Source organism: Enterococcus timonensis (assembly GCF_900104595.1).
Lineage (GTDB): Bacteria > Bacillota > Bacilli > Lactobacillales > Enterococcaceae > Enterococcus_J > Enterococcus_J timonensis.
On record NZ_FNVY01000004.1, the window covers coordinates 864,243 to 979,585 of the forward strand.

The window sequence follows — 115,343 nt, forward strand, 5'->3', positions numbered from 1 at the left end:
CGTCTTGACATAATGACTCTCCAATCGTTTTCATTTACTATTGAATTGTAGCATGTTTTTTTATGAAAGACAAAAATCTCGGAAAATTTTTTCAAACCTATTATTCTCGGACTTCGCTGCAACTGGTAGCGCATTTAAAATTTCTTAAAAAATAAAGAATGTTGTTGGTTAATTGATATCGAGGCTTATTTTTTGTTTTAATATTTGCTTAAAATATTTTTTCGTTGGCCAAAAAACTGGTCAGTTTTTAAAAAAATTGGTAGTATAAAAAAACTGGACTAAAGTCGGATTTCTAAGCTGTGAAATTTTGTTATGATGATGTTGTTAAAGGAGGCGTTAGCCGTGACCCAAAATATGAGCCGTAAACTAATTAACCTATTGTCCATTACCGGACTTATCACCTCGATTGCCTTAGCGATTTACTGGTACCATCTTGGTCTATTCGATAATCTCCAACAATTTCAATTAACGATTGGTCGAGCAAGTATTTTTGCCCCGCTGTTTTTTATTTTAATTCAGCTGATTCAAGTCGTCGTTCCGATTATTCCTGGTGGGATTTCACTGGCGGCTGGCGTTCTAATTTTCGGACCGGTTTGGGGATTTGTTTACAACTATATCGGCATTTGTTTAGGCTCAATGGTGAATTTTTATTTGGCCCGCCGCTTTGGCAAACCGCTAATTATGAATTTAATTTCCGAAAAAACTTACAATAAATATATCGGCTATATCAAAAATCAGAAACGTTTCGATAAACTTTTTGCCTTAGCCATCTTTTTTCCGGTGGCGCCTGATGACGCCCTGTGTTTAATCGCTGGTCTAACGGAAATGACATTTAAAAAATTCGCAGCCATTATTATGCTAGGCAAACCACTTTCCATTGCGATTTACAGTTTTTGCTTACTGTATGGCGGACAATGGCTTATCCAACTTCTATCTTAAACGAAATTAAAATTAGAAAATATTTTAGCAAACGTGACCTCACGCTTGCTTTTTTTTATGAAATTTGCTTACAATGAGCGCAAAGGAGGTTCCCATGAAAATTTTTTGGCAAAGTTTACAAACAACGGGTTTATTTTTGAAAAATTCCCGACACTATTTACGAGATTTAATTGTGATCCATGCCTTAATGCTTCTAGTGCTTCTGCCGGCTTTGCGTTTTTTATTGCGCTTCGTTTTACAAAATGGGGAAATTCCTTATTTATCTTTTGACAATTTAGGGACAATTGTTACGCAACACGGGGTGGTTTTTGCTTGTCTCATCTTGTTAGTTATCCTCCTTTTATTTGTCGTTTACTTTGAGTTCACTTTTTTGATTTTCAGCATTTATTTTATTTTGAACGAAAAAGTTCCCAGCGTCATTCAAATTTTAGGACTCAGCTGGCAAAAAGTCCGCCGCACAACACCTTTGAAACTTATTTTTTTCTTTGGTTATTTTCTAGTGCTGCTTCCTTTGTCAGGATTAGGATTTCACTCAGAATTATTAGCTAAAATCCAGATTCCATCTTTTATTTTAGATTTTATTTTTCAACAACGATATTTGGTCGTGACCGGATTTATTATTGTTTATTTAATTAGTTTGTATTTGGCGCTGCGCCTCGTCTATGTGATTGTATTTTTCGTTTTGGAAAATATTTCAGTTGGGGCGGCCATCAAAAAATCTTGGCAACAAACCCGCCGCCGCTTTTTGCCACTATTAACCAAAATTTTAACTTTATATTTGGCCATTCTAGCGGTGGTGGGCTTTATTTTCCTTTTAACCGTTTCCTTCCAACAAGTCGTAGAAAATTTATGGCCGCAACACGCCGCCATTGTCGCCGCCTTTTTATTAACCGAACTGCACGGCTTATCGTTATTGCAAAGTGTTCTCTTGTCGGCGCTGCTGTTTTTTATTGTGGAAAATCAATTACAACAAGATGGACTTTTGCCAAAACATTTCGCAACGACTAAAAAAGTCACGCCAAACTCCACCCATGTCCGCTGGCAAAATATTGGTCTTGTGCTGATTTTATTTGGACTAGCAGCCAATAATATTGTCTCCAATATTCAAACTTTAAAAAATCTGACTTTTTCGCCTCCGCTGGTCATTGCCCACCGCGGCGTTGATCATAGTAATGGCCTCCAAAATTCTTTAGATGCTTTAGAAAAAACCGCCGCCAGTCAACCAGATTTTGTCGAAATGGATATTTTCCAAACAATTGACGGCAAATTCGTGGTCGTCCACGATCGCAATTTGAAAAATCTGACGGGAAAAAATTTAGTCATTGATCAAATGACTTTAGAGCAAGCAACAAGTTTAACAGCCACTGAAAATGGCCAGTCGGCGCTCTTAGTTAGCTTCGATGATTATTTGAAAAAAGCCGAAGAACTTGACCAAAAATTAATTGTCGAAATAAAAACAACGCCCAATGACTCACCAGAATTGGTGGCCGATTTTTTGGCGCTTTATGAAAAACAATTGTCGGCTGACGGTTCTTGGGTCCAAAGTTTAACTTTCAATACCGTGGAAGAAGTAGAACGTTTAGCTCCAGAACTCACCACCGGCTACACGCTACCTTTTAATATTGCTGGCGTTCCTGAAACAAGCGCCGATTTTTTAGCGGTGGAACATACCACTTTAAATCAATCATTTGTCAAACAAGCCACTGATGCCGGAAAAAAAGTAATTTCCTGGGATATCAATGACGCCACCACCATGGAGCGCGTCGTGTATTACGGTGCAAATGGTGTAATTACTGACGAAACAACTTTATTAAAAAATTCTCTAGAAACGATTCCCGAAAAACAATCCTACGCCGATAAACTACTCTACTTTTGGATTGGGATTGGGTAAAACCAAGGTTGTAAATTGCGCGTTTCATTCCGTAGAAAATTAGGGAAAAGGAGGATGATTGCAAAGCAATCAGGAGGCTTTTCATCTATTTTCCTAGGAATTGCGCAATTCACACCGTTTAAACCAAGGTTATGACAAAAAACGTTCTGGGGCTTAGAGAATTAGGAAAATTTTAAAAATCCCGATTTTAGATTTTTAAAAATTTTATCTATTCTCCTAGCCACAGTTTTTTTCACACCGTTCATCAAGATCGTGACAAACCACTTTCAACTCCAAAAAAAATTTAAAAGAGCACTGAACGAAAAAGAAATTTTTCCGTTCAGTGCTCTTTTTATCTGTAACTTTTTATTTCCGATACATCTTAAACAGGAGCAACTCAACCAAAAGCACTGGTACAAAAGCATTTGTCTGTCTTCTGGTAGCGCAGTGGAAAACTCAGACTGGTAATAAATTGTCATTTTTTGAAAGAATAGCGCCCTCTTGAACATTATCAATCGCATTTACCACTTGTTGATCTGACTTCGCATATAAGTGACCGTAAGTTCCTAAAGTGATTTGGATATTCGCATGGCCCAATCGTTCTTGAATCGAGAGCGGTTGAATGTTCTGCTCAATCAGAAATGCAACATGAGAATGTCGTAGCGCGTGAAGCTTAATCGGTTTGACGCCCGCTTTTTTAGCAGCTTCTTTTAACCAGTTTGCAAAAGAATAAGGTGGCGTAAAGGTTCCGTCCAACTGAGCAACATATTCAAAATTTCCAATACGTTTTTGCAAGTCATACCACTGTCTGAGCTTTAATGAAAGTTTCTTTCCCATCCCAATTGTTCGATAAGCGCATTTAGTTTTTGGAGTCGAAAAGTGCCAATCATTTTTTGTATTATAAATTAGTGTCTTCTCAATCGTTATCGTGTTTTTCTCGAAATCTACATTTGACCAAGACAAAGCTTCAAGTTCTCCAATCCGAATGCCAGTATAAAAGAGCATTTCATACACAATCTTCCGATGGTGGGTTTGAATCTTATCGTCCTTCAATTCATTCATCACTTTTAGAAACTCACTGTGTTCCCAAAACTCAACTTTCTTATTCTCAGAGGGAAGCGAAGAAACATCTTCAACGGGATTTTTAGCAATCACCCCCTCTTTAACAGCCCGATCCAATACAATCTTTAAGTGTCCCCGAATCCGATTGATATAAGACTTTGATAACGTTTCGCCATTGACTTTTTTCCGTGAATTACGTGACTCTGTCTGGCTTAGTTCAAATAGCCAATCCTCAATATCGTGACTTGTAATATCTCGAACACGAAAATGATAGAAAAACTGCATTCGCTTTTCGAATATAAATTGCGCATTCTCATATGTTTGACTTTTCACCTGTCTCTCATACCATTTTACAAACCTATCCTTGTAAAACTCTTCGAAAGTCATTTGATTGGTAGAACACAGTTGATTAGGAACTGTCTTGTTAAAATCATGTGTTTCCATGTACTTGTCATAAGCAATTTTGGCATCTTTTTGTGAAGCATAGCTTCGTTTAGTCTTCTGAACCTTTCTTCCATTTTCATCTATACCTAGATATGCTCGAAAGAACCATTTTTTTGTTTTTTTGTCTTGATAAATATTTTTAATTTTTGGCATCGTACCATTCCTCTCTATACTCGAGAAAAGCTACTTTAATTGTACCGCGCTTGTACTGTTTATTCCGCAACTTGAACGTGGAAAAGATGTTCAATCACTCGAGATGGCACCACACCAACTTGGCGATTGTTATAAAAATCTATACCTTCAACCCTTGCAAGATACGTTTTGCTCTCTTTAATCATTCGTGCAGCTTGACTAGGTTTAAAGCCCATCTCTATCAAAACTGCACGATTTACCATGAAATCACATTTTGTTTCCATTCTCTCACCCCCTGATACTTTACTCCTTTTAAATTAATCCTCTTTATAATCAATTGTTTCTCATTCAATGGTTGTGTTATACTCGTCTTGTCGAGGCGGAGTACGTTGCACAACTTGTTGTGTAAGCAGTACTTTGCTTTTTTAGTAGCTTGTTTTCTCATTTGATATACTTTGTAGTTTTCGTTCATAATACTCAACCTCCTCCTGATAATATTCTGGGTCTGCCTTCATATTTTGGAGAAGTTTAATCTGTCTTGGATTCATTTCTCCTTGTTCAATAATCAAAGACAACAAGGAAGAATGAAACGTTTGATCCACTTGTGCTATAAAAGCTAGCGATGGCGAAACACCATGAATTAACCAATTCATACTTTTCTCAAAGCTTTGAGGAATTGTCTCTAAAGAAATAGTGATTGCGCCACGATTGTCAATAAAGGCTGCCCATTTGGCATCGACTTTTGCATCTGGATCATTTGGATCACGGTCATAAAAACAAATTGCTCCATTAAGTAACTCAAAGAACAGTTTGGTTAAATCATGGGATCTTGAAATAATCTTTGCCAAGCTTTGTGCTTTCTCTTTTCGATACCGTAGTTCAAAGCGATTTTTCACTTCTGCCTCTTCAAGTGGTATTCCTCTTCGCTTTCGTTGTTCATAATCCTTCTGATAAAAACAAAAGCGACATTGACTCTTCTTTGAGCCTAAATACAAGGTCTCGCCATTTGATTCATTATTTGTGATATCCGTCCCGCCATGAGATTCACTCACTTGAAACGTGGTCCATACATGGCCTAGTGTTACTTTACGCTTTAGTTCTGGAATGCTGAGACTCCCCACAAAATCATCTAAAGTAAAATCAATCCGTGTAAAGTTTCCCTGATAATCTAATACCTTACGGAAGAACTCTTGCCAGTTTGATTTTGCGGTTTTCAAACGCATGGCAAGATGTTTACAGCCTTGACCTGAAAACTCCATTACGGTTCCTTTTACCGTATCGTCAATGGAATACCGAATCGTGATTACTTGATTCCAAACATATTGCCCAATATAGCCCTTTGGTGCATAATCCAATTCCTCAAAGCGTTCAATAGGCATGCCAATAATCTCTTCAATCAACTTTAAATGTTGATTCGAGAAAAAGTGAATGGTTAGATAATCAATCAAAACACGATTAACTGGAACAACCTCTTCTTGCAAACTATCCAGTATAAGAGTCAATTTTTCTGCACTTAATTGTCTCGTTCCTTTTTCTACTTTCGATAATAACGATCTCGAAATCCCCACTTTTTCTGCTAAATATCGCTGGGTCCACCCCCTTTCTTCTCGAGAAACTCGAATGGCTTCCCCGAGATCATTTTGATTGACTTGGTTCATAGAAAAACCTCCTTCTGCTATTAAATTGTCAAAGAACCATCAGACTTATTTTAAGTACAAATCGATTGTACGCCTGTATTTATTTTAAGTCAATACATTTTGACTTTTTTTAAGTACAAGCGTATACTGAATTTAAGAACTCATCATGAGGAGGAGTTTTCATGGAGATAGACAAGCAAGCAGTTGGCAATCGAATTCGGCAGATTCGCCAAGAGTTAAAGTTGAGTATGGAGAAATTTGGCAAACTAATTGGTGATTTACCGCGAAGTACAGTCAATAACTGGGAACGTGGGATTAACCTTCCAAAAACCGAAACCCTTCACCAAATTGCAGAAATAGGCCATGTCACCAACGAATATCTTTTGTATGGTGAGCAAGAAAACCAATACATTTTAGAAATGCTTCAAAAGAAGGCAGGTAAGCTTGATCCTAAGATTGAAGGACTGATAGTAGACGAACTGAAACAAGCAGATCTTGTCAGTGAAAAAGAAATGGATCGAATGGTTGAATTTTTTATTACAAACCTCGTTCCACCAACTGAACAAGATCAGTTTACTTTCCAATGTATCGACGAGAAAAAGCGGCTTTACCTTGGTTCAACTAATTTTGGTAAAGAAGCGCAGCTCTATTTACACCATGACAATCAAAATCATATTCTGCACATGATGCCCTTTACCTTCTCCAACTTTAGTGTGGATCGCTTACTCGTCTATTTAGCAAATCAAGAATCCTATTCCTATTTTGGGAAACATTTGCCAAAGAAACTAGTAGAAAAGGCCATTCTTCTATACTCAATCAATCAATCAACCGGCGATGTGCGAATTGCTCCGTTGGTCTATTCAAAAGAAACCGCTTCTTATCAGTACACAGAGGACAATCAATACCTACTAGAACAGCAATATCTCTATCTACCATTCGTGATGGAAGTCGAGAAAGAACGTCTGTTAAACGCAGCGTATCCATCATCAAAATAAAGTGACAAGCTCTATAAGCATGTGACAAAGAAAACACTGCTAGGACACTCCCAAATGGGTAGTTGTCCCAGTTTCCTGTTCTTTGTTAGCCCCCTGTTAGAACCGGGGGCTTTATTCATGCAGTCCGGCTGCGCCTCCCTGCAATAGACAAAACTCCAGATCGGGTAATTCGCTTGTGGCGAAACCCGACCTGGAGTTTGTCTTTACAGTATTATTTTATGCTTCTTTCGAATATCTCCAAGCATTCAGTGATTTATCTATCTTTGATCTCTTTTAAGCCTCTTGCAATAACTCCTTGATTTCCTTTGGTTTTGCAACTCGGCCACTAACGACTAATTTATCATCAATAATCAGTCCTGGCGTCTTCATCACACCAGCTTTCACGATTTCAGCCATATCTTCGACTTTTGTAATTGTCGGCGTAATGCCTAACTCCGACACTGCTGTTTCTACATTTTCTTTTAACTTTTGACAGTTTTTACAACCTGGACCTACAATTTTGATTTCCATAATTATCTAATCCCCCTTAACTTTTTATAAAGCTATACTATTGAAAGTAAAGCCAATCAATAAAATACCTACAATACAAATTGTGATAAAGATTCCTAACAATTTAGGTTTAACCACTCTACTTAACATGATTAATGACGGCAAAGACAACGTTGTGACAGACATCATGAAAGCCATCAAAGTTCCCACTGGCACCCCTTTTGAGAATAGCGCTTCTGCTATTGGGAGAACACCAAAAATATCTGCATAAATTGGTGCCCCAATTAAGGTCGCAATAATCAGGCCAAACGGATTATTATTACCTAGGATGCTTTGAATAAAACTGGTCGGAATCCAATTATGAATGAGTGCACCAATCCCAACCCCAATTAATACATAAAGCCAGACTTTACTAGCAACCTCCTTCACTTGCCCCCAACCATAAGCCATTCTTTTTTTTATGGTATAGGTTTCAACTTGGCTAAGACCTTCCTCCATCTCGCGAATATAATCTTGAATTTCATTCTCTAGGTGTAATTTATCAATGAGTGTACCTCCAATTACAGCTAGCAGTAATCCTAAAAGAACATAAGCTATCGCAAATTTCCAGCCGAAGAAAGACATTAACAGGATAATTGAGGCAATATCAACCATTGGTGAGGAAATAAGGAAGGAGAAGGTTACTCCTAACGGTAATCCAGCGGTTGTAAACCCAATAAAAATTGGAATGCTAGAACAACTACAAAAAGGCGTGACTGTACCCAAAAGTGCTCCCAGTAAATTCCCCTTCCAACCTTTTAAGCCACCCAACAATACTTTGGTTCTTTCAGGTGGAAAAAAAGTCTGAATAACCCCCATGACAAAAATTAAGATCGTTAATAAGATAAAAATCTTAATTGTATCAAACAGAAAGAACTGAAGACTTGCCCCTATCTTGCTATCGATCGAAAGTCCAAAACGCTCAACTAATTTTCCCATCAAATCATTTAGCCAAACCATTTTTAGTAATTGATCGCTAATCCAAGTCCACATACCTTCCCCTCCCTTTTGAATTAAACATTTAACTGCTTCGATAATTCAATCATTCTCTTTTCGATTTCATCTCTTGTGTCTCGGAAAGCACTTCTAATTTCTGCCTCAGATCCTTTCGCTTTGGCAGGATCTACTAAGTCCCAATGAAGGTGAGTGCTTTCCTTTGGAATCATGGGACACTTATCTGCTGCGTCACCGCAAAGAGTGATAATCATGTCAGACTGATTAAAGTAGTCCAAATCAATCAAGTCAGATGTTTGATTCGAAATATCGATTCCAGATTCTTCCATTACGGCCACTGCTCTAGGATTCAGACCGTGGGTTTCAACTCCAGCACTTCGGATTTCCCAAGAATCATCTAAGTATTTTTTAGCAAAGCCTTCCGCTATTTGACTTCGACAGGAATTGCCCGTACATAAGAAATAGATTTTTTTCATTCATTTTCTCCTTTTGTTGGGAACCAATCTTTCGTTCCATTGATCAATTTGACTAATAACAACATAACAGGTACTTCTGTTAGAACGCCTACTGTTGTCACAAGTACAACTGGTGAATTGACACCGAAAAGCATAATTGCTACGGCAACCGATAACTCGAAAAAGTCGGAAGCACCAATCAAAGCTGCTGGCGCTGCCACATTATGAGGCTGTTTTGTCCATTTACAAGTAAAATAAGCAAAGTTTGCGGTAATAATATTTTGTAAGACTAAAGGAACGGCAATCATGAGAACATGAAACGGATTGTTTAAAATAATATCCCCCTGATAAGTAAAAATGATTACCAATGTCAATAACAAGCCAATGGTTGTAATGGAGTCAAACTTTGGTAAGAAGCGATTGTTAAAGTAATCAATTCCCTTACGTTTTATCATGAAGTATCGCGTTAATGCCCCACCAACTAACGGTACTAGCACAAATAGTAGTACGGAGGCAAAGAGAATATTCCATGGTACAAACACACTATTTACTCCTAAAAGGAAGGAAACAATTGGTACAAATAGGACAATGATTAATAAATCGTTAATTGATACTTGAACCAAGGTATGCGCTGGATCACCTTTTGTAAGGTTTGACCAAACAAAAACCATAGCGGTACATGGCGCTGCCCCTAATAAAACGGCTCCAGCCACATAGTCTTTTGCTAAGTCTGCTGGGATAAAATTGCTAAAAACAACATAAAAGAAGAAAGATGCTAAGCCAAACATCAAGAACGGCTTAATTAGCCAGCTTGTAATGCTAGAGATCATAATCCCCTGATATGTTTTTCGGACATTCAGTATTGATTTAAAATCGATTTTCATCATCATTGGGAAAATCATAACCCAAGTTAAAACGGCAATTGGAATATTTGTATTTAACACTTGATAGCTTTCTAATCGGTCTGCGACACTAGGTAAAAACTTTCCGATTAGCATGCCTGCTGCCATACATAACAATACCCAAACCGTTAGATACTTCTCGAAGAAATTAATTGCAGGTTTTTCAGTTACTTCCGTAGATACATTGTTCATTCATAAAACTCCTATCGATTACTAGCTAATTGATTTTTCTTTGATAAGAAGTTCCTTCAAAATTACTAGGAAATCCTCAACAAAATCTTCCTGTAAAGCGTAATGATGCCATTGACTCTTTTTCGTTACTTTGACAATTCCTGCCTTCTCTAAAAGCTTCATGTGGTGTGATAATGTCGGTTAAGTAAAGTCAAAATTCTCCAACACTTCACATGCACAAAGAGAGTCAGCTGTAGAAAGTAAGTCAACAATTTTCAACCTTTTTGGATCAGCTAAGGCTTTCGTGATGGTAGCAATCTGTTCATAGTTTTCCATGGAGGGCCTCCTATTGAATTGTATATAGATAATTATCTATATACAATATAGATGAACGTCTATATACGGTCAAGCGTTTCTGTCTTTTTATTTTCAACATCGTCTGGTAAAAATCTCTATCGTAAAGCTCTTCTAGTAAAGTATCTCTGGTAGAAAAACGTGGTAGAAAAAATAAAATAACACAAAAAAAGCGGCTTTTCAGCCGCTTTTGGTAGAAGATTGGAAAACTCAGGTAGAAAAAAGACGATTTTTAGCTTTTTAGAACGTTGATAAATCCCCATTCTCGCTGAGTTTTGTCATTATCTCCTATACATTTTAAATTCTAAAAAGAAATCGTTGTAAAGACCGAGGTATTTTGAGCCGAGATTTTCGTAGACTTCCAAATGACTAATTACTTCGTCGCTTGGATAAAATTGTTCGTCACTCGTAATTTCTGGGTCCATTATTTCTAGTGCGGCTTTATTTGGCGTGGAATAACCAATGTATTCCGCATTTTGGGCGGCATTTTCAGGTTCCAACATAAAATTAATAAAATCGTAAGCACCTTCGACATTTTTAGCAGTTTTTGGCATAACGATATTATCAAACCACAAGTTGCTGGCTTCAGAGGGAATTACGTAATGCAAATGTTCATTCTCCCACATCATATCGGCTGCTTCACCGGAAAAAGTCACCGCCACTTGAGCTTCTTCGTTAATCATATACATTTTTATTTCATCAGCGACAATTGCTTTGATATTTGGCGTCAATAAATTTAATTTTTCAGCGGCTTCCTGCAACTCCTGATCGTCTTTGGAATTCAAAGAGTAACCTAGCGAGTTTAGAGAAAGGCCGAGAATTTCGCGGGCCGAATCAATTAACATCAACGAATCTTTAAATTCTTGTTTCCAAAGGTCTGACCACTGCGTAATTTGACCTTCATCGACAAATTTATCATTGTAAACAATGCCTAGTGTCCCCCAAAAATAAGGAATACTATATTGATTTCCCGGATCAAAACTTTCATCTAAAAAGCGTTCATCAATATTTTCTAGGCCAACAATTTTTTTGTGATCTAAAGCTAGTAACATATTTTCTTCAATCATTTTATCAATCATATATTCAGAAGGAATGGCGATGTCGTATGCCGTGCCCCCTTGATTGATTTTCGTGTACATGGCTTCATTGGAGTCAAATGTTTCGTAATTCACTTTTAAGCCGGTCTCTTTTTCAAATTTGGAAAGCAACTGCGGATCGATATAATCGCCCCAGTTGTAAATGGTCAACTCATCAGCGCCAGCTTGTCCTTGGGCATGTTCCACTTGATATGCTCCTAGACTTAGCAAAACAATAATCGCCACTAAGCCGATAAATAAAGTCGTTAGTTTTCTCATAGAAGGTTTGCCACCTCCTTTTGGACTTTTTTCGCGCGTTTTTGTTTGCGGGATAAATTATCTTTACTAATAAAATAATACCCGACGACTAAAATTAAGGAGAATAGGAAAACTAGTGCCGATAACGCGTTGATTTCTAAACTAATTCCTTGGCGCGCTCGGGAATAAATTTCCACCGATAATGTAGTAAATCCGTTACCAGTCACAAAGAAAGTCACGGCAAAATCATCTAGCGAATACGTAAAAGCCATAAAGTAGCCGGCAATAATACCTGGTGTCAGAAATGGCAAAATAATTTTTTGAATTACTTGCCAATAATTTGCCCCGAGATCTCTGGCGGCATCCACCATCGAATCATTCATTTCTCTTAGGCGCGGTAAAACCATCAAGACGACAATCGGAATGGAAAAAGCGACGTGACTCATGAGCACACTGCCAAATCCCAAAGTAAATCCTAACATCGTAAATAAAATTAAAAAACTCGCGCCAATAATAACGTCTGGACTCACTAGCAAAATATTATTTAAACTCAGCAATAAATTGCGTTGCTGTCTTTTTTTTGCATAATAAATCCCCATGGCGCCGAGTGTGCCAATCACTGTGGCAATTAGCGCCGACAAAAAGGCCAACTTAAATGTATCTAGCAAAATAATAATCAAGCGACTATCCGCAAAAACGGCGGCAAAATTATCCCAAGTAAAACCAGTAAAGCTGGTCATGGAACCACCGTCGTTAAAGGCATAAAAAATCAAATAAAAAATCGGCAAATAAAGAAGCGCGAAAACCGAAACTAAATAAAGGTTAGCAAAACGAAATTTTTTCAGTTTCATGCGCGTTTCCCTCCTTTGCGTTTTTTCTCACCGGTTAGAAACATGACTAATAGCATCGCCAATATTAAAATGACGCCAATTGTTGAACCCATGCCCCAGTTTTGCGTGACTAAGAAATGTTCTTCAATGGCTGTTCCTAACGTAATTACCCGGTTGCCCCCAATTAAACGCGTCAACATGAATAAAGAAAGCGACGGAATAAAGACCGCTTGGACGCCTGCTTTCACTCCTTCTAATGATAAAGGAAAAATCACCCGACGAAACGTATCAAAAGAATTGGCACCAAGGTCTCGACTGGCGGAAATTAAGGAAGGATTGATTTCAGAAATCGCATTAAAAATCGGCATAATCATAAAAGGAATTTCAATGTAGCTAGCCACAAATAAAAAACTAAAATCGGTAAATAAAATTTGTTGCGGCCCGATGCCTAAAAAATTCATAAAATGATTGACTGAACCGTGCACCGAAAAAATCCCAATAAAGGCGTAAGCTTTTAATAAAAGATTGACCCAAGTGGGTAAAATAATTAACATCAACCACAGATCTTTATGGACCGTTTTATTTAAAAAATAAGCCGTGGGATAACTAACTAACAAAGTAAATACGGTAATTAAAAATGCGTACCAGACTGAATTTAAAGTCATTTGCAAATACGTTCCTGAAGAAAAATAGGTGGCATAATTTTGCAAAGTAAACTGACCGTTCATATTAAAGAAACTTTGATAAATAATTAAAAGCATTGGCGCAATGACAAAAAGTAGTAGCCACAAAAAATAAGGCACGCCAAAAATTTTACGTGTTGAATTCATTGTTCTCCCCCTACTCCTCGTAACTTTCTAGCCGCGCGTCGAAGTCTTCCTCACTTTCGTCAAAGCGCATGACGTGAATATCGGCCGGCTCAAAAAATAAGCCTACCTGACTTCCTTCAATCGCTTTACGCGTGGAATGGACCATCCATTCGTTGCCATCTTTATCGTAACAAATAATTTCATAATGAACGCCGCGGAATAATTGCGTATCGACTTTCACTAAAAGTTTGCCATTTTCCGGCGTGGTAATCGATAAATCTTCCGGCCGCAAAACAACTTCGACTTTTTCATTAGGCCGCATGCCGCCATCGACACATTCAAATTTTTTGCCAACGAACTCCACTAAATTATCTTCAATCATTGTTCCTTTAACAATATTACTTTCCCCTACAAAATCAGCGACAAAATGATTGATTGGTTCATCATAAATATCTACCGGTGTTCCTGATTGGACAATTTTTCCGGCATTCATTACAAAAATTTCGTCACTCATAGCTAGCGCTTCTTCTTGATCGTGAGTCACAAAAATAAACGTAATCCCTAAGCGTTGTTGCAATTCTCGCAATTCATATTGCATATCGGTGCGTAATTTTAAATCTAAGGCCGACAATGGTTCGTCTAATAATAAAACAGTCGGTTCATTAACAATTGCTCGGGCAATGGCCACCCGTTGTTTTTGCCCGCCACTCATTTCGTTAATTTCGCGATTTTCGTAACCGGCAAGTTGGACCATTTTTAAAGCATCGAGAACTTTTTGTTGGATTTTATCTTTAGCCATTTTTTTAACCTTTAGACCGAACGCTACATTTTCAAAAACATTCATATGTGGAAATAAGGCGTAATCTTGAAAAACGGTATTGACGGGGCGTTTGTTGGCAGGCACGTCATTGATTTTTTGCCCGTTGAAAAAGATTTCACCTGAAGTAGCGTCTGTGAATCCGGCAATCATTCGTAATATCGTCGTCTTCCCACAACCAGATGGTCCAAGGAGCGTATAAAACTTCCCTTCCTCAATTTCAAAGCTAACGTTTTTTAGCACGGAGGTGTCATCATATTGTTTCACCACGTTATTAAATGCGATTATCGTCTTCTTCACTTTTTCATCCCCTTTATAGTATATATTATTTTTTGTTTAAAAAAATCGAGCGCCTCATCATCTATAGAGACTCCCGAAAAATAGTTTAACAGGTTTTGCAAAATTTGCTAGTATTTTCGATTAAAATTTTCGGAAAATTTGCTGAAAATTCGTAATGAAAAATTTTGTTGACAGAAAACGTTTTAATTTAGCTGCTATAAGGAGAAGTTCTTGACTTTAAAAAGTCCCTTTTCTATAGTAAGAACAAGGATAGATTTTAGTTTCTGGAAAGGAGCGCTCATGAAAAATTTTAAAGCTTACCTCCTGCAAAAAAATAATGAAAAAGTCACCGGACAAGTTCAAGAGATTTCTTTTGATATGTTGCCAGTCGCCGATTGTTTAATCGAGGTCCATTATTCTGCCGTCAATTATAAAGATTACCTCGCCTGTCAAACAAATGGTGGTGTTGTTCGAACTTATCCCTTTGTTCCGGGGATTGATTTAGCAGGCATTATTATTCAAAGTGCCAATGAAAATTTTCCGGTAGGTCAAAAAGTTTTAGCGACAAGTTTCGGCTTAGGGGTTAGTCATTTTGGCGGTTGGAGTGAATATGCTAGTGTTCCAAGTGAATGGTTAATTAAAATTCCGGATGAGATTTCCCTTAAACAAGCTGTTACTTTAGGAACGGCAGGGCTAACGGCGGCATTATGTGTTGAGGCAATTAAGAATCATCTCCGTCCAGACTCTCGTATTTTAATAACGGGCGCCACTGGTGGCGTGTCCACCATGGCTCGAATTTTATTGAAACAATTGGGTTTTAATAATTTAGTACTCATGAGTCAAAAAAAATTCGAAACCAATGATCCAGTATTGTCCACGGCAGATTTTCTTGCCCAGCCAAAAAAAGCGTTGGCCAAACAAGAATTTGACGCGGTCATTGATACAGTGGGGGGCGCCGTTTTAAGTCAGCTCCTCTCGCAAGTAACTTATGGCGGAATCGTAGCCAGTTGTGGAAATGCTGGCGGGATAAAATTAGAAACGACTGTCCTGCCTTTTATTTTACGGGCAGTGACACTTGCAGGCATTGATTCGGTGAACACGCCAAATGATTTGCGGCAAAAAGCGTGGGCGCAATTGTTTTCGAGTTTTGATTTTGAAAAGGTTTCCCCGGAAATTATTTCTTTAGCACAAATTCCTGAAGTTGTGACTGATTTTGCGAAAAATCGCCACGTTGGTCGGACCGTCATTCAAGTCAGGAGCAACTCATGAAAATATTAATTACCGCTGGTGGTACTAGCGAAAAAATCGATCAAGTCCGCTCCATTACCAATCACTCCACCGGTTCCCTTGGAAAAAGAATCGCCGAAGAAATGCAAGCTTACGGGCACGAGATTTATTATGTGACGACTAAAGTTGCCGCTCAACCAGTTGGTGTCAAACAAATCTTTTATATTGAGTCAACGAAAGATTTGCAAAATATTTTAGAAAAACTTTTAACCACTCAAACATTTGACGCGGTGATTCATGCTATGGCGGTCTCTGATTTTACTCCGGTGGCCCAATATTCCAAAGAAAAATTTCAACAAACATTGGCGAAAGGCGCTGATATTTTTGCCGCTAAAGAAAACACCGAAACAAAAATTTCTTCTAATACTGACCATCTCGTCTTGATCTTAGAAAAAACGCCAAAAATTATTCAAAAAATTAAAAAATGGCAACCGGAAACGTTGTTAGTCGGTTTTAAATTATTAGTGGATGTCCCCAAAGAAGAATTATTAGCCGTCGCTAAAAAAAGTTTAGTTAAAAATCAGGCGGATTTTGTTTTGGCCAATGATTTAGCCGAAATTTCCGGAGAGCAACACCATGGTTATTTGCTAGATAAAACCGGCGTCGTAGCTCAAGCTTGGACCAAAAAAGAAATTGCTGTCATAATTGAAACGGCCTTAAAAAATTTTCTAAAAGAAAAAAAGGAGCACAAATGAAAAAAACAATTTTACTAGCTGTTACCGGTTCGATTTCAGCTTACAAAGCCGCCGACTTAACTAGCCAATTAGGAAAATTGGGTTTTAATGTGGAAGTCTTAATGACTAAAAACGCCACCGCTTTTATTACCCCCTTGACCTTGCAAAGTTTATCGAAAAACCAAGTCCACCTGGATGTAATGAAGGAACCCGATGTAACCGTCATTAATCATATTGAACTGGCCAAACGAGCCGATTTATTTTTAGTTGCGCCGGCTACTGCTAATATCATTGGCAAATTGGCTAACGGCATCGCCGATGATGTGGTTTCCACCGTGGCACTGGCGTTAAAAACCGAAGTGCCCAAGTTGATTGCCCCAGCTATGAATACGTATATGTATCAAAATCCTATTACCCAACGAAATTTGAAAATTTTAAAAGAAGTTGGCTACACTGAAATTGATCCTCGTGAAGCCCTCTTAGCTTGCGGTGACTTTGGTCGCGGCGCGCTGGCAACGATTGAAGAAATTACTAAAGTTGTTTTAAATATTTTATCAACAAGTGAGGCGAGCTATGAGAAATAAATCTACTGAACAATTAGTTTTTACTGCACTTTTTATGGGGATTATGCTGTTAATGTTTTTCTTCCCTTTTTTAGGATTTATTCCTCTGGGACCAATTAATGCCACCACTTTGCATATCCCAGTAATTATTGGTTCCCTGATTTTAGGGCCAAAGATTGGCGCTTTTCTAGGCGGATTTTTCGGCATTTTGTCCATGATTCGTTCGACGACTACGATTACTTTAAGTTCATTTGTTTTTTCACCCATTGTTTCAGGTGATTTTCGCTCGGTAATTATTGCTATGGTGCCAAGAATTTTAGTCGGTATCGTTCCTTATTTTGTTTATCAATTTTTGAAAAAATTTGCCAAAACTTCTCCTTCCAAACGTTCCATCAGTTTGCTGGCGGCAGGTTTTCTGGGGAGTATGACCAACACTTTACTAGTTATGAATTTAATTTATTTTTTGTTTATGGATCAATATGCTGCCGTAATGCAGACGACAAGTGACGCTTTGTACGGCGTTATTTTAGGGGTGATTTTTACTAGCGGTATTCCTGAAGCTTTGGTGGCCGCTGCTGCCACAGCCGCTGTTACTTCTGTTTTATTTAAAATACAAAAAAGAAATTCCTAATTGATTGTAAAATAAAAACGCGAATCGTTATTGATTCGCGTTTTTTTCTTCCCCTAAAATTCGAACTTCCGTAACTAAGTTTATGCCCGATTTTTCAAAGACAGTTTTTTGTATCAAGGCAATTAAATTTAAATAATCTGTCGCTGTTGCTGTGCCTAAATTAACAATAAAGCCGGCATGCTTTTCTGATACTTGCGCGCCACCGATAATTTTTCCTTGCAATCCAGCTTGTTGAATTAAGCGGCCGGTGAAAAATCCTTCTGGTCGTTTAAATACCGAACCACAAGATGGATATTCCAGTGGTTGCTTTAACTCGCGTAAGACAGTGAGTTCTTTCATTTTAGCGAAAATTTCTTTTTGATCGCCTGGTTGTAAAGCAAAAGTACCACCGATAATAATATCGCCCGTTTCTTGCAAATCGGAATGACGATAAGCAAAATGAATTTCGGCCGCCGTATAAGTTTTAAATTCTCCATTTGGCGTGATAACATCCACCGTGGCTAAAACATTGGCGATTTCACCACCGTAAGCGCCGGCGTTCATATAAATAGCGCCGCCGACAGATCCTGGAATACCGCAAGCAAATTCAAATCCCGTTAAAGATTTTTCCCCTGCAAACTGAGTCACTTTACTTAAACGCGCGCCAGCTTGCGCATAAATATTATTTCCATCATGGGTCATTTCAACAAGATCAGTCAACATAAAAACAAAGCCGCGAATCCCACCGTCTCGAACAATTAAATTACTAGCATTACCTAAAACTTGCCATGGAATGTGGTTCAAATTTGCAAAATCCAAAGCTTTTTTTATTTCGTCCGCATTTTTAGGAAAAATTAAATAATCCACCGGGCCACCCGTTTTAGTAAAAGTATATTGGGCTAACGGCGCATTTTCAATTATTTTTATTGGCGCTAATTGTTGGATAATATCGTTTAAATCTGTCATACAAAAAATCCTCTCGTTCATCATCTTTTTAAATAAAAATATATTTTACTTCAGCAAAATTTTTTCCGTCGTTTTCGCCAACTCTTCAACTAAATCGACCCCTTCTGAAAAAGTCGCATTTTGATCTGTCAAAATGGCAATCGTAAAAGAATTAGCATCGCTCGCGACTTGCCCGATTGAATTTATAATCCAACAATCCGGCGTTAAATCAAGCCAACCATCTTTTAAAGCAAAATAAGGTGCCTCTACCGAAATTCCCCAATTTTGATCCACATCGATATTTTCCATCCGCGAAATAATCGCCGTTTGTGAATCCGTATTTAAAAAGTCCGGATCATAAAAAATTTTATTGAGCAATTTTAATTGATCGATGCTACTGGTGGTAGTTATCCCCCAAGCGTCCGTGTCGGCGTAACTATTAGTCATGGAAAGTTCTTGAAACAAAGAATCCAGCGCAGACAATCCGCCAATCCGCTCCTCCACTAAATAAGTGGTGGCATCATTATCACTTTCTTCAATCATTTCACTAAGCATCGTCTCGTCATCAGCAGTCATAGTGAGCGTCCCGGCTTCCACTTGGCGCATAAATTCAGTAATCACGGCAACTTTAACAATACTCGCGGTGTAAAATTGATTTTGAGCAGCATTAGTATAATGAAAATAAAGATTCGTTTCCGGTTGATAAACGGCAATATCAATGAAAGCATCGCTATCTTGGATGACATTTTCCCAAGCCGCAGTGAGCGTTTTGTTTTCAGCTGTTTGCTGGGTAACAATGGTATCAGACTGTTTTTGATTATTTTCATTTGTTCCATCGCCAGATGATTCTGTTAAAATTCCTGAAAAATCCGTTACCGCTGAACTATTTAGCGTGGCGGTATCTTTTTTAGAGGAATTTTCAATACTTGGCGCGGAGACTTCCATCACACCTATCAGTGGCCACAACCAAAATGAACCCGCCAGAAAAACTGCTAAAAATCCTGTCCACAATAAAATGCGGTAATGCTTTTTCCCCCACCGCTTAAAGCCGCCTTTGAAAAAAAACAAGCCATATATATCAATCACTAAAATAATTAGCAAAAACAAACGAAAAATATTTCCCAATAAAGCCATAAAAATCCCCCGATAAAAAATCTTTGTCGTAAAAAATAAGCTGTTACTATCCTACCACAAAAATCTCAGTAAAAATAAGACAATTTAATGACTTTTTAAAACAGAGGTCGTGACAAAAAGCGTTATGGGGCGTAGAGAATTAGGAAAAATTTCCAAAATCCTGATTTTTGGATTTTTAAAATTTTTATCTATTCACCTAGCCGCAGTTTTTTTCACACCGTTTATCAGAGGTTGTAACAAATTGGGTTTTGGCCCGTAGAAAATTAGGAAAATGACGCATGAGTGTGAAACACTCAAAGACCATTTTATCTATTTTCCTAGGGACACCAATTTTCACACCGTTTAACAAGGATCGTGACAAAAAGCGTTATGGGGCGTAGAGAATTAGGAAAAATTTCCAAAATCCTGATTTTTGGATTTTTAAAATTTTTATCTATTCACCTAGCCGCAGTTTTTTTCACACCGTTTATCAGAGGTCGTAACAAATTGGGTTTTGGCCCGTAGAAAATTAGGAAAATGACGCATGAGTGTGAAACACTCAAAGACCATTTTATCTATTTTCCTAGGGACACCAATTTTCACACCGTTTAACAAGGATCGTGACAAAAAGCGTTATGGGGCGTAGAGAATTAGGAAAAATTTCCAAAATCCTGATTTTTGGATTTTTAAAATTTTTATCTATTCACCTAGCCACAGCTTTTTTCACACCGTTTAAAACAAGGATCGTGACAAAAAGCGTCTGGAGCGCAATATATTTTATTTTCCCGCCAACAATCCGGCCACTAGTTCGTGGGACAACAAAGCTTTTTTCTGGCTATCTTTTTCAAAGTCAAAATTTCCTTCATTAAAAAGTGTGACTTGTTGTAAAAAGTCTTCCATCGCCCCGGAAAATCCTCGGCTGACCAACGTGTTCTCCCAATCCCCAGGGACAAATTGTTCTTTTCGATCGGTAAATTTTGTTAACGAGGTTAAATTTTCCAAACGATAGGTAGCCTCTTGTCCTTGTACTTCGAAAGTTTCCAAATTAGCGCCACTAGCCAAATTCATTAGCACAATCGCTTGTTGTTCTTTATTTTTTATAACTAATTGTGCTTTGGTGAACACGCCGGCTTCATTATTTTCAAGAGCTGAGAACACAGGCGCAATCGCTTGATCATTTAATAAATAAACCGCGGTATCTACCACATGGATAAATAAATCGTACAAGTGAAATTGTTTTGAGCCGGCGGTATTTTCCCGATTTTTTTGGATAATCATTTGTTGTCCTGAAATTTCTTTTAATTGTTGGACAAATGGTGCATAGCGGCGATTGAATCCGACAAAAAATGGCACATTTAATTTTTCAGCTAAAGCAAAAATTTCTCTCGTTTCTTCAATATTTTCACTCACTGGTTTATCTACATATGTTGGAATACCGGCTTCCAGTAATTTTTTGCAGTACGCATAATGCGTGCTGGTGGCGCTATGGATAAAGACTGCCTCCACTTTTTTGTCAATTAATTCGTCGAGATTTCCGGCGGTGTCAGAAAAACCATATTGTTCTTTTAATTTTTCAGCTTTCTTTTCATCCCGCGAAGCCAAAATTACCTCCAAATAATCTTGTCTGCTCGCATATAAGGGCAAATAAGCTTTTTGAGCAATTTTTCCTAGACCAATAACGCCAATTTTCATCAAATCGTGCTCCTTTCCTTTTCAAAAAAATTTGCTACAATGAGAGTAGTCAAAAATAGTAATCAACATTTGGAGGTACATATGAAATTTATTTCGTGGAACGTCAACGGATTGCGGGCGGTAGTCCAAAAAAACTTTTTAGAAGTTTTTGAAGCATTAGATGCTGACTTTTTTTGCCTGCAAGAAACGAAAATGCAAGCCGGTCAACTGGAATTAGAATTGCCTGGTTACTTTCAATATTATAATTATGCCGTGCGTAAAGGTTATTCTGGCACTGCCATTTTCACCAAGCATCAAGCTCTGGCGGTAAATTATGGCATCGGCGAAGAAATTCACGATCAAGAAGGCCGGGTCATCACTTTAGAATATGCCAATTTTTTCTTAGTGACTTGTTACACGCCAAATTCCCAAGGCGAGTTGAAACGATTGCCTTACCGGATGGACTGGGAAGAAGCATTTAAAAATTATTTGAATGCCTTGCAACAAACCAAACCCGTTGTCCTTTGTGGCGATTTAAATGTCGCTCACGAAAATATTGATTTAAAAAATTGGAAAACCAATCAGCACAACGCCGGCTTTACCATTGAAGAGCGGGAAAAATTTTCCCAACTCTTAGAAACAGGCTTTATTGATACTTTTCGTTATTTTAATCCTACCTTAGAAGGTGCTTATTCTTGGTGGAGTTATCGTTTCAATGCGCGGAAAAATAATGCCGGGTGGCGAATTGATTATTTCTTAACTAGCGAAACGCTGAAAAATAATCTTGTTTCTGCTAATATTCTCCAACAAATTACTGGAAGCGATCATTGTCCGGTTGAACTAGATTTGAATTTTACAGCGGAGGATTTAGGGTGAATTTCTTAGCCATGGATTTTGAAACGGCTAATTTTCAGCCATATTCTGCTTGCTCATTGGCGATGGTGATGGTGAAAAATAATCAAGAAGTTGGAAAGTTTTACACTTTGATTAAGCCGCCGACTTCTTTTGCTCCTAGAAATATTGCCATCCACGGCATTACCCCGGCGATGGTAAGAACCGCCCCCACTTTTGCTGAAGTTTGGCCAGAAATTGCCCGCTTGTTTCAGCCGGAACATTTAATTATTGCCCACAACGCCCCTTTTGATAACGGGGTATTAAATAGCTGTTTAACTGAAGCTGATCTTCCTTTACCGCAATTTTTATCGCTAGACACTGTAAAAACTTCTCGCAAATTTTTCCCGGAATGGCCCAATCATCGCCTGCCAACTTGTTGTGAAAGCTTAGGGATTGATTTAACAAATCATCATGACGCCTTAGCCGATGCTCGCGCTTGTGCGGAAATTTTATTAAAAGAGCAGGATTTATTTGGAACGAACTCACTTAAAAAATTCATTCATCTAATGAATTAGCTGTCGAAAAATTTCGGCGGCTTTTTTTATGCAAATAAACGCGCCATCACTAAGACATCGGCAAACGTGTCGTCTTCTTTTTGTAACGCTTGGCGCAAACGCCCTTCTGTTTCAAAAGAAAATTTTTCATATAAATGAATCGCCGCCGTATTTTCAGCAGAAACATATAATTCAATTCGCATTAAAGACGATTCTTCTTGGACCCAGGCCAATAATTCCTCAACAATAATCGAACCTAGACCGAGCTGCCAATATTCTTTTCGCACACTCACACCCAGTTCTCCAATATGCTGGCGTTTATTTTCAGTAGCGCCATTGATATTTCCCATGCCAATCATGGTTTCTCCTTCTAAAGCGATAAAAATCGTTTGATTGTCGGCATTAAAAATAAAATCCAATAATTCCTGATACTCAGCGATTGCTGGCAACTGGTCTAAGACTAGAAAATCCGTTTCTTTTGAAACTTCTTTTAAATAAGCTAATATTTTTTCACCATCATTAGGAACTGCTTCTCTAATTGTTAATTCCATTGGCTCGCCTCAACTTTTTCTAAAAATTTTTCTGATTTCAAACCATGAGCCGTTAAAATAAGTTTCCGACTTTCTTCGCCTGTTTTTTCAAAAGTTATCGTCAAAAAGTCCGCCGGTAAATCTTCCAACAAATTCCCCCATTCAATCACAGTTACCCCGCTACTTTGAAAATATTCCTCTAAACCCAACTCATCATTATCACCGGCCAAACGATACAAATCCATATGATAAAATGGCAGACGACCATTTTCATATTCACGAATAATCGTATAGCTGGGAGATTTAATCATGGCAGAAATATCTAAGCCGCGAGCAAAACCTTTCGTAAAAGTGGTTTTGCCGGCACCTAAATCACCGTTTAGAAAAATAATTTCCCCACCAACACACAATTGACCTAAATGCTGGGCAAAAGTTTGGGTTTCTTCGGGACTAGTAAAGATTTTTTCCATTGTCGACACTCCTTTTAAAAAGATTTATGAATTACTGCTGTTGTCCAACATTTTTTTAGTATACCGCTTGATAAATTCCCCTTGGCTCACCGGATAATTTCCTGGCAATTTGTCTAAATCAAACCAAGCAAATTCCAACGATTCACCATCTGCTATCTGGGGAGTTTCTGTCACTTGATCTACTTGATAGCAACAGCTCACTACATAATATTCATCGCCATTATCAGCGGTTGTAAAATAATCCGCTCCAGAAACAAGGCCAAAAAATTGCAAACGGTCAGAACTTAATAAAATACCCGTTTCTTCAAAAACTTCCCGGATAATAGTTTCTCCAGTGGACTCCCCTAATTCCATCAGCCCACCAGGCAAACCCCAGCGTTGCTTTTTTTCATTTCTTTTTTGTAAAAGGATTTGACCTCTAGGATTGGACATGATCACGCAACTTCCATTTAAAATTAATGGAACATGACCGACCTTTTTGCGGATATTTTCAACATAACCCATGCAATCGCCTACCTTACTTTTTTTAAAGTATAGCACAAAAAAACAAGCGGAAAAATTTTTCCCGCTTGTTTTTCCCTACTTATTCAGTTCCCCAATTGAAATTCATTCGCTTCATTTTTCTTCTATATTAAATTAAACCGGAATCTTTTAACAATTCTTCGACAAATGTATTTTCCACTTTTTTCAAGCCGCGTTTTTCTAAAGCTTTGACTAACCAAGAAACTTTAATGTCTTTTAATTGTTTGCCGTCGAGTAAACGATGGGTGGCTGAAAGAAGGGTCCGCAAATCATATTCCGAAGCAAACACTTCTGGCACACCACGATCAATATCTAGCAAAGTGTAGACAGCTTCCATCGCCGTGCGAACGGAATACTCAGTTGTAAATACAGTGTCCCGTGGTGTTTCGGCAAAATTCCCAATGAATGCTAAATTTTTTGAACCTGCTGGAACAACCAGTGGACGATCCCCTTTGGCCCGTGGCATAAAGTAACTTGTCACATATGGCAAATAACAAGGAATGGTGTTACAAGAATTTTTCGCCAAAGAAGGAATTTCTGAAACGGGAACGCCGATTTGATAAAGCCATTCTTGCGCGATTTCTTCGCCGGAACATTCGGTAATACTTTTCTTAATGAAATCCCCTGGTTTATTGGATAACAATCCGTACACCCAGACAACCAATTGATCTTTAGGTTGAGCTTTAAAATGCGGTTGGCGATTCAAAGTATAACTCATCATCCAATTAGAATCTTTGGCCGTCACGATCCCACCGGTGACAACTTTACCAGCATAAGGATCACGTTTGGAAATTTTTTCAATATATGGCGCGATTTTATCATCCAAAGTCGTAACCGTAGCTGAAATATACCAACTTTCCGCTGGCAAATTTTTATAAAATTTTTCTGGTTTACCAAAATCAGCATCTTGATCGGCAAGATTTTGCCATAATTGCCAAGCGCCACCAGGTTGTTTGTTAGGCGCAATTGTTGCCGGATGCTCATTGTCACCATACGTCGTGCTTTCAGTAATTGAACCATTGGTAACAAAAACCAAATCATTTACACTAAGGTCAATATTTTGTTGCGTCCCATTAACAGTTAAGACTAAAGTTTTGGCCATTTTGCTGTCGCCATTTTTTTCAACTAAAATATTTTCAACTTTCGTATTGTATTCAAATTGAACGCCATGGTCTTTTAAGTAATCCACCATTGGCAAAACGAGGGATTCATATTGATTGTACTTGGTAAATTTCAAAGCTGACAAATCAGGAAGCCCACCAATATGATGAATAAATCGTAAAATATAGCGGCGCATTTCAGTAGCTGAGTGCCATTTTTCAAAGGCAAACATCGTTGACCAATAAATCCAAAAGTTTGATTCAAAAAATTCATCAGTGAAAACATCAGAAATTTTCAAATCGTCCAATTGATCTTCAGAAGTTAAAAATAACTTGACCATTTCTTCAGATGCTTTATCAGTTAAAGTAAATTTATTTTCCGTGTGAGCATCTTGCCCGCGGTTTTCAATCACCCGACATTTGGAATAATTGGGGTCTTCTTTGTCTAGCCAATAAAATTCATCTAGCACACTGGCGTCCTCAGCTTCTAGCGAAGGAATCGAACGGAATAAATCCCATAAACATTCAAAATGATTTTCCATTTCTCGACCGCCGCGAATAATAAATCCCCGATCCGGATTCAAAATACCATCCAGCGAACCACCAGCAATCGGCAGTTCTTCTAAAATATGAATATTTTTCCCGGGCATTTGACCATCTCTAACTAAAAATGACGCTGCCGACAAACTTGCCAGTCCGGACCCCACTAAGTAGGCGGATTTTTCCTCGACACCAACTGGTTTTTTAGGACGGGCGAACGCTTCGTAATTACCATTTGAATAATACATAAAATCATCTTCCTTTCCCTTTTCTACTTATATTATGGTAAGGTTTGGCAAATCTAGCAAAGATATAGATTCTTTTAGAACAATTTTTTCGACATATTTCAAATTCTGTCAAAAAAAGCTGCTTGGCGAATGCCAAGCAGCTAAGTTTTAATTTTTTTTGGCGGTGTTTTTAGCGTTGCGCTTAGAGAAAAAGATAAATCAAAAGCCATTCGGAAAATACACCGAGTGGCTCTTGCTTTCCTATTTTCTTACAGCGCAAAACACGCCAAAAACAACCTTTTTTGACGGTGTTTTTGCCGTTGCGCTTAGAGAAAAAGATAAATCAAAAGCCATTCGGAAAATACACCGAGTGGCTCTTGCTTTCCTATTTTCTTACAGCACAGAGCACGCCAAAAACAACCTTTTTTACAGTTTTCTTCTTCTGGCGAAATCTACGAAGCGGAATTTGTCTAGGACGTGGCGGGATTCGGTGAATTCAAAGCAGCGATTATCAGCGAGATAAACTAGACTGCGGATGACCACCACTCGATCAGAATTCCCTAAATCTAAAAATTTTTTGTCCCGCGCCATGGCAGGTTCAATGGTGATTTCTTTTTGTGCATAAGCAATTTCTAGTTTTAATTTTTCTTCAATATAATCATAAGTGGACACAGCGGCGATTTTTTCGGTTAAATTTGGGACCAGACTTTCCAAAAAATAATCAGTATCTAAAATTACCCCTTGCCCATCGACTTTTCTCAAGCGCTCCAACTGCCAAACTTTAGCTTCCAGCGGCCACTGGGCAAACTCTGCTAATTTTTCTGGGACAATTTCTTTTTTCAAAGAAAGCACTTCTACTTGTGAGTCTAAACCTAAACTTTTTTGCAACTCATTGTAACTTGTGAGCCCGGAAACTGGAAAGGCAAATCGTTTGCGATCAATCACGATCGAGCCTTTTCCTTGTTTTTTTTGGATTAGTCCGGTGATGCGCAATTCGTTTAAGGCTTTACGAATCGTTTCTCTGGAAACATTATACAAGCGACCTAATTGTAATTCAGATGGCAGCAAGGACCCGACTGGATACAGGTTCGCCAAAATTTTTTGTTCGAGATCTTGGGCAATTTCTTTGAATTTTGAATCCACGGATATCCTCCTTTTTTATAATGCCACCGTCACTTTTTCTCCTGCTGGCAAGTTGACGACTTGTCCATTGACTAAAATTTTTCCAGCGACTGGCGTAAAAATAGTTGCCGATTCATGATCAACTGTCACATAAAATTTTTGTTGTAAAAATTCAAATTGGAAACTTAATTTTTGCCAATGAACAGGAAGTTTTGGCGCTAAAGTTGGCATTTCACCAGAGACATCGAGTCCGGCAAAAGCTGACAAAGTGATCCATAAAGTCGCCGCCATGACGCCAGCGTGAATGCCTTCAGCCGTTGTTCCTCCTTGAATATCGTGATAATCACTGGACAACGCTTCTTGGTACAACGTGTAGGCCAACGTTTCATCGCCAGCAATTTGGGCTAGTTGCGCATGGACAACTCTAGATAAAGTTGATCCGTGGGAAGTGCGGGCTAAATAATAATCGAGATTTTTTTTAACGTAATCTTCTGGCAAGTCATAGGCTAAATCATTTAAAATTTCATCGACATTTTTTTTCGCCAAATTATAAAAAATCATCAAGGAATCGGCTTGCTTCGCTACTTGATAATTATCGGCTGATTTTCCTTCCGCTGATAAAATCCGGTCCATCCGATAAATATTGCCGTATTTTTCTTTGTAAGCAGCAAAATCCAACTCTTCTAAATCGAAATAGCCAGCATATTGGGCAATGATGCCTTCGTCGTTGATTTCTAAATGCAATTGATGTTTCAACACTTCGGCTTTTTTTAATTCTGTTTCACTAAAACCAACTTTTTCTAAGGCCGCTTGATAATTTTTTTCTGACATTTTTTCTGGTAAAGTCGCAATGACTTCCATTAGCCAAACGACCATCATATTCGTGTAGGCATTATCTTTCAAGCCGCCTTCTTCAGAATCCGGATACGCTTCGTGAAATTCATCCGGACCCATCACTCCGGCAATCGAATAGCGATTATTATTTAATAATTCAGCTTTACTCAACCAAAATTTGGCAATTTCTAAATACATTTCAGCAGCATAATCATTTAAAAATTCAGTGTCTCCTGTCACATGAACGTAAAACCATAAATTATAAGCAATCGCCAAAGACACGTGGCGCTGCAAGCGAGAATGATCTTCCCCCCAAGAGCCGTCTAACGGATTTAAATGCAGTCGTTGCGATTGTTCCGAACCATCGAGTCCTGATTGCCAAGGGAACATCGCCCCAGAAAATCCTTCTTGCGCCGCTTCTTTTTTAGCCATCTCTAAACGACTGTAGCGGTACATTAAAATTTGGCGGGCCGCTTTTGGAAAATGTAAAACATAAAAAGGCAAAATAAATAATTCATCCCAAAAAATATGTCCGCGGTAAGCTTCGCCGTGTAATCCTCGGGCAGTGATGGAAGCGTCCAATTCTAAATTAGCAAATGGCGCGGCTGAAACAATCGAATGATAGGTGTGTAAATTCAATAATTTTTGACTCCACATATCGCCATCGACGACGATCTTCATTTCTGACCATAAGTTTTCCCATTGTTTTTTAGAAGCCACATACTCACTAGAAAAATCACCGAATGACCAGGATGTTTCCCATTTTTTTGCAGCGGCTGATTTTTTCTCGGCGGCAAAATGATAAACGTTCACCATTTTTTCTACTACGACAGTTTCATTTTCTTGCAGTTCCAGTTGCCCTTTTTGCCAAATTTTATTTTCATCTTGGCCAGCTACCAGATCCCTTTTAAAATTGCCGGTTAAATTGGCTCCTTGCAAAATTTGAAAATCAGAAGCCGTTGTTTTGGCCCATTGAAAAATATTTCCGTCAAGCGCTTTTTGAGTTACTACTGCCAAATGTTTTTGCTCCAACGAGCGATAACGTTCGACATTAAAATTATACACACCGCCGTCAATGGCTGAAACGAGGGTCACTTCGCCATTAAAATTCAGCGCCGTAATTTTATAGCGTAAGCCGTACGTGTGGAAATTTTCAAGACCGGCAAATTTTTCAACTTCTACTTTAAATTGCTCACCGCCATCAGCAGTTAAAATGACTGAACTCGAGAAAAGTCCGGTTTTTAAATTTAAATGTCTTGAAAAATGACTGACCGTTTCTTTTGAAAAGCCGACTTTTTTTCCAGCCACTTCAAAATAAAGCACTTGGGCATTAGGAGCGTTGACGAAATCTTCATTCGTCACTTTTTCACCAGCAACTTTCGATTCTTTGGCGTCATAGAGACCCGCCAAATAAGTTGCCGGATAGGTCGCTTCAGAAATTTCCATCTCCGGCGTCACTCCCCGCAAGCCAAACAAACCATTACCTACCGTCAATAAAGATTCCGTTGCATATTCGCTTTTTCCCGGCACAAAACCAAAATAATCCAAGCTCCAAACAAATTCTTCTTGGCGTTTCGCTAATGCCCGCGCTACATTTTCAACTTCACCTGAAACAAATGGCAAATTAGTACTTTCTTCGATTAATTGTTGCACCGAATAAGTGACGGCCTCTTGATCAAAGTACAATTTAGAAAAGCCCACCAAAATACCACCGGCTAAAGGTGTCTCGCTATTTTTTATTGCTTGACCGATTTTTTCAAATGTTTCTGGTGACCAAATTTTTTCAAACTTTCCAACCGACTTATTCATTGTTCCCACGATAAATGCTTCGGCTGTTTCTTTCACTAAAACATAATCCACATCACTCACTCCTTTTCTTGTCTAGACAAGTATTGATTTTATTATAGCCGTTCTTCATTTTTTCTTCAAGATGAACGATTTTTTGACTAGCGATTACATCTTGTCTTTTCAATCTTTCTAAGCAAAAATCATGCCAACGTAAATACTTGCCTTTTTTTTTGCAAAGGTTTACGATAATAAAGGACACTTAGCTATACAAGTTCATATTTCTTCGTCCAAACTTTGTAAAAATTATTTTACAAAACACAGGAAACATTTGAAAGGAGCAAAAATTATGGGCAAGTTTCAAGATGATGCTACAAAGCTGTTAGATGACATTGGAGGCAAAGAAAATATTTCTTCTTTTACTCACTGCGTCACCCGAATGCGTTTTGTTTTAAACGATGACGATAAAGCAAATATTAAAGCCATCGAAGATTTACCATCCGTGAAAGGAACTTTTACAAATGCCGGCCAGTTCCAAGTTATTATCGGCAATGATGTTCCCGATTTTTATAATGATTTTGTCGATGTTTCCGGTCTCGAAGGTGTTTCTAAAGAAGAAACAAAATCTGCCGGAGCCGGCAAACAAAATCCGCTGCAAAAAGCCATCGCCCTTTTGGCAGAAATTTTCACCCCCTTATTACCAGCAATTATTGTCGGCGGTTTAATTTTAGGTTTTAGAAATGTTTTAGAAGGCGTTGAATTTGGCGGCGCAACGATTGTTTCTCGTTCTGTTTTCTGGAACGGCGTCAATGATTTTCTTTGGTTACCAGGTGAAGCAATTTTCCACTTTCTACCCGTAGGAATTACATGGTCGATCACCCGGAAAATGAAAACCACGCAAATTTTAGGAATTGTACTGGGGATTACTTTAGTTTCTCCACAATTATTAAATGCTTATGCGGTAAGTTCCACAGCGGCTGCTGATATTCCATTTTGGGATTTTGGTTTTGCCCAAATCGATAAAATTGGTTACCAAGCACAAGTGATTCCAGCAATGTTAGCTGGGTTCATGTTAGTTTATTTAGAAAGATTCTTTAGGAAATATATTCCCCAAGCAGTCTCCATGATTTTTGTTCCATTATTTTCTTTAGTACCAACTATTTTTGCCGCTCACGTTATTTTAGGACCAATCGGTTGGCAAATTGGTGATTGGATTTCTACTGTCGTTAATGCCGGGCTAACTTCACAATTTAGTTGGTTGTTTGGTTTAGCATTTGGACTCTTGTACGCGCCGTTAGTTATTACCGGGCTCCATCACACCACCTTAGCGATCGACTCGCAACTGGTGGCCACTTATGGCTCGACAAATTTGTGGCCGATGATTGCCTTATCTAATATTGCGCAAGGTTCGGCTGTTTTAGCGGTTTACTTTTTACACCGCAGCAATAAAAAAGAAGCCGAAATTTCTGTTCCTTCCACCATTTCTGCTTACCTCGGTGTAACGGAACCGGCGATGTTTGGGATTAATTTAAAATATTTGTATCCATTTGTCGCTGCCATGATTGGTTCAGGAGTTGCCGGAATGTTTGTCACCTTTATGGGTGTGCGGGCCTTTAATATTGGTGTTGGTGGTTTGCCAGGGATTTTATCAATTCTTAGTCAATATATTCCCGCCTTTGCTATTGGGATGGTGATTGCCATTGTCGTTCCTTTCCTGTTAACTTTTGTTTTGCGCCAAGTGCCATTTCTTAATAAAGCAGAAGTTACCGCCGACTCGATTGCCAATACTGATGCAGCCGCAAGCTTACCTATTGATGCTGCACAAATTTCTCCAGACTTTTTATACACACCAGCTAATGGGGAAGTGATTCCCATTACTGAAGTGAAAGATCAAGTTTTCTCATCGAAAATGATGGGCGACGGTTTTGCAGTCATTCCTGAAGACAATCACATTTATTCACCAGTGATGGGAAAAGTCTTATCCGTCTTTGAAACAAAACACGCCATCGGAATTTTAATGCCCAATGGTTTAGAAATTCTCGTCCACATGGGTCTTGATACCGTGGAGTTAAAAGGGGAACCATTTACCGTCCATGTGAAAGAAAATGATCAAGTCACACCTAACACCATGCTTGCTGATATGGATTTAGAAAAAGTAAAAGCTGCCGGGAAACCGCTGGATGTCGTGGTAGTAATTACGAATTTTGATCAAGTAGAAAAATTAGATATCATTGAAACAGGAAAAATGCACGTTGGTAAAGAAGTTGCCAAAGTCAGCGTCAAAAAATAATTTTTCACATGAAAAAAGGCTGCAGGTTTGCCTCAGCCTTTTTTGTTAAATAAATAATTGAAATTTAGGAGGAAGAAATTTATATGTTTAAAGGTGTCATTTTTGATTTAGACGGTGTAATCACAGATACGGCCGAGTACCACTACTTAGCGTGGCAAGCTCTAGGGGAAAAAATTGGGATTACCTTTGACCGAGCCTTCAATGAAAATTTAAAAGGGGTCGACCGCATGGAATCATTGCGGCGAATTCTTGCATTGGGTGGCAAAGAAAATGATTATTCTAATGAAGAAAAAGAAGCGTTAGCTACTGAGAAAAATGATTTATATCAAACATTTATTGATAAAGTCACTCCCGCTGATTTATTACCAGGGATTCCAAAACTTTTAAATGATCTACAAGATCATAAAATTGCGATTGGTTTAGCCTCAGCTTCAAAAAATGCGCCGAAGATTTTAAAAAATCTTGGAATTTTAGCTGAATTTGATACCATTGTAGATCCGGCAAGTCTTAAACATGGCAAACCTGCACCAGATATTTTTATTCAAGCGGCGAAACAATTAAATTTGGAGATTAAAGATGCTATCGGAGTTGAAGATGCTTATTCAGGAATTGAATCCATTAAAGCCGCCCACATGTTTGCTGTGGGTGTGGGCGATGCCGAAACCTTGAAAAAAGCTGACTACGTAGTCTCCTCTACTAAAGATTTAACTTACGATTTACTCGTTAAAATTTGGAAATAAAGATCCCTTAAAAAAGCGGTGAGTATAAAAAACTCACCGCTTTTTTTGTTTTATTCTTGATAACTTTTAGCTTGTAAATTGTAAAATTCACGGTAATAGGCGTTTTCTTCCATTAACTTTTGGTGGGAATCAAAACCGATTATTTCTCCATTTTTCAATACAATAATCCGATCCGCTTTTTTTACTGCCGCCAATCGATGCGTGACAAAAAGAACTGTTTTAAAATTTGCTAAATCTAAAAAACTTTGATAAATTTCACTTTCACTTCGGGGATCAAGTGCTGCGGTTGGTTCGTCTAAGATTAAAATATTAGCCTTAGAAAAATATGCTCTGGCAATTGCTAGCTTTTGCCATTGACCACCAGAAAGTTCCAGGCCATTGGCAAATTCTTTTCCTAACAAATCTTGAAATGAGATTTTATTTTGCTCCATGACTAGATCAAATCCCGCCTTATTTACTGCTTCTTGAACTTTTACAGTATTTTGAAAATCGTCAATTTGTGCTAAAGCAACATTTTCAAAAACAGTTAAAGAAAAGTGGGCAAAATCTTGAAAAACCGCTGAAATATTTTCCCGATATTCTTGCAAGTCATACTGAGAAATTTCTGTTCCATTTAAAAAAATAGCGCCCGATTTTAAATTATAAAAACGTAAGAACAATTTAATCAGCGTTGATTTTCCTGAACCATTCTCCCCAACGACAGCAATTTTTTCACCATCTTTAATCGAAAAAGAAATATTTTTTAAAACTTCTCGCTCAGTTCCTGGATAAGAAAAAGTGACATTTTCAAAAGTAATTTGACTTTGGTTTGTTAGCTTCAATGGCTGATTTGTCTCAGACAAAAAATCTTGATAATCCATAAAAGCGAAATATTTCTGCATATAAAGTAAAGTATCGTACAGTAAGCTCGACTCTTGGACGATAGTCGTAATCGTTTGATTCAGCGAAACGATAGCTGAAGTGAAAACAAGCAAAGCACCAATTGCCAAGTTTCCTTCTTGAATCTCAGAAACAAACCAAGCTAAAGAATAGATACTCACGCCACTACTGAAAATCATAAAAACCAATGAGACCCACATTTTCTGCACTCTTTTTTGAGAAATGTCGCGATGGACAACTTTGAAAAGATTCTGATATTTTCTAATAAAAAAATCAAACAATTGAAAGAGCCGTACTTCTTTGGCTGCTGTTTTGGTGAGTAAAACATCGCTATAATATTGCATTTTTCGGGCATCTGGACTTCTAGTAACCATTGTTTCAAAGGCATCTTGCTGAATGTGATAACTAATAATAGCTTGGGGAATCAAACTTGCCGCAATCAGTAAAGCTAACCCTAAGTTATACTGGCCTAAAAGAATCGTCATAGAAATTGTTGTAATCGCATTACGAAAAATATTCATCCCAAAAACAATTAAATTCACTGGTCGCCAGGATGCCTCACTAGAAATTAATTGCAGATCATCATAAAATTTGCTATCCTCAAAAGCAATCAGACCCTGAAGATCTTTTGATTTCCTCATTAAACTTAAATTCATAAAAGAAATAAGCCGATCAGTCAGTATTCCCTGAACCGTTAGAATAATCGGTCCTGCCAAATTATACAAAAGAAAAAAAATAGCCCAAAAAATTAAAACTATCATTTGAAATTTTTGCTGAGTTAAATCATCAACCATTTTTTGAGCACTAAAAACCAGCAACTAAGGAAGAATCGCTTGGGTGGGAATAAAAATGAGTAAGATAAAGAAAATCAATTTCGAAGCACCTAAAAATAATCTCATTGAACGCCAATAAAGAGATATAATATTAAAAATTTTTTTCATTTTGCTATCTCCTTGAAAAACAGAAAATATTGCTTTTAAAAATCAAACCAAATTTTTCTAGAATTTCGTTTTTTAATTTCAATTATAAAAATGGTTTATATTTTCTTCCAATCGGTGCTCTGTGTCCAGAACTTAAGGTAATCTCATTTTTTGAAAAATCAATCACTGAAACAAAATGAGGATTAAGCAAAAAAGACTCATGCACCCGCCAAAATTCAGTTAACTGATTCATTGAATTTTTGATTGTGGAACGAAACAAAAAAGTTTGTTGCAGCGTCGTTAGTTTAAGTTGATGGGCTCCATAAGTCTCAATCATGAGGATATCTTTTTTAGCGACAATTTCTTTTTTCCCAGGCAGCATGAAGAATGGATTCTTTACCATCAGCCTCTCTTGATAATCTTGTAAAACTTCGCTTAGAATATCGTCAAATTGTTGATTCTTATCTATCAATGTAAACACAGATATTCTAGCATTGATAATTTCTAATATACATTGTGGATAGCTAGACATAATGACAATCAAGCCTTCAGGGTCTTTCAAACGAATTTTTTTTGCAATTTCTATACCTGCTAGCTGATCATTATTAAAACATAAGGCTAACAGATACAAATTTAAACTTGAAAAGCCACTAGAAAACAACTCTTCATTAATAAAATTACAATTTTGAAAAACGATTAGTGACTTATCTTTAAATCCAAATCGATGAACAATTTTTTCAACTTTAACTCGGTCAGCTTCCTTCTCCTCAAAAATAAAAACTCCCATAGAAAACGTCTCCTTAGATGAATTGTACTCAATTGCATTTATATTGTAAAGTCACTTTTGTTCTATTTTAAAGGACTGATTTACGATCTCAAATCTTTTTTTGAAAATTTTTCTAGTATCGCTATAATTTTATTTGAATTTAAGCTTTTTTTGAATTCTAGGCTGGATTTGTTGCATTTTAGGACAAACTTTACATTTTATAGCGCCTTATTGATATACTTTATTGAAGAACAGATCGCGCAACTTTAGGTCAAAAGCTGCTACTTTTAATGATTTTAGTTGAAAAATTACAAACTCTGTAACTTAAGAAGGAGAACTTTTATGAACAAAGAAAATAATTCCACTTCATTTCGCTGGTCCAAAAAGAAAACTGGCTATTGTCTCATCGCATTATCTATTCTCATTTTTATTTTTCTAAAATTAATCAGCGCGCCACCACAAATAGTTCCTAGCGATCCGCAAGCCGAATTTTATGCCACTATTCTTAATTGCATTCGCTGGGTTGGCCTGGCGACAATTAGTTTCGTGCTAGGAGTGAAGCTTGCTTTTGGAAAAGAAAGTTCTAGCATTTAATTCAATTCATAAAGACTTTCCAACAATGAAGTTACTTTTTTTGATTTCTCTAATAAGGTTAGATTTTCTGGGAAGCGGCGCGTGATAAAGTAATAAAATAAAACATCTACGGCAAAAAGTTGGTTCATCAATGAAATAGTCGCCCCACTTCGTAACGGTGCTTCATTACTATCGGCGGTAACGAGCTTTAAATCCGCTAACCGACGTTGAGGATTATCAGAATCCCGAGTCAGTGATACAGTGGTGATGCCAAGTTCTTTAGCTAATTTCATCATCACTAGCCCCTCTTTTTTTTCACCGCTATTTGAAATACCAATAAAAAGCGCCGCCTGGTTGGAAACACTCATGGCTGTGGCTAAATTATGGGTATCCTGGATGCAAAAAACATTTTTTCCTACCCGTACTAATTTTTGTTCCAAATCTTGGGCGACAATAAAAGAGGCCCCGAGTCCGTAAATAAATATTTTTTGGCTAGCTACTAATTTTTTGGCCACTGCCTGAATATCTTCGTCGGCTAAGACTTGGCTCGTTTTTTCAAAAACAAAACTAGCGTTGGTAAATAATTTGTTTTTAATTTCTTTGACACTAGCTTGTGGCGTGATATCTGTTTGGGTTTCTAAATTTAAAGATTTTGAAAGAGCAGAAAGTTGAATTTTCAAGTCTAATAATCCTTTGGTACCTACTGATTTACAAAAGCGCACTACCGCAGCGGCTGATGAGTCACTGGCATTAGCAATTTCAGCGGCTGACTGATCTAAAATCTGTAAAGGATTGGCCAAAATATATTGGCCAATCTTTTTTTCTGAAATTGGTAAAGTTGGTATTTTTTCTTGAATAATAAATAAAATAGTTTGCATGAATTATTTCTCCTTATGTAAAAAGAGTGCGAAATCCGCACTCTTTCTTTTTTTATCAAAAACTTTTTAAGCTTGCATTTTTAATTCGGAACTTTCACTACCGTCAAGTTCAGTAGCTTCCATGGCGTCTTTTGGCACACCGAAGAAATAAGTGGCTAAAAATCCGCCTAAGTAAGCTGCTAATAAACCAAGAACATAACCCCACCAGCGACCATCAGGAATTAAAGGAATGAGTGCTACACCAGAAGGTCCAATGGCTGTGGCTCCAATATTTCCGATTGCTCCAATAACAGCTCCACCAATCCCACCACCGATACAAGCGGTTAAGAATGGACGGCCAAGTGGTAACGTAACTGCATAAATTAACGGTTCGCCAATCCCTAAAATACCAACAGGCAATGAACCTTTAATAATATTTGTCAGTTGTTTGTTTTTCCGACATTTAACCCATAAAGCAATCGCTGCTCCAACTTGTCCGGCACCAGCCATAGCTAAAACTGGCAATAATAATGTTTTACCAGAAGCTGCAATCATTTCAATATGAACAGGTGTTAAAATTTGATGCAAACCAAACATCACCATCGGCAAGAAAGTTGCGCCTAAAACAAATCCTGAAAAAGCTCCGCCGACATTTAAGACCCAAGTGATTCCTCCCACTAAGCCAGAAGAAACCCAACCAGCAATTGGCATAATAATGAAGATGGTTAATAGTCCTACCACAAGTAAGGAAATCGTTGGCGTAACAATAATATCAATCGCATTAGGAATTACTTTTTTCAAGTTTTTTTCAACTAACGATAAAATAAAGACGGCCAAAACAACACCAATAACGCCACCTTGACCGGCTGACAAATTTCCACCGGTAAAAATATTTGGTAGAGGCATTTCCGGATTCATCCCGGTTAAATAAACGACACCACCAATAATTCCCCCGAGACCTTCTGTAACACCAAATACTTTAGCAGCATTAATTCCGATATAAATATTTAAGTAAGTAAACAAGCCGCCTTGAATAATTTTTAGGACGGTCATAATATTTGTCCAAAAATCCGGATCAATCATGCCAGCAGTTAATAAGTTTTGAATAATAGAAGCAATCCCACCGATAATCCCGGCGCCCACAAAGGCAGGAATTAACGGAATAAAAATACTGGCAATCACATTTAACGCGCGTTTAAAAGGCGTGTTGTTTTTTTTCTTTTGCGCCGCCTTAATTTCTTTTCCCTTTTCCAGGCCAACGCCTAAATCCGTTTTTAAATCTTTGTCCAAATTAACATTTAACTGTTCGCCAAGTTTGATCCCAGAAAGTTGGCTCATTTCCCCGGCTACTTTTGCAGCGGTCCCGGGTCCAACCACAACTTGTAAAGTGCCGTTATCATCCACCACTCCTAGAACACCTTTGACAGCTTTTAATCCTGTCATGTCGACTTTATCTAAATCGGCAATATCAATCCGTACTCGTGTCATGCAGTTATATACTTTGTCGGCATTTTCCTTTCCGCCAATCGCTGCAAAAATTTCTTTGCCCATTTGTAATTCTTTGCTATCTGCCATTTTTTTCTCCTCCTTTAATTTTTATGATTGAACTGCTAAATGAATAAATCCTTTCCCTTTCTTTAATTTTTCTATCGCCTCCTCTTTAGAACAATCGGCTAAAATCATCACGATGGCGACTTTGACATTTTTTCCGGCTTTTCTAAATGTTTTTTCTGCGATATCTCGCGGGCAATTCGTAGCATCAATAATTATACCAATGGCTCGTTCTACTAATTTTTTGTTGGTCGGCAAAACATCCACCATTAGATTTTGAAAAACTTTACCGATGCCAATCATTGAGCAAGTCGATAACATATTTAAAATTAATTTTTGCGCCGTCCCTGCTTTTAAACGGGTGGAACCAGTTAAAACTTCGGGACCAACAACAACTTCAATGGGAATTTGAGCGAATTTTGAAATTTCGGCCGGTGCATTACAAGCTAGACTTACCGTTGTTGCCCCAACACTTTGGGCAAATTTTAATCCACCTAACACATAAGGTGTGCGACCAGAAGCGGCAATGCCAACGACCGTATCTTTTGCATTTAAGTTAATTTCGGCTAAATCCTGAGCACCAAGTTCTTGATCATCTTCAGCTCCTTCAACAGCGACGGTCATAGCTTTTGATCCACCGGCAATTAATCCTAGCACTTGCGTTGGATCGACACCAAATGTTGGCACACATTCTGCAGCATCTAAAACGCCTAAGCGCCCACTCGTTCCGGCACCAAAATAAATCAAGCGGCCACCATTTTCAAAAGACATGATAATTTTTTTGACAGCAACTTCAATTTGCGGTAACACTTGGGCAATCGCTTGGGGTACAAATTGATCTTCACGATTCATTTGTTGCAAAATTTCTTTGACACTCATTTGATCTAAGTGCATTGTGCTAGGGTTGCGGGTTTCTGTTTTTAATTTTTTTAAATCCATTTACTCCCCTTCTTCAAAAATTATTTTAAAGTGTCCACCAGGCTTAAGAACGGTTAATAAATCTAAATCGGCAGGAAAAATTTCTCCGACTACATTAACCTTTTCATCAGCTGGTAAATCAAATTTACAAATTTGTAGCTCGCCATTGTAACGCTGATACAATTGATTATCTATCGTAATAGCGCCAAATTTTCTTGCGACTGTATTTTTTGGTGGAATTTTTTCTAAACGACGACCGCCACTACAACGAATCACCAATTCAGCGGCATCAAAACGATTTTGCTGTTCTTGGGTTAAACCGGAATTTTTTTCCAGTTTTCCAAAATAATTTCCCCGCAGCATTAAAAGTTGATCTTTGAAATAAGCGGCAAATTGCTGTTGGGTGAATAATTGTAAATCTGGATCGCCTATATAAACGATATCAACGCCGTCATCAAGAAGTTGAAGCGCTTGAGCTAGCGGATGTTGATAGCGCGATTTTTCTAATGTCGGCAAACTAGCAAAAAGTGGTCCTCGTTTTTGACCGTCCCCACTAGCAAAGGCCGCCACTTGCCAACCCAAATCTCTTAACCACTGGTTTTTTCGGCAAAAATCTTTTTCTCCTAGACCTGTTTCGGGCCGAGGATAATAATTATGAAAAGCCACCATTTGACTCATATTTGCACCAAACGTCTGCAGCTGGTCCACATCATTTTGTGTAATCGTTGAAGCATTCAATGAAATTTCTAGCCTTTGACTTAGCTGAGCGATTTCAGTCATAGAAAATCCGTCGTCCACTCTCAGTCCGCTTATTCCTAATTTTTTAATTTCTTCAGGATTGTTAAGTCCAAGGTTTTTTAGTTGTTGCTTTGACGTATCGGCAATTAATGAGAGTTTCAAACTTTTGGTGAGTTTAACAAGTTGACTTAAATGCGCTAATATTTTTTCTTGCGGATCTTCTGGAATGTGAATCGATGTAAAAACATGGGTAAATCCAGCTTGAGCCATTTGCTGGATGTATTTTTCTTTCACACCACTCAATCCTTCATCTAAATAAATAGAAAATCCTAACACAATATAACCCCCTTTTGTTTCCGCTTTCGATAAATTGATTATAAATCATTTAAAATGAAATTTCAATATTTACTTTAAAATTCTTTTTTTATCTTCAAATTCACTTTATTTGAAATTATATTTCATTCCCCCCTTAAAAAAAGCGACCAAAATTTTGGTCGCAAGCTTTAAGATAATTGATAAATTTGATCAAAGTAACCTTTCGTTTCCTCATGCAAACTATGCGTGACGCAAATCACGGTTAAATCAGGATTTTCTAAAATATTTTTTTCTACAGCAATCGCATTTTGATAATCCAAGGCACTTGTTGCTTCATCGAGAATTAAAATTGGTTTTTGTCCTAGCAATTCTCTAGCAATGGTTACTCGTTGAATTTGACCACCGGATAAATTATTTTTGCTAGCATCAATGATCGTGTCTAGTTCTTGAGGGAGTTGATGAATAAATGGTGTAACTTGCGCGGTATCCATTGCGAGTTCAAGCTTTTCTTTAGAATAATCTCGTTGCAAAGTGATATTAAACAAGGCGGATTTTTTAAAAGTGATTGGCGTTTGGGAGACATAACTGATATTTTCAAACCAACTAGCTTGAGCCACTTCTTGAAAATCTTGTCCGTTCACTAAAATTTCTCCTTGATAATCTGGAAATCTCCCTGTTAAAATATTTAACAAGGTGGATTTACCACTGCCGCTCTCACCAATAATCGCGTACTTCTTTCCTTTTTCAAAAGTCATTTGTGGAAATTGGATTTTCGTTTGATTATAAGTATATGAAACTCCATTTAAGACTAATCCTTTTTTAAATGATGAGCAAAAAACGGTAGAATTTAGAACAGCAGATGCTGATAGACCGACCATTTTTAAATCAAACTCCGAGTCATTGGGCAACGGTGTTTTTACTCTTGAAGATGAGCAAGGATTTTTAATTTTGAAAGGTAATAAGTTACAAGTTCAGCTAGCCACACCAAATGAACTCATTTTACCAACTTATGAAGTTTCCAAATAGTTGCTCGTTTAACGCAAAAAAACTCCATCTGTAAGCAGAAACTTGCAGATGGAGTTTTTATGGCTCGATAATTTATTGGATTGACAAAGTAGATTTGGAATTTTTATTTTTCCTTTGCCTAATTTTATAAGAAACATATCACACAAGACAAAGATTAATTTTCCGAAGTTGGAGTTCTGAAATTTGTTCTTTCAATGGTTATTTACGGTTGATTTCTTTTTCAGCTGTGAATAGTAACCTTATTCAATTCATGGCTAAAATTTGATATTATTTTCTATTGACTTTTATCTCCGGCCCTTCTATACTCAATTTATTAAAATCGCTTTCTTAGGCGGTACATCAAAATTTTGATATCTTCATTGATTTTAATCTGTTTAAAGTTGTTTTTTTTAAGAAGTGCATTCATATTTTTTTGAATTAAATTTTGGACTAAATTAATGGTAAGAAACTTTAAAAGAAAGGAGAATTTTGTATTCTTATGAAACTCTACTTACAAAGTATTTAAATAAATGATAAAGGATGATTGTTTAATGAAAAAAATTTTTGGCGCAATTTTTACTATGGGGTTTTGTTTAAATTTGTTACTCTTCCCTTCACAAGTTCATGGGAATGAACCCGAAATTTCAACTGTAAATTCAATTGTACATTTAATTGAAAGCACAGAAAATGATTCTGATTTTGATTTGTCTGCCTACAATGTCTGGATTGTCTTTAGCATATGAATCATTCAGTCAATAAAAACAATACTTTTTCAATTAAAACAATGGAAAAAGTTGTTTTATCCTTACTATTTTTGATTATTATAATACTATGTCTAGCTCATAGTACCCCGAAATTAGCCGTCCGTTCGGCTTTACTTTCAAACGGTGAATTTAAAGCTGCCCTAACAGCCAAAGTTGAGAAAGCAGATTGGCATTTAACCGTGATGGGCGATGAAGTGGTCTACGTGGTTACTCCGCCGAAAAAAAATCCTCAGCTCAAAATAAGGCATGATCAATTTGAAATAAAACAGTTTGTTTTGTATGGGGCACATTATTTTAGTGGCCCGTAAGAATCGGATAACAAAAAACCTCCATCCTCAAGCAATGTGCTAGAGGGTGGAGGTTTTTATTATTAATTATTTAAAGCTTTTATTTAATATTTAAAGCTTCTTTTGCTGAATCAGTCAATACTGTAAATGCTGCAGCATCTGTTACGGCAAGGTCAGCTAACATTTTGCGGTTGATATCATTGCCAGAAACTTTTAAACCATGCATTAATTTAGAATAGCTTAAGCCGTTCATCCGAGCAGCCGCGTTGATCCGAGCGATCCATAATTTACGGAAGTCTCTTTTCACTTGACGACGGTCGCGGAAAGCGTAGTAATAAGAATTCATTACTTGTTCTTTTGCTGTTTTAAATAATGTATGTTTGGAACCGTAATACCCTTTTGCTAATTTAAGTACTTTTTTCCGCCGTTTGCGGGAAACTGTACCACCTTTAACACGTGCCATGTTTGTTTCCTCCTAAAAATTCAAGTTTGAATTGCGACTTAGCGCATTTGTGATAATTGTTGGCGAATTCGTTTGAAGTCGCTATGTGATACCATGCTTGCTTTGCGCAATTGACGGCGTTGTTTTTTAGTTTTCCCATGGAACCGGTGACTAGTATATGCGCGCCAGCGTTTTAATCCTCCGCCACCTGTCCGTTTGAACCGTTTGGCAGATCCGCGGTGTGTTTTTTGTTTTGGCATGACTTTATTCCTCCTCAAAATCTATCAGGGTTTCCCCAAAATGTTTGCTACTTGTCGCTTTTTGGAGCGAGTACTAAGAACATTGAACGGCCATCCATTTTTGCTTTTTGCTCAACAGTGGCTACTTCAGTTAATTCTTCAGCTAAACGATCCAAAACTTTTTGACCAATTTCTTTGTGGGTAATGGCACGTCCTTTGAAACGGATAGAAGCTTTCACTTTATCGCCTTTTTCTAAGAATTTCCGTGCGTTACGCAATTTCGTGTTAAAATCATTGATGTCAATCGAAGGGCTTAAGCGCACTTCTTTAACGCTGACGATCTTTTGATTTTTACGGGCTTCACGTTCTTTTTTTTGTTGCTCAAAACGGAATTTGCCGTAATCCATGATTCGCGCAACAGGTGGTTTTGCCGTTGGTGCAACTAAGACTAAATCCAAGTTAGCTGTTTCAGCAATTTTGAGAGCTTCGGCTTTGGTTTTGACGCCCAATTGATCACCATCGGCCCCAATCAAACGCAACTCCCTAGCACGAATGCCGTCGTTTACCATCATATCCTTTGCTATGGTCATTCACCTCCAAGTATTTTGAGAGAAAAAAGAACAGAAAAAAACGAGTTCTTCTCAGAACCCGCCCAAAAAAATTCCCTAAAAGGAAAATTTCATATCTAGCCTGGCGAAACAATTTCACCGAGGCGAGAAGCGGGTGCTCCTGCTTTGATTTCTCAACTTTACAAGTATAACAAGTTATTGATAAGTTGTCAATAGTTCTTAAAAATAATAAGTGGGCAAAGTCGAGAATTTTTGCTACACTTAAAAAAATAGCTCGCGGGCAATCCTGCGAGCTCCTTATGGAAAGGTCGAATTATAATGGAAGAAAAAAAATTATACGAAACAATTGTCACTAATCGCGCGGGCATTAAAGGGGTCGTTGAGATTAATAACGGTGAAGACTTTATCGTTAGCGGACCACGAGATTCAGCTGCGGGCACGAATCCAGAACAATTAATTGGCGCATCTCTTGCTACTTGTCTCAACGCTACTTTAGAAGCTTTGGAAGCGCGCCGGCATATAGATCATAAAAGCTCAGTAGAAGTGACGATAACTTTGCATCACGATACGGAAGGTTATCAATTTTTTCTAGACGCTTTAGTCACCATCCCCCACGTTGACCAAACAGTCGCTGCAGAAATGTTAGCTGAAGCAGAACGCCGCTGTCCAGTGGCCAAATTATTACAAGGTTCCGCTAATGTTCGGGTGCATCTATGAAAAAATTAATGGCACCGACTTTACCAACTCATTTTTCTTCTGTTTCTGAAGTTATCAGTGAAGAAATTTATGACGGCATTTCTTTAAGCGGAAATTTTGCAAAAAAAAGCAATCAAAATATCACCTTGCGCTCCAGTCATATTACCAATGGTCAAGTAGCTAGTGTGCAATTTAGAAATTTTTCCACCACCGATGTCCTGATTGAAAATACAGATTTGTCTAATGTGGATTTTTCCGGCTGTTCTTTACAAAAAACAGCTTTTAAAAATTGTCGCTTAATGGGTGCTAATTTTTCGGAAAGTTATTTGGAAGATGTGACTTTTACTGATTGCCAAATGGATTTTTCTGCCTTTAACTATACGAAAGTAAAATTTATAAGTTTTACGAGTTGTCAATTGAAAGAAAGTGAGTTTTACGCGTTGACTTGGCAAAATCTCACTTTTAAACAAAATGATCTAACTAAGGCTAGTTTTATGGAAACCAAGTTAGATAAACTTGACCTGACGCATAATACTTTTGAAAGCTTACAATTTTCTCAAGCACTAATGAAAGGCGTGATTTTAACGCCAGCGCAAGGAATTATTTTTTTAAATTTATTAGGGATTGATATTCAATAGAAGAAAAAGAAAAAATCGCCGCCTAATTTTACTTAAGCGGCGATTTTTTTCAGTAATCTAAATGCGCAAACTTTAATTTTTCGCCCGAATTTCAGCTAATTTATTTTCAATTTGTTGCCAAACAATTTCTCGAGCAGCTTCGTCTTCAACAAAATTATATTTATCTCCGTCAATTTCTAACTTAGGACTTTGATCGTAATTTTCGTAAAATTTTTCGTAACGGTGATTTAATTCTTCATAATAATCATAAAGTGTTGGATCGAAACTCAATTGTTCGTAGGCTCTTCCACGTTTTTCAATCCGCTTAAGCATTGTTTCAAATGACACTTTAATATGAATCAACAATTCGGGATTTTTTTTAAAACTCGCTTGTGGGAGTTCTTCCAACATATTTTCTAGTAAGGAATCGTAGACCTCGACTTCTTCATTAGAGGCTCGACCTAAATCGGCATTTAAATGAAACAATAGTGAATCTTCATAAATCGAGCGGTCCAACACGGCATTATCCTCGGAACTAGCTTGTTTGATACTATCAAAACGTTTATTTAAAAAATAAATTTGCAATAAAAATGCATATTTTTGGGGATTAGCATAAAATAAAGGTAACACTTCATTGTCTTCAATGGATTCGTAATAAGCGGCACCTTGTAATTTTTCCGAAATAAATTTCGTCAAACTTGATTTACCGGCGCCAATGGTTCCTGCTAACACAATCACGGCAATTCCTCCTTAGAAAATAGATCCTATTTACTATAAACGTTTAAATTTCTTCTGTCAATTTCAATTTTTCACTTAAATTTAGTCAATCAAATATCTTTTCTAAGTATTTTTTGGTAAAATATCAAAGCATGTATTGAATCAGTTATGTTTGATTGAAAGGGAAATAATAGTTTTCTTAAAAGTAAAGTTGCGTGCGGGAAAATAACTTCTGGAGGGAAAAATGGAAAAAAATTTAATTGAAATTTGGGGTGATTTGGTTTCCCAAAAAGATTTACTCATTAGCATCGCCATTTCTTGTCTTTTAACTTTCGGTGCTTATTTTTTAGCGCCTGACGATCAAACAATCAAATTATTTGCCGGATTATTAGGTGCGGTGGCAGGCTTTATTCTTTCCACAATCATAATTAAACCAAAACGAATCGTTACTACCGTCCCTTCCAAACAGGAGGAAAAATAATTATGAGTCTTGTTTTGTTAGGACAAATGTTTTTGGCTTCTATTTTGGCGATTGTTTTTTATACTTTTATTGGCTTTATTCCTGGCACCGATGAAACTTCCGTCTTAATGCCGGTGACTTTGGCCTTAGTGTTGGCCGGGGTGGCTCCGATTGTCGTTTTGACTTTTTTTATTGCTGCCATTGTTACTTTGAATTTAATGAACGCCATCCCCACAGCGTTAGTCGGTCTTCCCGGTGGCGTCATGTCTACACCGATGATGGAACATGCTTTGTTTTTAAAAGAGCAAGGCTTAGCGGCTGTCTCCATTAAAAAAATGGCCACCGGTGCCATTATTGGAACGGCCGTTTCTATTCCCACTAGTCTTTTGTTAGCCAACTTATTATTGCCATTTGCCAGTGTTTTAAAAGATTATGCTTCGCTTCTTTTTGTGCTTGGCGCCATTTTTCTAGCCTTAATCGGCAAAAATAAAATTTTAGCTTTAATTGCCATTGTTCCTTTAGCTTTATTATTTCAAGGACTGCGGGAACTTTATGTAGCGATTGGCGCTGTTCCCCCAGATAAAACGGTGACGATATCCTTTTTCTTAGGAATTACTATCGGCCCTTTACTAATGAAATTATTACAACTTTTAAATGCCAATGCCAATCGTGCACTGCCGAGATTTGCCAAACGACAAGTCGCTGTTGATTTAGTTGATGATCGCGCTAGTTTACGGCATCCATTAAAAACAATTACAAAAAAAGAAGGACTCATTTCCGTTTTAGTAAGTTTTGCCGCTAATTTTTTATTTGTTTTATCGCCAGTTGGTTTGACCATTTTACTAGGAGAAGCCAGTGCTAAAGGTGAAAAAAATCCAGTAAAAAAAGCTGAGATGGCCATTACTACCATGTCAGCCTTAAGTCATGCCACTTATTTGTCAGGATTAATTATTCCTTTAATTGCCTTAGGGATTCCCCTGTCGCCGGTCGCAGTTGGTCCAGCCAATGCTCTTTTCAATGCGCCGCCCGTCTTTACTTTAGATCACAACTTGCATCATTTATTAAGCCGCGGCGAATTTGTAGTGGCTATTTTAATGGGGGCAATTTTAGCGGCGGTCATCACTTATTATATCGCCATGCGCTTTGCTTCAAAAATCACTTTGTTTGTTTTACAAAAGATTCCTCATGAAGCCATTCTCGGCTTGTTCGTCGCTTTTATTTTGCTGCTAGCTTATATGGATGCAGGATTTGTAAATATTTTTGGCGTTTTACTTGTGGGCATCGTTTGTGGTACGTTAAATCAAATGGGTGTCAATTACGGGGTGCAATTTATGGTGCTTTATGCCGCGCCATTTATCGCCCAACATATCGTCTAGGAGGATGGAAATGAAAATTGGATTAGGTAAAGCCACGGGTAAAATTATTTTAATTGGTGAACACGCGGTCGTCTACGGACAACCTGCCATCGCCATTCCTTTTTTGGCGACAAAAGTCTTAGTCGATGTCAAAAAAAATGGCGACGAAACTTTTGATTATGTAGAAAGTTTATATTACGATGGTCCTTTGCATTTGGCGCCGTCAAGTTTAGAAAATATTGCTGCAGTAGTCGCTGGGGCCAAAAAAGAATTAGGTATTACAGCTGGACTTTGGTTAACGATTGAAAGTTCCATTCCACCAGAACGGGGCATGGGTTCTTCTGCGGCGGTAGTCAATGCGGTGATTCGCGCTATTTTTTCTTGGGCCGATGTTTCCATCGATGCAAAAAAATTAACAGAAATTGCCAATTTCGGCGAACACATCGCCCATGGAAATCCTTCCGGCATCGATCAAGCTACGACTGCCGACACCAGACCGATTTATTTTGTGAAAGGTCAATATTTTCAACCATTTTCCTTACATGTCGATGGCTTTTTAATCGTCGCTGACTCCAACTTAAAAGGACGGACCAAAGAAGCGGTCAGTGATGTGGCTACTTTATTAAAAAATGAACCTGAGAAAAAAATCTTATTGGAACAATTAGGACAAGCTACTGAAGAAATGAAAATAGCATTAATTAATAATCAGCTGGAATCCATTGGCCAGCTGATGAATCAGGCGCAAAAAATTCTTCAACAATTAACCGTCAGCAACGATACTTTAGATGCCATGATTGCTCTTGGTTTAAACGCCGGGGCTTTAGGCGGAAAATTAACTGGCGGCGGTCGCGGAGGCTGTGTGATTTTTGTTAGCCCAACAATTAAAGAAGCTTTAAAAATTCAAGCCGCGCTGCAAAATTCCGGCTATAAAACGTGGATTCAAGATTTAAGGGAGTTGAATAAATAAATGACTAGTTACGCCAAAGCGCATACCAATATTGCCTTGATAAAATATTGGGGGAAAAAAGATCCTCAACTGATGTTACCTATGAATAATTCAATTTCTTTAACTCTTGATGCCTTTTACACGGAAACTTGGGTAAGCTTTCAAAAAGAGTTAACTAGTGATCGTTTTATTTTAAATGAAACAGTGCAAGATACTAAACAATCAAAAAAAGTCGTTAAATTTTTAAATGAAGCGCGGGCAATTTCTAAAACAAAATTATTTGCTGAAGTAAAAAGTATAAACCACGTCCCCACCGCAGCAGGCCTTGCCTCTTCGGCTTCTGGTATGGCGGCTCTCGCTGGAGCTACAAGCCTTGCTTTAGGTCTTCCACTCGATGACATTAGTCTTTCTCGTTTGGCTCGCCACGGTTCTGGTTCGGCCACTCGTTCTATTTACGGCGGATTTTCCGAATGGCAAAAAGGTTCTGACGATGCCACAAGTTATGCGGTACCTTTAAAAGAAGATTTATCCGATTGGGATTTGGCGATGATTTTTATTTTAATTAATGATCAGCCCAAAAAAATATCATCCACGGCCGGCATGGCCCACACCGTAGAAACTTCGATTTTTTATCCCGGCTGGCTTAAGGCGATTGATGGCGATTTAAAAGACGTGCGCCAAGCTATTTCTGAAAAAAATTTCACTTTGCTAGGTGAAACGGCTGAAAGAAATGCCTTACGGATGCACGCTACTATGTTAGGCGCCAATCCTCCTTTTACTTATTTAGCTCCTGGCACACTTACCGCCCTAGACATTGTCCAAAAATTGCGTGAGCAAGGAATTTTAGGATATTGTACAATGGATGCTGGACCGAATGTGAAAGTCTTAGTGGAGAAAGCAAATGTTAAAACTTTCTTAGACGCGCTGTCTGTCACTTTCCCCAAAGAAAATTTAGTGGTAGCATTTCCTGGTAGAGGAATTGAATTAAAAGAAAAATGAAATAAATAACAGAATCGAATACATAAAGGAGTCTTCATTTTTATGATAACAGTTTCCGCACCCGGAAAATTATTTATTGCTGGTGAATATGCCGTTGTTGAACCCGGGAATCCGGCCATTATTATTGCGGTGGATCAATTTGTCACCGTCACATTATCCAGTGCCCAAGTTCACGGCAGCATCAAATCGGCGCAATTTAGTAATTATCCGGTTTATTTTAAACGGAAAAATAACGCGCTTGTCGTTGATAAACGTGATAATCCTTTCCATTATATTTTAGCAGCTATTGATATCGTGGAAAATTATGCCCGCGAAGAAGGCAAAACATTAGAATTATTTCATTTGCAAATTGCTAGCGGACTTGATAACGGCAAAGGGACAAAATACGGTCTCGGATCTTCTGGAGCTGTCACGGTGGCCACCGTCGAAGCGCTCTGTCTGTTTTATCAATTGCCGTATAATGAAATGATTTTATTTAAATTAGCGGCGCTCGCTCATTTGTCGATTCAAAATAATGGATCATGTGGCGATGTAGCGGCTAGTGTTTATGGCGGTTGGTTGGCTTTTTCCACTTTTGATCAAGAATGGGTCCTCCAACAAATCGAAAAAATATCTTTAAAAGAATTATTAAATACTCCTTGGCCAAAATTAGCGATTACACCCATTACACCGCCAGAAAATTTACAACTTTTAATCGGTTGGACCGGCACACCAGCATCGACTGCTAATTTAGTCGATCAAGTCCAACAAAGTGAGCAAAAAGATGCTTATCAAATCTTTTTACAAAAAAGTAACGCTTGTGTCAACGCTTTGATTGCTGCTTTTGCTGACAAAGATTTAACGAAAATTCAAGAAAAAATTATTGAAAATCGGCAATTATTACAAAATCTTTCCCAATTATCCGCCGTAAATATTGAAACGAGTGCTTTAAATCAATTAGTCGAAGTGGCGGATGAATTTGGTGGGGCGGCAAAATCTTCCGGTGCTGGTGGCGGCGATTGCGGCATTGCTATTTTTAAAGATGCCAACACGTTGCCCTTCGTTCAATCCGCTTGGGAAAAAGTCGGCATTTCCCCATTACCTTTGCATGTTTTTTATAAAACTCAGGAGGATGTCCATGAATCGTAAAGATGAACATTGGCAGTTAGCTCTCGGGCAAAATCAAAAAAAACATAGCAATGATTTTGACGACATTCGTTTTATTCATGAAAATTTCCCGAAAATAAATGTGGACCAAGTAAAGTTAAAAACTTCTTTAACCGAAAATTTGTCCTCTAGCCTGCCTTTATACATTAACGCCATGACTGGTGGTTCCTTAGCTAGCAAGAAATACAATGAAGAATTGAGTTTGCTGGCAAAAGAATTTGATATTCCCATGGCGCTAGGTTCCATGATGGCCGCGTTAAAAAATCCTGAGCTAGCAGATACTTACACTATTGCGCGCGCGGCAAATCCTCACGGTATTTTATGGGGAAATTTATCTGCCGGAGCTACTCTTGAACAAATGAAAAAAGCCGTCGACTTAATTGACGCCGACGCCTTACAACTTCATTTAAATTATCCGCAAGAATTAATAATGCCAGAGGGCGATCGCGAATTTAACAATTGGCTGGAAAATATTTTTCAAGCTAAAAAAATTGGCGTGCCGATTATCGTTAAAGAAACGGGCTTTGGTATGTCTCGTTCAACGATTGCCGATTTAATGGAAGCGCAAGTTGATTTTATTGATGTCTCTGGAACTGGCGGTACTAATTTTATTCAAATTGAAAATGCCCGCAATTCTCATCATCCTTATGATTATTTAGCGGACTTTGGCCAATCAACAGTGGAATCACTACTAGAAGTTCCTGAAAAATCAGTGAATGAAAATTTTAAGGCGAAAATTTTAGCCTCCGGTGGCATCCGTAATCCATTTGATGTAGTCAAAGCTCAACGTTTAGGAGCTACTTCTTGTGGTCTTGCCGGCGCACTTTTACCGACCTTAACTAAAAAAGGATTACCCGCTACGATTGAGCTGCTTTCTAGCTGGCAAGAACAATTAACTACAATCTATGCTTTGCTAAATTGCCAAGTAGCTGCCGATTTAAAAGAGACAGAAATTATTTTTTCAAAAAAATTACTCAGCTATCAAAAACAACGCGGTTTAGTTTAACAAAAAAAAGACTCTCACGAGTCTTTTTTTGTCTTTTACGCTTCTGATGTTGGATCTTCAGAACTAGAATCTTCTAAAGAAACATCTTCTGTCGTGTCAGCAAGAGCGTCCTCGCCTTCTACTACATAAGATTCTTTATCTGCAGCAACGTTGGCTTTACTTGATTTCACCGAAGCCCGGTCAAATTCTAAATAAATACCTTCGCAATCCAAAGTTACAGTACCTTTTTCTTTATTGATTTCAAATAAAACGCCGTGTAAACCACCAATAGTGACTACTGAATCGCCGACTTTCATGGCGTCTAATTGATCTTGCCTTGATTTCTGTTGTTTTTTTTGTGAGCGATTCATCCACCACATCAAACCACCCAGAAAAATTATCGGAATTATTAATTGTACCATTTTTTTCACCTCACTTTGTTCTTTACTAACTGTACCAAAAAAGCACTTTCCTGACTAGTAAAATTTAACTATTTTACAAACTTTTCATACTTTTGCTAAAAATTCAAACGACAAATTTAAAAATTTGTCCAAAAGAAGTGAAAAGTCAACAATTTTTCTACTTTGTCTGAGGGCAAGTCTTATTTCTTGCAAGCGCATCGATTTCTTGTTATAGTATAGATGTAAGGAAGGAAAGGTTCTGCAAGTTAAGAATTCGAATTTCTCGAGTAACACCGAACACCAAGTTGTTTGATCTTTACGCTTCACCTTTTCAACAACTCTTCAGCGAGATGTGAAGAAACAATGCTACTGAGTACCATGAGTGACGACGAATGTTTTCACCGGATGTAGTGGTTAGAACTAGATACCACGTAATAACGAGATCAGTAACGCCAATTCAAATTGTTAAGTAGTGTCAAGTTCCAAAGAAAAATCAGTTTTATGTTTTGGTTCAAGAAATTCTGTTTACTTTGCGTTTCCTGTAAGGTTTTAACTTCTTGACTCGCATTCCTTCCGACATCTTTCCCGCTCTGGCTATTCGAGAAGCCAGGGCGGTTTTTTTGTTTTAAATTGTTTTTAAGTAATTTTCAAAAAGAATAGTAAATGCTTGATGGTCAGCGTTAGTAAAAGGCGTTGGCCCTTTTTGATGTTTGCCACTTTTTTTCAACATCTGTCCAACAAATCTGGTTTGCAACAAAAAATCAATCGTCTCTTTTTGATATTGGAATCGTTGATGGAATACAGTGACGCCTTTTGCCAAAAGCAAACTAGCTAAGCCGTAGTCTTGCGTCACACAAACATCTCCTTTTTCAGCCAGAGCAACAATTTTATAATCGGCGCTGTCGGCTCCGCGATCGACATAAACGGTCGAGAAATCAGTAGTCTGATTTTTTTGTGAGTAATGATCAAAACTAGTGACTAACGTGACGGGTACCTGATATTTTTTAGCCAAACTAACAATTTCTTTTTTCACGGGACAACCATCGCCGTCAATTAAAATTTTCATCGTTTGCCTCCTTGAACTTTAAAAAGATAAAAGAAAAAAAGAACCCGCGAGGGGTTCTTTTTTTGAATGCAGTATCTTCCGATATGACGTCTCTTCCACAAAATTCGCCAGACAACTCCGTCTTGGAGGGTGCATGCCCTGTTTATGCTTCGAAAATGAAACTATCGACTCATCGCATGAACTGATTCTAACACAAGTTTAGCCCACTAGCAAATTTACTTAGATTTTAATCATTTTTTACTAAGCCAGTTTCAACCAATACATACCCTTGATCAATGGGCGTGCGGCGAGAAGAAAAAGCTTTAAAACCAAAATGTTTGAAAATATCAATTCCCATTTGATTTTCATGATTAATCCAAATTTCGATTTCACTTAAGCCAAGTCGAGCCGCTTCTTCTTCAAAGTAGCTTACAATTTCGTGGGACAATCCTTGACCCCGCATCGTATACGTCAAATATAATTTATCAATCACTAAAGCACTCTTCGTTTCATGATAGGCGGTAAAGCCAATAATTTCTTTGGAATCTTGACTGCGAATAAAATAATAAGCGACTAAACCTTGGGAAATTTCCTTTTGAATTTGCGCTTTGCTTTGCTTGGTCGCTAAAAAGCGTTCCACTTTTCCTTCACCCATAATGGGGCCATAATATTGAGTCCAGACCATTTTTACTAAGTCGTGCAAGGTGTCGATTTCTTTACGGGAATCAATTGCTTCTAAATACATTGATTGCATGTTGCTCGCCTCGTTTCTCAAATTTGCTTCGTCTTTATTTTACTCCTTTCTGCGCAAAAAATTAAGCCGTAAGCTAAGACAACTCACCCCACCTGTCAAAAAGTCGTTCCAACTGTTCTTTATCGGCTTGTAATTTTTTGCCGATATTGGTTTCTTTAATCAATAAACGATGCGGCACTTCTTCAACTAAACGCCGGGTAGACAATACATCTTGGGAAGCTTTGACCACTTCTGCCACACTTGTAAAAGCCAAATGAGAAACTAACTGCAAGCCAAAACTATTGAAAACTAAAGTGTAACCGGCGATGCCAGTTTTTTCTTGATAACTTTTCGCAAATCCGCCATCAATGACCAAAACTTTGCCGTGGGCTTTAACCGGATCTTCTCCCCGCTTTTCTTTGACTGGCGTGTGGCCATTAATAATATGCCCACTACTAGCTAAACCAAAGCACCGCAAAATATCGGTGGCGACTTTTTCTTCATTCCGCAAACGATAATAAGCATTTTTTTCTTCGATTTGACAAGTCGTGTCATCCACATAATATCGTTCAAAAGTGGTCATGGCCAATTTTCCAAAAAGAGACGAACACTCACCACACCACAAATACCACAAAAGATCCGTAGCAAAATTTTGCGTTTCGGTTGGTATTTTATAAGCTGTGCGCACTTGTTCTTCGTAAAAATCAAGCAACTCTTTACCGGCATAACTTTTTTCTTTTAAATGAAGGGCTTTAAAATCACCATTTTCGTGCAAAGGAATGCAGCCATGCAATAATAGATTTTCGTTATAGCACAAATACATGCCCCCTTTGTCCATTAAAAAATCTGTGTGTTGCTTTAAGCGCGGACTATGTTGAAATGCTTTTAATAATTGTTGGAGAATTTTTTCTTCTTCTGCATTTAGTAAATTCGGCTGATTTTCATCAAAATGCGACCAAGGAAAATCAGTAAGTTGATACTTTTTATCGGCAAAAGTGTACGTCTGCTGAGAAAAATCCAACTGTGCTAAGACGCGCCTTTGATCTAACTGAAATTCTGGACGCCGCGCAATTAAAGCATCTTCTAATTTAAATTGCAACACGGCACAAGCTTGTTGTAGGCAATTTAAAGTATCGGCTTCGTGAACAGTTAATTCCCCATGATCAGGATTATTTTTGGGGGCAAAATTTTCCGTTGGCGTAAATTGTCCGGTAGCATATTCCAACAATGGCCGCAAATTAATGCCGTAACTTTCCTCTAAAATTTCTAAATTATCGTATCGTGCACAAATCCGCACCACATTAATCATCGATAAAGGCGAGCCCGCCACGGCCCCCATCCAGTTAATATCGTGATTTCCCCACTGAATATCCACTGCCGGTAGCATTTTTAACGCGTCCATAATTTTATCAGGCGCCGGACCACGATCATAAATATCCCCTACCACATGAAGCTGATCCACCACGAGACGAGAAATAGTTTTGCCTAAGCCAATAATTAAATCTTCTGCCTGGCCTAAGCAAATAATTTTTTCGACAATGGCCTGGCAATAGCCATTTTTTTGTTCGCTAGCTTCTTTTTTTATTTCTGTTAACAGTTCTTCTAAAATATAAGCATATTTTTCAGGTAAAGCTTTACGCACCTTGGAACGAGAATATTTTTTGCCACAATAACGGGTCAGCAAAATCATTTTTTCTAGATTATCTTTAAAAAATTCTTCATCTAGCGTTTCTTGCTTCATAACTTCTTCTGGATAATAAACTAACATCGCCAACTGATTTCGTTTTTCAGGGGTTAGATTTTCGCCAAATAATTCATTGATTTTTTCTTTAATGGCGCCACTTCCCGTACGTAAAATATGTTGAAAAGCCCCATATTCTCCATGCAAATCAGAAACAAAATGCTCCGTTCCTTTTGGCAAATGCAAAATTGCCTCTAAATTAATAATTTCAGTTAAAACCGCGGCTTTTGTTGTATATTTTTCTTTGAGAAGTTGTAAGTATTTTTTTTCGTAGTCCATTATTTACTTCCTTTGCCAATTTTCTTTTCTAAGCATAGCAATATTAGACCAATTTGGCAAATTAGAATATTTTTTATAATTAAAGCCGATGTTTACTAAATTTTTTCTAAAGTTTATCAACTATTCCATTTTAAAAGTAAAAAAGTATTTGACCAAACGCCAAAAAAAAGAGAGAATGCTAAAGTAGTAAAAAATGAAAATTACCCTGACAAAAATTTGAGGAGGCTTTGGCTTTGAAAAAAATTGGTTTCGATGCTGATAAATATTTGGAAGAACAATCCCAGTATATTTTGGAACGAGTGAATCATTACGAAAAATTGTATTTGGAATTTGGCGGCAAATTAGTCGACGACAAACACGCTAGCCGCGTCTTGCCCGGTTTTATGGAAAATGCCAAAGTAAAATTGCTGCAAAAATTAAAAGATCAAGCCGAGATTATTATGTGTGTCTATGCCGGCGATATTGAGCGCAACAAAATTCGTGGCGATTACGGCATTACTTACGATATGGATATTTTTCGGTTAATTGATGAACTAAGGACGTACGATTTATCCGTTAATTCGGTAGTCATTACTCGTTATTCCGGCCAACCCGCAGCAAAAGTTTTCATTAATAAATTAGAACAACGCAATATTAAAGTCTACACTTACCAAGAAATTGACGAGTATCCAGTCAATGTTGAAAAAATTGTTTCAGAAGAAGGTTTCGGAATTAATCCTTATGTGGAAACGACCAAACCAATTGTCGTTGTCACCGCTCCTGGTCCCGGTTCTGGTAAACTGGCCACTTGTTTGACCCAGTTGTATCACGAAAGTAAAATGGGCCGCGCGGCGGGCTATTCAAAATTTGAAACTTTCCCCGTTTGGAATATTCCTTTGAAACATCCTTTAAATATTGCCTATGAAGCTGCAACGGTTGATTTAAAAGATGTTAATATGATTGACTCCTTCCATTACGATCGCTACGGCACTGTGGCGGTAAATTATAATCGCGATATCGAAACATTTCCCGTTATCAAACGCATTATTGAAAAAATTACCGGCGAAGAATCTGTTTATCAATCACCAACTGATATGGGCGTTAACCGCGTCGGCTTTGGAATTATCAACGATGATGTTGTAAGAGAAGCATCATTGCAAGAAATCATTCGCCGCTATTTTCATACGTTGGTGGCTTATAAAACTGGCCAAACCGACGAAGAAACCGTCAATCGCATTAAAATGATTATGGAAGAAGTCGAATTAAAACCTGAAGATCGCGCAGTCGTTGTACCAGCGCACAACTATGCAGAAAAATTAAGTCAAGACGGCGAAGTCATTTCAATTATTGCCATTGAACTTGAGGATGGCACCATGGTCACCGGCCGATCCAGCGCACTTATGGACGCTTCGGCTGCCATGTTACTGAACGCCATCAAAGTCCTTGCCCATATTGCCGATGACATTCCACTGTTGTCTCCAGTTATTTTAGAAACGATCCAAAAATTAAAATCCGACGAACTGCATTTTACTTTGAAATCTTTAACAGCAAGCGAGGTCCTGATTGCCCTAGCGATTTCAGCCGTCACCAACCCAACAGCCCAAGTCGCCTACGATCAACTGGCCAAACTAAAAGATACCCAAGCCCACTCGACTGTAATTTTAAATAAAAATGACGAACAAACCTTGCGCAAACTAGGAATAGAAATCACCTGCGCCCCCATCTTCCCCTCAGAAAATTTATATTATCAATAAGGTTGTGAGAAAAAGCGTTTTGGGGTGTAGAGAATTAGAAAAATTTTTCGAAAATCACGATTTTGGATTTTTAAAAATTTTGTCTATTCTCCTAGCCCCAGCTTTTTTCACACCGTTCAATAAGGTTGTGAGAAAAAGCGTTTTGCGACGTAGGAAAATAGCAAAATGGTGCATGATTGCAAAGCAATCAGAAAGCATTTTGTCTTTTTCCCTAGTTGCAGCTTTTTTCACACCGTTTAATAAGGCTGTAACAAAAATCTTTCAAGGGCTAGGAAAATTAAATTTTCCTAGCCCTATTTTTTTATATTTTCCCGACGCTAATTTTTTTTAGCGTCTTCTTTTTGATTTACAAAACAAACATATGTTCGTATAATTAAGTTGTAAGATATTTCGCCGTCTCAACATAAGAAAGGAAATGCCCCATGGATTCAGAAAAAAAACCAACCGAAAAAAAGTTTGAAGACTATAATTTATATCACGATCGGGGCACCATGAAATGGGCGACAGCTTACGCCATGGAGGAATTAGTAAAAGGTATCAGTGCCAATCACGCCGAAGCTTTAAAAAATGTCGCGCCGCTTTCTTTAATGACTCAAGAAGAAGTTGAACGTATTTTACAAGAATCTTACTTTAATAAATATCCGATTCTTTTCCAATTGAACACCCGAGATGCATTCGGTCATTTTTTACCGACTACCGTTTCTTATTTTTTAGGAGAAGCGAGTACCGATGAAGTGAAATTTGGCGAAACGTGGTACAACTGGGACGATATTCGTCATGTAGAAATTCTTAGTTCAGAAAAATGGTTCCTCGTCGATCCTTTTCAACAATAAAAAAGAAAAAAGCAACTCCAAAAAATTTGGAATTGCTGGTTTATTTCGTTTATAAAAATTAATCGTGATGGCTGCGCTCTTGTAAAATTGCCGCAACTTTAGTAGCAATCAAATCAATCGCCACGTGATTTTGTCCACCTTCTGGCACAATAATATCGGCGTAACGTTTCGTCGGTTCAATAAATTGGTGATACATGGGTTTTACAACGGATAAATATTGATCAATCACCGAATCCAACGTCCGATCCCGCTCTTGCATGTCCCGTTTAATCCGCCGAATAATCCGAATATCATCATCGGTGTCTACGTAAACTTTAATATCCATCAAATCCCGCAACCGTTTATCCTCTAAAATAAGAATTCCTTCCAACAAGATGACTTCTTTAGGCTCTTGGCGGACGATTTCTTTGCTGCGCGTGTGGGCTGCATAATCATAAACTGGCTTTTCGATTGCTTCATAGTGCAATAATTTTTGCAAATGATCAATCAGCAGTTGCGTATCAAAAGCAAATGGATGATCGTAATTTGTTGTCAAACGCTCAGAAAATGGCATCTCACTTTGATCTTTGTAATAAGAATCTTGCTCAAGCATCATAATCTCTTGCTTTGGAAAATGATTTAAAATCGCCTGGGAGACACTTGTTTTTCCACTACCTGAACCACCTGTTACTCCAATAATAATCGGTCGTTTAATTTGCGCCATCTCGCACCCCTTATCGATTTATTCTTTTACTATTATAAACGAAAATCAATGAATTACAATCCGAAATCCTTTGATTTTATCATGTTTTACAAAATGATAACTTGTAAAAACAAATGCACGAAATAAAACTAGACTACCACAAGTACCATCAATACTAACTTTCTACTTGGAAGTTAACGTAGCTACTTTTTTTCAGAAATTTATTCTAAATAGACAAAAGGACAATTAGAAGTTATTTCTAATTATCCTTTCGCATGTTTTAATATAGATTACTTTCTCTTATAAATCTGTTTTCTGTGATCAATTGTCAATATCAGAATAAAAACTTCATCCTCTGAAATATCAGCTAAAATTCTATACTTGCCCGCCTGATATCGCCAAACTTCTTTTCTATCCCCTACCAACTCTTTTCCATGTATCCTTGGGTTTTCGGTTCCTTTTAAATTTTCTTCAATCCAATTTAAAATTAACTTTGCTTGAAAGCGATCCATCTTTTTCAAACTTTTTTGAGCTTCTACTTCATATCTTACTGAGTATTTCGGGTTCATAATCCTAATTCACGCAACATTTCTTCGTGAGAAATACTTTGATCTTTTTTCAGATGTTCCTTCATTAACGTTTTATAAGTTTCCAAATCGGCTTTATCTTCTGCCGTTTCCATCAATTCTTTTCTTGCCCACTCTGAAAGAGTTACGCCGTTAAACTTGGCAATTGCTAAAAGAAATTCTTTTTCTTCATGAGATACTCTAAATGTTATTGTACTACTCGCATTCATAAATTTTCTCCTCACTTTCGCTACAACAAAACTGTAACACAAGTGTACACAAAAAAACAATTTAAAAGAACGATTAGCTTAATTGCTAATCGTCCTTGGATTTATTCATTTATAAACGAAAATCAATGAATTACAATCCGAAATCCTTTGATTTTATTATATCTTACAAGTAAAATTTGATACCGATTCAAAAAAAGTTTCAAATTTTTAATTTGTTAATTTAAGCGATCCACTCACCACTTAAATTAAATTGATACCATTTTCCAGATATTATTTTTCGACCCGTCTGCATTTCACCGCTAGCATTTAAAAAATACCATTTTCCGTTGATTAATTGCCAACCTGTTGTCATTTCTCCGCTAGCTTTTAAGAAATACCACTTCCCACTAACTTGTTGCCAACCTGTCGTCATTTCTCCGCTAGCTTTTAAAAAGTACCATTTCTTAGAACTATCTAGGTGCCATCCAATTTTCATATCGCCATTAATCGCATCCAACAAGTACCATTGCCCATTAATTGCTTGCCAACCTTTTTGCATAGTGCCATTTGAATCAAAGTAATACCATGTGTTCCCGATTGATTTCCAACCCGTTACCGAAATTTGCCCATCAAAATAATACCAATTACCTTCTAGCAAATACCAACCAGGTTCGCGGGGTTTAGCAACGGGAATAGATCCGGTATAATCATATAATCCGAAGCTTTCTTTATTAAAATCTATTACAATATTTCCCGAATAATGTGTTTCAAATAGCGGAATATTTTGAGATAGCAAATAATCCTTCGTTGGCTGATAAACATCGATTCCCGTCCAAGTAGAAATAGCAAATTCTGGATTTAATTTACTAATTAACTCGTAGCTATTAGACAATATTTGTCCGTGATGATTCAATTTCATCAAATCAATATCGCCGATTAATGAGGCAACTCTACTTTCATCACCAAGCGGATTCATGGGATTGGTTTTAAAATCTAAATCTCCACCTAAGAAAATTTGTTTATTATTGTATTGTACTACAGAAACAATCGAGCTATGATTTTCATCTAATTTATAACTTTCATCTAGAAAAGCATAGTCCAGCACTTCAGTATTGTAAAATTGGATGTTCATCTTGCCCAAATTAAAACTTTGATTTAATTCCTCAGTATTTTTAACAATGGGTATTCCTTCATTATTTAAAGCAGAAACAAGTAAATCATATTCCTCTTGATTATCCCACATTATATTATAAAGGTTCATCTGTTCAGGATGATACTCTTTCAGATAAGCTTTATTTACTGTGATCTGACTATCATTAACTACGTAACGCAATCCACCAAGGTGATCGGAATGGGCGTGGGTCCCCATGATAAAGTCCAAATTATACTGACCATTACTGTCAGCTGGAATGTTACTTTTCAAATAATTTAAAAGGATCTGCTCTCCACCTGGAAACCAAGCTAACAAAGGATTACCAGTCGGATTATCGCTATCTTCACCGCCATCAATCAAACCAAAATGCCCATCAGATTCAAGAAGAATCGCATCTCCAAATAAATCAATAAAGTGAACTTTTTCATCAGCATTCACTGATCTTGTCGAAGCGAAAAGTCCGACCCCCAATAGCAAACCAATTCCAATTTTTTCAAATGTTTTCATTTTATTACCTCCGACACAGTATCTATTTTCTTTAAATGAATAACAATGGTGACTGTTATTCAAACTCCCTTAGAAAACAAAAAAAGGATTAGCAATTTCGCCCATCCCTTTTTTACTACTGCTCATTTTATCAATCTTTACAAGTTTAGGTTTCTATTTTAATTTTCAACTTACCGTTTAATTTTATCATTCACTTTAAATTCTTACAATAAATTTTACATCTTATTGTTATGTGTAGTCTCCAGATTGCATCTTAAAATAACCTCTTTAAAACTAAATATTTATGCGGCTTTTTAATTATAGCCATTTCATCCACGAAATTTTTTTCAACTTTTAAAAAATTTTTTAAGTAGTTCAAACTCGGCGTCGTTAATTTCCCGAAATTCTCCTGGTGCAAGTTTCGCAGGTAAATCAAGGGGACCAATGGCAATTCGTTCAAGATCTACTACTTTTTTCCCTACTGATAAAAACATTTTTTTAACTTGATGAAATTTTCCTTCAGTAATTTCTAACAGCCCATGATGTTGATCCAATAAGATTAATTTTGCAGGAGCTAAACGGGTGGACTCATCAATCACCAGCCCGGCGGCAAAAAGTTCCACATCATTTTTTTCTAGCGCTTCTTTAGTTTCTACCAGATATTTTTTGGAAACATGGAAACGATCTTGGTGTATTTGATAATTTAGTTGACCGTTGTCTGTTAAAAGCATCAGTCCATGGGCACTCTTATCTAAACGACCCACAAAACGCAAATTAGAAAAATCAGCCGGCAGCAAAGAAAAAATCGTCGGCTCACTTTGATCGGAATTTGCCGAAATAACTCCCACTGGCTTATTGAATAAAATATAGCGATGCGCAACCCCGACAAAGTGTTGTCGGCGCACCGTAATTTTTTGTCGGCCAGGATCAATTGTTGCCGTACCTGATGTCGTAATCACGCCATCAATTGTCACTAAGTGGGCTACTAGCAAGTGTTTGACTTCTTTTTTTGTTTTTCCTATTTGTTGTAAAAATGCTGCCAATTGCATCTACTCACCGCTTTTCTAAGAAGATTAAATTTCTATTTTGCAAAAAAAAGACTCGTTTGGAATTCTGTTTCCAATCGAAATCTTCTTTTCCTTTCGTTTCCAATGTAACCAAACCGATAATAATATTTTTTCCTGAGCACATTTAGACATTATTTTAATACGATTGCTGAATGCTAGAAATATTTTAACGTACTCTTTTCAAGACGTCAAATTGACTTCCTGCAAAAATAAGAAAGTTAAATTTTTCCTATTTGCAAAAACTAGGTGTCTTGGAATACTGGTTCTTCCCTACTTTATGTTATAATATCCATAAGATTTAATCATATATCAAAAAGGATGTGATAAGTATGTTTAATCGAAATCAAGCTCGTTTTGCTTCCACCGGAATTATTTCCCAGCTACCTGGCGAAATTATTGATAGTCTGTGGGTCATTATTGATGCCGATTTAAAAGGAACGTATGTATTAGGCGATTTACTCGTCTTTCAATTGGAAAATCATCAAGGTAAATTAACTGTCGCATTTTCTACTGATGGTGAAAATGTCGATATGCGGATTGATCTACCTTTTCAATTTCTAGATACTTTTCCCCCTTCCGTTTATGCCTATGACGACGGGTCGAATCAGACAATTTTATTGCCCCAAGAAGCACACCAACAATTTTAAAATAAGACACTGCTTGACAAACAATCGGATAAAGACTAGCATTAGATTATCAATTGAGTCTCTAGATGGGCTGTAACAAAGTCATTCTAGAAAATTTTTGTCAAGCCTTGAGACTTCTGGTTACTTACAGAGTCTCTTTTTTTATAGAGTTCATTGATAAATTTTAGTTCACCGAATACGCAATGAGCTACGAAAGTGGTGTCATAATTACCCCATTGCGCAAATCAAAGGAGGAAATATTTATGTCAGAAGCACTCAAAGTAGAGAAAAGAGAAACACGTCCCCGTTCATTGCGAAATGAATTACGCAAAGCTGGAAAAATCCCTGCTATCGTTTACGGTTACCAAGTGGAAAATACACCAGTAGCTATCGAAGAAAAAGAATTATCAAGAATTTTACGTGAAAATGGCGCCAACGTGGTATTATCATTTGACCTTAACGGCAAACCTGTTAATGCTTTGTTGTCCGAACCACAATTTGATACTTTTAACCGGGCTATCAAACATGTAGAATTAATTGCTGTAAACATGAAAGAAGAAGTTGAAGTTGATGCTGAATTACAATTAGTTGGTGAAGAAGCTGTCCTTAAAACAGGCGCTGAAATCGGCCAAGTATTGTACTCAGTTAAAGTTTCTGCTACACCTGACAAATTGCCAGAATTTGTTACTGTTGATATTTCTGAACTTAGAATTGGCGACAGCTTAACAGTTGCTGACCTTCCTAAATTCGCAGACTTCAAAGTCGTAACTGACCCTGAAGAACACATCTTGTCTGTAGTTGAAAAACAAGAAGTTCCTGAAGAAGACGAAGAAGAAGCTACAGTAGTTGTAGAAACACCTGAAGCTTAAATCTAAAAAAATGAAACTCCCTGCCAAAAATTTGGCAGGGAGCTTTTTTGTTTTTTAGAAGTAGGATGGATTTGCGCCAACTTTTTTGACGGTGTCTTAAGCGCTGATCCTAGAAAAAAAGATAAAATGATTTTGAAATTAAAAAACAATTTCCAAACATTTTCCTATTTTTTTACAGCACAAAACACGCCAAAGACAACCTTTTCTTCTCGGTGTTTTAAAGGTAGCGATTTGGAGAATAGATAAAATTTTTTAAAATCCAAAATCGGGATTTTTAAAAATTTTATCTATTCTCTGCATCGCTAATCACCTTTAAAACAACCTTTTTTAAAACATGTCTTCTTCGTAGAAGTGGCCTAAGATTTGGACGTTGTCTGAGATGGAGACGAACGCTTTGGGGTCGGATTCTTTCATGGCGGCTACTAACATTGGTAATTCGTAGCGGGTCATCACGGTAAATAAAATCGATTGGGGTTCTTCATTAAAGGCGCCCTCTGCGTCGTGGATAATTGTAATACCACGGCGCAAGCGGCTTTGGATCGATTCAATTACTAAATGAGGTTCCTTAGTCACAATCATAATTTGCATTTTCTTTTGTTTCGTATAAACAACATCGGTCATTTTCCCGCTAACAAAAATCGACAGCGCTGAATAAAACATATACTGCCAGCCAAATAAATAACCGGCAACCAAAATAATTACCGCATTAAAACCAATCGAGATGGAACCGACACTTTTTCCCGTTTTACGCCGAATAGTTAAACTAATAATATCTAGACCACCACTTGATAGCCCGTTGCGCAATGTGTAGCCAATCCCAATGCCCATAATTGCCCCACCAAAAATGGCACAAATAATTGGATCAGTAGTTAAAGTGGTTTCTGGAATAATTTGGATGAAAAATGAGGTCAAGGTAATCGTAATAATCGTAAAAATGGTAAATCTTTTTCCAAGTTTTGTCCAAGCCAAGTAAAACAACGGAATATTCAAGATATATAAAGTAATCGACAATGGAATGTGCAGACCAAAAAGTTGTTGCGAAAATTTAGTTAAAATCTGCGCTACCCCATTGACGCCACTAGAATAAATATTTCCCGGCAAATAAAAAAAGTTAAAAGCCACTCCCGCCAACAAACCATAAACCATTGAAGCTGACAAGCGACTCGTATACTTGTCAATTTTTAGACGTTTCAAAATATTTTGCAAAATACTTCCTCACTTCTTTATTTTCTCGAGTCTTATTCTACCTTGTTTTGCCGACTTTTGAAAGTAATTTGCCAATTTTCAGAGTTTATTTACACCCGGCCGCGCTTTTTGACAATGGCAGCGACAAATATTAGGAAAATACTGCTCCACGCAAGGAAAATTAAGCTCACCGATTGATAAGAAATATCGGCAAAACTACCGCGATTCAACACGACATCGGCAATTCCTAAATAAAAACTTGGGAAAAATGTTTGGAAAGCTTTGAAACTATTTTGATAAAGTAAACCCAGTGGTCCTAAAAAGAGCAAAAGTGCGGTTACTGCTACTAAAATAATTGGCTGCTTGGTAAGTTGAGCCAAAAAAAGTTGGAGGCTGGCTAAAAAAAGGAGCCACAAAAAGAAAAAATAAAAATATTTGGCGAAAAATTCCCCAATCGTCACTACCAAAAATTGATTTTGCAAAATATAGCCAAATGGATATTGCCAAAAACCAAGACTGTGCCCCGGCCAGAGAGCGACTATTGCTATAAATATTAAAATTCCCACTAAAAACATCAACAGGCCTAACAAAATGGTCACCGCAAAATTCACACTTAAGATTTGCCATTTTTTTAAAGGCAGAACGTCCACAAAGTCGATGGTTTTTTGCCGACGATGAAAGGTCAAATAAACGCTAGCCAAAAGAGTGCTCCCTAAAAAAATAATTAAAGGAATGGTTAGCTGTGCTTTTTTTGTCGGACCTTGTTGAGTGGCTCCTGGTTGTTTTAAAACCGTGGCTATCATGGGGAGTGCATCTACTTGAAGCGCGATTTTTGGTGCTGCTGGAATGTTGTGATCTAATAAATATTGTGTGGCCAGGCGATCTTCTACCGATAAAGAATCGTGAGCCAATTCAAATTTCTGAATTTTCTTAAAATCCCGACTTTTGTAAACGGCTATCTGTTCAGTTAACTTTGCAATTGAATCTTGCGCATTCTTCAGTGTAATTTGATCATATGAATCGTTTGAGTCAAGTAGGAATTGGCGGACAATTTCATCATTATCTATTTGAGCGAGCGCCTCATCTTCAATAAAAGTCACCGCTTCTTTTTGGGTCATAAAATTTTTATGGCTGTATAATTTTTCTCGACTATCCCCTGCCATATATACTCTCGTAGAAATTTTTACTTCTCCTTGAAATTGCGCAAAGGAAAAAAGCACTAGCGCGATCATCCCCAAGTATAGCAGCGGATTTTTTAGGCCTCGTTTTAATTCGAATATAAATTGAGTTAACAAATCTTCACCCTCTTAATTAAATAAAGCGTTTGAATTTATATGTAGCGTAAAACCATCCTAGGATAAACTAGAATAGTTGCAGCTTTAATATTTTTTTATTCTTCTTCACTCGATTTTTTTTCTTCAAAACTAGTAATTTCCAAATGAAGTTCAGCTAGTTGTTTTTCAGAAACGGGTGACGGCGCTTGGGTCAATGGATCTAAGGCGCGGCCATTTTTTGGAAAAGCAATGACCTCTCTAATATTGTCCTCTTTAGCCAATAACATCACGAAGCGGTCCAAACCTAACGCTAGTCCGCCAAGTGGTGGGAAACCATAGTCCAAAGCTTCTAATAAGAAGCCAAATTGTTCTTCAGCACTTTCTTTAGAAAAGCCTAGAGCTTGGAACATTTTTTCCTGCAAGTCGCGAGTGTTAATTCTCAAACTCCCGCCACCGATTTCATAACCATTTAACACAATATCGTAAGCATGGGCGTAAACTTTTTTCGGATCGGTTAATAAATACTGTTCGTCGTCTGCTTTTGGTAAAGTAAATGGATGATGGGCGGACATGTAGCGGCCCTCTTCTTCGGAGTATTCAAACATTGGCCAGTCAGTAATCCACAAGAAATTAAATTTATCTTGATCGATTACGCCTAATTCTTTAGCTAAACGAACGCGCAATGCCCCAAGAGATGTTTGCGCCACTTCTTTTTTATCAGCGACAAAAAACAATAGGTCGCCGACTTTAGCATCCATTACTTGCGTATATTCGTCAAATTTATCTTGTAAAAATTTAGCGATGGGACCATTAAATCCGTCTGCTGTGACTTTCACCCAAGCTAAGCCCTTAGCACCAAATTGTCCTAAATATTGACCCAACGCATCGATTTCTTTACGAGAATATTTGTCTGCCGCGCCAACTGCGTTTAGTCCGTAAACAGCACCACCCGTTTCAATTGTTGAAGCGAATACTTTAAATTCAGTGTCGGCCGCTAACCCGGAAATATTTTTCAATTCCAAATCATAACGCGTATCGGGTTTATCAGAACCAAAGCGATCCATCGCTTCATCATAAGCGATACGTGGAAATGGCAAGCTGATTTCCATATCCATCGTTTCTTTCATCACTTTGGCAATCATTTCTTCAGTGAAGGAAAGAATTTCATCTTCTTCTAAAAAGCTCGTTTCAATATCCACTTGCGTAAATTCCGGTTGGCGGTCGCCTCGTAAATCTTCATCTCTAAAGCAGCGAACAATTTGATAGTAGCGGTCAAATCCAGCAGCCATTAATAATTGTTTAATTAATTGTGGTGATTGAGGTAAGGCGTAGAAATGTCCATCATGAACGCGAGACGGTACTAAGTAATCGCGGGCGCCTTCTGGAGTGGATTTTGTTAAATAAGGTGTTTCCACATCCATAAAGTCATGCGTATCTAAGTATTCCCGCATGGAGCGCGTCACTTGATGACGTAATTGGAAATTTTTCAACATTTTTTCCCGGCGTAAATCAAGATAACGATATTTCAAACGCAAATCATCATTCACTTCGCCGGCATCTTCAATGACAAAAGGAGTGGTTTTCGCTTTATTTAAAACAATTACTGCCTGAGCAACAAGTTCCACCGATCCGGTTTTCATTTTTGGATTTACTGCTCGTTCGTCACGTTTAGCAACAACGCCTGTGATTTCAACCACATCTTCACTTCGCAATGTTTCAGCGATTTCAGCGGCTTCTTTATTTTTTTCGGGATTAAAGACAACTTGTAAAATCCCCCCACGATCACGCAAGTCAACAAATAATAATCCGCCAAGGTCACGGCGTTTGGCGACCCAACCTTTTAAAGTTAAAGTTTCACCAACATTTTTTTCCGTAACAAGTCCTGCATACATATTTCTTTTCATAAGTTTATTCTCCTTTTTTAAATGCCAACATCGTCGCAAAGACATCATCAAAATTTTCGTAAATTTCTTCTAGTGGTACCGTCACTTCATGGCCGGAACTCATTTCTTTGACATTGACTTTTTCTTCTGCCAATTCTGTTTCACCCATAGTTAAGACAAGTTGCGCTTTTTCTTTAGCGGCTGATTTAAATTGCGCCTTAGCTTTACGTCCGAGAAAATCGCGATTGGCTGAATATCCTGCCCCGCGAATTGCTTGGACAAGTTTTAAACTTTCTAAATCCGTAGCATCACTTAAAGAAACTACATAAGCGTCCAGCACATCCATCGTCGGTAGCTCAATATTTTCAGCATCCAAAGTTAATAACAAACGTTCAATCCCCATCCCAAAACCAAAAGCCGGTGTAGCAGGTCCGCCAAGTTCTTCGACTAAATTATCGTAGCGTCCCCCGGCACAAACGGTACTTTGAGCGCCGTGAAATCCAGGAGATGCCGCCATAATTTCAAAAATGGTGTGATTATAATAATCCAAACCACGCACCATGGTATGATCAATTTCATAAGGAATTTCTAGAGCTTCGAGATATTTTTTTACTTGATTAAAATGAGTTAACGAAACTTCATTTAAATAATCGAGAATTTTTGGAGCTGAGGCAACAATCGCTTGGTCTTCTTTTTCTTTGGAATCTAACACTCGCAATGGATTTTCATGAAGGCGGCGTTTAGAATCGTAACTTAATTGATCTTCCAATGGTTCAAGATAATCAATGAGCGCTTTTCGATAATTGGCCCGACTTTCTTTGTCTCCTAAAGAATTAATGACTAATTTAACATGTTGAATACCTAGTTGGGCGAAAAAGTCCATCGCCATGGCCATAATTTCCACATCAAGCGCAGGATTTTCTGTACCGAAGACTTCTACCCCGATTTGGTGAAATTGGCGTAGGCGTCCAGCTTGCGGACGTTCATAACGAAACATGGGTTCGATGTAAAATAATTTGTAAGGCTTAGGATATTCTGGTCCGTATAATTTATTTTCTACATAACTACGAACAATGGGAGCCGTACCTTCTGGGCGCAAAGTAATATGACGTTGCCCTTTATCGTAAAAATCGTACATTTCTTTAGAAACAATATCCGTCGTATCGCCCACGGAACGCGCAATCACTTCATAATATTCAAAAGCCGGCGTCCGAATTTCACTGAAACGATAATCAGCAAATAAAAGTCTTGCGGTTTCTTCCACAAATTGCCACTTTTCAATTTCTCCTGGTAATAGATCATTAGTCCCTTTTGGTTTTTGATAATTCATAATGCTCCCCCTTTTACATTCAAAAAACTGCTTTAAAATTCAAAAAAACCTTTAAAAATACCTTAAAAATACAAAAAAACCCGTCCTATAAAAAGGACGAGTGTTTATACACACGTGGTACCACCTAGCTTGAAGTTTACACTTCCACTTTCCAAATAACGACGGATTGCGCCGAGACTTTTTTAAAGTCTTTCTCCAGAGTGTCTTTTCCAATAAATTTTTTAGCATCCTCCCACGATCGACGCCTCGCTTAAAAAAATTTTATCGTACTTGCTCTTTCTTAGATTTTAGCTATTGATAGTAAAATACTCGATATTTCAAAAATAGTCAAGTTTTTCAAGAAAGAAATTTTGAAATTGTCGCCAAAGAAAATTTTAGCAAAAAACTTTTTAAATTTTTTTTAACGACTGTTTTTCAGATTTCTCCTGTTGTATAATAAATATAATGAATAAAAAGCGATGAAAGTTGGAACACTCTTGGAAAATTCCCCTCGTAAACATCAATTACGTCTGAAAAAAAAACAACCGCCGATTCTTTTACTGATCAATGTCTGTATTGTTGCTTTAGTAGTTTTAGGGATCGCCCTTTTAAATAAAAGTACTAGCTTAACCGTCGAAGCCTCCGCGCTTAATGTTCGTACCGGTCCAGGACTAGATTTTGGGATTGCTGCTCAAGTAAAATCTGGCACCAAGCTATCTGTTTTAAAGCAAGAAAATGAATGGTATCAAGTCACTTTACCTGATGGAAACACCGGTTGGGTCGCTAGTTGGCTAATTGGAAATGAAAAAAATGCCGCCGTTACAAATTTACCGGCGACCGTCAATACTGCCGATACACCGCTGCGTCAAGAACCTAATGATCAAGCAGAAATTCTAGATACTTTAGCTAAGGACACATCGTTAGTTATTACTTTAGAACAAGATGGTTGGTCCCAAGTCCAAGTGGCTGATAAAGTCGGCTGGATTCCTTCACAATATTTGACCCAAAGCAAAACAGATGAAGTAGAAAAACCAGAAGAAAAAGAAAATAATACAATTTACACTCGCGAAGAGTCGACTAATATTCGGACGGAACCTAACGTTCAAGCCGAGCTAGTGACTACGCTTGAACAAAATATTGCCGTCACCGTTTTAGCAACAGTCGGTGAATGGTACCAAATTGAAACGGCAGATGGCACAACAGGTTACGTCGCCAACTGGGTGATGAATACCCAAACGCTTAACAATCAAAGCTTAGTCACCTCAATTGCCGAGGCAACGATTATGTTAGACGCCGGTCACGGTGGCGCCGATGATGGCGCATCGACTGACAATAATATTTTGGAAAAAGATTTAACTTTAGATACCACCCTTCTTTTAAAAAAGGCTTTAGAAAAAACTGGCGCCCGCGTTTTGTTGACGCGTGATACCGATGAGTGGGTGGATTTAGAGGAACGTTCTAATATGAGTAACGAACAAAAACCCGATGTCTTTTTAAGTTTACATTATGATGCTACCGATGATCCGAATATCGCCACTGGGACCCATGTTTTTTATTACTATGATCGCGATATCCAGTTAGCCGAAATAGTCGCGACCCAATTTAAAAATTTACCTTTACAAAGTCATGGCGCTAGTTACAATGATTTGTCGGTGACTCGCGAAAATACGCAGCCCGCCCTTTTACTTGAACTTGGCTACATGTCCACTGAATCTGATGTTACCTATATTGCTACTGAAGAGTATCAACAACAAGTCGCCGATCTCATCACCGAAGCGTTAACTCAGTATTTCCAATAATTTTGTCACAGAAAAATATTTTAAGCAGATGTCCAAGAGAATTTGGATCTCTGCTTTTTTTGTTACATTTGTCATATTTATTCATCTATTTGTAATATTATTCATGAAAGTTTAACGTCTTTTCTATCCTTTCGCAAAAAAAAAGTGTTTAAATAAAATCATTCCAAATAAAAGGAGCACCCTATTTGAAAATAAATAAATTACCGATTTGGACCTTATCAACTTTATTGTTAGGCGCCACAACTTTAGCCAGTGTCAACGTCTCTGCTGATTCATTCGATGATCAAATCAATGTCGTTCAAACGCAAATCAATTCACAACAAGCCCAAATTGACCAACTAATCACCACACAAAATACAGCTAGTACCCAGTTACAAGCAGTGAACGCTGACTTAAAAAATATAGCGCTCGATTTCAATGAACAAACAATACAACTTTCGGCCTTACAAGAGACCATTGTTGATGTTTTACCAGAAACTACCGCCCTTGAAAATAATACAACGACGAGTATTTCCCCATTAACTAAGGTCACCACTTTGGCTACTACTGAGGAAAAGAGCTTAACATTTGATGAAGTTCTTGCCCAAAAAGAAACGCAAATCACAACCCTTTCAACTAAAATTGCTACCTTGCAACAAGAACAAAGCGACTTGCGAAATACCGCCACGACAGCTAGCCAAAGTCAAACTCAACTCCAAAGTGAAATTGAGTTAGCGCAAGCACAAATTGTTGATTTAAAAAATCAACAAACGGCTTATCTTTCGAAAGAAAATTTGCGGAATCGTTTAGTCGAAGGAGCTCAAGCGCAATTAGGGAAACCTTATGTTTGGGGCGCTCAAGGGCCATCAAGTTTTGATTGTTCCGGCTTAATGAATTATTTGTACACGACTGTCGCTAATCTATCCATTGGTTCATGGACAGTTCCTCAAGAAAGTGCTGGAACACAAATTGCGGTAAGTGCCGCAGAAGTAGGCGATTTACTTTTCTGGGGCAGTCATGGTTCGACGTATCACGTGGCGATGTATATTGGTAACGGCCAATATATTCACGCACCAAAACCAGGTGATGTGGTAAAAGTGGCGACAATTGCAAGTTTCACGCCAGATTTTGCTGTTTCAGTTTTAGGATAAAGTTTTAAATAAAAGACATCGCCTGAAAATTGCGGTGTCTTTTTTATGGAGATTTTGTTACAATAACAAAGAATTAAAGATGGAAGGAAGTTTTAATGTGCCAACTTTATCATTAGAAAAAGTGTTAACTACTTTACAAAAAGAAAATTTACTTAAAGAATATATCGTTGACAATCAGTGGCAATTTGCCCCAAATATGGCGCCAGACCTTACTGTTGCAAAGCTCGCTTATGATTCCCGGGAAGTTCAATCTGAGACGTTATTTTTTTGCAAAGGATTTAATTTTGAAGAAAAGTATTTAGTCCAAGCTGTGGAAAATGGCGCTGCGATTTATTTAGCGGAAACGACTTATGAAAATATCGATGCCATTGGAGTCATTGTCACCGATATCCGCCAAGCGATGGCCAAAATTTCGCAATTATTTTATGATTTCCCTGAAAAAAAATTAACAACAGTGGCCATTACCGGCACTAAAGGCAAAACCACGACCAGTTTTTTTGCCCATGGTGTCTTGGACGCGGCTTTTCCTGGCAAAGTCGGCCTCTCTTCTACCGAAAGTATTTGCCTTGATGGGAAAAATTTTGAAAAAGCCCATTTATCTACGCCAGAATCCCTTGATTTATTCGCTATGTTGGCAAAAGCTTTATCCAATGGCTTGACGCATTTCGTAATTGAAGTGTCTTCCCAAGCTTACAAATTAGATCGGGTCTTTGGGATGACTTTTGATTACGGGATATTTCTAAATATTTCTACCGATCATATTTCTCCCACTGAACATCCCACCTTTGATGATTATTTTTATTGGAAACGGCAATTATTAGTCCATTGCCAAACATTGATTTTAAACCACGACAGCGATTTTTACCCGCTAATTTTACAAACAGCCCAACATTCTGCTAAAAACATTTATACATTTGGTTTTTCTTCAGAAGCTGATCTTCAAGTGATTCCGCAAAAAAAAGCGACTGAATTTCAATTAATCGCCCGCAAAAATGCTTTAGCTGAAGCGACTGGAACGTACGCTTTGCATTTTCCTGGCGACTTTAATTTTGCCAATGCTGCGGCAGCTTTAACCGTTGCTAGTCTTTTGAAAGTCCCCCGCACATTGACTGGCCCAGCCTTAGAAAAAATTACCGTTCCCGGACGGATGATGGTTTTTCATAAAAAAAATGGCGGCGTGATTTTTGTTGATTATGCTCATAACTACACGTCCCTTGAAAATATGGTGACGTACCTTCAACACACCTATCCCGGTTTTGAAATTGGTCTTTTAATTGGTGCTCCTGGCGATCGTGCTTTTTCTCGTCGCGGAGATTTCGGGCGAATTATTACTAAATATATGGATGTTGCTATTTTAACGGAGGAAGATTCTACTAAAGGCGACGTGCGAGAAATTAATAATGATATTAAAAAAGAAATTCAAAAAGAACTCCCTCTTTATGAATTGTTAGATCGGACCGATGCTGTCTGGAAAGCTTGTGAACTTACAGGACCTACCACTGCCATGATTATTGCTGGTAAAGGAACGGAACGGACGCAACGACGACTTGAAGGAACTTTAGATTATGAGGGCGATGATGCGATTGTTGAGCGCTATTTGACCCAAGAATAAAAATAAAAAAACCAGAAACTTGCCAATTGGCGTGTTTCTGGTTTTTTTAATAGGTCAATGATATTTGGCACTCTTTATTTGCTCTATCATTATTTGTAAAGGTTAAACTTTTTTCTTTTCATATTTTTCATCAATAATACACAAGGTCACCGACCAAAAAAGAAAGGCGAGTGTTATGAGCACGTCAATCACCGAAATATTTCGCAATTTAAAAATAGGTGAAATGAGAAAAACCGCGCTATTTAAAAACCAGCGCTCCTCTTTGTACAGATTTTTTTGAAAGCTGTTGCTAAAAAAAGAAAGATTAATTATCTTTTTTTGAAGAAGGAATTTCCATAAAATAATAACGGCCAAGATGGTGACCACCAGTAAAATTCGCGGGAGCATCCCATATTTGAACTGACGAATAAGACAAGCGACAATGACTAGAAGTCCATACAGGCTCAACAACCCACGACGACGGTTCTGTTCACTTTTATTCATTTTGAAATAATTCCTTTCCATATTCAATAATTAGTTTTGCTAAAACACAATTGAAAAGTAAACGCTTATAACGAGTCTACATCTGAAATTATTGCCTGTCAAGCACACCTTTGAATATATTAGTAAGTGTGCCCATGTCTTAAGTTAGCTAAAATATAAAATGGCTCAAATAATATTTTCTAACTATGAAAAAAACGTAACGCTAAAGTTCGGTTATTTAAAATCACAAAAAAAAGAAGCACCGAAATGCTCCTTAAAGGCCAAAAATTTTTTAATTCTCTAAAATAAATGTCACAGGACCATCGTTAAGGCTGGACACTTGCATATCGGCACCGAAAATTCCGGTAGCGACTTTGAAAAATTTGGCTAAATGTTCATTAAAGGTCGTATATAACTTTTCGGCCTCCTCCCCGCTTAATGCTTCCGTGAAACTAGGACGATTGCCTTTTTTCGTATTGCCGTACAACGTAAACTGCGAGACGGATAAAATTTCGCCGCCCACTTGCGCTAAGCTCAGATTCATTTTCCCCTGATCATCAGGAAAAACCCGCAGCTTAGTAATTTTTTCAGCTAATTTTTGGGCATTTTCTACCGTGTCGGCTTGAGTAAAGCCGACATACAGTAAAAAGCCTTGTCCAATTTCGCCGACGATTTTTTCTTCAACGACAACTTTAGCTCTGCTTACCTTTTGCAAAATAATTTTCATTTAACGATCAATCCTAACCATTTGTCCGCCGCACCGAATATACATCAGGCACGGATTTTATTTTGTCGACAATTTGTTGTAAGTGAGTCAGATTTTGGATAGAAAAATTCAAGTGAATCATGGCCATTTTATCTTTAGCCGGTTTAGCTTCGACTTTGTCTAATTTTTTAGTCATGGGCGAAAGAACTTGCAAAATATCATTTAACAAACCGTTCCGATTATAGCCATACACCTCAAGATCGGCGGCATATTCTTGTTTAATATTCGAACTATCTTCCCATTCCACCTCAATCAGACGTTCATCCAGCTCCTCGGCATGTTTAACATTGGGACAATCTTTGCGGTGAATGGAAATTCCCCGTCCTTTTGTCACATAGCCAACAATTTCATCGCCTGGCACCGGATTACAACAGCGCGACAAGCGAATAAGTAAATTATCCACCCCTTGAATAACAATGCCACCTTCATGGCGAATTTTCATTTTTTCTGGCTCTTTTTTAACTGGTTGATTGACTAAATCATCTACTTCTTGTTTTTGCCGTTCAATTTCTCTGGCGTGGCGTTCTTTTTCGGTTAAGCGATTGGCACACATTTGCGCCGATAATTCTCCGTAACCAATGGCGGCAAATAAATCATCTTCCGTATTAAAATTAAACCGTTCCAAAGCTTCAGACATTTTTTTCTTAGTGACAATTTCTTTTGGTACAAAATTCATTTCCAACAAATTACTATTGACTTGCTCGCGTCCTTTAGCAATATTAGCTTCACGATCTTGTGTTTTAAAGAAACGTTTTATTTTATTCCGAGCTTTACTAGTGGCCACCATTTTCAGCCAATCACGGCTAGGGCCAAATGAATTCGGCGAAGTCATCACTTCGATAATGTCACCATTTTTTAATTTGTAATCTAGTTGAACCATTTTCCCGTTCACCTTGGCGCCGGTGGTTTTATTTCCCACTTCAGTATGCACGCTGTAAGCAAAATCCAGTGGGCCGGAACCTTTCGGAAGCTCGGTGACGTCCCCTTTTGGCGTAAAGACATAAACTTTGTCAGAAAAAATATCGCCTTTCACTGACTCCATAAAATCTGATGCATTATACGATTCGTCTTGCAATTCCAAAATTTCATGAAACCAGCTTAGTTGGCGGGTCATATCGTTGTCTTCTAATTTATCGGTGCGCCCTTCTTTATATGCCCAGTGCGCCGCTACCCCAAATTCAGCAATCTCGTGCATTTCTTCGGTGCGGATTTGAATTTCCACTGGCCGACCTTGCGGACCAATGACCGTCGTATGCAACGATTGATAAAGATTCGTTTTAGGCATAGCAATATAATCTTTAAAGCGCCCCGGCATGGGTTTCCATTTCGTATGGACAATCCCTAAGACGGCGTAACAATCTTTAATGGAATCGACAATTACCCGGATAGCTAATAAATCATAAATTTCGTCAAACTGTTTTTTCTGATCTTTCATCTTATGATAAATGGAATAAATATGTTTCGGCCGTCCATAAATTTCAGCATAAATATTTAATTCTTCTGTTGACTGTTTAATTTCATCAACTGTCCGGGAAATATATTCTTCCCGTTCTTTTCGTTTACTTTGCATTAAGTGAACGATGCGATAATATTGTTGCGGATTTAAATAGCGCAAAGAAGTATCTTCCAGCTCCCATTTAATTCGACTCATCCCTAAACGATGAGCGAGTGGCGCATAAATTTCCAATGTTTCTTTAGCAATTCTTCTTTGTTTATCTTCTCTTAAATGTTTCAACGTCCGCATATTGTGCAAACGGTCAGCTAATTTCACCATAATGACGCGCAAATCTTGGGCCATTGCTAAAAGCATTTTCCGGTGATTTTCTGCTAGTTGTTCTTCATGACTTTGATAATGAATTTTCCCGAGTTTTGTAACGCCGTCCACTAACATCGCCACATCTGGACCGAATTCTTTTTTTAAATCCGTCAAAGTCACCGGTGTATCTTCAACGACATCGTGCAAAAATCCGGTGGCCACTGTATGTGGATCCATTCGTAAATCTGCTAAAATGCCGGCCACTTGAATCGGATGAATAATATATGGTTCGCCTGATTGGCGGACTTGTCCTTGGTGAGCAGCCTCTGCATATTCATAAGCTCGCTCCACGAAGCTAGCGTGTTCTTGATCCATATAAGTGCTGACAAGTTTTATGACCGCACTCCCGGTTAAAACTGGTTCTTTTGGCATAAAATCCCTCTTTATTTTCAAATTTGTAAAAAAATTTCAAAAGCGCAGGTGACCAAATGGCGGCCAGACCTACGCTGTCAGGTAATCATTGATGAAAGTATACAAGACTTTGAAGCTTTTTTCAAATTTTTTTCACAGCGCGCTTCACGCCAGGTCAGAAATAATCGCTGCAATCTCGTAGCGCTCCAAAATTTCTGGATCGGTCAACTTGCTAACGTCTCCCAATAATTGTAAGTTCACGGTCTCCCCAATGGCAAAATGAAAAATCGCTAAATCATTTTCTGTTAACTCTTCATTTATAAAAAAAGTTAAATTGTGAAAAGTTTGGGTTTTCAACCAATCGGCAAAGTCCAACTTGGCGCCTTCTTTTAACTGACTCAAATCAATTAAAAAACTTAACAGGCATCGACCGGCGCTAACTCCTTGCAATAGATTCATTTCCTCAGCTAATTGGGTGAAATCTTCTATTTGCAAAAAACGCGGTGTCACCATCACGTACGCCGTTTCAATTCCTTGTTCACAAGCTTGCGCTAATTCAAAAGATTTTTTAGCTAGCGTCCCGTTGCCTAAAGGAAAATCAATCACCGTATCGATTTGTTTTGGTGTTTTTTCAGTAAAATATTTAAACCGTGGCAACCAAGATGGAAAAATCAATAACTCATCAGGTAACTCGGCAAATGATTTTAAAAAATCGTCGGGATGTTGTTGATTACTCAGTAGTGCATTAATTTTTTTCATAACAGACCTCCTAACTCAAAAGCAAAACTTGCCGCACTTAAGACATACATTGGTGCTGTTTCAGCTCGCATGATCCGCGGACCTAATGCCATACTCTCAGCTCCTAATGATAAAAAATTTTCGATTTCTGCAGGGGTAAAGCCGCCTTCTGGTCCAAAAATAACTAAAACTTGGCTATCTTTTGGCATCTGTTGCAAACTTTTTACCAGTTGACTTTTTTCGCCCCGCTTGGCCTCTTCTTCATAAGCGACCAAAATAAAATCAAATGTCGAAAAAATATCTAAAAATTCATTGGCGCTTTTAAAAAGAGTCACCGCCGGCACAACTGTTCGATGAGCTTGTTCGCTAGCTTCTTGCATAATTTTTTTTAGTCGTTCGGCTTTTTTTTGCAGTTTTTGTTCATTCCATTTCACTACACTTGTCGCACTTGGGTAAGCTATCAAAGCCGCCGCCCCTAGCTCGGTGACTTTTTGGGCGATAAATTCTAATTTTTCCCCTTTAGGAAATCCGCAAGCAATCGTAAAATGCACCGGCATTTCTTTTTCTTCGCTGATTTTATGATCAAGAGTGACGATTAACGTTTCATTTAAAGAAACAATGGTTGCTACAAAGGCCGATTTGCCATCAGCTAGTTCAAATTGCCCGCCGACTTTTTGACGCATCACATTTTTTACATTATGATAAATTTCGTTTGGTAATTCTTGCTGGTTTTCTACAATTGGCTGAGAAATAAAATATCTTTGCATCTTAAACCAACACTTCCGGATGACTAACCACAAGCCCTACCCAGTCGCCACTTGATAGGCGTTCAACAATTTGTAAATGATTCTTAGTCAGTGCTGCTTCCACTTCTTCAGCTTTGTCTTCAATAATACCTGATAAAATCAAAGTGCCGCTAGGTTTTAACAACCGCTTCGCATCTGGCAAAAGTCGAATAATTACGTCTGCTAAAATATTAGCAACAATGAGATCCACGGGCTGTTTAATTCCTTTTAATAAATCATTGGCTTTCACTGTAATATCATCAGCGGCTGGATTTAAGCTGAAATTCTCTTGCGCTTTTTTCACCGCCAGATCGTCAAGATCAAAAGCCGTCACGTCGCCTGCGCCAAAAAGTTTGGCCGCAATACTTAAGATCCCTGAACCAGTCCCGACATCATAAACCGAATTTCCTTGCCGAATGTATAGCTCCATGGCGTGCAAACTTAAACGAGTCGTTGGATGAGTGCCGGTACCAAAAGCCATCCCAGGATCAATCTTAATCATTTTTTCTTCTTTATCTTTGGCTTGATAAGCTATCCAGTCAGGGACAATCGTTAGAAAACGAGAAATTTGCACCGGGTGATAATATTTTTTCCAAGCTTGCTCCCAATTATCTTCTTCTAAAGTATTCAGCGTCACTTGATGGCTACCAATAGCTAGGCCAAAAGTTTTCAGCTGAAGAATTTTTTCTTTTACATCTGGCAGTATTTCTGGCACAAAAACATTTTCTGGAAAATAAGCACTCACAGTGGGTTCTGCCGTCAAATAGAATTCTTTTTGATCAAGAATTTCGCCAAAATGATCGGAGTACTGAATAATATCGGCTGGATCATGAATTTCCACCCCTTGAGCACCTAAGTTCATTAATATTTCGCTGACCGCTTCAATGGCCTCAGTATCAATACTGACTTTAATTTCTGTCCACTTCATATGTCTCTCCTAAAATTTCGGATATGGCAAAAAGACCATATCACCATATTGTTTAACGATTTGTTGGAAACGACTTTCATCCCAAGTCAATTCAAAAATTTCCGCCTGCTCATCTGCTAAAAATGTCACTAAATCATCTTGCCCTTTTGCAAGTAACTCCACAAAATAATCAATCGCTCCTTGCAATAAAGCAGTGGAAATTCCTTTTTTGCGATCAAAGGCTAATAAAACTAAATAATCGGTGGTGCTTGGTCGTTTCTTTTGGTCGAAAAATAAAATACCATCGCTAAATTCTACCAACTCTTCATTAGAGTTCAGATCGTTGGCATCTTCTAATAAAATCCGATCCTCGTTGGCTGCAAAAATGCTCGCGATAATTTCAATCGTATGATCTTTAGAATTCCAAACGACTTCTCCTTCATAAGGCGCTAATTTTTCTTGGGCATAATTTACTAAAAATTCAATTGCATCAGTTGACATAGTGACTCCATCCGTGAAATTCATCGACTTCACTTTTTTTTATTTGACTGACATAAGGATTGCCGGCAACATAAAAGCGCAGCGGCGCCAATGTCCACACACCTTTATTAGGAATTCCGATTCTTGGGGCCGTAATTATTTTAACGGGCGTTTTTTTAATATCGCTAACTTTCAGCGGTCCTGAAAAAATATTCGTCCCATAAATATCTTTGGTTAAACCCATCGCCTGGGTGAGTTTTCCGGGACCATTCGTAAGATTGACGCCAACTTTATTTCGATTTTTCTCCATAATTTCTAAGCCTGCAGCAGGTTCAATGGCGCGAATCATCACCCCTTGGGGAGACCCGGATTTTTGTGTCACCAAATTTAAAAGCAAATGGGTATGCATAATATAGGCATAAATGGTGCCGGCGCTTTGATACATCGCACGTAATCGTGGCGTTTGCCTGCCGCCAAAACTATGACTGGCTGCATCAAGTGGACCGACGTACGCCTCACAATCCACAATATAGCCCGACACAATTCCGGCCGGTGTTTCAAAGGTCAGCAAGTGACCTAATAATTTTTCAGCAATTAAAGCGGTGTTTTCTAATTGAAAAATATCTTTTACTAGCATAACTGTATTTTAACATTTTTTTATGACTTGCCAAGCGCCAGGCGAAAAATCTCTTAAAAAATTGTGCTATACTTAATGAAAACAACAAGTAAAAATAACAAAATAACGGAAAGGAGTCGTTATGGAAAAACCACTTGCCTACCGGATGCGCCCGGAAAATATTAATGAAGTCATTGGTCAAAAACAATTGGTCGGTCCTGGCAAAATTATTTGGCGGATGGTAGAAGCCAAATTATTATCTTCCATGATTTTATATGGTCCACCGGGAACCGGGAAAACTAGTATTGCTTCTGCCATCGCCGGCTCCACTCAATATGCCTTTCGTTCTTTAAATGCCGCCACCGACTCCAAAAAAGATTTACAAATTGTTGCTGAAGAAGCCAAAATGAGCGGCCGAGTCATTTTATTATTAGATGAAATTCATCGCTTAGATAAAACGAAACAAGATTTTTTACTGCCTCATCTTGAAAGTGGCCGGATTATTTTAATTGGCGCAACGACTGAAAATCCGTATTTATCGATTAACCCGGCGATTCGTTCCCGGACGCAAATTTTTGAAGTCACTCCGTTAACGCCTGATGATATTAAAATCGGCCTCACTCGTGCCCTCCACGATAAAGAGCGGGGCTTAGGAAATTATCAAGTCGAACTTGCTGAGGCGGCTTATGATCATTTATCTTATAGTGCCAATGGCGACATGCGTTCTGCTTTAAATGCTTTAGAGCTGGCGGTGAAATCTACTCCACCCAATGAAGACGGAACAATTGTCATTACTCTTTCCATTGCTGAAGAAAGTTTGCAAAAAAAAGCTTTTTCTCATGATAAAGATGGCGATGCCCATTACGATGTGATTTCCGCTTTTCAAAAATCGATTCGCGGGTCCGATGTCGACGCCGCCATTCATTATTTAGCTCGGCTAGTTGCAGCTGGCGATTTGATTTCCATTAGTCGGCGTTTACTAGTTATTGCCTATGAAGATATTGGTTTAGCCAATCCGGCCGCCTGTCAGCGAACTGTGTCGGCAATAGAAACCGCGCAAAAATTAGGATTTCCTGAAGCCCGGATTCCCTTAGCTGATGCGGTAATTGATTTATGTTTATCGCCAAAATCAAATTCTGGTGTCGTAGCAATTGACGCTGCTTTAGCAGATATTTATGCCGGGCACGGCGGACTCGTTCCAAAAAGTTTGCAAGATGCCCATTATAAAGGCAGTGAAAAATTAGGCCACGGTTTAACGTATCAATATCCTCATAATTTTCCCGATTATTGGGTGGATCAACAATATTTACCTGACACTTTAGTTTCTGCTCATTATTATGTACCGAAAACTTCTGGCAAATATGAGCAAGCTTTGAAACATCGCTATGACCAATTAGAAGAGCGGAAGAAAAAATCCCGCGGTAAATAAGGCTTCAAGACAGCGTTTGCTTAACTGGCTTTTCACCAGCTAAAAATAGTGATAACTAATTGCACAATTCAAATGTCCGTGCTATTATAAGTATAAGAAATCTGTGATGTACGAGTTGTCTTTTTTCTGTGTTGACCGAACATTCTTATTGATATCTCGGGATCAATTGCCTTGTCAGTCTATGCCACACGCCTTCTCATTTGGTAGTGAATTAGCCTGCGGGTAGATCCCACCTGCTTACTGCGGGATCAATACTATAAGACGGAATACGGCATCGACGGATTTCTTATTTATGAAAAAATGAAAAGCAATTTACCTTCGCGGTAGATTGCTTTTTTAAATGAAGGAGAATTTTTGTGAACGCTATTTTAATGTTTGTTTTAGGTTTTTTCTTAATTTTAATTTCGATTGCTTTTTTTAAAGTCGGCGCAACTTTTTTAACTCAAATCGGAATTATCGACGGTGAAAAAATCACCAAAACTTTTGCGCGACTTTTTTTAATTGAAGGATTTATGAGTGTTATCGTTGGATTTTTCGCCACTAAAAATTTAGCTTTACTAATGGTCATTATTGTTCTTTTGACCTCTTTTATTTTTAGTACGACTATCACCCGCCGTTTGAAAAATTAAGTTGAAATATTTCTCTATTCATTGATTTACGTTTACAATTAAAAGTGTAAGAAAAACTAAAGGAGTGGGGAAATATGTTACAACAATATGATAAAATCATGGTGGCCGTCGACGGATCCGATGAAGCCGAGTTAGCCTTTAAAAAAGCGGTCAGTGTTACGCAACGTAACGATGGTGAATTATTATTAGTTCATGTCATTGATACGCGCGCTTTTCAAACCATTTCTAGCTTTGATGGTATGATGGCTGAACAAGCAACTGAAATGGCGAAACAAACTCTTGACGATTATGTCCGCTATGCTAAAGAAAATGGCGTCACAAAAGTAAGTTATGTTGTAGAATACGGATCGCCTAAAGCCATTATCGCCAAAGATATCCCCACTAAAAATCATGTCGATTTAATTATGCTTGGTGCCACTGGTTTAAATGCCGTCGAACGCTTATTTATTGGTTCTGTCTCTGAATATGTGATTCGTAACGCTTCTTGCGACGTTTTAGTTGTCCGCACCGATGAAACAAATAAACTCCCCGTAGCTGACTCTGCTAAATAATTTTTTTAATTTAACAAATAAAAACAGACCGCCAAAAGATTAGCTTTTTAGCTAACTTTTGGCGGTCTGTTTCATTTTAAAAAATATCTTTTAATCTAGTTCTAAAGCGCCGGTGTAAAGTTGATAGTAAACCCCTTTTTCAGCTAATAAGCTATCGTGGTCGCCACGTTCAATAATCCGGCCGTGATCTAAGACCATAATTACATCAGAATTTTTAATTGTTGACAGACGATGGGCAATGACAAAGACAGTCCGTCCATGCATTAATGAGTCCATCCCTGCTTGAACGATGCCTTCTGTTCGAGAATCGATGGAGCTAGTCGCTTCATCCAGAATCATTACCGGCGGATCAGCAATCGCTGCTCTAGCAATGGCTAATAATTGCCGTTGCCCTTGAGAAAGTCCTTCCCCGTCGCCAGTAATAACTGTGTCATAGCCTTGCGCTAAGTTTTCGATAAATTCATCAGCATTAGCAAGCTCTGCTGCTTTACGAACTTCTTCATCACTTGCCGTGAGTTTTCCGTAACGAATATTTTCAGCTACCGTACCAGTAAATAAATGCGTATCTTGTAAAACAATTCCTAACGAATGACGCAAAGAATTTTTTTTGATTTTTTGAATATTGATTCCGTCATAACGAATTTTACCTTCTTGAATATCGTAAAATCGATTAATCAAATTGGTAATGGTCGTTTTCCCAGCACCAGTAGCACCAACGAAGGCGACTTTTTCACCAGGACGGGCGTAAAGTTGGATGTCTTTTAAAATCATTCGGTCATCGTAATAACCAAAATTTACATCTTCAAACACTACATCACCAGTAAGTTCTGTAAAAGTAATGGTGCCATCTTCATGGGGATGTTTCCAAGCCCAGACGCCAGTACGTTCTGGTGTTTCAGTTAATTCGGAACCATTTTTTTGAACGTTAACGAGTGTGACATAACCGTCGTCCACTTCGCTATGTTCATCCATTAATAAGAAAATCCGATCCGCACCAGCTAGTGCCATAATCACAAAGTTAATTTGTTGAGAAATTTGGGCGATTGGATTATTTAATGAACGAGACAATTGTAAGAAAGAAGCCAGTTGCCCGACAGTTAATTGAATGGCGCCGCGAACAGATAATAAACCACCAATGACTGCAATTAAACAGTATTGAATATTTAACAAGTTCATCATGACTGGCATCAAACTATTGGCCCGCACGTTAGCATTGGTGGCGTTGCTGCGAAGTTCTTCATTTAACTTATCAAAGCCTTCCACTGCTTCATTTTCGTGGTTAAATACTTTGACAACTTTTTGACCGTGAATCATTTCTTCAATATAACCATTTACTTTCCCTAAAGATTGTTGTTGGGCGCCGAAATATTTGCCGGCTTTACCGGAAATCGAACGAATCGTCACCATCATAATCGAAACAGAGAAAATAACAAAGACAGTCATAGGAACAGAAACAGAGAACATAGCAATGAAAACCGAGATAAAGGTCACCGCTGCGGCAAATAAATTAGGAATACTTTGGGAAATCATTTGGCGCAAAGTATCAATATCATTCGTGTAATGACTCATGATATCCCCTTGGCTCCGTTGATCAAAATAACGAATCGGCAAAGTTTCCATATGAGCAAAAAGATCGTCCCGAATTTTTTTCTGGGTACCTTGAGAAACAGTCACCATCACATAATTATAAATCCAAGTTGTGATGACCCCCACAAAGTAAATGGCGGCCATAGTGAAAACTGCTGTAACAAGTCCAGAAAAATCACGACTACCGGTAGTTAACATCGGCGTAATGTAATCATCAATCACCACTTGTAAAAAAAGTGATCCGCGGACATTGGCGTAGGCGGAAAGCAAAATACAAAGGACCACGACAGTTAATTGAAGTTTGTAATCCGTCCACATATAAGAAAATAAACGTTTTAAAGTGACAGCTGGGCGATTTGGTCCCCGGAGATTTTGTTTTTTATTATTCTGCATGGCTACCAAATCCTTTCTGTTGTGTGTCATACATTTCTTGGTAGACATCACTCGTTTTTAATAAATCATCGTGTGTTCCGTTAGCAACAATTTTGCCGTGATCTAAAACAAAAATTTGATCAGCATCCATCACTGAATTAATCCGTTGGGCAATAATAAAAGTAGTGGTGCCAGGAATTTTCGTTTTCAATCCTTGACGAATTTGCGTATCGGTTTTCGTATCGACGGCCGAAGTAGAATCATCTAAAATTAAAATTTTAGGTTTTTTCAATAAGGCGCGTGCTATGGTTAGCCGTTGTTTTTGACCACCGGAAACATTGGAGCCACCTTGAGCAATAGGATAATTAAATTGTTTTGGCAATTCTTCAATAAAGGAAGTCGCTTGAGCAATATCAGTCATCTCTTTTAACTCTTGGTCGCTTGCTTGTTCATCGCCCCAACGTAAATTAGAAGCTACCGTGCCTGAAAACAAGACATTGTTTTGCAAAACCATCGACACATTATCCCGCAAAGTGACTAAATCATAGTCTTTCACATTTTTACCGCCGACTAAAATTTCCCCTTGCGTTGTATCGTAAAGGCGTGGAATCAGTTGGACTAACGTAGATTTGGCACTCCCTGTTCCGCCGACAATCCCCACCACTTCGCCAGGTTTAATCGCTAAGGAAACATTTTTTAAGGCCATTTTTTCTGGATCATCGTTGTAACTGAAAGAAACATTTTTAAATTCAACAGACCCGTCTGCCACGTCAGTTAAAGCAACCTCGTTGTTTTTCAAATCAGATTGTTCTTCTAAAACTTCCACAATCCGTTCGCTACTCGTGCGGGCAATCAGCACCATGACAAAAATCATGGATAACATATTTAAACTCATCAACGTTTGCGTAGCGTAAGTGAACATCGACACCAATTCCCCTGTGCTCATGGAACCATCGACAATCAAATGAGCCCCAAACCAAGACAAGAGTAACATCGTAGTATACATACAAAATTGCAACATCGGTGTATTAAAGGCAACCGTTTTTTCAGCTTTTGAAAATAATTGATAAATTTCTTTGGAAACTTTTTTAAATTTGCCGATTTCATGATCTTCACGAACGTAAGATTTCACGACGCGAATCCCTTGCAAATTTTCTTGAACAACATTGTTCATTTTGTCATACGTCCGAAAAACTTTTTCAAATAAGGGATGAGCTAAACGGACTACAACATATAATCCGACACCCAAAATTGGCAAAATTACTAAAAAGGTCAAGGCCAATTCAGCATTAATGGTAAAACTCATAATCAATGAGAAAATCAACATTAATGGTGAGCGGATCAGCATCCGAATAATCATTTGATAAGCATTTTGAACATTAGTAACATCCGTTGTTAGACGGGTCACTAAACTATTGGTGGAAAAGCGATCAATATTGGAAAAAGAAAAACTTTGGATATTTTTAAACATCGCCCCTCGTAAATTTTTGGCAAATCCAGCTGAGGCAATGGCAGCAAAACGCCCCGACATTGTGCCAAAAAAAAGAGCCACAAGGGCACAAACAAGTAAAATCGCCCCATAAAATAAAATTGCACCTTGATCTTGTTTTTGAATTCCTTGGTCAATAAGAGCAGCAATAATTAAAGGGATAATAATATCCAGAATCACTTCACCCAGCACCATAATCGGTGTGAGAATCGATGTTTTCTTATATTCTCCAATCTGTCGTGCTAAAACTTTGATCATGTAAAGCCTCCATTCTTTCAAACATTACTTAAGTAAAAATTCCTAAAAAACCACTGATGAAAATTTTTGACTCTTAGCAATTATAAACTATAATTTATAGATTAAGCAAGCATTTTAGCCTCGAGAAATCTTGTTTTCTTTCATGAGAACCGTGTCATTTCAATCTTTCTTCGCGGTGACTCTCCTTTTTCATTTTCACTTTTGGAGGAGGCAAAGTGTTTGACCGGACCTAGTTGGAATTTTATACTGAAGAAGTAAAAAGCATTTCAAAAAATAAAATAACTGGTGTTCAACAAAAGAGCACACAATTGAAGGAGGATTATATGTTTACGCAAACTTTTCTCGATGTTTTAAAATACGAAGGCGTAGTCACTTTAATTACCGAGGCGAATGATGGATTTCATCTGGCTAACACGTGGAATTCTTATATCCGTGTTGCTGATAATCAGGAAGATACATTATATATTCCCGCTGCTGGCATGCACGCGATTGAAAAAGATATTAATCAAAATCCAGAAGTCTTAATGGTCATTGGTGCCCGAGAAGTCACCGGCTTAATTGGACCGGGAACCGGATTTCATTTGACGGCAGAAGCAAGTTTCTTAGACGATGGAAAAATATATGACCAAATGCATACTGAATTTCCATTTTTAACTCGGGTCTTAGTTTTAACTGGAAAAAAATTAGCTCAAAAAATTTAAATAAAAGCTGGAACAAAAAAGAAAATTCTTTTTTGTTCCAGCTTTTTTTATTTCGTCACGGGTGAAAAATCAATTAATTTTTCATCGGCGATCACCGCTACTCCGCGCATTTTTTCTTTTAACTCTTGATACATCGCCGGCTTAGCTGTCACAGTGAAGATTCCATTTTTAGTTTGTAAAGTTACTTTTTTTAGTTTTGAATCGACGGTTAAGATTTCAGCAAACATTTCGACTGTCCGTCTGTTCAATTTTACTTGGCGAAACTTTTTGACTAGAAGAATGAAAAAAACAAGCGCAATGACAGTAACAACAAAATAACCCATTTGACCTCCAAAAAAAAGATGAGTCGCCTCATCTTTAAGTTTATGTATTGATTTCTATTCCGATTGGCGCTACTTGCTCCACGCCTAAGCTAATTTTCAATGCTTGATCGACTTGCGCCATCAATTCCACCGACAAATGACAAACCCGTTCTTTTAAACGTGACTTATCAATGGTGCGGATTTGTTCCGTTAAAATAACCGAATCTTTTTCGATACCTGTTTGCTCGGCGTTAATCCCGATATGGGTGGGTAATTTTGGTTTAGCCATTTTCGCTGTGATGGCCGCCACAATAACTGTTGGCGAAAAATGATTTCCTAAATTATTTTGCACAATAAGCACCGGGCGCACGCCCCCTTGCTCGCTTCCAATGACCGGCGAAAGGTCAGCAAAATATATATCGCCTCTTTTGACCAAATTTTCACCTCCTAACTTTCTTTAAAATGAAAAGATTATTTTTGATCGCGCTCCCCTAAGTAAATGCGTGGCAGGCGATCAGATAATAAACAGCAAATTTCGTAATGAATCGTTTTCGCGAAATCGGCTACATCTTGTGCTGACACTATTTTACCACGATTCTCACCAATTAAGGTAACTTTTGTGCCCAAGGGAAATTTTTTCGGCAAATGAATCATTAATTGATCCATATTAATCCGTCCAACAATTTCGCACAGCTCGCCTTCTACTAACACATGAAATCCTTGCAAACTTCGTAAATATCCATCGGCATAACCAATGGGCACGGTGCCAATCCATTGTGGACAGTCGGTCGTATACGTTTTGCCATAACTAATGCCCGTATCAGCTGGTACTAATTTTACTTGAATTAATTCGCTCACCAGTTCCAAAGCCGGCTGCAAATTCACCGGTAGTACTAGCGCGCTACCTGAAGGATTCAAGCCGTACATACTAATACCCATCCGAATCATATTGCCCACTCCGGCTTCATGCCAAAGAGCCGCGGCTGAATTACTGGAATGAACATAACGAGGCAATTGTGGCAAAGTGTCTAATAATTTTTTAAAGGTAGAAAGTTGATGTTGATAATATTCTTCATCGGCCTCATCCGCGGTAGCAAAATGAGTAAAAATACCTTCCAATTCCAATTGCGGATGATCGGAAATTATTTGAGCAGCTTTTTGCAAACTTTTTTCATCAAAGAAACCAATCCGGCCCATGCCAGAATCAATTTTCAAATGAAGTTTCAATGGTTTTTGTATAGACAAATGATTTATTTGCGCCAACACTTGATCCAACCATTCCTGATTGCCGCAAGTCACTGATAAATTATTTTCACTTGCTAATGATAAAAATTGCGGATCAACCATATTTAAAATTAAAATCGGTTCAGTGATCCCATTTTCTCGCAAATGCAACGCTTCGTCTAAAAGTGCGACACAAAAACCAGTCACGCCAGCTTTTAACGCCGCTTTCGCCACGGCCAAATCTCCATGACCATAACCATTCGCTTTCACCACGGCAAAAATTTCTTTATCCGGAGCAATTATTTTTCGTTGGGATAAAATATTTTCAGTAATCTTTTGTGGATCTACAATAATGCGGGTGGGTCGATGCCATCCTGTAATCATATCCATTCTTCTTTCATTTTCATCTTAGTTTTCTGTATATATTGTCGCGGTCCCTAAATTTTTGGTAAATTAATTTTCTAAAATAACTTGGGCCATAGCGGCATGTTCCGTATGGGTAATTGTTACAAAATTCTTCCCAGAAAATGGTGATTGTGCTAAATAAGGCTGTCCATTTTTGTGATTTAAAATTTCAATATCTTGAAAACTTACAGCGCCAATACCGGTGCCGTAAGCTTTACTAAAAGCTTCTTTTCCAGCAAAACGCCCGGCGAGAAATTCTAGTTGACGCCTTTTTGAAAAATGTTCATAGATCCGTAATTCTTCGGTTGTTAAAATTCGTTGTGGAAAACGCGGCTGTTCTTCGATAATTATTTTTAAACGTCCAAGTTCTACTAAATCAAGACCAATCCCATAAATCAAAACGTCCCCCCCTGTTCTTAACCATTTTACCAAATTATCGAAAAAAAGACAGAAAAAAATCGCCCACCTTGCGGCTAGCGATTTTGATTGACCTTTATATGTTAACCTTCATTTTTTTGACGGACGGTGAATTTCCGGTCGCCACTACGATTGCTGGATTTAGAAGCGGGTTTGCCACTTTTATCCGCATTTTTTTTGCGATCGTAATTTTTACCTTCGTATTTCCCTTTACTGCTGCCGCCACGTTCGCCATCTTTTTTATAACGATCGTCGCGTTTGCGATTCTTGTCTTTATTGTAAGGAGGACGACCGTCACGAGAATTCCCGCGGGCACCATCTTTATGATTGGTAGAACGATTGTTTTTGCCGAATTTTTTACCAGTCAAAGGACGTTCTGGTGTGATTTTCACTGGAATAGCGGTTGCTGGTTTTGCTAAAGTTTTTAACAATAGCGCAACTAAATCTTTTGCTTCGTATTTTTCAACGAGAGATTCAGCTGTTTCCATGTAGAAATCTAAACCATTTTCATCTAACTTAGCTTCAATTTCTTCAACGGCAGCACCCAATTGACCTTCCAACGCTTCTTTTTCCGTTGGTGGACGCAAAGGTTCCATTTTTTTCTTAGTTAAATCTTCAATCACGTGCAAGTAGCCCATTTCGTTAGGCGTTACTAGCGTTACAGAAACCCCGGATTTACCGGCCCGACCTGTCCGACCAATCCGGTGAACATAACTTTCAGGATCTTGGGGAATATCGTAGTTGTAAACGTGAGTCACGCCAGAAATATCTAAGCCACGAGCTGCAACGTCTGTCGCTACTAAAATATCTAATTGACCACTCTTGAAACTTTTCAAAACGCTCATCCGTTTTTGTTGAGACAAGTCGCCATGAATACCTTCCGCTTTGTAGCCGCGCATTTCAAGACCACGAGCTAATTCGTCAACCCGACGTTTTGTCCGGCCAAAAATAATCGTTAATTCTGGTGATTGAACATCGAATAAACGAGTCATCACATCAAATTTTTCAAATTCTTTTGCCCGCACATAATATTGTTCAATATGTTCAGCGGTCATTTGTTTAGTTTTAATTTTGACATGTTCGGGATTTTTCATAAAGTGCACACCAATGCGTTTGATAGCATCAGGCATCGTTGCTGAAAACAGTAACGTTTGGCGTTCTTCTGGCACTTCTTTGATGATTTTTTCAATATCTTCTAAAAAGCCCATGTTTAACATTTCGTCGCCTTCATCTAAAACTAAGGTTTCCACCGTAGCTAGTTTCAAAGTGTGGCGATTAATATGGTCTAACAGACGTCCGGGTGTCCCCACAACGATATGTGGATGATCTTTTAAGCCCCGAATTTGGCGAGAAATATCTGCGCCACCATAGACGACTTGGACTTTGATTTTTTTGTCACGGCCTAAGCGATACAACTCTTCTTGAGTTTGAATGGCTAATTCCCGTGTTGGGGCAATCACTAACCCTTGTAAATTGTTTGACTTAACATCAATTTTTTGAATCATAGGCAGGCCAAAAGCCGCGGTTTTCCCGGTCCCCGTCTGTGCTTGTCCAATTACGTCACGTCCTGCAAGTGCTAGTGGAATCGTTGCTTCTTGGATTGGGGTTGCTTCTTCAAACCCGGCTTTTTCAACGGCACTTAGTAAATCCTTTGCTAAGCCTAGTTCACGAAATTTCAAATATTGTTCCTCCTGAAAAATTTATTTTATCTTAATAGAATTACCTAGAACGACAAGTTATCATACCACGAAAAAAAAGTTTTTGCAAAAAGTCCGGTTCGCTTTCATTTTAAAGCGGACCAGACTTTCCCTTGAATTCCCTTACTTTTCGCTACAAATTTTTTCAACCACTTCATCTAGGTGCATGCCGTTGGAACCTTTTACTACGACAAAATCTCCTGAATGTAAAGTTTTTGTTAAATCGTTTAGCAACTGTTCTTTTTCGGCAACTGGATAATAATGCAATTTTGCTCCATATTTTGAAGAAAGTTCCGTTGCTAAATGTTGCATTTCTGTCCCAAAAAGAAAAACTTCTTGAATTTTTTCTGGCTCTAAAAATTTATTTAAGCCCGCATGAAGTTGGGCGGATTGTTCGCCAAGTTCTAACATATCCCCTAAGACGGCCACTTTTTTACCGGTAGACTGTAGTTTAGAAAAACTAGTTAAAACTAGCGACATCGCCGTGGGATTGGCATTGTAGACATCACTTAAAATATCGATGCCATTGTGTTGCAGCCACTGACTGCGGTTGGCGGTTAATTTTACTTGGGCTAATCCTTTTTGAATTTCATCAGCGCTTAAGCCAAATTTTTTCCCGAAGAAAGCAGCGATTAAGGCATTTTTTACATTAAATGTACCAGAAACGGGAATTGTAAAAATAGTCTCACCTAAAAAATTCAACGTAAAACTTGTTTCGTGTTGCGTTTCTTTAATGACCTCAGCTTTTAAATCACTTGCGCCTGGGCCTAATTGGAAAGTGTACACTTTTTGGGCAATTTTTTTTGTTAAAGGCGTTAAAAGTGGTTCATCGCCTGGAACTAATAAAAATCCGTCCGCTGCTAAGCCATCGACAATTTCCATTTTTGCTTGGGCGATCCCGCCGCGATTTTTAAAATATTCCAAGTGACTTTCGCCAATCAACGTAATCGCCGCCGCTTCTGGTTGGGCCAATTGCGTTAAGACCGAAATTTCGCCGGCGTGGTCCATCCCCATTTCTAACACTAACACTTCCGTTGTTTTTGGCATATGCAAAATAGTGTAAGGCAACCCCAATTGATTATTGTAATTGCCCTGGGTTTTATAAGTCTGAAATTTTTGAGCTAAGACAGATTCGGTCATATCCTTCGTCGTAGTTTTTCCGTTGGATCCAGTAATAGCAATCACTTTTGGCGCGATTTTTTTCAAATATGCTTTGGCAATTTTTTTAAAAGCTGCTTCAGTATCGTCTACTTTAAAAAAAGGAATTTCTGGCAAATCACTCTTCCGACTCCATAAAGTGGCCACCGCCCCGTTATCAACGGCGGCTTTTAAATAATCGTGGCCATCACTTTGACCAATAATCGGCACAAACAAAGAACCGGACCGACATTTTCTAGAATCAAATTCGACTGAAGAAATCTCAACTGCCATCTCGTCTGAATTCTTACCCGCAATCTCGTCGACCTCGGATGCCTCTGACGTTATTTGTCCTAAAATTTTTGCTACTTCAGAAAAAGTAAACATTGGTCCTCCTAGTTTTCCGCCTGATTTTTTTCTTTTGCTAAATAATTTTGTTTTTCTTGTTTTTTAGCGAAACGATTTAAGCCTAGTTGAATTAATTCTTCAATTAAGTCGCTGTATTTCAAGCCGCGTTCTTGCCATAGTGATGGATACATGGAAAATTTCGTAAATCCGGGCATCGTGTTGAGTTCATTTAAAAATAATTCGCCGGCTGGACTTAAGAAAAAGTCGCAACGAGCTAAACCAGAGCCATCGAGAATTTGGTAAGCTTTTTTAGCATATAACTGGGCTTTTTCTTGTAACGATTCAGAAATAGCCGCTGGAATTTGCATCGTAATTTCATTATCAATGTATTTGGCATTGTAATCATAAAAGTCGACAGTTTTAACAATTTCCCCAGGCAAAGTAGTGCGGACATCTTGATTGCCTAAAAGCCCGACTTCGATTTCCCGTGCTTCAATTCCTTGTTCCACAATTACCCGTTGATCAAATTGAAAAGCCAATTCCAGTGCTTTTTCCAAACTCAAACGATCTTCTGCTTTAGAAATTCCCACTGAAGAACCCATATTGGCTGGTTTAACAAACATTGGATAAATCAATGAGCCTTCACATTCGTCAAATACTTGTTGACCATTTTCTTGCCAAGCGCTTTGGTGAACGGCCACAAAAGGCACTTGCGGAATACCAGCTTGTTGCAACAAGTTTTTAGTAATAATTTTATCCATTCCACAAGCCGAAGCTAAAACGCCGCAGCCGACATAGGGCATATTAATAATTTCTAAAAATCCTTGAATCGTGCCGTCTTCGCCATTTGGTCCATGTAAAACTGGAAAAACAATGGCTTCTTCTTGTGCTAAATCATGCCAAGAAGCTTCTGGCGCATCTTCTAAATCCAAAATTTCAGGACTGACTGGCGCTTTGGTTAAGACTGGCCCTTGTTTTAGCGTGCCATCTTTTTGAATGAAAAAAAGTTCCACCGAATAATAGTGATAGTAGATTGCTTGTAAAATCGAAAAAGCAGATAATTTGGCGACATCGTGTTCAGGACTTTTGCCCCCATATAACATGATAATTTTCATTTTTTTGCTCCTTTGGTCTCAATTCTTCTTTGTAACTATTCGTAACTTTTGTAACTCCTTTGTAATTTTATCACAAAAAAAGATTCTGGGAAAAAAAATTTAAAATCTTGTTTCATTTTAAAGAAGAGTCGCCGAAATTTTTGAAGACCTTTTTTAAATTATTGCCCCACATATTTTTGACCAAAAGCACAGCTAGCTAACAGTGGGCAAACTTCACACTTCGGATTTCGCGCCGTGCAATGATAGCGGCCAAAAAATATCAATGTATGGTGATCTTTTACCCACTGCTCTTTTGGTAAAGCCGCCATTAATTTTTCTTCCACCTCAGAGACTGTCGCCGATTGTTTCACAAAGCGCAGCCGTTTGCTGACCCGTTCCACATGGGTATCTACAGCAATTCCAGGAATTTTGTAAGCTTCTCCTAAGAGCACATTGGCCGTTTTTGGTCCCACACCGGGCATTGTTAGTAACATTTGCTTTTCATTTGGCACTTGATCATGAAATGTTTCGTGGAGCATTTGGGCCATAGCTTTTAAATGGCGAGCTTTGCTTTTATAAAGGCCGATTGTTTTAATTTTTCCCTCGATTTCAAAAAGGTCGGCCTGAGCTAAGTCGGCTGGATTTGGGTAGGCGGAAAATAAAGCTGGTGTTGCCTTATTGACGGAAATATCTGTTGCTTGAGCAGAAAGAATCACCGCCACTAACAAATGAAAAGGCGTGTCCCAAACCAATTCTCCGTGGGCATTTGGAAACATTTCTTGCATTACTAAAAGACATTCACGAATTTTTTTTTGACTTAATAATTGGCTCAAAGTTATTCCCCTTTTTTCATCCACGGGGCAAAAGGAATGTCTGGCAATTGTTCATCTGCTTGTTTGCTACTAATTTCCCCACTCCGTTTTTTTTGTTCCTGGGCGACTTGCTCTTTTGTGTGAATATTTTTCTTTTCCCAACTTAATAAAATCCGATCCATATATTTTAAATTATAAGCTTGACTTAAGACCGCTTCTTTTAGCGCTAATTGAATCAACTCAGGGCTATAGTGATCTTTTTCCAGCCAAGAAGCTACCATTTCCATTTCAATGGGCGACAGCCCACGGGAAAATTCTTGCTCAAACGCTTGATATAAATCTTGAATTTGCTGTTTCTGGTCGCTGACTTGTTTTTTTTCAGCTTTTTTTTGCAAAAATTGGCTTAGCTGAGTATACACTAGCGTCAAATCATAGCGATCATAGAGCATGCGCTGGACATCTTTGACAGTTTCTAAGGCAATCCATTTTTTCTCCTGCAAATTTCCCAATAATTGATAAACTTCTTCTACTTTTTTGCCGGTATTATCCGCCAAACTTTGCACTTGCGGGAAAAATTCCCCTTGTTGTTGAAACTGGAGCAATTGTAAATAAATTAAAAATTCATCATTCGTGGCGCCTAATTTCCGATAATACTGTAAAATACCATTAGAGACAATCGTTTGTCCCCAAGACAGATAATCTTCTACTTCCAAAAAAAAACCTCCCTGCTTTTCATCAAGTGTAACCCAACTTCTCTTGAAAAAAAAGAAAGAAAATTCTCCTAGAAACTACAGCGAAATCTTGTTACAATAAACCACAAGGAGTGATTGATTTGACGACAGATTCCACCGATGTACCACTAATTGAGCAAACGCAAGAAACCATAAGTGCTTGGAGTCGCTACTGGCAAAGCATTAATTGGGACAATATTTTTGCTACTGTAATTGAAAAAGGTTTTTCGATACTTTTTTTTAGCGTTCTTTTCTTTATTTTGTATCGATTAGGAAAATATTTAATTCATAAATTATTTACCCGCTATTTAAAAAAGCAAGACAATCCTAAAGCACGCGCCAAAACGATTCGGACCTTGTTAGATAATATTTTTGTCTATACGTTATTTTTCTTTTATATCTACACGTTACTGACGATTTTCGGCGTGCCCATTGGCTCACTACTGGCAGGAGCTGGGATTGTCGGTTTAACTATTGGACTTGGGGCGCAAGGATTTATGAGCGATATTATTACTGGATTTTTTATTTTAATTGAGTCGCAAATGAATGTCGGCGATTATGTAAAATTACTAAATATTAATATTGAAGGCACAGTTATTGCGCTAGGTATTCGTACGACTAAGCTTCGGAGCCTTGACGGAACGGTTCATTTTATTCCCAACCGCAATATTACAACGATTTCCAACCTTTCCCGCAGCAATATGCAGGCGGTAATTGATATTCGAATTGTCCCTGCTGAAGGGCTGGATGAAATTAAGGCGATTATTAAAAAAGTAAATGAGCAACTGAAAATCGATTTAACCGAAATTACTGATGGCCCGACTATTTTTGGTCTGGTGGATTTAGGAAATGGTAACTTTGCTATGCGCACCTCGCTTTATACGATCAACGGGCGCCAAGCTGCGGTCAAAGAAATTTTCTTGCAAAATTATGTCGCCGAGTTAACCGCCGCTGGCTTTACGATTCCCAATCAAGCTATGCCCATCGCTTAAAAAAAAGTACCGCCAAAATTAAATTTTGGCGGCATTTTTATTTTTCTTATTCAGCATCTTCTACTAGTGCCCGACTTTGCATATTGCGCAAAAATTTACGCGACATCGGTCCGACAATTAATAATTGTAATGGAAAAGCAACGATAAAATTCAAGCCCCAAGTTTGTAAATAAACGGGTAAGAAATCTGCTGGCCATTCTCCGTTCATAACGAGACCGAAGACCGACATAAAGCTCACCATCCCGATAATCATTAAAGTTGAAATAGTCAAAATGAGCGCCAAGGGCCGATCTTTTTTAATCGGTAGCGCAAACGCGATTTTTTTGGCGACTTTTCCGACCACGAAAACATCTAAGACAAACGCTACTAAAAATCCTGGGATTAATCCTACTACCAAACTTACTAGATGCAAGTCATGGTGCAATAATAAATTGTAAAAACTCATTCCTAAAACCATGGAAAAACACATGATGGTGGTGAAAAATAGACCTTCTTTTTTATTTGTTGGCAAAATATTTCCTCCTTATTTTAAAAAGCTAACGACAATTGAAAATTCATTTTAAAGCAAAAAAACACCTCCAATGTCAAGTTGAGTTCTCCCACTTTCGTGAAAGAGCCGTCCTTGGAACTGGAGGTTTATAAATAAACACGCATCCCTAAAATCATTACAATTAGTTGCAACAAACGCAACTTGACTATTTATTTGAATAAGTTATTCTACCATGATGAAAATTTTTTGACAAGCTTTCATGAAAACTTTTCAAAATATTTTCATAAAACATCGAAAACTTCGACGCTCACTTCCTCATGTTTTATATCATCTGAAAACCAAATCGCGTTCCATTCCGGCAAACTTCTTTCAAAGGCGGTTCTTTTTTGATAGTCGGCCACAGAATCATAGTAAATATCTAAAACAACAATGGCCTCATCGCCTTCAAAACGCTGAAATGTCTCAATTTTTTTATTGGTAACTTGAGAATGAAATTTTGATTTCTTCCCGATTCAGCAAATTTTTCCATTAATTTCGGCAAATCTTTCTTTTTTGTCCGATAAGTGAAAACCACTTTAATCATAACTTTCTAGCTCCTCGTGTTTAGTGCAATACAACCTTATTTGACGGTGTATTGGCGCTAGGGCTTAGGAAAAAAGATAAAATATTCTTATCAGACAAGTCTGATTTCGATATTTTCCTATTTTTCTACAGCCCTGATCAGCGCCAACACAGCCTTAGTTGACGGTGGGTTTTTAGCAACGCTTAGAGAAAAAGACAAAATGCCTTCTGAACACTTTCAGCGTTCATGCACCATTTTTCTATTTTCTTACAGCGTTTTACGCTAAAAACACAACCTTAAATTATTTTTAGATTTTTTTCGGGTTGGTTTTCGGCACTTTTTGGGATGATAATATTGTTGGCTTCAAGTTGATGAGCTAGCCGGTTAGTGGCTTTTAAAATTTCGCGTCGGGTGTAAATCCCTTCGAAATGATTTTCTTCGTCCACCACTGGAATAAAGGAATGATCCACTAACAAATGGAGCAAATCTTCCAGCTCAAAATCTTTTTGTAAAGTGGGAATACCGGTTTCCATCGCTTCTTTTACCGTTTTTCCGTGCAAATTATCCGAGTCAATCCGAGTAAGCTCAATCATTTCGCTCATAATATCGGCCAAACCAATCAGCCCGACGAAATGACTTTCCTTATCCAAGACAGGAATTTTGGCATATTTCACCTTGGAAAGAACTAAAAGTGCATGACTCAGCGGATTTGTATCCATTAAACTGGCGATTTTTTCGCCATCAATCATAAATTCATCTTTTTTTTCAAGCAGTTGTCGACTCACATATGGTCCAATCATAGAATTACCTCCACTTCCATTCTAACGAAAATTTTAAAAAAATGCGCCTCAAACTATCACAATTTAAATCATTTTTCCGGAAACTTTAAAATTATTTAGTAAAAATAAAATGCAAATTCGGTATTTCTTCGAAGTGATCATCATAATAAGTCACTTTGTATTGCGTTGAATCAGCTTCAATAATCGCAAAACTCCGGTACGGCAATTTGCCTCGCGGTTGAGAAATACTGCCGGGATTGACAAATAAAATGTTGCCATGGCGTTGAGCATCGATGATATGCGTATGACCATACAAACAAATAGTCGCCCCAGCTTCTTGAGCCGCCTCGCCGATTTTTTTCAAGCCAAAACGGACGTCATAACGGTGTCCATGGGTCATGTAAATTGTTTCATCGCCAATTTTTGTAACCGAAGAAATAGGATATCCAGGATCAAAATCACAATTTCCAGAAACTTTGGCCGTGAAATGATTCCACACCGCATCAATACTTACTAGTTCAGAGTCGCCGCAGTGAAACATGCCGTCAACTTTCCCGGCAAACCGCTCGCTGATTTGTTCCAAAATTTCCTTGTTCCCATGATTATCGCTGACCACTAAAATTTTCATTGTTGTCCTTCTTTCCACCAGTCAGGCCACTTTTGTTGCAAATTTTTAATTGCATTTCCGCGGTGTGAGAGTTTATTTTTTTCAGCTGCGGTTAATTGAGCCGCTGTTTTTTCCAACTCTGGCACATAAAATAAAGAATCATAACCGAAACCATTTTCCCCTTGCGGAACATTGGCAATCATTCCTGACCAACTTCCAGTGGCAATCAAGGTTTCACGCTCCGGTGCCGCTACTGCTAATGCGCAGAAAAATTGCGCTTGTCGTGCTTCTTTTGGAACAATAGCCAGTTCAGCTAATAATTTGGCATTATTTCTAGCATCATTTTTTTCTGGTCCTGAAAACCGGGCGGAAAAAATCCCTGGCAAATTATCTAGAGCTGCTACCATTAAGCCGGAATCGTCAGCTAAAACCATTTGTTGCAATGTTTCGGCTAAACTTTCCGCTTTTATAGTGGCATTTTCTTGAAATGTTTGACCAGTCTCGGGAATTTCTGGAACTTCTGGAAAATCTAACAAAGTTTTCACTGTAAAGCCCATTGGTTTAAAAATAGTCGCAAATTCTTTAGCTTTACCCGGATTTTTTGTCGCAATTACAATTGTTTTGCCCTCTTGTTGGACGGGAATCATTGCTTGCTTGATTTCGGCAAAAATATCGGCCGCTCCTACTTGTCCATAAGCGAGTAATCCGTTTAATTCGCTACCACTGACGGCTTCTTGACCAAAAATTTGCAACTCAAAAAAATCACCAGCTTCATTTAAAACCAAATTAGCCGTAGCCACGGCTTCTTTTTTTTCGTGGGCATCGGGATCTAAAACAACGGACCCGTCAATCAGAAGACAGCCTGTAATTCCCACAATTTGTTCGGCATTTTTTACTATTTTTTTTACGGCTAAACTGGCCGCTGTGATCAAAGTGGTTACCGTATTGCCGTCTGCCTGCAAAACCACACAGTCTACTAAAATATTGGGCACTTGTTCTTTTTCTCTACTTGGCAAGCTGTTTAACATTTTAGTAAGCGCCCGCGTGATAAATTGTTCTTTTTCAAAATTTTCTGCTTCAGCTAATTGTTTGCCTGAAAAATGATGAACGGTCAAATTAACTTTTAGCGTTTGTTTTTGACTTTCCGGAGCTATTTGCGCATAAGCCACTACTTTTGTTTGTCCTAAATCAATCATCACCGCATTTTTTCCATAAATAAATGGTTGACTCGTAATTTTTAAAGGACGTAATTGGTTGGAATAACGACCATCATAACGCATGATTTTCCTCCGTTTCAAGATCGACATGAGCCACTGATAATTGACTCACTTCTAGCCAGTTTTCGGCAATCTCGGCAAATAATTTTTCAGATCCAGTCGTAAAAAATTGATGATGACGCGTTTTATCTCTAGATAATTCGCCGATTCCATAATCATCTAGCAAGGCCGAAACTTCGCTAACTGTTTCCGCTCCAGAATCTATCAACGTCACCGCCGGACCGACTGCATTTTGAATTAGCGTCCGCAAAATCGGATAATGAGTACAGCCTAAAATTAACGTATCGATATTTTTTGGCAAAACCGCCAACGTTTCGCTGACCACCTTTTCAGCCCGCGGCGTTTGCGCTTGATCGTGCTCCACCACATCGACAAAATCTGGGCAAGCCAAACTCGTCACTGAAAGCCGGCTATCTTTTACATGGAGGGTATGGGCATAAGCATCACTTTTAATGGTACCTAATGTACCAATCACAGCAATATTTTTATTTTTCGTCGCTTTAACCGCCGCACGAGCGCCTGGTAAAATCACGCCAATCACCGGAATAGTTAATTTTTCCCGAACAATTTCTAAAGCTACCGAGGTTGCCGTGTTACAAGCAATCACAAGCATTTTAATATCTTTCTGGACCAAAAAATCGGCCATTTCTAATGTATATTGAATGATTTCTTCTTTAGGTCTAGGACCATATGGACAACGGGCCGTATCCCCAATATAAATTATTTCTTCGTGGGGGAGTTGCTTCATGGCTTCTTTGACCACTGTCAAACCGCCGACTCCCGAATCCATAAAACCAATAGGACGTTGCATTATTTCACTCCTACAATTTTTGTTTTTTCAAATCAGTCTTTATTTTCTCTTTTTTTACCAAATTTTACAAGGGAACGCGTCTTTTAAGTCCATTTCTTTTTAAGATTTTAACAATCGATGATATGATGAAATAAAGGAGGAATGCCCAATGACAGAACGTGCAAAAAAATTAGCTGACCTAGCAACCGATTCGAAAGATTTACATTTTGACAAGATTGACGAATTAGAAGAAAAATTAGGTCTGGACCAAGAATCTTTAGATAGCCAAGAACAACAAGAAGATGGTGACCAAGTTCCGCCAAAAAAATTTGACGACGTCTTAAAAAACGTCCCCATCCTCCCCCCAGACCTAAGCCAACAACCATAAGGATATAAAAAAAGCGGTCAGCGGCGTAACAAATTAGAAAAATGGTGAATGACTTTGTAAAAGTCAGTAGGCATTTTATCTATTTGTCTAGCCGCTGCTTTTTTTATACCGAGTAATAAGGATAAAAAAAGCAGCGATGTCAAAAAGATTTTTCTTTTTGGCATCGCCGCTTTTTTATTTATCTCAATACTACTTTAAATTCAGTTTCTAATGCTTTGATGATTTTATTTACGGCTTGTTCAATTTGTTCGTCGGTTAAGGTTTCTTCTGACGATGAAAATTGCAAACTATAAGCCAAGCTCTTTTGATCTTCTCCAATGCCTTTGCCTTGGTAGACGTCAAATAATTTTACTGATTGCAAATATCGTGGGCCTTTTTCTTTAATTAGCGCCGAAATATCTTGGTGAGAGACTTCTTTTCCAACTAATAAAGCCAAATCGCGGCTAACGGTTGGGAATTTGGAAACAGCTTGGTAATGAATTTTTTCAGTGTGGGCAAAAACCACTGGCAAGCTCAATTCCAAAACAAACGTATCAGAAATATCGTAACGACCAGCCACTTCAGGATGCACTTTCCCAATAATCCCAGCTAAATCATCGCCAAAATAAATTTTCCCACTTTGTCCAGGATGCAATTCATTTATCTCAGCCGTTTTTTCTAGGCGAATGTTGGTCATCCCAAATATTTCTTCTAAGCGTTCTAATAAACCTTTGACGGTATAAAAATCAACCTTCTCGGCTTTTTCTTGCCAAGTGTCTGTGCCAAAATTCCCAGTTAAAGCAATTGCTAAATGATCTTGTTCATCTGGCAAATCTTTTAGCGGATTATTTTTTTGGACAAAAACCCGACCGATTTCATAAAATGCTAAATTTTTATTTTTGCGGGCTGTATTATAGGCGATATCGTCTAACAAACCACTAATCAAATTCAAACGCAGGACAGAACGCTCTTCACTCATAGGCCACATTAATTTAGTCAGTTGGGAATTTTTCGTTTCGCCAAAAACAAATTGTTGGGCTTTTTCTGGCGTGGTCAAAGCGTAACTAATCGCTTCAATTAAGCCGGCACCATTTAAACTGTGGCGGATTTCTTTAGTGAAACGTTGGTGATCAGTTAGCGCACCTAGCGTGGATTCCCCTTTTGGAAAAGTGGTTGGCAAACGATCATAACCATAAATCCGGGCCACTTCTTCAATTAAATCAGCAGCAATTGAAATATCCCAGCGGCGCAATGGAACAGTCACTGCAAAAATATTATTTGTTTCCGTTGTTGGAAATTGTAATTGAGCAAAAATTTGCAAGACGTCACCAACTGTTAATTCGGTGCCTAAATATTGATTGATTTGGCCTAAAGAAACTTCAACAATTGGTTCATTGACGTCAAGTGTTTTGCCAGTTAAAGTACCTTGTAAAATCTCGCCGCCAGCTAATTGTTGCATCAATTGAACCGCGCGATCTAAAGCTTCAGTGACTGTATCAACATTAATTCCTTTTTCAAAGCGTGAAGAAGATTCGCTCCGTAAATTAAAACGTTGGCTAGTCAAACGAACAGCTTTACTACTGAAGACGGCCGCTTCAATAACGACATTTTGCGTTTTTTCGGTAATTTCTGAATCCAGTCCACCCATCACACCCGCTAAAGCCACTGGCACATCGCCATCAGTAATCACGGAATCAGCAACTGTTAATTCCCGCTCTTCGCCATCTAAGGTAACTAATTTTTCGCCGGCAGTCGCTTTTCTCACGTGAATTTTATTAGTAGTTAAATGTTCTTTGTCAAATGCATGTAGCGGTTGGCCATATTCCAACAAGACATAGTTCGTAACATCCACCACATTATTAATCGGCCGAATTCCCTCTTTAATGAGGCGCATTTGTAACCAGACAGGACTTGGTGCAATTTTTACATTTTCAATAATCCGCAAATTATAACTTAATGTATCTTCATCATCCACCGTTACAGAAAGGTGGTCACTAATTTTTTCGCCTGTTTCAGAAAATGTAACTTCCGGAAAACGAACTTCCTGATTGTAAATGGCGGCCACTTCATAAGCTACACCATGCATCGATAAAGCATCGGCGCGATTTGGCGTAATGGAAAGTTCAATCACTGGATCGTTAAAGCCAAGATATTCCAGCGCGTCCATCCCAATTGGCGCATCTTCAGGCAACACATAAATCCCTTCAGAAAAATCTTTCGGTGCCAAATTTTCAGCAATACCTAATTCTTGTAACGCACAAATCATGCCGTTAGAAACTTCGCCACGAATTTTACCTTTTTTAATTTTAACGTTGTCACCAATCCGCGCTCCAGGTAAAGCCACAATGACTTTTTGCCCAGTAGCAATATTTGGCGCTCCGCAAATAATTTGTGAAATTTCATCCCCTAAATCCACCTGACAAATCGTTAAGTGATCAGAATCTGGATGAGGTTTCGTTTCTGTAACAAAACCTATCACAATTTTTTTCAAGCCGGCACTGATTTCTTCAATACCTTCTACTTCAATGCCGGTCACCGACATTTTATCGCCCAATTGTTGAGCAGAAATATTTTCAAGATTGACAAACTCATTTAACCATTGATACGAAACTAGCATCGGCTCCTACTCCTTTGTTTGAAATTGTCCCAAAAAGCGGACATCATTTAAATAAAAATTACGAATATCGTTGACGCCATAACGCAGCATAGCCACCCGATCTGGCCCTAAGCCAAAAGCAAATCCCGTGTAAACATCAGGATCAATACCCGACATCGCCAACACTTTAGGATGCACCATACCCGCACCTAAAATTTCAATCCAACCGGTATATTTGCAGACGTTACAACCTTTACCGCCGCATTTAAAACAAGAAACATCCACTTCAACGGACGGTTCCGTAAAAGGAAAATAACTTGGGCGCAAACGAATCGAACGATTTTCTCCAAACATTTTCTTCATAACCGCTTCTAAAGTTCCTTTAAGATCGGCCATGGTGATACCTTTATCTACTACTAAACCTTCAATTTGATGAAATTGATGGGAATGGGTCGCATCATCCGTATCGCGACGGAAAACTTTTCCTGGAGAAATCATTTTTAAAGCGCCTTTTGAAAAATCATGTTGCTCCATTGTCCGCGCTTGGACTGGCGAGGTGTGAGTCCGCACTAGAATATCTTCAGAAATATAAAAAGTATCTTGCATATCGCGTGCCGGATGATCTTTTGGCAAATTCATCCGTTCAAAATTATAATGGTCACTTTCAACTTCGCGGCCTTCAATAATTTGATAACCCATTCCAATAAAGACATCTTCAATTTCTTCCATTACTTGGGTCAAAATATGGCTCGTACCCGCGGTGATTTTTTTGCCGGGCAAAGTAATATCAATACTTTCAGCAGCAATTTCTTCTTGTAATTTTTTTTGTTCCAGCAAAACTTTCTTTTCATCGATTGATTGTTGCAGCTGATTTTTAATAATGTTAGCAAAACTACCCACTTTGGGACGTTCTTCATTAGATAAATCCTTCATTCCCCGCAACACTTCGGTAATCGGACCTTTTTTCCCTAATAAATTAACCCGCAGATCATTTAAACTTCCCAAATTATCAGAAGCGGTAATTTTTTCCAGTGATTCTTCTTTTAATTGTTCCAATTGACTTTGTAAACTCATGGGATCCTCCTTAATTTTTTCAAGATGGAAGAAAACAAAAAAATCCCGTTCCAATAAAGGAACGAGATCTTCGCGGTACCATCCTGATTCGATAATTTCTTATCGCTCTTTGTGGCGGTAACGGGCCTAACCGTAAAGTGACTCCGGAAGTGAACTTCATTGTTGGTTTTTGATTTTGACTTCCAATCACGGTCAAAACTCCCTGACAAAAGCCCAACAATTACTCTTTTCCCTCAACGTCTTTGTGTATAGTGTACAAAAAAAAATGAAAATAATCAAGAGGTGGGACAAAAGTCCCACCTCTTTTTCGGGCTGTTTAAGTTAGTGCTTAGGAAAAAAGACAAAATACCTTCTGCCAGCAAGCTGTCATACACCATTTCCCTATTTTTCTACAGCACGAAACAACTTAAACACCACGTCTTTTTCACTTCTTATGCTAAATTTTCAATCCATTTATCCGACCAGCGTCGTAAATCCATAATTGAATTTTTCAAATCCATTCCTTTTTGGGTCAAATGATATTCCCAACGTTTTGTATCAGGTCCACAACTTATTTTTTCTACTAAAGTTTCAGTTTCCAGCTCTTTCAAACGTTCCGCTAAAACTCGGTCAGACACATCGGGAATTTTTTCAGCGATTTCCGTAAAACGTTGCGGGCCGCCTTCTAATAAAACATCCACAATTAGACCATTCCATTTTTTCCCAAGAATGGTAAATGTCTTTTGAAATTTAGGACATAATTGATATTCCATGCTTTGTTCCATATCTTTCACCTCACGAATTAAAAGTATAGCATAAAAGCTTATTTTTTGTAAGAGATTTGCTTACTATTAATAAGTATCTAGTTCGAAGCTGAAAATTGCACTTGAATATAGAAAATGAATTAAAAAAAGAGGCTCTATAATTTATTGGACTGATAGAATAAAAATTCTGTCGGTCCCTATTTGTATAAAAAAACAAGAAAACATACAAATTTTCCGTTAGAATAGAATCACCATCATCACATTCTGGGGAGGAAAATTTGTATGTTCGAATTCAATGATATCAAAAAATTGCTTAGAATAAAAGACTCAAATATTGAAATTCATAGTGTTGAGGAAGAAAGGGACAAAAAAGGTGGGCATCTCGTCGTCTATGCTTCCTTAACGAATCAAGTTTCACGCTGTCCTGAGTGTGGTCAGGCAGATGAAAAAACGATTGTTAAAAATGGCGGAAAACAGTCTCGAATCCTTTTAAATTCTGCGGGCAACCAGAGGACTTATCTCAATCTCAAGAAACAAAGATATCTCTGCCGCAACTGCCATAGTTATTTTACCGCCAAAACGTACCTAGTGGATCGCTTTTGCTTTATTGCTAAACAAGTATTTTACAAGGCATTTGAGGAGCTCACTGAAAAAAATACGGCTAAAAATATTGCCAAACATTGTTTCGTTTCTAGTTCTACTTTACAAAAATCAATCGACTTATTAGGTCAGGAAATCAACATTAAAAAGAATTGGTTGCCCAAATGTTTACTATTTGATGAATTTCGTTCTTTAACCACTGACAAAGGAAAATTTGCTTTTTCTTGTATGGATGGTGATACGGGCAAACTGTTTGATATTCTTCCTAGCCGCAGAAAGAATGACCTTGTGGACTATTTTATGAGCTTCGATCGCCAGGCCCGGCACAGTGTTCGTTACGTGGTGTCGGATATGAATGCCCCGTATCTAAAAGTTGTTAAAATTTGTTTCCCTAACGCTAAGCTTATCATTGACCGATTTCATATTGTCCAGCACATGAACCGTTGCTTTGATAACCTGCGGGTCAGAGTAATGAAAAGCCTCAATCAAAACGATCCCTCACAGGCCAAACAATACCGGCAATTAAAAAAGCTCAATCGTCTTCTTTTAATGAGTCACGATAAATTAGATTTTCAAACATTTAAAAAAAGAGCGAATTTTAGTTGGAGCTACTTAACACAAACCGAAATCGTGGACCGACTTTTAACCATTTCTGAGGATCTTTCCCTGGGCTACAACTACTACCAAGATTTGATTTACGCCTTCAATCATAAGGATGGCGGCGAATTTTATCGTCTTTTAAATGAGATGCCTGAAGAAATTCCCGCCGAACTCCAAATATTAAAACGTACTTTCCGTAAACACGAAGCAGGCATTCGCCTGTCTTTAGAAAAATCCTATTCCAATGCAAAACTAGAAAATATCCACACCCATATAAAAGTCCTCAAAAGAGTCGCTTACGGGTATCGAAATTTCTCCAACATGCGCGCTCGAATCTTCTTAACCAACAACCTTATTTCTATTAAATAAAAAAACAGCCAAAGCAGAAAATAAATTCTGCCTTAACTGTTTTAAATAATCCTATCAGTCCGATTTGACATTGAGCCAAAAAAGAAGACTAGTTGGAAAATGATTTCCAGGGTTAGTCTTCTTGTTGTTTATTTTCTTTTTCATTGAAGGATTGAACAAATGAAGCAAGCTTCAATATGCTTATATCAGAAAGAGAGCCTATTTTTTTAAACTCAACATCAAGATTTTTCTTTAACACCAAAACTGTTCCAATATCAATCCAAGATTTTTTCTTTAAGCCGACGCTCTCCCAATCTTCAATATAAAAATACTGTTTTTTGATCCTGTTAGACTTCTGCTCAAATTTACTAGTAATTGAAAAAAACTGGACCTCATTATCAACATCTTCAATTACTAATATTGGGCGACGTTTTCCTGAACTAGATTGAGCGAATGAAACAAATACAGAAACAATCTCATTCGTCTTCATCCAACCACTCCATCAGTTCGTCATTTGTTGACAAAACTTGTTTTGGTGAATTTTTGGTAGCATTCATTAACGCCACTTTTGCTTGTTCATGTTCTGTTAACTCAAGATCAAAAGGAATCCCGCCGTTTGCAACAACTCGTTTATAAAAAACTGTTATTGCAGAAGTTGCATTGAGACCTAGAGCATTGAAAACTGATTCAGCTTCATTAAACAGTTCTTCGTCAATCTGCACCTGAACTCTTTTTTTATCTTTTGTTTTCATCTAAACGGCCTCCTTTTACTCAAATCATACTACTATTTGAGTATTAAATCAAGAAATCTAACCCTTTTGAACTTCTTTACTACATTATATTTTGAGTATTTTCTAGTTATCCGGATTTTATTCAAATCAATTTGAATATGTAAAAGGACGACTAGAATAGTAGCTAGTCGTCCTTTTTTCTGTTTTCTATAGCTTAATTAAATTTTTTTACAAGGCGAAGGCTTCATTAGTATCTAAAGCGACAACCACTTTAGCGACGACTTTTTTTCCTGTTGCTTCTTCGATGGCTTGTTGGTAAAGATTCAATTGTCCGCTGTAGCGTTCTTTTAAAGTTTGCGCGCGGTTAATAGGTGATAATTTTTCAATTTGATCGGTTTTAAAATCGAATAAAACCAATCCCTCTTCTATGGCAAAATAGCCGTCGATAATTCCGTGAATCAAGAGATCATTATTCTCTTTCACTTCAGAAAATAAAGTATCTGCTTCTAACAACATGGAAAAAGGTTGCTCCCGTTTTAACGACGTCGCGTGTTTTAATAAATCTTGGCCAAAATCAGTGGCGAAAAAAGCGACTAACTTCGAAAAATTAATTCTCACTACAACTTCTGGCGTCAGGATCCCTTTTTCTACTAAGTCGTCGGTCAATTGTTTAAAAATTTCAACGTTAGGCGCTACCGTGAGATCCACCAGTTGCAAAAGTAAATGGACCGCTGTACCAACAGAAGCTGCGGTAATTTTTTTCTCTGTAGCCATAAAATTAGGTGTCGCTAGTTCATTTTCAACATAGCGCCCTTGTGTGGTTGTACTAGATTCGGTTGGGTGAAAAGCTAGTGGCGCCATTTGTTTTTCATCAGGATCGGCGAAAATTTGTTTGATTTCAGAGACGCTTTGATAACTAGCCGTTTGAGTGGCGGCGAGATCGTCGTATTTCGCTTGCAAAATGTTCACCGCTTCTGGAGTAATATGGCTGACTTCGGTATTTGGTAAAGTTTCAGGTGCCACAGCCACCGCTGGTTTCAAATCATCTGCCCCGTAAAATGTATAAGAAAAATGACCGTAGTCGGCTAGTTTTTTTAAGGTGAATGGATTTTCAACCGTTAATTTAGCTTGCATTTCTGGATGGCGGATTAACGTGTAGCCCACCCAATCTAACATAGAAGAGTTTTTTAAACGAAGCGGCGCCGAAAGTTTTTCATTTGCTTCAAGGCTCGCTTGTTGCCAAGAATTCAGCATCGCCTCTTCACTTTTATATGAGCCCACGAGAAATATTTTTTGTTCCGCGCGGGTTAGCGCAACATAAAGTTTGCGCATTTCTTCAGAGAGGAGTTGCCCTCTTTTCACTTGTTGAATAAATAATCGCACCCAAGTATTGTGGCGCACCCGTGCCTCATCAAGATAACTGAGGCCCGCGCCTAATTTTTTATCTAAGATGGTTTTTTCGGTAAGGTCTCGAAGATTGAATTTTTTGGTCATATCTAAGATAAAGACCACCGGAAATTCCAGCCCTTTACTGGCGTGAATCGTCATGACCCGCACCGCATTTTCATCAGCCAACACGGCAGGTTCGGCCAAATCTTTATTTTTTTCCTGCATTTTTTCGATAAAACGGATAAATTGAAACAGTCCGCGATAATTCATTTCTTCATATTGACTGGCGCGACGAGCCAAAGCGAGCAAGTTTTCTTTGCGCTGCAAGCCTTCCGCTAGCCCGGTGACATAATCTAAAAATCCTGTTTCTTCATATAAATAAAAAATTAACTGCCGCAACGATAAACCTTTTTTAGCGGCCCGAAAATTTTCTAATTGCTGACAAAAATCAGTGATTTTTTCAGCTAATGGCGAGCTATCTTTTGGATAATTTAAAACGGCCGAATAAAAATCACCATCGGAAATTTTGCCACGAATTTCAGCCAATTCCTCTTCGTCAAAGCCAAAAATAGCCGAATGCATCACAGCAACGATCGGAATATCTTGATAAGGATTGTCGATAATTTTTAGCAACGCCAACATGGTTTTTACCTCGATGGCTTGAAAATAATTATCGGCATCTTGCATAATCACCGGCATACCGTAGTCTTTAAAGGTTTGTAAAATGGTCAAATTATTTTTTTTCGTCGGTACTAGTAAAACAATATCGCGATATTCCACCGGGCGCATTTTTTTCATTTTTTTATCAAAAATTTGAAATGGCTTGGCTAAAAGTTCTTGAATTTTTTGCGCTACTACTGTCAACTCGCCATCTGTTTTGTCTTCAAAAGGATCCGCTTCTTCTAATGCAGCATCGGCGTTATCGTCATTATCAAAAAGCTCTTCAGCGTCCTCTTGACGATTCTCTTCATCTTTCTCTTTTTGAAACAAAAGAATCTCCGGATCAAAACTGGCCTCTTTTTGAAACTGCAGATTCCCTTGCCACAAAGCAGCGTCATCGTCATAATCCAACTGCCCTACTTTTTCGTCCATTAACTGACTGAAAATTAAATTGGTAAACTGCAACACTTCTGGACGCGAACGGAAATTTTCTTGGAGTAAAATCCGCTGGCCCACTGCAGGATCGTTTTTTTGGAAGGCTAAATATTTTTCAATAAAAAGCGCCGGATCCGCCAAACGGAAACCGTAAATCGACTGTTTCACATCACCCACCATAAATAAATTATCGACTTCAGCCACCGAACTCAAAATCGCTTCTTGCAGCTGATTGATATCTTGATACTCATCCACCATCACTTCTTGGAATTTTTCCTGATAAAAAATTTGCGCCGTTAACTGATTTTCCACGGGATCTTTTGTTTGTAAAATTTGCAATGCTAAATGTTCCAAATCATTAAAATCTAGCGCATTATATTGGCGTTTCTTTTGTCCATACGCTTCAATAAAGGCTCGCGTTTTTTCACTCATAGTAGCGACTAGTGCTTGGGCTTTTGGCAGCATTTGCGTTAATTTTTCTGGCGATTCTGGAAAAAGTTGGCTCACTAGATTTTGCAGTCTTTTTTTCATCAGATTTCGCTGATCTTTGATGGCATTCCCTGCTTCTTTAATTACTTCATCATCTTGATGCTCTTTTTTTGTCAACGCACTCCAACGATCAAAGCTAAATTCATTAAGCATTTTCCACTGCTCTTCTAAAGATTTAACGTACAGACTTTCTACCCAAATGTTAGCAAAATCCCGCTCCATTTGAAGTTTAGGAAGATTTTTAGAAAGCGGTGGTTCCTCGGCTTGATGAATTAAAGCATCGTACTCGTTAATAATGTTCCCCAGCTCACTTTTAGCATCCGCCGCCAAAAGGTCCTGCCAATTTTGACGAACCTTTTCTTCTTCATAGGCGTTAGGCAAATCATGCAACCACTGAACAGGATCCGGCAAACTCAAAGCAAAATTAGCCAGTTTAAAAATTATTTCTTGCAAAGTATCATCATTGCGATCGCTATTAAAATTTTGCGACAAAGAAACGAAAGCTTCTTCTTGGTAAAATTCTTCCCGCAAATTTCCCCAAACTTCTTCTTTTAATAAAATATTTTCCGTATCATCTGTTAAAAGACGGAATTTAGGATCTAAGCCAATCAAATAATAATAACGCTGAATGACATTTAAACAAAAAGCATGCAAGGTGGAAATGTTAGCTGCCGGTAATTTGGCTATCTGGCGCAAAAAATAACTTCGGCGCTCCCCAGTTTCATTTTGCAAACTTTCCTTTAAGGCGACTTCAATCCGCGCTTTCATTTCTTTAGCGGCACTTTCGGTAAAGGTAACAATTAATAATTCATCCACTCCAATGCCGGCGCGGATTTTTTCAATCACTCGTTTCACCAGTACGGTAGTTTTTCCAGATCCGGCGGAAGCGGAAACCAAAATATTAGATTCTGTTTGATAAATCGCCTGCCACTGACTGTCAGTATATTGCGCATCGGCTGGTTTTAATGGAATATTCATGGCCGCACCTCCCCGTTTTCTGTTGCATTTTCTTCATTTTTTGGAGCAATTTTACCTAATACATCGCCCTTACTTAAAGGCTCAATCTTGCGATAATTATTTTCCGGCGTTAAGACGTCAAAGCGACAAATACTGCGGAAGGGACAATAATTACAAGCGCGCCGTTTTTTATCGTGATAACTTGGATTGAGTTCAATTTTCCCGCTGACTAAATCATTTCCGGCAGTCACGAGATTTTCCCGATTCCGCGCCCTTAATAAGTCCAGCTCACTTTCACTCACACTTTGACTCTCACTTGTTTTCAACTCGCCACTTTTTAATTTTTGCAACGGCAAAATAATGCTGTGACCTTGGGCATCGGGTTCAATTTCATTTAAAAAATCATCGTCCTTAACTAAAAGTCCTTGATATTTAAATTCCTTATACCAATCTTTTTCCGTGGCTTTTTCCGGCTTTAATTCTGGATTTCTCACATGGAGATAAAAAGCGCCCCCCGCTTTAAAATTATCCGAATCTAGAGACGCTAATTTCCCACTTAATTTTTCTTTATTTTCCGGCATCAATACCACATCTAAATACGTCAGCATCTGCATCGCCAGTCCGTAATAGGCATCGGCGAAACTGAAATTATGCTTGGAAGACTTGTAATCCACAACCGTGATATACGAGCTTTGATCTAAGGCCGTAATATCCACCCGGTCAATAATCCCCCGCAAATATAAATGCTGGCCATTACTCAAAAGAAAATTTGGACCGGTGAGATTTTGCGAATGATGACTCTGACCATCGAAAAACCACTCTGTGGCCACCGTTTGACTCGTCATCTGCCCCATTTGCCAATGAATGGCTTTCACCATATTTTTCAAGGTGGAAATGAGATTATCTTTTAAATAAATCATCCGCTGACTGCGGGCAAACACTTGATAATGGCGCTCCGATAAAACCAAATCCAACGTCTCTGTTAAAAATACTTTCAGCTTTTCGTCAGTCAGATTAGCCAAAAGTTGTCCGTTATGCATAATAATTTTAAATAATTCATCTAGTACTTCATGGAAAAATTCACCAGTAATTTGCGGATTCAAGCCAAAAAGTTCCCGCTCTTTTAATTTCAAACCGTAAGTTAAATAATATTTGTACTGGCAATCATAAAAATTCTCCATTTTAGAAACTGATGCTTGAATATTTTCACCATATAAATCAGTCGCTGTTTCAGGCGTCATATTTTTCGGAATATTTTTTTGTGGCCAAGCTTGTTCTAGCTTTTGATACAGAGGCGCCTCACTACTTTTCCTCAATAAACTTGGCACACTTTGCCAAAAGGGATGCAGCACGGTTTCTTTTTGTCTGTTTACTGCAAAGACGCTGGCATAATCAGTCAGAAGTTGGCGATACGTCGACAGCCGACCAATCGTTTGCGCATCATCTTCCACTTTTTTCAAAGACATTGCTTCTTGCCAATTTAGTTGAAAATGTTGCTTCAAACGCGTTATAAAACTCGATGGCGCCATCAGTCCTTTTTCTTTTTGGCGAGCATAGCTTAAATAAACTCCCGCAGTTCCTGCACTTAACAAATGCAACATATACAAATTTTCTCTTTGATTTTCTTTTTCCGTATCAAAACTCAAAGAATGAAAATCTTGGACGGTGGCGATTTTTTGCCGCTCTTCATCGGTTAATAAAGTATTATTGGCGATTTTTTTCGGCATAGCTTCTTGATCCAAACCTAAGCCAAAGACATACGCCTTATTTTTCGGCAAAGCATTTTCCACTTGTTGAATTTGCACTTGGTCCAAGGTTTGGGGAATTTGGTCATAGGACAATTCACTTAATCCAGTAGCCAAAAGTTGCCGAAAATCCTCGTAGACAAAAGGTTCATCGCCAAAAATAACGACATATTCATCTAAAAGTTGGCACAGCGCTGCCCACGTTTGTTCATGATTTTTAGCTAGAGCGAGATTGCCATTACTAATCGCCTCTTTTTGAAACCAGCTGAATTGCTCTTTGACACCAGATTCTTCTAAAAATTGATAAAAAATGCCGGCAGCTTCTAGGCCTGTCTGAGCTTTTTCTAACGTCTGATAAAAATGATGGACGCAATGGACGAATTGGTCTTTAAAAGTATTGGAAAAATCCTCTAATTCTTTTTCTTTTAAATAACGAGGATCCTTTTTCAACTCGCCAGAATCGATTTGCGGGACTGTCAGTAAATGCCAAGGTCCTTTCGTAAAGTCGGCGCCACGAAAGTCATTTTGCAATAAAATATTTTCAAATAAATCCACTTTACGTTGAAAATCCTGCTGATTTTCTTGCCAATAGCTAAGTTCTTCTTCGTGACTTAGCGGCATTCCATTTAGCTGATTAAATTTTACCGAGTCTTCCCCACCGATAATTTCATCACCATGGATTTCTCCATAGTCATCGTCCCAATAAAGCAGCTCACTTTTTAAAAG

At 38.1% G+C, this 115,343-nt stretch carries 112 protein-coding genes, 1 other RNA gene, 1 pseudogene and 3 other annotated features (2 of these 117 cut by a window edge); of the genes and pseudogenes, 37 read left to right on the top strand and 77 right to left on the bottom strand.

Annotated elements, in window-relative coordinates:
* A protein-coding gene (locus BQ5341_RS08820) for a TetR/AcrR family transcriptional regulator (RefSeq protein ID WP_071131624.1) crosses the window boundary here: on the bottom strand, positions 1-11 show its beginning. It extends 598 nt beyond the left edge of the window; the window shows 11 of its 609 coding nt (coding positions 1-11); it begins with the start codon at positions 9-11; the stop codon falls past the left edge of the window.
* Between the two features lie 343 nt (positions 12-354).
* Here BQ5341_RS08820 and BQ5341_RS08825 point away from each other — a divergent pair, with 343 nt between their 5' ends.
* Positions 355-939, top strand: coding sequence for a TVP38/TMEM64 family protein (locus BQ5341_RS08825; RefSeq protein WP_205408756.1), 585 nt, complete (start codon positions 355-357; stop codon positions 937-939).
* Positions 940-1,033: 94 nt separating this feature from the next.
* Positions 1,034-2,830, top strand: a complete 1,797-nt coding sequence (locus tag BQ5341_RS08830; RefSeq protein ID WP_071131626.1) for a glycerophosphoryl diester phosphodiesterase membrane domain-containing protein — start codon at positions 1,034-1,036, stop codon at positions 2,828-2,830.
* A 435-nt stretch (positions 2,831-3,265) separates the two neighbouring features.
* Here the strand turns inward: BQ5341_RS08830 and BQ5341_RS08835 are convergent, their stop codons facing one another.
* From BQ5341_RS08835 to BQ5341_RS08850, 3 genes are all read right to left on the bottom strand, one after another.
* Complete coding sequence (locus BQ5341_RS08835) at positions 3,266-4,468, bottom strand: site-specific integrase (protein WP_071131627.1); 1,203 nt, start codon at positions 4,466-4,468, stop codon at positions 3,266-3,268.
* 59 nt (positions 4,469-4,527) lie between these two features.
* Positions 4,528-4,731: a DUF3173 domain-containing protein gene (locus tag BQ5341_RS08840; RefSeq protein WP_071131628.1), complete on the bottom strand. Its 204-nt coding sequence runs from the start codon at positions 4,729-4,731 to the stop codon at positions 4,528-4,530.
* A 141-nt stretch (positions 4,732-4,872) separates the two neighbouring features.
* A complete protein-coding gene (locus BQ5341_RS08850) occupies positions 4,873-6,105 on the bottom strand; it encodes a replication initiation factor domain-containing protein (RefSeq protein ID WP_071131629.1) in 1,233 nt (410 codons plus the stop codon).
* Positions 6,106-6,266: 161 nt separating this feature from the next.
* Between BQ5341_RS08850 and BQ5341_RS08855 the strand changes: the two genes are divergently transcribed.
* Positions 6,267-7,079, top strand: a complete 813-nt coding sequence (locus BQ5341_RS08855; protein WP_048720937.1) for a helix-turn-helix domain-containing protein — start codon at positions 6,267-6,269, stop codon at positions 7,077-7,079.
* A gap of 273 nt (positions 7,080-7,352) precedes the next feature.
* Here the strand turns inward: BQ5341_RS08855 and BQ5341_RS08860 are convergent, their stop codons facing one another.
* The 9 genes and pseudogenes from BQ5341_RS08860 to BQ5341_RS08900 form a co-directional block, all read right to left on the bottom strand.
* Positions 7,353-7,589 (bottom strand): thioredoxin family protein, encoded by a 237-nt coding sequence (locus BQ5341_RS08860; RefSeq protein ID WP_048720939.1) that lies wholly within the window; start codon positions 7,587-7,589, stop codon positions 7,353-7,355.
* 24 nt (positions 7,590-7,613) lie between these two features.
* Positions 7,614-8,600 (bottom strand): permease, encoded by a 987-nt coding sequence (locus BQ5341_RS08865; RefSeq protein WP_071131630.1) that lies wholly within the window; start codon positions 8,598-8,600, stop codon positions 7,614-7,616.
* 20 nt (positions 8,601-8,620) lie between these two features.
* Positions 8,621-9,037: an arsenate reductase (thioredoxin) gene (arsC, locus tag BQ5341_RS08870; RefSeq protein WP_048720943.1), complete on the bottom strand. Its 417-nt coding sequence runs from the start codon at positions 9,035-9,037 to the stop codon at positions 8,621-8,623.
* Positions 9,034-10,110, bottom strand: a complete 1,077-nt coding sequence (gene arsB, locus BQ5341_RS08875) for an ACR3 family arsenite efflux transporter (protein ID WP_071131631.1) — start codon at positions 10,108-10,110, stop codon at positions 9,034-9,036. The genes arsC and arsB overlap by 4 nt, the downstream gene beginning before the upstream one ends.
* A 21-nt stretch (positions 10,111-10,131) precedes the next feature.
* Positions 10,132-10,425, bottom strand: a pseudogene (locus tag BQ5341_RS08880) (ArsR/SmtB family transcription factor).
* Between the two features lie 299 nt (positions 10,426-10,724).
* On the bottom strand, positions 10,725-11,798 hold the full coding sequence (locus tag BQ5341_RS08885; RefSeq protein ID WP_071131632.1) for an ABC transporter substrate-binding protein: 1,074 nt from the start codon (positions 11,796-11,798) through the stop codon (positions 10,725-10,727).
* Entirely contained in the window at positions 11,795-12,622 is an 828-nt protein-coding gene (locus BQ5341_RS08890; RefSeq protein ID WP_071131937.1) for an ABC transporter permease, read from the bottom strand. Before BQ5341_RS08890 ends, BQ5341_RS08885 begins: the two co-directional genes overlap by 4 nt.
* Before the next feature lie 2 nt (positions 12,623-12,624).
* On the bottom strand, positions 12,625-13,437 hold the full coding sequence (locus tag BQ5341_RS08895) for an ABC transporter permease (protein WP_071131633.1): 813 nt from the start codon (positions 13,435-13,437) through the stop codon (positions 12,625-12,627).
* A gap of 10 nt (positions 13,438-13,447) precedes the next feature.
* Positions 13,448-14,533, bottom strand: coding sequence for an ABC transporter ATP-binding protein (locus tag BQ5341_RS08900; RefSeq protein ID WP_071131634.1), 1,086 nt, complete (start codon positions 14,531-14,533; stop codon positions 13,448-13,450).
* Positions 14,534-14,812: 279 nt separating this feature from the next.
* Here BQ5341_RS08900 and BQ5341_RS08905 point away from each other — a divergent pair, with 279 nt between their 5' ends.
* From BQ5341_RS08905 to BQ5341_RS08920, 4 genes are read left to right on the top strand one after another with little or no spacing between them, the layout of a single operon-like run.
* Positions 14,813-15,781, top strand: a complete 969-nt coding sequence (locus BQ5341_RS08905; RefSeq protein ID WP_071131635.1) for an acrylyl-CoA reductase family protein — start codon at positions 14,813-14,815, stop codon at positions 15,779-15,781.
* Entirely contained in the window at positions 15,778-16,494 is a 717-nt protein-coding gene (locus tag BQ5341_RS08910) for a phosphopantothenate--cysteine ligase (RefSeq protein WP_071131636.1), read from the top strand. Before BQ5341_RS08905 ends, BQ5341_RS08910 begins: the two co-directional genes overlap by 4 nt.
* A complete protein-coding gene (coaC, locus tag BQ5341_RS08915; RefSeq protein WP_071131637.1) occupies positions 16,491-17,057 on the top strand; it encodes a phosphopantothenoylcysteine decarboxylase in 567 nt (188 codons plus the stop codon). The genes BQ5341_RS08910 and coaC overlap by 4 nt, the downstream gene beginning before the upstream one ends.
* On the top strand, positions 17,047-17,667 hold the full coding sequence (locus BQ5341_RS08920; RefSeq protein WP_071131638.1) for an ECF transporter S component: 621 nt from the start codon (positions 17,047-17,049) through the stop codon (positions 17,665-17,667). The genes coaC and BQ5341_RS08920 overlap by 11 nt, the downstream gene beginning before the upstream one ends.
* A gap of 27 nt (positions 17,668-17,694) precedes the next feature.
* Here BQ5341_RS08920 and murB read toward each other — a convergent pair whose 3' ends face one another.
* The 3 genes from murB to BQ5341_RS08935 all read right to left on the bottom strand — a co-directional run bounded on the left by murB (position 17,695) and on the right by BQ5341_RS08935 (position 21,396).
* Positions 17,695-18,612 (bottom strand): UDP-N-acetylmuramate dehydrogenase, encoded by a 918-nt coding sequence (gene murB / locus BQ5341_RS08925; RefSeq protein WP_205408746.1) that lies wholly within the window; start codon positions 18,610-18,612, stop codon positions 17,695-17,697.
* Positions 18,613-18,657: 45 nt separating this feature from the next.
* Positions 18,658-19,725, bottom strand: a complete 1,068-nt coding sequence (locus BQ5341_RS08930) for a serine hydrolase (RefSeq protein ID WP_071131640.1) — start codon at positions 19,723-19,725, stop codon at positions 18,658-18,660.
* A gap of 756 nt (positions 19,726-20,481) precedes the next feature.
* Positions 20,482-21,396, bottom strand: coding sequence for a Gfo/Idh/MocA family protein (locus BQ5341_RS08935; protein WP_071131641.1), 915 nt, complete (start codon positions 21,394-21,396; stop codon positions 20,482-20,484).
* A gap of 81 nt (positions 21,397-21,477) precedes the next feature.
* Between BQ5341_RS08935 and BQ5341_RS08940 the strand changes: the two genes are divergently transcribed.
* Entirely contained in the window at positions 21,478-22,251 is a 774-nt protein-coding gene (locus tag BQ5341_RS08940) for an exodeoxyribonuclease III (protein WP_071131642.1), read from the top strand.
* Complete coding sequence (locus tag BQ5341_RS08945; RefSeq protein WP_071131643.1) at positions 22,248-22,784, top strand: 3'-5' exonuclease; 537 nt, start codon at positions 22,248-22,250, stop codon at positions 22,782-22,784. Before BQ5341_RS08940 ends, BQ5341_RS08945 begins: the two co-directional genes overlap by 4 nt.
* 26 nt (positions 22,785-22,810) lie before the next feature.
* Here the strand turns inward: BQ5341_RS08945 and BQ5341_RS08950 are convergent, their stop codons facing one another.
* From BQ5341_RS08950 to BQ5341_RS08975, 6 genes are all read right to left on the bottom strand, one after another.
* The gene (locus BQ5341_RS08950) at positions 22,811-23,314 is read right to left on the bottom strand and encodes a GNAT family N-acetyltransferase (RefSeq protein ID WP_071131644.1); all 504 of its coding nucleotides are present in this window, start codon (positions 23,312-23,314) and stop codon (positions 22,811-22,813) included.
* Positions 23,305-23,763 carry a tRNA (adenosine(37)-N6)-threonylcarbamoyltransferase complex ATPase subunit type 1 TsaE gene (gene tsaE, locus BQ5341_RS08955; RefSeq protein ID WP_071131645.1) on the bottom strand — a complete coding sequence of 153 codons (459 nt, stop codon included), beginning with the start codon at positions 23,761-23,763 and terminating at the stop codon, positions 23,305-23,307. Before tsaE ends, BQ5341_RS08950 begins: the two co-directional genes overlap by 10 nt.
* Before the next feature lie 24 nt (positions 23,764-23,787).
* Entirely contained in the window at positions 23,788-24,267 is a 480-nt protein-coding gene (locus BQ5341_RS08960; protein WP_071131646.1) for an NUDIX hydrolase, read from the bottom strand.
* A 127-nt stretch (positions 24,268-24,394) separates the two neighbouring features.
* Complete coding sequence (locus tag BQ5341_RS08965) at positions 24,395-26,173, bottom strand: oleate hydratase (protein WP_071131647.1); 1,779 nt, start codon at positions 26,171-26,173, stop codon at positions 24,395-24,397.
* 405 nt (positions 26,174-26,578) lie between these two features.
* Positions 26,579-27,295 carry a trehalose operon repressor gene (treR, locus tag BQ5341_RS08970; RefSeq protein ID WP_071131648.1) on the bottom strand — a complete coding sequence of 239 codons (717 nt, stop codon included), beginning with the start codon at positions 27,293-27,295 and terminating at the stop codon, positions 26,579-26,581.
* 15 nt (positions 27,296-27,310) lie between these two features.
* Positions 27,311-29,968 (bottom strand): glycoside hydrolase family 65 protein, encoded by a 2,658-nt coding sequence (locus tag BQ5341_RS08975; RefSeq protein WP_071131649.1) that lies wholly within the window; start codon positions 29,966-29,968, stop codon positions 27,311-27,313.
* Between the two features lie 274 nt (positions 29,969-30,242).
* On the opposite strand from BQ5341_RS08975, the gene treP reads away from it, so the two are divergent.
* The gene (treP, locus tag BQ5341_RS08980; RefSeq protein ID WP_071131650.1) at positions 30,243-32,183 is read left to right on the top strand and encodes a PTS system trehalose-specific EIIBC component; all 1,941 of its coding nucleotides are present in this window, start codon (positions 30,243-30,245) and stop codon (positions 32,181-32,183) included.
* A gap of 83 nt (positions 32,184-32,266) precedes the next feature.
* Positions 32,267-32,923 (top strand): beta-phosphoglucomutase, encoded by a 657-nt coding sequence (gene pgmB / locus BQ5341_RS08985; RefSeq protein ID WP_071131651.1) that lies wholly within the window; start codon positions 32,267-32,269, stop codon positions 32,921-32,923.
* 50 nt (positions 32,924-32,973) lie between these two features.
* Here pgmB and BQ5341_RS08990 read toward each other — a convergent pair whose 3' ends face one another.
* Together BQ5341_RS08990 and BQ5341_RS08995 are read right to left on the bottom strand one after the other, a co-directional pair.
* Complete coding sequence (locus tag BQ5341_RS08990; protein ID WP_158661767.1) at positions 32,974-34,443, bottom strand: ABC transporter ATP-binding protein; 1,470 nt, start codon at positions 34,441-34,443, stop codon at positions 32,974-32,976.
* A 382-nt stretch (positions 34,444-34,825) separates the two neighbouring features.
* Positions 34,826-35,509 (bottom strand): response regulator transcription factor, encoded by a 684-nt coding sequence (locus BQ5341_RS08995; RefSeq protein WP_071131652.1) that lies wholly within the window; start codon positions 35,507-35,509, stop codon positions 34,826-34,828.
* 321 nt (positions 35,510-35,830) lie between these two features.
* Here BQ5341_RS08995 and BQ5341_RS09000 point away from each other — a divergent pair, with 321 nt between their 5' ends.
* Positions 35,831-36,082, top strand: coding sequence for a hypothetical protein (locus tag BQ5341_RS09000; protein ID WP_071131653.1), 252 nt, complete (start codon positions 35,831-35,833; stop codon positions 36,080-36,082).
* Here BQ5341_RS09000 and BQ5341_RS09005 read toward each other — a convergent pair.
* The 5 genes from BQ5341_RS09005 to BQ5341_RS09025 all read right to left on the bottom strand — a co-directional run bounded on the left by BQ5341_RS09005 (position 36,079) and on the right by BQ5341_RS09025 (position 41,318).
* Complete coding sequence (locus BQ5341_RS09005; protein ID WP_071131654.1) at positions 36,079-36,939, bottom strand: MurR/RpiR family transcriptional regulator; 861 nt, start codon at positions 36,937-36,939, stop codon at positions 36,079-36,081. The two genes, BQ5341_RS09000 and BQ5341_RS09005, sit on opposite strands and share 4 nt — an antisense overlap.
* Positions 36,940-37,005: 66 nt before the next feature.
* Positions 37,006-38,493 carry a PTS transporter subunit EIIC gene (locus tag BQ5341_RS09010; RefSeq protein ID WP_071131655.1) on the bottom strand — a complete coding sequence of 496 codons (1,488 nt, stop codon included), beginning with the start codon at positions 38,491-38,493 and terminating at the stop codon, positions 37,006-37,008.
* Between the two features lie 21 nt (positions 38,494-38,514).
* A complete protein-coding gene (murQ, locus tag BQ5341_RS09015) occupies positions 38,515-39,408 on the bottom strand; it encodes an N-acetylmuramic acid 6-phosphate etherase (protein WP_071131656.1) in 894 nt (297 codons plus the stop codon).
* Complete coding sequence (locus BQ5341_RS09020; RefSeq protein ID WP_071131657.1) at positions 39,409-40,461, bottom strand: MupG family TIM beta-alpha barrel fold protein; 1,053 nt, start codon at positions 40,459-40,461, stop codon at positions 39,409-39,411. It lies immediately after the preceding gene.
* Between the two features lie 167 nt (positions 40,462-40,628).
* Positions 40,629-41,318 carry an ATP-binding cassette domain-containing protein gene (locus BQ5341_RS09025; RefSeq protein WP_071131658.1) on the bottom strand — a complete coding sequence of 230 codons (690 nt, stop codon included), beginning with the start codon at positions 41,316-41,318 and terminating at the stop codon, positions 40,629-40,631.
* A 678-nt stretch (positions 41,319-41,996) separates the two neighbouring features.
* On the opposite strand from BQ5341_RS09025, the gene BQ5341_RS09030 reads away from it, so the two are divergent.
* Together BQ5341_RS09030 and BQ5341_RS09035 are read left to right on the top strand one after the other, a co-directional pair.
* Complete coding sequence (locus tag BQ5341_RS09030; RefSeq protein ID WP_071131659.1) at positions 41,997-42,188, top strand: hypothetical protein; 192 nt, start codon at positions 41,997-41,999, stop codon at positions 42,186-42,188.
* Positions 42,185-42,517, top strand: coding sequence for a YjcN family protein (locus tag BQ5341_RS09035; protein WP_071131660.1), 333 nt, complete (start codon positions 42,185-42,187; stop codon positions 42,515-42,517). Before BQ5341_RS09030 ends, BQ5341_RS09035 begins: the two co-directional genes overlap by 4 nt.
* Before the next feature lie 79 nt (positions 42,518-42,596).
* Here BQ5341_RS09035 and rplT read toward each other — a convergent pair whose 3' ends face one another.
* Genes rplT through infC form a run of 3 tightly spaced genes read right to left on the bottom strand, consistent with a single transcriptional unit; the run spans position 42,597 to position 43,767 of the window.
* Positions 42,597-42,959 carry a 50S ribosomal protein L20 gene (gene rplT / locus BQ5341_RS09040; RefSeq protein WP_071131661.1) on the bottom strand — a complete coding sequence of 121 codons (363 nt, stop codon included), beginning with the start codon at positions 42,957-42,959 and terminating at the stop codon, positions 42,597-42,599.
* A gap of 38 nt (positions 42,960-42,997) precedes the next feature.
* A complete protein-coding gene (gene rpmI, locus BQ5341_RS09045; protein WP_071131662.1) occupies positions 42,998-43,198 on the bottom strand; it encodes a 50S ribosomal protein L35 in 201 nt (66 codons plus the stop codon).
* 47 nt (positions 43,199-43,245) lie between these two features.
* Positions 43,246-43,767 carry a translation initiation factor IF-3 gene (infC, locus tag BQ5341_RS09050; RefSeq protein WP_071131663.1) on the bottom strand — a complete coding sequence of 174 codons (522 nt, stop codon included), beginning with the start codon at positions 43,765-43,767 and terminating at the stop codon, positions 43,246-43,248.
* A 26-nt stretch (positions 43,768-43,793) separates the two neighbouring features.
* Positions 43,794-43,918, bottom strand: a sequence feature (ribosomal protein L20 leader region).
* A 146-nt stretch (positions 43,919-44,064) separates the two neighbouring features.
* Here infC and BQ5341_RS09055 point away from each other — a divergent pair.
* A complete protein-coding gene (locus tag BQ5341_RS09055) occupies positions 44,065-44,463 on the top strand; it encodes an OsmC family protein (RefSeq protein ID WP_071131664.1) in 399 nt (132 codons plus the stop codon).
* Positions 44,460-45,080, top strand: coding sequence for a pentapeptide repeat-containing protein (locus BQ5341_RS09060; RefSeq protein ID WP_071131665.1), 621 nt, complete (start codon positions 44,460-44,462; stop codon positions 45,078-45,080). Before BQ5341_RS09055 ends, BQ5341_RS09060 begins: the two co-directional genes overlap by 4 nt.
* Positions 45,081-45,152: 72 nt before the next feature.
* Here BQ5341_RS09060 and BQ5341_RS09065 read toward each other — a convergent pair whose 3' ends face one another.
* The gene (locus tag BQ5341_RS09065) at positions 45,153-45,803 is read right to left on the bottom strand and encodes a deoxynucleoside kinase (protein ID WP_083378660.1); all 651 of its coding nucleotides are present in this window, start codon (positions 45,801-45,803) and stop codon (positions 45,153-45,155) included.
* A 217-nt stretch (positions 45,804-46,020) separates the two neighbouring features.
* Here BQ5341_RS09065 and BQ5341_RS09070 point away from each other — a divergent pair, with 217 nt between their 5' ends.
* From BQ5341_RS09070 to fni, 6 genes are read left to right on the top strand one after another with little or no spacing between them, the layout of a single operon-like run.
* Complete coding sequence (locus BQ5341_RS09070) at positions 46,021-46,257, top strand: hypothetical protein (protein ID WP_071131667.1); 237 nt, start codon at positions 46,021-46,023, stop codon at positions 46,255-46,257.
* 2 nt (positions 46,258-46,259) lie between these two features.
* Positions 46,260-47,612, top strand: coding sequence for a tripartite tricarboxylate transporter permease (locus BQ5341_RS09075; RefSeq protein WP_071131668.1), 1,353 nt, complete (start codon positions 46,260-46,262; stop codon positions 47,610-47,612).
* A gap of 10 nt (positions 47,613-47,622) precedes the next feature.
* Complete coding sequence (mvk, locus tag BQ5341_RS09080) at positions 47,623-48,558, top strand: mevalonate kinase (protein ID WP_071131669.1); 936 nt, start codon at positions 47,623-47,625, stop codon at positions 48,556-48,558.
* A complete protein-coding gene (gene mvaD, locus BQ5341_RS09085) occupies positions 48,559-49,536 on the top strand; it encodes a diphosphomevalonate decarboxylase (protein ID WP_071131670.1) in 978 nt (325 codons plus the stop codon).
* Positions 49,537-49,578: 42 nt separating this feature from the next.
* Positions 49,579-50,664: a phosphomevalonate kinase gene (locus BQ5341_RS09090; RefSeq protein WP_071131671.1), complete on the top strand. Its 1,086-nt coding sequence runs from the start codon at positions 49,579-49,581 to the stop codon at positions 50,662-50,664.
* The gene (gene fni, locus BQ5341_RS09095; protein ID WP_083378661.1) at positions 50,654-51,688 is read left to right on the top strand and encodes a type 2 isopentenyl-diphosphate Delta-isomerase; all 1,035 of its coding nucleotides are present in this window, start codon (positions 50,654-50,656) and stop codon (positions 51,686-51,688) included. Before BQ5341_RS09090 ends, fni begins: the two co-directional genes overlap by 11 nt.
* A gap of 35 nt (positions 51,689-51,723) precedes the next feature.
* On the opposite strand, the gene yajC is transcribed toward fni, so the two are convergent.
* From yajC to BQ5341_RS09115, 4 genes are all read right to left on the bottom strand, one after another.
* Positions 51,724-52,089 carry a preprotein translocase subunit YajC gene (yajC, locus tag BQ5341_RS09100; protein WP_071131673.1) on the bottom strand — a complete coding sequence of 122 codons (366 nt, stop codon included), beginning with the start codon at positions 52,087-52,089 and terminating at the stop codon, positions 51,724-51,726.
* Positions 52,090-52,693: 604 nt separating this feature from the next.
* The gene (locus BQ5341_RS09105; protein ID WP_071131674.1) at positions 52,694-53,134 is read right to left on the bottom strand and encodes a YaiI/YqxD family protein; all 441 of its coding nucleotides are present in this window, start codon (positions 53,132-53,134) and stop codon (positions 52,694-52,696) included.
* 226 nt (positions 53,135-53,360) lie between these two features.
* Positions 53,361-53,867: a GNAT family N-acetyltransferase gene (locus BQ5341_RS09110; RefSeq protein ID WP_071131675.1), complete on the bottom strand. Its 507-nt coding sequence runs from the start codon at positions 53,865-53,867 to the stop codon at positions 53,361-53,363.
* A 73-nt stretch (positions 53,868-53,940) separates the two neighbouring features.
* On the bottom strand, positions 53,941-55,866 hold the full coding sequence (locus BQ5341_RS09115) for a fructose-bisphosphatase class III (RefSeq protein ID WP_071131676.1): 1,926 nt from the start codon (positions 55,864-55,866) through the stop codon (positions 53,941-53,943).
* Between the two features lie 233 nt (positions 55,867-56,099).
* Between BQ5341_RS09115 and BQ5341_RS09120 the strand changes: the two genes are divergently transcribed.
* Positions 56,100-57,599: a DUF1846 domain-containing protein gene (locus tag BQ5341_RS09120; protein ID WP_071131677.1), complete on the top strand. Its 1,500-nt coding sequence runs from the start codon at positions 56,100-56,102 to the stop codon at positions 57,597-57,599.
* Between the two features lie 422 nt (positions 57,600-58,021).
* Entirely contained in the window at positions 58,022-58,432 is a 411-nt protein-coding gene (locus tag BQ5341_RS09130) for a hypothetical protein (protein WP_071131679.1), read from the top strand.
* Between the two features lie 58 nt (positions 58,433-58,490).
* Here BQ5341_RS09130 and udk read toward each other — a convergent pair whose 3' ends face one another.
* From udk to BQ5341_RS09155, 5 genes are all read right to left on the bottom strand, one after another.
* Entirely contained in the window at positions 58,491-59,135 is a 645-nt protein-coding gene (gene udk, locus BQ5341_RS09135; RefSeq protein ID WP_071131680.1) for a uridine kinase, read from the bottom strand.
* Between the two features lie 269 nt (positions 59,136-59,404).
* On the bottom strand, positions 59,405-59,683 hold the full coding sequence (locus tag BQ5341_RS09140) for a type II toxin-antitoxin system RelE family toxin (RefSeq protein WP_071131681.1): 279 nt from the start codon (positions 59,681-59,683) through the stop codon (positions 59,405-59,407).
* Positions 59,680-59,910: a type II toxin-antitoxin system RelB family antitoxin gene (gene relB / locus BQ5341_RS09145; protein WP_071131682.1), complete on the bottom strand. Its 231-nt coding sequence runs from the start codon at positions 59,908-59,910 to the stop codon at positions 59,680-59,682. The genes BQ5341_RS09140 and relB overlap by 4 nt, the downstream gene beginning before the upstream one ends.
* A gap of 220 nt (positions 59,911-60,130) precedes the next feature.
* Positions 60,131-61,549 (bottom strand): MBL fold metallo-hydrolase, encoded by a 1,419-nt coding sequence (locus tag BQ5341_RS09150; protein WP_071131683.1) that lies wholly within the window; start codon positions 61,547-61,549, stop codon positions 60,131-60,133.
* A gap of 326 nt (positions 61,550-61,875) precedes the next feature.
* Positions 61,876-62,577, bottom strand: coding sequence for a pseudouridine synthase (locus tag BQ5341_RS09155; protein WP_071131684.1), 702 nt, complete (start codon positions 62,575-62,577; stop codon positions 61,876-61,878).
* 347 nt (positions 62,578-62,924) lie between these two features.
* On the opposite strand from BQ5341_RS09155, the gene BQ5341_RS09160 reads away from it, so the two are divergent.
* Positions 62,925-63,242 (top strand): DUF960 domain-containing protein, encoded by a 318-nt coding sequence (locus BQ5341_RS09160; RefSeq protein WP_071131685.1) that lies wholly within the window; start codon positions 62,925-62,927, stop codon positions 63,240-63,242.
* Between the two features lie 242 nt (positions 63,243-63,484).
* Positions 63,485-64,090, top strand: a complete 606-nt coding sequence (locus tag BQ5341_RS09165; protein WP_071131686.1) for a 50S ribosomal protein L25/general stress protein Ctc — start codon at positions 63,485-63,487, stop codon at positions 64,088-64,090.
* A gap of 327 nt (positions 64,091-64,417) precedes the next feature.
* On the opposite strand, the gene BQ5341_RS09170 is transcribed toward BQ5341_RS09165, so the two are convergent.
* The 4 genes from BQ5341_RS09170 to hisS all read right to left on the bottom strand — a co-directional run bounded on the left by BQ5341_RS09170 (position 64,418) and on the right by hisS (position 69,762).
* Positions 64,418-65,236 carry a YitT family protein gene (locus tag BQ5341_RS09170; RefSeq protein ID WP_083378689.1) on the bottom strand — a complete coding sequence of 273 codons (819 nt, stop codon included), beginning with the start codon at positions 65,234-65,236 and terminating at the stop codon, positions 64,418-64,420.
* Between the two features lie 149 nt (positions 65,237-65,385).
* On the bottom strand, positions 65,386-66,438 hold the full coding sequence (locus BQ5341_RS09175; RefSeq protein WP_158661768.1) for an ABC transporter permease: 1,053 nt from the start codon (positions 66,436-66,438) through the stop codon (positions 65,386-65,388).
* A 227-nt stretch (positions 66,439-66,665) separates the two neighbouring features.
* Complete coding sequence (gene aspS / locus BQ5341_RS09180; protein WP_235836395.1) at positions 66,666-68,453, bottom strand: aspartate--tRNA ligase; 1,788 nt, start codon at positions 68,451-68,453, stop codon at positions 66,666-66,668.
* 4 nt (positions 68,454-68,457) lie between these two features.
* A complete protein-coding gene (hisS, locus tag BQ5341_RS09185; RefSeq protein WP_071131690.1) occupies positions 68,458-69,762 on the bottom strand; it encodes a histidine--tRNA ligase in 1,305 nt (434 codons plus the stop codon).
* An 89-nt stretch (positions 69,763-69,851) separates the two neighbouring features.
* Positions 69,852-70,053: a binding site (T-box leader), on the bottom strand.
* 167 nt (positions 70,054-70,220) lie between these two features.
* Between hisS and BQ5341_RS09190 the strand changes: the two genes are divergently transcribed.
* From BQ5341_RS09190 to murE, 3 genes are all read left to right on the top strand, one after another.
* On the top strand, positions 70,221-71,540 hold the full coding sequence (locus BQ5341_RS09190) for an N-acetylmuramoyl-L-alanine amidase family protein (protein WP_071131691.1): 1,320 nt from the start codon (positions 70,221-70,223) through the stop codon (positions 71,538-71,540).
* A 185-nt stretch (positions 71,541-71,725) separates the two neighbouring features.
* The gene (locus BQ5341_RS10740; protein ID WP_071131692.1) at positions 71,726-72,670 is read left to right on the top strand and encodes an NlpC/P60 family protein; all 945 of its coding nucleotides are present in this window, start codon (positions 71,726-71,728) and stop codon (positions 72,668-72,670) included.
* 97 nt (positions 72,671-72,767) lie between these two features.
* Positions 72,768-74,282 (top strand): UDP-N-acetylmuramyl-tripeptide synthetase, encoded by a 1,515-nt coding sequence (gene murE, locus BQ5341_RS09200; protein WP_158661769.1) that lies wholly within the window; start codon positions 72,768-72,770, stop codon positions 74,280-74,282.
* 102 nt (positions 74,283-74,384) lie between these two features.
* On the opposite strand, the gene BQ5341_RS09205 is transcribed toward murE, so the two are convergent.
* The 8 genes from BQ5341_RS09205 to BQ5341_RS09240 all read right to left on the bottom strand — a co-directional run bounded on the left by BQ5341_RS09205 (position 74,385) and on the right by BQ5341_RS09240 (position 81,224).
* On the bottom strand, positions 74,385-74,765 hold the full coding sequence (locus BQ5341_RS09205; protein WP_071131694.1) for a hypothetical protein: 381 nt from the start codon (positions 74,763-74,765) through the stop codon (positions 74,385-74,387).
* 271 nt (positions 74,766-75,036) lie between these two features.
* A complete protein-coding gene (gene dtd / locus BQ5341_RS09210) occupies positions 75,037-75,471 on the bottom strand; it encodes a D-aminoacyl-tRNA deacylase (RefSeq protein ID WP_071131695.1) in 435 nt (144 codons plus the stop codon).
* Between the two features lie 13 nt (positions 75,472-75,484).
* The gene (locus tag BQ5341_RS09215) at positions 75,485-77,698 is read right to left on the bottom strand and encodes a RelA/SpoT family protein (protein WP_071131696.1); all 2,214 of its coding nucleotides are present in this window, start codon (positions 77,696-77,698) and stop codon (positions 75,485-75,487) included.
* Positions 77,699-77,842: 144 nt separating this feature from the next.
* Positions 77,843-78,436 carry a hypothetical protein gene (locus BQ5341_RS09220; protein ID WP_071131697.1) on the bottom strand — a complete coding sequence of 198 codons (594 nt, stop codon included), beginning with the start codon at positions 78,434-78,436 and terminating at the stop codon, positions 77,843-77,845.
* Positions 78,433-79,182 (bottom strand): 16S rRNA (uracil(1498)-N(3))-methyltransferase, encoded by a 750-nt coding sequence (locus tag BQ5341_RS09225; protein WP_071131698.1) that lies wholly within the window; start codon positions 79,180-79,182, stop codon positions 78,433-78,435. Before BQ5341_RS09225 ends, BQ5341_RS09220 begins: the two co-directional genes overlap by 4 nt.
* 1 nt (position 79,183) lies before the next feature.
* On the bottom strand, positions 79,184-80,128 hold the full coding sequence (gene prmA, locus BQ5341_RS09230; RefSeq protein WP_071131699.1) for a 50S ribosomal protein L11 methyltransferase: 945 nt from the start codon (positions 80,126-80,128) through the stop codon (positions 79,184-79,186).
* A 9-nt stretch (positions 80,129-80,137) separates the two neighbouring features.
* Positions 80,138-80,608 (bottom strand): DUF3013 family protein, encoded by a 471-nt coding sequence (locus tag BQ5341_RS09235; protein ID WP_071131700.1) that lies wholly within the window; start codon positions 80,606-80,608, stop codon positions 80,138-80,140.
* The gene (locus BQ5341_RS09240; protein ID WP_071131701.1) at positions 80,598-81,224 is read right to left on the bottom strand and encodes a DNA-3-methyladenine glycosylase; all 627 of its coding nucleotides are present in this window, start codon (positions 81,222-81,224) and stop codon (positions 80,598-80,600) included. Before BQ5341_RS09240 ends, BQ5341_RS09235 begins: the two co-directional genes overlap by 11 nt.
* A gap of 121 nt (positions 81,225-81,345) precedes the next feature.
* On the opposite strand from BQ5341_RS09240, the gene BQ5341_RS09245 reads away from it, so the two are divergent.
* The 4 genes from BQ5341_RS09245 to BQ5341_RS09260 all read left to right on the top strand — a co-directional run bounded on the left by BQ5341_RS09245 (position 81,346) and on the right by BQ5341_RS09260 (position 83,812).
* Positions 81,346-82,632 (top strand): replication-associated recombination protein A, encoded by a 1,287-nt coding sequence (locus BQ5341_RS09245; protein WP_071131702.1) that lies wholly within the window; start codon positions 81,346-81,348, stop codon positions 82,630-82,632.
* Between the two features lie 95 nt (positions 82,633-82,727).
* Positions 82,728-82,920, top strand: a non-coding RNA gene (ssrS, locus tag BQ5341_RS09250) — 6S RNA.
* A 68-nt stretch (positions 82,921-82,988) separates the two neighbouring features.
* Positions 82,989-83,261, top strand: a complete 273-nt coding sequence (locus tag BQ5341_RS09255; protein ID WP_071131703.1) for a hypothetical protein — start codon at positions 82,989-82,991, stop codon at positions 83,259-83,261.
* Positions 83,262-83,335: 74 nt separating this feature from the next.
* Positions 83,336-83,812 carry a universal stress protein gene (locus tag BQ5341_RS09260; protein WP_071131704.1) on the top strand — a complete coding sequence of 159 codons (477 nt, stop codon included), beginning with the start codon at positions 83,336-83,338 and terminating at the stop codon, positions 83,810-83,812.
* A gap of 90 nt (positions 83,813-83,902) precedes the next feature.
* Here BQ5341_RS09260 and BQ5341_RS09265 read toward each other — a convergent pair whose 3' ends face one another.
* Together BQ5341_RS09265 and BQ5341_RS09270 are read right to left on the bottom strand one after the other, a co-directional pair.
* Positions 83,903-85,792, bottom strand: coding sequence for an ABC transporter ATP-binding protein (locus tag BQ5341_RS09265; RefSeq protein ID WP_071131705.1), 1,890 nt, complete (start codon positions 85,790-85,792; stop codon positions 83,903-83,905).
* On the bottom strand, positions 85,782-87,518 hold the full coding sequence (locus BQ5341_RS09270) for an ABC transporter ATP-binding protein (RefSeq protein ID WP_071131706.1): 1,737 nt from the start codon (positions 87,516-87,518) through the stop codon (positions 85,782-85,784). The genes BQ5341_RS09265 and BQ5341_RS09270 overlap by 11 nt, the downstream gene beginning before the upstream one ends.
* A 323-nt stretch (positions 87,519-87,841) precedes the next feature.
* Between BQ5341_RS09270 and BQ5341_RS09275 the strand changes: the two genes are divergently transcribed.
* Entirely contained in the window at positions 87,842-88,219 is a 378-nt protein-coding gene (locus BQ5341_RS09275) for a pyridoxamine 5'-phosphate oxidase family protein (RefSeq protein ID WP_071131707.1), read from the top strand.
* 47 nt (positions 88,220-88,266) lie between these two features.
* On the opposite strand, the gene BQ5341_RS09280 is transcribed toward BQ5341_RS09275, so the two are convergent.
* The 9 genes from BQ5341_RS09280 to BQ5341_RS09320 all read right to left on the bottom strand — a co-directional run bounded on the left by BQ5341_RS09280 (position 88,267) and on the right by BQ5341_RS09320 (position 96,368).
* Positions 88,267-88,542: a hypothetical protein gene (locus BQ5341_RS09280; protein ID WP_071131708.1), complete on the bottom strand. Its 276-nt coding sequence runs from the start codon at positions 88,540-88,542 to the stop codon at positions 88,267-88,269.
* Positions 88,543-88,582: 40 nt separating this feature from the next.
* The gene (locus BQ5341_RS09285) at positions 88,583-88,957 is read right to left on the bottom strand and encodes a type II toxin-antitoxin system PemK/MazF family toxin (RefSeq protein ID WP_071131709.1); all 375 of its coding nucleotides are present in this window, start codon (positions 88,955-88,957) and stop codon (positions 88,583-88,585) included.
* A gap of 35 nt (positions 88,958-88,992) precedes the next feature.
* On the bottom strand, positions 88,993-90,129 hold the full coding sequence (gene alr / locus BQ5341_RS09290) for an alanine racemase (RefSeq protein ID WP_071131710.1): 1,137 nt from the start codon (positions 90,127-90,129) through the stop codon (positions 88,993-88,995).
* Between the two features lie 69 nt (positions 90,130-90,198).
* Positions 90,199-90,549 (bottom strand): holo-ACP synthase, encoded by a 351-nt coding sequence (gene acpS / locus BQ5341_RS09295; RefSeq protein ID WP_071131711.1) that lies wholly within the window; start codon positions 90,547-90,549, stop codon positions 90,199-90,201.
* Positions 90,550-90,650: 101 nt separating this feature from the next.
* A complete protein-coding gene (cshA, locus tag BQ5341_RS09300; protein ID WP_071131712.1) occupies positions 90,651-92,246 on the bottom strand; it encodes a degradosome RNA helicase CshA in 1,596 nt (531 codons plus the stop codon).
* A 141-nt stretch (positions 92,247-92,387) separates the two neighbouring features.
* The gene (locus BQ5341_RS09305) at positions 92,388-93,695 is read right to left on the bottom strand and encodes a UDP-N-acetylmuramoyl-tripeptide--D-alanyl-D-alanine ligase (protein ID WP_407920142.1); all 1,308 of its coding nucleotides are present in this window, start codon (positions 93,693-93,695) and stop codon (positions 92,388-92,390) included.
* 101 nt (positions 93,696-93,796) lie between these two features.
* Complete coding sequence (locus BQ5341_RS09310; RefSeq protein WP_071131714.1) at positions 93,797-94,864, bottom strand: D-alanine--D-alanine ligase family protein; 1,068 nt, start codon at positions 94,862-94,864, stop codon at positions 93,797-93,799.
* A 158-nt stretch (positions 94,865-95,022) separates the two neighbouring features.
* The gene (gene nth / locus BQ5341_RS09315) at positions 95,023-95,676 is read right to left on the bottom strand and encodes an endonuclease III (RefSeq protein WP_268873200.1); all 654 of its coding nucleotides are present in this window, start codon (positions 95,674-95,676) and stop codon (positions 95,023-95,025) included.
* A 2-nt stretch (positions 95,677-95,678) separates the two neighbouring features.
* A complete protein-coding gene (locus BQ5341_RS09320) occupies positions 95,679-96,368 on the bottom strand; it encodes a DnaD domain-containing protein (RefSeq protein WP_071131715.1) in 690 nt (229 codons plus the stop codon).
* Positions 96,369-96,487: 119 nt separating this feature from the next.
* Between BQ5341_RS09320 and BQ5341_RS09325 the strand changes: the two genes are divergently transcribed.
* Positions 96,488-97,378, top strand: coding sequence for a mechanosensitive ion channel family protein (locus tag BQ5341_RS09325; RefSeq protein WP_235836396.1), 891 nt, complete (start codon positions 96,488-96,490; stop codon positions 97,376-97,378).
* A 46-nt stretch (positions 97,379-97,424) separates the two neighbouring features.
* Here the strand turns inward: BQ5341_RS09325 and BQ5341_RS09330 are convergent, their stop codons facing one another.
* The 5 genes from BQ5341_RS09330 to racE all read right to left on the bottom strand — a co-directional run bounded on the left by BQ5341_RS09330 (position 97,425) and on the right by racE (position 101,904).
* Positions 97,425-97,889: a DUF2798 domain-containing protein gene (locus BQ5341_RS09330; protein WP_071131717.1), complete on the bottom strand. Its 465-nt coding sequence runs from the start codon at positions 97,887-97,889 to the stop codon at positions 97,425-97,427.
* 837 nt (positions 97,890-98,726) lie between these two features.
* Positions 98,727-99,230: a cyclic-di-AMP-binding protein CbpB gene (gene cbpB / locus BQ5341_RS09340; RefSeq protein WP_071131718.1), complete on the bottom strand. Its 504-nt coding sequence runs from the start codon at positions 99,228-99,230 to the stop codon at positions 98,727-98,729.
* 91 nt (positions 99,231-99,321) lie between these two features.
* Positions 99,322-99,837, bottom strand: coding sequence for a metallophosphoesterase (locus BQ5341_RS09345; RefSeq protein ID WP_071131719.1), 516 nt, complete (start codon positions 99,835-99,837; stop codon positions 99,322-99,324).
* Positions 99,834-101,096 carry an XTP/dITP diphosphatase gene (locus BQ5341_RS09350; protein WP_071131720.1) on the bottom strand — a complete coding sequence of 421 codons (1,263 nt, stop codon included), beginning with the start codon at positions 101,094-101,096 and terminating at the stop codon, positions 99,834-99,836. Before BQ5341_RS09350 ends, BQ5341_RS09345 begins: the two co-directional genes overlap by 4 nt.
* Positions 101,086-101,904 carry a glutamate racemase gene (gene racE / locus BQ5341_RS09355; RefSeq protein WP_071131721.1) on the bottom strand — a complete coding sequence of 273 codons (819 nt, stop codon included), beginning with the start codon at positions 101,902-101,904 and terminating at the stop codon, positions 101,086-101,088. The genes BQ5341_RS09350 and racE overlap by 11 nt, the downstream gene beginning before the upstream one ends.
* A gap of 148 nt (positions 101,905-102,052) precedes the next feature.
* Here racE and BQ5341_RS09360 point away from each other — a divergent pair, with 148 nt between their 5' ends.
* Positions 102,053-102,271 carry a hypothetical protein gene (locus BQ5341_RS09360; RefSeq protein WP_071131722.1) on the top strand — a complete coding sequence of 73 codons (219 nt, stop codon included), beginning with the start codon at positions 102,053-102,055 and terminating at the stop codon, positions 102,269-102,271.
* 178 nt (positions 102,272-102,449) lie between these two features.
* On the opposite strand, the gene pheT is transcribed toward BQ5341_RS09360, so the two are convergent.
* The 3 genes from pheT to BQ5341_RS09375 all read right to left on the bottom strand — a co-directional run bounded on the left by pheT (position 102,450) and on the right by BQ5341_RS09375 (position 106,684).
* On the bottom strand, positions 102,450-104,867 hold the full coding sequence (gene pheT / locus BQ5341_RS09365) for a phenylalanine--tRNA ligase subunit beta (protein WP_071131723.1): 2,418 nt from the start codon (positions 104,865-104,867) through the stop codon (positions 102,450-102,452).
* A 6-nt stretch (positions 104,868-104,873) separates the two neighbouring features.
* Positions 104,874-105,920 carry a phenylalanine--tRNA ligase subunit alpha gene (pheS, locus tag BQ5341_RS09370; RefSeq protein WP_071131724.1) on the bottom strand — a complete coding sequence of 349 codons (1,047 nt, stop codon included), beginning with the start codon at positions 105,918-105,920 and terminating at the stop codon, positions 104,874-104,876.
* A 54-nt stretch (positions 105,921-105,974) separates the two neighbouring features.
* Positions 105,975-106,166 (bottom strand) — a binding site (T-box leader).
* Positions 106,167-106,351: 185 nt separating this feature from the next.
* Positions 106,352-106,684, bottom strand: coding sequence for a winged helix-turn-helix transcriptional regulator (locus tag BQ5341_RS09375; protein WP_071131725.1), 333 nt, complete (start codon positions 106,682-106,684; stop codon positions 106,352-106,354).
* Positions 106,685-106,945: 261 nt separating this feature from the next.
* Here BQ5341_RS09375 and BQ5341_RS09380 point away from each other — a divergent pair, with 261 nt between their 5' ends.
* Positions 106,946-108,232, top strand: coding sequence for an ISL3 family transposase (locus BQ5341_RS09380; RefSeq protein WP_071131322.1), 1,287 nt, complete (start codon positions 106,946-106,948; stop codon positions 108,230-108,232).
* 112 nt (positions 108,233-108,344) lie between these two features.
* Here BQ5341_RS09380 and BQ5341_RS09385 read toward each other — a convergent pair whose 3' ends face one another.
* From BQ5341_RS09385 to BQ5341_RS09400, 4 genes are all read right to left on the bottom strand, one after another.
* Entirely contained in the window at positions 108,345-108,701 is a 357-nt protein-coding gene (locus tag BQ5341_RS09385; RefSeq protein WP_071131726.1) for a hypothetical protein, read from the bottom strand.
* The gene (locus BQ5341_RS09390; RefSeq protein ID WP_071131727.1) at positions 108,688-108,963 is read right to left on the bottom strand and encodes a type II toxin-antitoxin system RelB/DinJ family antitoxin; all 276 of its coding nucleotides are present in this window, start codon (positions 108,961-108,963) and stop codon (positions 108,688-108,690) included. Before BQ5341_RS09390 ends, BQ5341_RS09385 begins: the two co-directional genes overlap by 14 nt.
* Positions 108,964-109,170: 207 nt before the next feature.
* Positions 109,171-112,893, bottom strand: coding sequence for a helicase-exonuclease AddAB subunit AddA (gene addA / locus BQ5341_RS09395; protein WP_071131728.1), 3,723 nt, complete (start codon positions 112,891-112,893; stop codon positions 109,171-109,173).
* On the bottom strand, positions 112,890-115,343 hold the 3' portion of the coding sequence (locus BQ5341_RS09400; protein ID WP_071131729.1) for a PD-(D/E)XK nuclease family protein. Its footprint extends 1,185 nt past the window's final position; only the last 2,454 of its 3,639 coding nucleotides appear in the window; its start codon lies off the right edge, out of view; the stop codon is at positions 112,890-112,892. Before BQ5341_RS09400 ends, addA begins: the two co-directional genes overlap by 4 nt.

Excerpts from the sequence above, each read along its gene's own strand:
- BQ5341_RS08825 (WP_205408756.1), top strand. The coding sequence starts at position 355 with ATGAGCCGTAAACTAATTAACCTATTGTCCATTACCGGACTTATCACC.
- BQ5341_RS08830 (WP_071131626.1), top strand. The coding sequence starts at position 1,034 with ATGAAAATTTTTTGGCAAAGTTTACAAACAACGGGTTTATTTTTGAAA.
- BQ5341_RS08835 (WP_071131627.1), bottom strand. The coding sequence starts at position 4,468 with ATGCCAAAAATTAAAAATATTTATCAAGACAAAAAAACAAAAAAATGG.
- BQ5341_RS08840 (WP_071131628.1), bottom strand. The coding sequence starts at position 4,731 with ATGGAAACAAAATGTGATTTCATGGTAAATCGTGCAGTTTTGATAGAG.
- BQ5341_RS08850 (WP_071131629.1), bottom strand. The coding sequence starts at position 6,105 with ATGAACCAAGTCAATCAAAATGATCTCGGGGAAGCCATTCGAGTTTCT.
- BQ5341_RS08855 (WP_048720937.1), top strand. The coding sequence starts at position 6,267 with ATGGAGATAGACAAGCAAGCAGTTGGCAATCGAATTCGGCAGATTCGC.
- BQ5341_RS08860 (WP_048720939.1), bottom strand. The coding sequence starts at position 7,589 with ATGGAAATCAAAATTGTAGGTCCAGGTTGTAAAAACTGTCAAAAGTTA.
- BQ5341_RS08865 (WP_071131630.1), bottom strand. The coding sequence starts at position 8,600 with ATGTGGACTTGGATTAGCGATCAATTACTAAAAATGGTTTGGCTAAAT.
- arsC (WP_048720943.1), bottom strand. The coding sequence starts at position 9,037 with ATGAAAAAAATCTATTTCTTATGTACGGGCAATTCCTGTCGAAGTCAA.
- arsB (WP_071131631.1), bottom strand. The coding sequence starts at position 10,110 with ATGAACAATGTATCTACGGAAGTAACTGAAAAACCTGCAATTAATTTC.
- BQ5341_RS08885 (WP_071131632.1), bottom strand. The coding sequence starts at position 11,798 with ATGAGAAAACTAACGACTTTATTTATCGGCTTAGTGGCGATTATTGTT.
- BQ5341_RS08895 (WP_071131633.1), bottom strand. The coding sequence starts at position 13,437 with ATGAATTCAACACGTAAAATTTTTGGCGTGCCTTATTTTTTGTGGCTA.
- BQ5341_RS08905 (WP_071131635.1), top strand. The coding sequence starts at position 14,813 with ATGAAAAATTTTAAAGCTTACCTCCTGCAAAAAAATAATGAAAAAGTC.
- BQ5341_RS08910 (WP_071131636.1), top strand. The coding sequence starts at position 15,778 with ATGAAAATATTAATTACCGCTGGTGGTACTAGCGAAAAAATCGATCAA.
- coaC (WP_071131637.1), top strand. The coding sequence starts at position 16,491 with ATGAAAAAAACAATTTTACTAGCTGTTACCGGTTCGATTTCAGCTTAC.
- BQ5341_RS08920 (WP_071131638.1), top strand. The coding sequence starts at position 17,047 with ATGAGAAATAAATCTACTGAACAATTAGTTTTTACTGCACTTTTTATG.
- murB (WP_205408746.1), bottom strand. The coding sequence starts at position 18,612 with ATGACAGATTTAAACGATATTATCCAACAATTAGCGCCAATAAAAATA.
- BQ5341_RS08930 (WP_071131640.1), bottom strand. The coding sequence starts at position 19,725 with ATGGCTTTATTGGGAAATATTTTTCGTTTGTTTTTGCTAATTATTTTA.
- BQ5341_RS08935 (WP_071131641.1), bottom strand. The coding sequence starts at position 21,396 with ATGAAAATTGGCGTTATTGGTCTAGGAAAAATTGCTCAAAAAGCTTAT.
- BQ5341_RS08940 (WP_071131642.1), top strand. The coding sequence starts at position 21,478 with ATGAAATTTATTTCGTGGAACGTCAACGGATTGCGGGCGGTAGTCCAA.
- BQ5341_RS08950 (WP_071131644.1), bottom strand. The coding sequence starts at position 23,314 with ATGGAATTAACAATTAGAGAAGCAGTTCCTAATGATGGTGAAAAAATA.
- tsaE (WP_071131645.1), bottom strand. The coding sequence starts at position 23,763 with ATGGAAAAAATCTTTACTAGTCCCGAAGAAACCCAAACTTTTGCCCAG.
- BQ5341_RS08960 (WP_071131646.1), bottom strand. The coding sequence starts at position 24,267 with ATGGGTTATGTTGAAAATATCCGCAAAAAGGTCGGTCATGTTCCATTA.
- BQ5341_RS08965 (WP_071131647.1), bottom strand. The coding sequence starts at position 26,173 with ATGTATTATTCAAATGGTAATTACGAAGCGTTCGCCCGTCCTAAAAAA.
- treP (WP_071131650.1), top strand. The coding sequence starts at position 30,243 with ATGGGCAAGTTTCAAGATGATGCTACAAAGCTGTTAGATGACATTGGA.
- pgmB (WP_071131651.1), top strand. The coding sequence starts at position 32,267 with ATGTTTAAAGGTGTCATTTTTGATTTAGACGGTGTAATCACAGATACG.
- BQ5341_RS08990 (WP_158661767.1), bottom strand. The coding sequence starts at position 34,443 with ATGAGGAAATCAAAAGATCTTCAGGGTCTGATTGCTTTTGAGGATAGC.
- BQ5341_RS08995 (WP_071131652.1), bottom strand. The coding sequence starts at position 35,509 with ATGGGAGTTTTTATTTTTGAGGAGAAGGAAGCTGACCGAGTTAAAGTT.
- BQ5341_RS09000 (WP_071131653.1), top strand. The coding sequence starts at position 35,831 with ATGAACAAAGAAAATAATTCCACTTCATTTCGCTGGTCCAAAAAGAAA.
- BQ5341_RS09005 (WP_071131654.1), bottom strand. The coding sequence starts at position 36,939 with ATGCAAACTATTTTATTTATTATTCAAGAAAAAATACCAACTTTACCA.
- BQ5341_RS09010 (WP_071131655.1), bottom strand. The coding sequence starts at position 38,493 with ATGGCAGATAGCAAAGAATTACAAATGGGCAAAGAAATTTTTGCAGCG.
- murQ (WP_071131656.1), bottom strand. The coding sequence starts at position 39,408 with ATGGATTTAAAAAAATTAAAAACAGAAACCCGCAACCCTAGCACAATG.
- BQ5341_RS09025 (WP_071131658.1), bottom strand. The coding sequence starts at position 41,318 with ATGGTCGGTCTATCAGCATCTGCTGTTCTAAATTCTACCGTTTTTTGC.
- BQ5341_RS09030 (WP_071131659.1), top strand. The coding sequence starts at position 41,997 with ATGAAAAAAATTTTTGGCGCAATTTTTACTATGGGGTTTTGTTTAAAT.
- BQ5341_RS09035 (WP_071131660.1), top strand. The coding sequence starts at position 42,185 with ATGAATCATTCAGTCAATAAAAACAATACTTTTTCAATTAAAACAATG.
- rplT (WP_071131661.1), bottom strand. The coding sequence starts at position 42,959 with ATGGCACGTGTTAAAGGTGGTACAGTTTCCCGCAAACGGCGGAAAAAA.
- rpmI (WP_071131662.1), bottom strand. The coding sequence starts at position 43,198 with ATGCCAAAACAAAAAACACACCGCGGATCTGCCAAACGGTTCAAACGG.
- infC (WP_071131663.1), bottom strand. The coding sequence starts at position 43,767 with ATGACCATAGCAAAGGATATGATGGTAAACGACGGCATTCGTGCTAGG.
- BQ5341_RS09055 (WP_071131664.1), top strand. The coding sequence starts at position 44,065 with ATGGAAGAAAAAAAATTATACGAAACAATTGTCACTAATCGCGCGGGC.
- BQ5341_RS09060 (WP_071131665.1), top strand. The coding sequence starts at position 44,460 with ATGAAAAAATTAATGGCACCGACTTTACCAACTCATTTTTCTTCTGTT.
- BQ5341_RS09070 (WP_071131667.1), top strand. The coding sequence starts at position 46,021 with ATGGAAAAAAATTTAATTGAAATTTGGGGTGATTTGGTTTCCCAAAAA.
- BQ5341_RS09075 (WP_071131668.1), top strand. The coding sequence starts at position 46,260 with ATGAGTCTTGTTTTGTTAGGACAAATGTTTTTGGCTTCTATTTTGGCG.
- mvk (WP_071131669.1), top strand. The coding sequence starts at position 47,623 with ATGAAAATTGGATTAGGTAAAGCCACGGGTAAAATTATTTTAATTGGT.
- mvaD (WP_071131670.1), top strand. The coding sequence starts at position 48,559 with ATGACTAGTTACGCCAAAGCGCATACCAATATTGCCTTGATAAAATAT.
- BQ5341_RS09090 (WP_071131671.1), top strand. The coding sequence starts at position 49,579 with ATGATAACAGTTTCCGCACCCGGAAAATTATTTATTGCTGGTGAATAT.
- fni (WP_083378661.1), top strand. The coding sequence starts at position 50,654 with ATGAATCGTAAAGATGAACATTGGCAGTTAGCTCTCGGGCAAAATCAA.
- yajC (WP_071131673.1), bottom strand. The coding sequence starts at position 52,089 with ATGGTACAATTAATAATTCCGATAATTTTTCTGGGTGGTTTGATGTGG.
- BQ5341_RS09105 (WP_071131674.1), bottom strand. The coding sequence starts at position 53,134 with ATGAAAATTTTAATTGACGGCGATGGTTGTCCCGTGAAAAAAGAAATT.
- BQ5341_RS09110 (WP_071131675.1), bottom strand. The coding sequence starts at position 53,867 with ATGCAATCAATGTATTTAGAAGCAATTGATTCCCGTAAAGAAATCGAC.
- BQ5341_RS09115 (WP_071131676.1), bottom strand. The coding sequence starts at position 55,866 with ATGGACTACGAAAAAAAATACTTACAACTTCTCAAAGAAAAATATACA.
- BQ5341_RS09130 (WP_071131679.1), top strand. The coding sequence starts at position 58,022 with ATGGATTCAGAAAAAAAACCAACCGAAAAAAAGTTTGAAGACTATAAT.
- udk (WP_071131680.1), bottom strand. The coding sequence starts at position 59,135 with ATGGCGCAAATTAAACGACCGATTATTATTGGAGTAACAGGTGGTTCA.
- BQ5341_RS09140 (WP_071131681.1), bottom strand. The coding sequence starts at position 59,683 with ATGAACCCGAAATACTCAGTAAGATATGAAGTAGAAGCTCAAAAAAGT.
- relB (WP_071131682.1), bottom strand. The coding sequence starts at position 59,910 with ATGAATGCGAGTAGTACAATAACATTTAGAGTATCTCATGAAGAAAAA.
- BQ5341_RS09150 (WP_071131683.1), bottom strand. The coding sequence starts at position 61,549 with ATGAAAACATTTGAAAAAATTGGAATTGGTTTGCTATTGGGGGTCGGA.
- BQ5341_RS09155 (WP_071131684.1), bottom strand. The coding sequence starts at position 62,577 with ATGCAATTGGCAGCATTTTTACAACAAATAGGAAAAACAAAAAAAGAA.
- BQ5341_RS09160 (WP_071131685.1), top strand. The coding sequence starts at position 62,925 with ATGTTTAATCGAAATCAAGCTCGTTTTGCTTCCACCGGAATTATTTCC.
- BQ5341_RS09165 (WP_071131686.1), top strand. The coding sequence starts at position 63,485 with ATGTCAGAAGCACTCAAAGTAGAGAAAAGAGAAACACGTCCCCGTTCA.
- BQ5341_RS09170 (WP_083378689.1), bottom strand. The coding sequence starts at position 65,236 with ATGGTTTATGGTTTGTTGGCGGGAGTGGCTTTTAACTTTTTTTATTTG.
- BQ5341_RS09175 (WP_158661768.1), bottom strand. The coding sequence starts at position 66,438 with ATGGCAGGGGATAGTCGAGAAAAATTATACAGCCATAAAAATTTTATG.
- aspS (WP_235836395.1), bottom strand. The coding sequence starts at position 68,453 with ATGAAAAGAAATATGTATGCAGGACTTGTTACGGAAAAAAATGTTGGT.
- hisS (WP_071131690.1), bottom strand. The coding sequence starts at position 69,762 with ATGAATTATCAAAAACCAAAAGGGACTAATGATCTATTACCAGGAGAA.
- BQ5341_RS09190 (WP_071131691.1), top strand. The coding sequence starts at position 70,221 with ATGAAAGTTGGAACACTCTTGGAAAATTCCCCTCGTAAACATCAATTA.
- BQ5341_RS09205 (WP_071131694.1), bottom strand. The coding sequence starts at position 74,765 with ATGAATAAAAGTGAACAGAACCGTCGTCGTGGGTTGTTGAGCCTGTAT.
- dtd (WP_071131695.1), bottom strand. The coding sequence starts at position 75,471 with ATGAAAATTATTTTGCAAAAGGTAAGCAGAGCTAAAGTTGTCGTTGAA.
- BQ5341_RS09215 (WP_071131696.1), bottom strand. The coding sequence starts at position 77,698 with ATGCCAAAAGAACCAGTTTTAACCGGGAGTGCGGTCATAAAACTTGTC.
- BQ5341_RS09220 (WP_071131697.1), bottom strand. The coding sequence starts at position 78,436 with ATGAAAAAAATTAATGCACTACTGAGTAATCAACAACATCCCGACGAT.
- BQ5341_RS09225 (WP_071131698.1), bottom strand. The coding sequence starts at position 79,182 with ATGCAAAGATATTTTATTTCTCAGCCAATTGTAGAAAACCAGCAAGAA.
- prmA (WP_071131699.1), bottom strand. The coding sequence starts at position 80,128 with ATGAAGTGGACAGAAATTAAAGTCAGTATTGATACTGAGGCCATTGAA.
- BQ5341_RS09235 (WP_071131700.1), bottom strand. The coding sequence starts at position 80,608 with ATGTCAACTGATGCAATTGAATTTTTAGTAAATTATGCCCAAGAAAAA.
- BQ5341_RS09240 (WP_071131701.1), bottom strand. The coding sequence starts at position 81,224 with ATGCTAGTAAAAGATATTTTTCAATTAGAAAACACCGCTTTAATTGCT.
- BQ5341_RS09245 (WP_071131702.1), top strand. The coding sequence starts at position 81,346 with ATGGAAAAACCACTTGCCTACCGGATGCGCCCGGAAAATATTAATGAA.
- BQ5341_RS09260 (WP_071131704.1), top strand. The coding sequence starts at position 83,336 with ATGTTACAACAATATGATAAAATCATGGTGGCCGTCGACGGATCCGAT.
- BQ5341_RS09265 (WP_071131705.1), bottom strand. The coding sequence starts at position 85,792 with ATGCAGAATAATAAAAAACAAAATCTCCGGGGACCAAATCGCCCAGCT.
- BQ5341_RS09270 (WP_071131706.1), bottom strand. The coding sequence starts at position 87,518 with ATGATCAAAGTTTTAGCACGACAGATTGGAGAATATAAGAAAACATCG.
- BQ5341_RS09275 (WP_071131707.1), top strand. The coding sequence starts at position 87,842 with ATGTTTACGCAAACTTTTCTCGATGTTTTAAAATACGAAGGCGTAGTC.
- BQ5341_RS09280 (WP_071131708.1), bottom strand. The coding sequence starts at position 88,542 with ATGGGTTATTTTGTTGTTACTGTCATTGCGCTTGTTTTTTTCATTCTT.
- alr (WP_071131710.1), bottom strand. The coding sequence starts at position 90,129 with ATGATTACAGGATGGCATCGACCCACCCGCATTATTGTAGATCCACAA.
- BQ5341_RS09305 (WP_407920142.1), bottom strand. The coding sequence starts at position 93,695 with ATGGCAGTTGAGATTTCTTCAGTCGAATTTGATTCTAGAAAATGTCGG.
- BQ5341_RS09310 (WP_071131714.1), bottom strand. The coding sequence starts at position 94,864 with ATGAAAATTATCATGTTATATGGGGGCAAAAGTCCTGAACACGATGTC.
- cbpB (WP_071131718.1), bottom strand. The coding sequence starts at position 99,230 with ATGATTGGACCATATGTGAGTCGACAACTGCTTGAAAAAAAAGATGAA.
- BQ5341_RS09345 (WP_071131719.1), bottom strand. The coding sequence starts at position 99,837 with ATGAAAATTTTAGTGGTCAGCGATAATCATGGGAACAAGGAAATTTTG.
- BQ5341_RS09350 (WP_071131720.1), bottom strand. The coding sequence starts at position 101,096 with ATGCGTTATGATGGTCGTTATTCCAACCAATTACGTCCTTTAAAAATT.
- racE (WP_071131721.1), bottom strand. The coding sequence starts at position 101,904 with ATGCAACGTCCTATTGGTTTTATGGATTCGGGAGTCGGCGGTTTGACA.
- BQ5341_RS09360 (WP_071131722.1), top strand. The coding sequence starts at position 102,053 with ATGACAGAACGTGCAAAAAAATTAGCTGACCTAGCAACCGATTCGAAA.
- pheT (WP_071131723.1), bottom strand. The coding sequence starts at position 104,867 with ATGCTAGTTTCGTATCAATGGTTAAATGAGTTTGTCAATCTTGAAAAT.
- pheS (WP_071131724.1), bottom strand. The coding sequence starts at position 105,920 with ATGAGTTTACAAAGTCAATTGGAACAATTAAAAGAAGAATCACTGGAA.
- BQ5341_RS09375 (WP_071131725.1), bottom strand. The coding sequence starts at position 106,684 with ATGGAACAAAGCATGGAATATCAATTATGTCCTAAATTTCAAAAGACA.
- BQ5341_RS09380 (WP_071131322.1), top strand. The coding sequence starts at position 106,946 with ATGTTCGAATTCAATGATATCAAAAAATTGCTTAGAATAAAAGACTCA.
- BQ5341_RS09385 (WP_071131726.1), bottom strand. The coding sequence starts at position 108,701 with ATGAAGACGAATGAGATTGTTTCTGTATTTGTTTCATTCGCTCAATCT.
- BQ5341_RS09390 (WP_071131727.1), bottom strand. The coding sequence starts at position 108,963 with ATGAAAACAAAAGATAAAAAAAGAGTTCAGGTGCAGATTGACGAAGAA.
- addA (WP_071131728.1), bottom strand. The coding sequence starts at position 112,893 with ATGAATATTCCATTAAAACCAGCCGATGCGCAATATACTGACAGTCAG.